The sequence below is a fragment of the Nitrospira sp. genome, from assembly GCA_029194675.1.
Lineage (GTDB): Bacteria > Nitrospirota > Nitrospiria > Nitrospirales > Nitrospiraceae > Nitrospira_D.
This window is the reverse complement of sequence record JARFXP010000004.1, coordinates 288,357-403,699: the sequence shown is the minus strand read 5'-3', so window position 1 is coordinate 403,699 and position 115,343 is coordinate 288,357. Positions and strand designations below refer to the sequence as shown.

Sequence of the window (115,343 nt, the reverse complement as noted above, 5' to 3'; positions counted from 1 at the left end):
CATCCTGTGCTTTGGGAATCCTTGTCGATAGGCCAGCAGTGCTTCCTCCATAACCGTCTTGAGGGGGCGACCAGTTCGTTTTGCGATGGCCTTGCAGTCCTCGTATTCGGGGGAGGCTTTTTCCCATCCGGCGCCGACTTCCGCGACTTTCATGCGAACGACTCCGCCTCGGGTCCTGACAGCGATGAATCGTCGAGGGAGGACTCGTCGGCGTACCTCGTGAAAACGTACTCCAAGCGTGGTTGTTTCCTGGAAGAGAACTTCGAGGACGGCATCCGTCCGGTCTTCGGTGACCATGCAGCTCAGCACGACGCCTGGTCTACTTTTCTTCATGACGACGGGAGCCAACGCGACATCAATAGCACCGACTTGAAAGAGCTGTTCCATGAGGTATTCGTATGTCTGTGGACTGAGGTCGTCAAGATTCGTCTCAATCTGCATCACCCGCTCGGTCTGACGTGTCTCGGATGTGGACTCTTCCTCGATAAACACGCGCAAGGCGTTGGGCCACCCGTCTGGATTGTGGTCGCCGGCCCCATATCCTACTGCCATACTTTTCATGGCCGGCATAGGGCCGAATTCCGAGGCCAATGTGCTGAGCAGCGCAACCCCGGTAGGAGTTGCGAGCTCGCAGCATGGGCCGGCGGCATAGATCGGGATTCCCTTCGCCAGCTCCGCCACAGCCGGTCCTGGAACCGGTAAGAGCCCGTGTGATGTCTGAACGGAACCGGCCCCTACATTGATGGGAGACGATGTGACTCGGGTGATGTTCAAGAGATGGCAACCGAGTACGCCTCCGACGACATCGATCAACGAATCCACAACCCCCACTTCGTGAAAGTGAACCTCCTTCACATCGACTCGGTGGGCATGGCTTTCCGCTTCAGCCAGCCGATCGAAGACCGACCGACTCCGTTCCTTGACCGGCCCAGGCAGCGTGCTGCCGGCAAGGATCTTTCGGATACGTGAGAGGGTCAGCGGCCGTTGAAACCCCTGTTGAACGATCACGTCGACCTTTATCGCCGGGAGCGCGCCACGATGCACCTCACGCTTTCGCAGTCGGTAACCGTTGATTTGTAGGCGTTTGAGGCCGTTAATTAACTCTGTCCACGAGAGCCCGGCGCTGACCAGTGAGCCCAAGACCATGTCTCCACTGACGCCGGAGAAACAATCGAAGTGTAAATGGCGGCCCACCGAGTTCCTCACTTGCCACAGGTAAAATGACCGGACATCTTACCCAAACGTCTTGCCGAACGGCAATCGATGCTTCATTGTCGACGCTTCGTTGACACCCCGGGGATGCTATGTTATCCCCCTAACAATGTGTTGAGCGCATTCACCGTGCATCGTGGCGAGCCAGCCATTTTCACCCATGAAAGTAGATTCTGGTTTTTCATTGAAGTCCTCGAACAACCGACATCCTCCGAAAATCCTGCTCCTGTTGTTCGCCCTTTGCGGTTGTCTGGCTGCATTCTTTCCAGCAGACAGTCTCTCAAAGGTGAAGCCCCCTCGCGTTCCCAGGCCCGAGCCTGGGCTCAAAATCGTCGAACTCACCATTGCGCCGACACCCTATACTCTGGGCGACGGGCCTCTTCAGTTTTCCGTCACGGTGCGGCTTCCGAAAGAAGTCAAAGGAGACCTCATTCTTGAGGTGACATCGCTCATTAGTTCACCTTCGAAGACCTCGCTCCGATTCCTCACGCACCGACAGCCTCTTCTCATCCCACCAGCGGAAACTAGGGAGCTGGAACGATCGACAGTGGCCGTCGAACTTGCGTGGGATGGGCAGGATCACCGCAAACAACTTGCCGAGGTGGGCACCTATTCGTATGAAGTGCGGACAAAGTTGTTGGCAAACGGAGAGAAGGGGTTACGCACCGTGATGGTTGCTTGGCCGAAGCGGGGCATGCTGGAAGTGAAATAGTGTCCCATTGTCTCTTCCGCGCCTAATTCTTCGCCCCCAACATATTGATCCGGTGCGCGAGGCAGGCCGCGCCGAATCCGTTGTCGATGTTCATCACTCCCACACCCGCCGCGCAGGAATTGAGCATGGTCAGCAGCGCAGCAACTCCGCCGAAACTCGCACCATAGCCTCGGCTGGTCGGCACGGCAATGACGGGACAGTGGACCAAACCTCCCACCACACTCGGCAGGACGCCGTCCATCCCGGCAGCGACGATCACGACCTGTGCCTCAAACAGCCGATCTTTCTTTCCGAGCAACCGGTGGATGCCGGCGACACCGACATCATACAGCCGTTCGACGTGGCTTCCCATCACTTCTGCGGTCACACGGGCTTCTTCCGCCACGGGCACGTCCGCAGTTCCAGCGGTGACCACGAGTATATGCCCATGGTGCTTCTGCCTGGACGAGTGAATCGCCACAATGCGTGCATCGTGATAGTACTGTGCGCGCCGATCCAGACGGCGAATGGCACGCGCGACCGATGGATCGGCGCGAGTCGCCAGAAACGGCCCCTCTTTCTTGATGAGTGCCCGCGCGATGGCGACGACCTGCGCCGGGGTTTTCCCTTCACACAAGACCACCTCGGGGAACCCCTGTCGTAACGACCGATGATGATCGAGCGAGGCAAAGCCCAGATCCTCAAAAGGCAGTGACCGCAAGCGCTGAAGCGCCTGTTGCACCGTAACATGTCCTTGATGGACCTGTTGTAACAGCCGTTCGAGTCCTTCCGGATTCATGTCCGTCCTTTCTCTGATTTGGCGTCCCGTTCCATCAAATCACGGACGGCCTGTCTGCAAGATTTGTCGTCATACAGAACGGCGTTGATTTCTTGTATGATCGGCATATCGACCTGATAGCGACGGGCTAACGTGAGTGCTGCACGACTCGTCCGGATCCCTTCTGCGACAGCCTGCATTCCGGCCAATATCGTCTCCAACTTTTCTCCCTTGCCCAGCCGAACGCCTACCGAATGGTTTCGGCTCAGTGTGCCGGTACAGGTCAGCACCAGGTCGCCGACCCCGGAAAGTCCATAGAACGTGCGAGGATCGGCTCCCATTGCCACGCCCAGCCGGATAATTTCAGCCAGGCCTCGGGTAATGAGCGCCGCGCGGGCATTGAGCCCAAGGTCCAGACCATCGATCACACCGGCAGCCAGCGCCATGATATTCTTTAAGGCACCGCCGAGCTGAACGCCGATTGTATCGGTATCAACGTATACACGAAACGCAGGCGTCATCAACGCACTTTGAAACCACCGCACCAACTGCTGATCGGTGCCGGCCAAACACACGGCCGTGGGCAGGCCCGCGCTCAGTTCCGACGCAAAACTCGGCCCGGAGAGAACCATGAAGGAGCGGTGCATGGACGGCGGCAACTCGTCCTCCATGACCTGGGTCATCAATTTGGCCGTGTCTTCTTCTATGCCCTTGGTTGCACAGACGAACGGCAGGGGACCAGAGATGGAGAGTGCCAACTGATGCAACAGGGACCGGGCGAGGTGTGAAGGAACGGCAAACAGAACCCCGTCGCGGTTCGTGACTGCCTCGCAGAGCGAGGAGGTGGCCGTCAAACCTGGAGGAAGAGGGACGTCTTTGAGGAAGACCGGGTTTTCGTGCGAGGAGTTGATGGCGTCGACGACGTTATGCTCATGCGCCCAGAGACGAACCTCCAGACCCTTTTCGGCCAGATGCTTTGCCAAGGCAGTGCCCCAGGCTCCGGCTCCAATAACGCCGATCTTGTTGATCGTGGTCGGCATACGCGATTCAGCCTCATGGCGAAATCATCACCCATCCATTCAGGAGGGCGGATTATAGGAAGGCGTCAAAGGCCTGTCAATGAAGGCGGCTTGAGCCATGTGGGCGGGAGTGGTACTGGGAAAACACGTTTCTTTCCTGTAATCTCTCTATGCGGTGAGCTTTCCTTGGTCCGATTATGCAAAGCTGTCCTGCCTGTAGCCGGTCACAACCGGAGATCAATCGTTTCTGTATCCAATGCGGTCGGCGGCTCGACGGTCGATCTGATAGCCCGCCTGCTTCTCAACCCCACATTACGTCGACACCGCACCAGCTCAATCTCACGGTGCTCTACGGGATGGTCATCGTTCTGATTCTGGCCGTATTGTTTCCTCCATGGGAGACACCACCGACACAGACACCGGAGTTTCTCGGGATGTATTTCATCCTCTCTCCTCCAGCCCCAGAAGCTGTCGTGAGCCGTATGCTCCTGACCATTGAACTCGTCACGATCGCAATTGCCGGCCTGTATGGAGCGTTTTTGTTCAGAAAAAGATGATTCGTCAAGAGTCATTCGTCATTGGGCATTAGTTAAGAGTTATTATTGATCGCGACCGAATGATTGCTGACCAATGACTTCTCTCAGTCCAGCGCCAGCGTAAGGCATTTAGCCGAGCCGCCGGATCTCATGAATTCATCGAGCTGAACCTGGTGGGTTTCATACCCTCTTCTGCGGAGCCAAGCCTGAGTGGTGGGACATCCGACAGGGAGGACGACGTCTTTCCCGACACAGACGGCATTGCAGGCGAACTTCAGAGCTTCATCTTCCGGAACAGTGAGACGCAACTTGTCCGGAACACGTTCTGCAATCGCCGTCTGGCCATAGCTATCAAAGGCGGCGGGGAAATAGAGGAGCTCGCCGCCGCTCAAGGGACAGAAACAGGTGTCCAGATGGTAGAAGCGGCTATCGACGAGCTCGAGCGGAATAATTTCTCGGTGAAAATGTTCGCTAAGGACCGGGAAGACGCGAATATCCGATCGTTGTCGATATCCGCCGAACCAGTATTCCGGAAAGCCCAGGAGATCCCCCGCGCCTTCAAAATGCAGGCCTGCTTCTACCGTCATCACCTCATAGCCATGCCCACGAAACCAATTCTCAAAGTGAGCTTCTTCTCGTTGCCGTTCAGGATACCGGAAGCGACTCACGACGGCGGTCCGTCCAATGGCGATGCCGGCGTTCGCCGTAAATACGAGATCGGGTAACTCAGGAATGGGAGTCATTCGTTCGAGAACGGCACCCAGGTCCTTTTCAAGCACGTGCACCAATTCGTGCCACTGTCGCACCGCCCGTCCATGATCCACGCGATTAGTAAGCCGCATCCAGGGATTGATCTCATACTCAATCCCAAAATAATCAGGAGGACAGACGAGGAGGCGGCTCATGTCGACCTTCCCAACAGCCGGGCGAGTTCCGACAGAAACGATGCCGCATCCATGACGAGGCCAACGGCCTGAAAGCTCCCGCGATCGGCCAGCTTGGTCGGGACCGACGGGTTGACGTCAACACAAACTGTGGGGATGGTAGCGGGCAGCAAATTACCGGTCGCCACGGAGTGGAGCGTCGAGGCGACAAGGAGAGCCAGCCCGACACCGGGGATCAAGGCGCGCATCGCGCTTTGTGCGTGAACAGAATCCGTTATCACTCCGGGCAAGGGACCATCATCGCGAATCGTTCCGGACATGACCACCGGCACACCTTGCCTGACACAAGCAGCCATGATCCCCTGTTTGATCACTCCGGAAGTAACTGCCGTTTCAATGCTGCCGATTGTACGAATCCGGTTAATGGTCCTCAAATGGAGTTCATGACCATGCGGGACAGCTCGTCCGGCAGTAAGCCCATAGCCGAGCGACGTGCCGAACAGATCTGCTTCCATGTCATGCGCCGCCAGCGCATTCCCGCAAAACAGTATATGAATAAATCCCTGTTCAATCAGCCAGGTGAGGGCTTCTCGGCCCCCGGCATGAATGATCGCTGGTCCTCCCGCCAACAAGACTTTGGAATCCGTCTGTCCATGTCGATGCCGTTCTCGCAATTGCCTCATCCGAGTCGCGATATCGGCGATGATATGGCCATGAGGCCGTTCAGCCGAGACCTGAGACTCCATGAATCCAAAGACGTCCCGTTCGAGTGGACGCTGCAGTGGTGTGACACGTACACCCTCCCGACCGACCACGATCTGATCACCACGACAAACTTCGCCCATCGGTACGGCCTGGGCGCTGGACCCCGTCTCGCTGACCACGATGGCGAGGTCCATCTCAATCCGATCCACGTCCAACCATCGACCGTTGAGTCGGATCTGGGTGGGCAGATGCGTCGTGGCGTAAAAGCCATCGGGTAACACCCCATCGGCGGGCGCTTGTTCGATGCGGCAGTTTGCTTCACGTTCAATCGAGGCGCCGTGTGGTTGAATCGTCTTCAGAATATCGTCTAAGAGCGGTCTCGATCCTGTTTGGATTCGGATACGAGCACGAGACGGTTCTTCCCTGGTCTTTCCGATGTGAACATCTTCCAGGTCAAATGTTCCCCCCATCATCAGGATGAGATCCAACACCTTCGCCAGCACGAGAGAGTCGATGATGTGCCCTTGAAGGTATACGCGTTCTTGGTATTGGTTCATCGCGATACTCACTCAATGTGCCCGTATTGTACCATCCACAGCGGCAGGAGAAAGAAAATGAGAGGAACTAAGAGTTGGTGGGAAATACCTTCATCAGTTCTCTAAGCACGCTTGTGGCGTAGGCACCGGGAGGTAAACTGAAGGAGAGCGTGAGGGTATCCCCGTCCAAAGACCATTCTAGTTCAGCGAGGGGGATGCGAAGCGCTCTGCGCTCGCCACGGAATCCGCAAGCCTTCGCGGCGGCGACGAGAGTTTCCTTCGTTGCCTCTGCTTCGGAGATGACGGCCTCCTCGATGCTACCAGGCTCGTCACTTGCCCAGGACACGCGCGAGCCGAAGAGGATGCCTGTCGGGCTGATTTCGAAACGATTCGCGCGCGGCTGTTCCTTGTCGGCATCCTCGACTTGAAAGCAGGCGCCATTCTCTAGCTTCATGGCCCAATCACCGACGAAGATCTTGTCGAGATGGCTGATCCTTCGCGCAAGTATTCGATTGAACAAGAATGATTGGTAGGAGTTGAGATACCAGATGCGTGTGGCGCGATTCATCCTCTCGCGCCGCCGCGCATCATGCAGCAATAGAGCGCCGATGCGATAGTTCTCACCGTCCTTCCCTTGCCTCTGAGGGCCGAAGTAGTTGGGCACACCGCGTGTGCTCAGTTGTTGAAGGACGGCCGGCACGGTTTCAGCCGAGTGACCGGCGACATTGCGGATGATTAAACGGAAGCGATTGCCGGAGTGATGGCCGGTTCGTAGCCGATTACGATGGCGCCCGAGGATCTGTACGTTTAGGACGGTGTCATCAATTCTGAGGCGAGAGAGTTGTTCCGGGTGGATGCCTTGCAAGGATACCATCTGGGTCGTGACGGCTCGCGCGTCCTTCAGTCCTGCCACACCGATGGCCTGTGCTTTGATCCCCAATGAAGATGAGAGTCGACGGACGAGATCCGGCGTGGAAAGACCACGTTTAGTGATGGTCACGTACAGATGTTCGCCTTCACCGCAAGGAAGATAGAGCGGCCGTTCTTCGACTTGGAAATCTTCGGGCAGGGTGCGGATTTGTCCGCCGATTCCAGGCAAGTTGTCGGTGAGGAAAGGGTCGATTGGTAGCGTCACGCGTTTTCCTTTGTCTGCATGCCGGCTGTTCGAGGAAATGTGCTATCAAATCTGGTGAGAAACAAACCCATGGTATACTCCTCTCGTCCATGCGGAATCGATCAGGCAAACGACAGGTTGCAGAATGAGCAGGCGACGGGCGGTGTCATGGCCTGATCGCGCGCGATCGTTTATCGGGCATTGCTTAAGCGAGCCACTCTATCGAACGTTTAGTCTCGTCCCACAATGGGAAGTCGGTCTCTCCGATCATGAGGTTACGAAGCACATCCTGGTACATGGCACCTTTGCCGGTCGTCGCGCCGTCCATCTCACGGATCTACACCTGGATCGATATCATCCGAGGCATGATCGTATTGTCGAAACCGTGAGGGAACTCCACCCTGATTGGGTTTTCATCACCGGGGATCTGCTCAACGTACCGGAAGGTCTGCCTCACCTCTTTCGTTTCCTTGAACGGCTCCGCGCCATCGCACCCCTGTACATGACGTTGGGCAATCACGACCATTATAGCGGAGTGCCTGTGTCACAGTTTTCCGAGCTTGCCGATCGACACAAGATCACGCTGCTGGTGAACCAAAGTGCCGTCGTGTCGACGGGAAAGGGGGAACTGGCAATCGTCGGCGTCGATGATCCATCGCTTCATCGTGCTGATCTGCGATGTGTTCCGCCTCAGGCCGACCATCGCTTTACGTTGCTGCTGGCCCATGCGCCGAATATCCTCGACTATGTCGAGCCGCATCATGCCATTGATTTGATTCTTTGCGGACACAGTCACGGCGGCCAGTGGAGGGTGCCGGGAATACCCACCTTCTGGCTTCCCCCTGGCTGTAATGGCCGCGTGGCCGGTTGGCACGAATCAGGTCAACACAGACTGTACGTCAACCGAGGGCTAGGTTGGTCCTTTCTCCCGTTTCGTTTCAACTGTCGGCCTGAGATCGCCGTGATTGAGTGGGTTTAGGAACAGACCGAGGGGTTGACCCGGCCTCATGACGACCGGCAGCCTGCCGGTCGAGCTGAAACCCGAGAGCTTTCAGCCACTGAACGATTTTACGATACCGGAACCTACCAACCGTGCGTCCAATTGATGAATTCGATTATCCTCTCATCGCCAATGAACACTTCGGGATGGTTCATGGCGCCTTTTTCTGGTCGCTCTGAACGGCTCCAGCCTTATGACGTGTAGAAGTGTGGGCGGAGGTCCTGTTCTGCAATGAAGCGACTGGCTTGACGAAAAACGGCGCGTAAAGTTCCAGGGTCTATTTCAGGATGGAGAGGAACCGTCAACACCTGACGCGCTCCTGCGACCTCACGGACCAGCTTGATATGGCTTCCTCGCTGGGAGGCTTGCTGGAAACCAAAGCCCTGAAGGATGCTCAGGACTTCGCGACCGGCGAGTCTACGAAGCTTGGGCATGGGCTGGATCCAGCTCCATGGTCAGCACCAAGGTGGGTTTCTCTCTCAACCCAAAATCAGCCAGGTGCTCTCCCTCCAGATGCAGGGCGGTGGCTTCTTGAAGATGCTTCACCGTTTCATCCAGCGTCCGCCCTTGCGTGACGACAGCAATCTCCAGACACTCCGCGACATAGCCGACCTCGTCACCGGCGCGAATCACAGCTTTAATGGTTTGTTGCAGGGGGGCCATGGCACCTCGTTGGTCACCGGTTGAGGGTTTCAGGATACCCTCGTTCCAGCCGGGGTGCAAGCGATGCTGAAGCCAATGCCAAACCCAAATAGAAATGTCCGCTTTCTCCCAATGCAGAAATGTTCGGTTTTATGTTCCGGCCACGGCTGATGATTCGCTCCATAGTGCCACTCTATTGCAGAACAATATGGGTTCTTTGGCGACGTCATACGTGAGGTGCGGTAGGAAGTCGAGAAAACTTTGCAGAACGGCTCTTCCACCATTGAGCTGCTCGCCAGCTAGTAGCGCCAGGTTTCCGTCAGAGCCGTCCGCGGCAGCGCATCTTTCTTGCCTTCTGTCTCCAATCCTCTACAATTCGAGTGGGCATCATCTGTTCCCTGGAGCACAACTGTAGATGCCATGCATGATTGCAAGACCTGCCCGCACTACCGTGTTGTCCATGATCCATCCTTTTACGCACGAGGTTCAATCCTTTCCAGGTACGGGCCATTGCGGGAATTATGCCGGTCTACATAACACGGCGAAGCGGCACAAGGGAGCGCTGACAAGTGATTAAACAAAAGCAACCATCACGAGCCAGTAGCGCGATGATTACGTGCAAGCTCACAGGAGAAGTCGGCCGGCCAGTCAAAGCTCATGTAGTGCCGAAGGCGTTCTACGAGTTGCCCCCTCAGGGTGAGGGCCCGTACAAATTGATCAGCAACGCTTCCAATACGTATCCGAAAAAGGTTCCAATCGGAATCTACGACGACACAATCCTCACCAAAGATGGGGAAACGCGATTCGGACCTTGGGATGACTATGCATCTCGGGTGCTATTACAGCGTTTCGATGAGTTCACGCCGATCAGACACAACGGTAAGATCGTGGCCTGGTACCTCTCGGACGTCGACTACGCAGCCCTGAAACTGTTTGCGTTGTCAGTTCTGTGGCGAGCACATGCATCCGCTCAACCCGCATTTCGGAAGGTCAAGTTAGGCACTCACGAGCCAATCATTCGCAATCTATTACTACGCGGAGATCCTGCTTCGGAGGAGGAATATTCCGTATGCATTGCAAGATGGATCGACGAGCAATTTGGTCCAGTATTGATGGACCCATTTCGTGAAAAGTACGAAGGTGTCAACTACTACCGGATCTACTGCGGAAGATACGTGTTGTATGTAAAGGTCGACAAGCTGAAGTCAGGACCCCGTCTCAGGGAGATGCAACTTGCACCAGGGCGCCCCTTGCATGTTATCGCCAAAGACAATCGTCAGCTCTAGACACACTTATAACCGAAGGAGCTTGGCTGCGAGGCAAGAAGGAAAAGTATGAAAACAAAGGATTAAAGAGTGAAGAAACTACGATTGAAATTGCAAATGCTCTATTCGCTCACGGCGGCAAGGTATCAAACATCTACGACAATGAGATACTATTTGCTCCGATTTCAGAAGGGTGGGCGAAATTGACCGAGTTACTCATTCAACATGGTGCTAATTTCCGAAATAAAATGGAGGGTCGAACTCCGATGGAGTGGGCGATTTATTATAACCAGCCCAGAATTGTGGAGGTTTTGAGATCTCACGGTATCCAAAGCGTCGATACTGCAAAGGACTCAGTCATACGATTTATCAGAGCTACGGAGAGAAATGACACTGCTGAATTGATCCGCTTACGACGTGAAGAAAATTTAGACGCTAACGCGAAAGATGATCGGGATCAGACAGCGCTTATAGTGGCATTGCGAAACCCGATTTACGAAGAAGAGCAATACCGTACAATCAATCTTTTGTTGGATCTTGGAGCCGACCCGAATGTTGTAGGGGAGAGTGGGCTCACTGGTCTCGAAGGGATCCCAATTCATCTAGCGGTGGCAATGAATAAGTATACCTTGAACCAACCTTCTGGTGCCAGTAAAGCACTGGCGACTCTCGTTATCCAACAACTCCTGAAGCATGGTGCGAAGGTAGCTCATAGAGATAGCACTGGTAGAACACCGCTTCACATCGCTGCGATGGATAACAACTTGGTTGTAGCTGAGATTCTAGTTGCGCGTGGAGCTACGATCATGCCTCGTGACAACTCAGGAAAAACGCCGCTGGATTATGCTGAATCAGCTGAGATGATCAACTTCCTTAAGCGCCGCGGTGCAACCGAATTAAATCGTTGAGGTTGCCCTAAAGTTTCTGATAGGGGTGCGCGCTGGACAGGGTTTGAGGAGCCGCCAAGGCGATGAAGGTGACGCGGCAACAGCTAGATAACATCATCCGCGAAGCGCGGTCTCGCCGGATATAGCCTTGCCGTTGGAAAAGACGTTCGGCAGCGGCGCGGACCATGCGGCTGGGGATGCAGTCGGCTTTTGATCTCGCACAGGCGCGAAAAGAGCAGGAGAGAATCACGATTCTCCGTCTTACTGATCATCGGATGGGAGTACCGTCACCATCATGGTCTTGAGTCCGTGGCCGAAGCCGTGCCTCAAACCGCTGAACCTCACTGTGACAGCCGCAGCGAAGCGCACGAAGCCACGCCAGCGGCTTAGTGGAGATCGGTCGATCGCTTGTCTTTTATTCCCGCATCCGTTCCAGTGCTTCCCTCGCTCGACTTCTGACGGTTTGATCCCAATCCTGTTCCATGACGATCTTCAGTCGTTCACGTGCGGCGGTTGCCCGTAATCGTCCCAACCCCAAGGCGGCGCAGGAACGCACGTAGGCATGGTCATCGTCCAGCGCCTTGACCAACAGCGATACCACGGACATGTCTTGCAACGCGCCCAGATGACTGGCTGCCATTCCTCTGATGTGATGCTGTTTGTCGTCCAGCGCCCGTTGCAACGTCGTGGCAAACAGCTCTTTCAAGGCAGGGACGGCTGATTCGAGCCCATCGACTCGGTACTCATTGAGTTCAAGCAAGGCAAAAGCAAGCTCAAGCCTTTTATCCCGGGCAGATTCTTGCTCGAACTGGGTCAGGAGCCTGGTTCGTTCCTGCCTTCTCGTACTGCGGCGACGGAGCGCTCTTATAGGAATGAACAGCAAAACGGCAATCGTTAGGCCCATCGCCGCCATCGGTACTGCCTGATCGACGATATAGTCCTGGGTGTCAACCGGCAGCCGTTTCCAAACCCATACAGCGGTCACGATAAGCACGATCAGAACGACAAGCAAGGCGGGGTTGATCTGCCCCAGTTCGTGACGGTTCGACATAGGTGAAGGATCATACGGACGCGATCGATTGGCCGTCAACGAATCGACGCTGCCCCACGTTCTGGGCCTCTCTCCCGTCCCCACATAATTGACAGGCAATCGCGGCACTAGTCATACTCTTTCCCGATCATCGTCGGTGAGGTTGGCAAGGATTATGGAGAATCATCCTCAGAACCGCGCCATACGACGCGTGATGGTCGGTACAGACCGATCCAAAACGGCGGATCATGCCGTCCGGTGGGCCGCCGAGTTCGCCGACCGCTACGGGGCGGAGCTGTTTGTGGTGCAGGTCATCGTGCCGCAACACCCGACCACCACAGAATCAGGCGCAGCAGAGCAGACCAGGGCCGCTGCCGCCAATGATGAGCTTGCGCATCTCGTCAGGCAGCTGGCTGGAGAGCGGGGGCATGCCGTTGTCGCCATAGACTCCGATCCGGCATTGACGATCGTCCGTGCCGCCGAGCGTGAAGCCATCGATGTCCTGGTGGTGGGTAATTCGGGCATGACCGGGCGAAAGGAGTTCTTGCTCGGTAACGTCCCGAACCGCATCAGTCACAATTCTCATTGCACCGTCATTATTGTGAATACCCTCCCGTCCGCGGGTGAGCCGATTCCTGAATCGGGGCGAATATTTCAATCGCAGGGTGAAACTCACACTCCTGAGCCTCACCTGGGGAGACGAGCCATCCACATCGCGACGATCATGGCGAAGCATGGTCTCAAGGAACTCTTTGGTCAGCCCGACCAAGCGGACCGTTCGGTTCGTCGTCAGCAGGCCAAGCGCCTACGAGCCGCCCTGGAGGAGCTGGGCCCGACTTTCTCGAAGCTCGGGCAAGTGCTGTCAACTCGCCCGGATCTCCTTCCTGAGGAATATATCGAAGAGTTGGCGATGTTGCAGAGTCACGTGCCACCCATGCCTGAGAGAGAAGTAGTCCGTGTCGCTGAGCAAGAATTGAAGGTGCCGTGGGAAGATGTGTTCGAGTCGATCGATCCCAAGCCGCTGGCTGCCGGGACAATCGCCCAAGTCCATCGGGCCACGCTTGAAAACGGTGATCGAGTCGTCGTGAAAGTTCAGCGGCCCACCGCCCGGGCGGACATCGAACAGGATCTAGCCCTGCTCGAGATCTTCGCTCAGAAAGTCGGGCAGCGCCAGGCCCTCCGGCAGGTGGTCAATATGGAAGCGGTGTTCAAGCACCTCTCCACATCGCTCCAGCGCGAACTCGACTTCCGTCAAGAAATCGAAAACATCGGACGGATGGAGACCCTGCTTACAGACTATGATCGACTGGCAGTTCCTTCTGTCTACCAAGAGATCTCGACAGCCCGCTTATTGGTGATGGAGGAAATTCAAGGGGCCCCGATTGCCCGGGCGCCGGAAGGTCCGGAGCGTATCGAAGCGGCCCGTCAGCTGTTGGAAGGTTTCTACAAACAGATCGTCGTCGACGGCTTCTTCCATGCCGATCCTCATCCGGGCAATCTCATGTGGTGGAAGGACCGAATCTACATGCTCGATTTCGGAATGGTGGGTGCCTTGGATGCCGGTTTGCGGGAGCATCTATTGTTGATGCTGATGGCATTGTGGAAAGAAGACGTTGTCTTTCTCAGCGATGTCACATTGATGATGACGGGTTCGACCGACCGCAGCGATCTGGACGTTCCTCGTTTTCAAGGTGAAATCGGCGAAGTCATGGCGAAGTACCGCAAGGCGGCTCTCGCAGAGATGCAGATTGGACCGCTCCTCCAGGAAATGAGCGCGACCGCGTTTCGACACGGCGTGCCGCTGCCGGCCTCGCTCACGCTCGCCGCTAAGGCTCTGGCGCAAGTTCAATTGGCGACGGCGGCTCTCGATCCGAAACTTGACCCCTATGATGTTGCGGGCAAGTTCTTGATGCGCGTGATGATCAAGCGCATGGGGGCTTCGCTCGATCCCAAGGCGCTCGCGTATCAGTCTCAGAAACTTAAGGTGCGGGCCGAGCAGGTGATGGAAGCCATCGAACGTCTCATCGGGGCGAGGCCGGGCCAGAAGCTGGTCGTGAATTTTCGGGCTGATTCGCTCGAAGATATGGTTCGTCGGACGGGGCGACGGCTGACATTGGGTCTGACCGCAGCGGCAAGCATTCTCGCCAGCGGGCTCACGGCCACATCGGAGACCGTCGCCGGATGGATACCGATAACGTTCGGCATCGCGGCCTGCCTGTTGGCGGCCGGACTGGTCTTTGATCTGGTGCGGGGGCGTTAAGCGTTAGGCGTGGCGTCTACGCCGCGTTTGATCGAGCGCAGGACGGCTCTTTCGAGCAAGTACGCGATGACCGACATGCCGATGCAGACGAGTCGATACTCGATGTGTCGGACAATGGTCCGATGACCGGTCTTGGTCGAAGAAGGACTCTCGATCATGCCGATCATTATCGGTCAATGCTTCGTCGGCTGCAAGAGGTTCTGAACCCGTGTGTCGCGTGTAAGCATTCATCATGAATGATCCGGTCGCTGCATGGCTGCAAAGTCTCGGCCTTGCTCGCTATCGAGAGCTGTTTGAGCAGAACGCCATTACATGGGATGTCTTGCCTGAGCTGAATGACGGCGATTTGGCGTCGATGGGCATTGTGCTTGGCCATCGAAAGCAACTTCTGCGTGCAATGGCGCAACTGTCGGCAACCGGCGAAGGCGATACTGCAGCCACTCTAACTATTCCCACCGCGAAAGACATCACGCCGTTACCTTCCAGTCGAGATCAAGCAGAACGTCGTCAATTGACGATTATGTTCTGTGACCTTGTGGGCTCGACGGCACTCGCGAGTCAGCTGGACCCTGAAGACCTCCAAACGGCCATCCGACGTTTTCTGGATACTTGTAGCCAAGCGATCAGCCGATTCAACGGCTATATCGCAAAATACATGGGTGATGGGCTTCTGGTGTACTTCGGATATCCTCATGCCTACGAGCATGACGCGGAACGAGCGGTGCATGCCGGACTGGCCGTGCTGGATTTGGTCAAGACCCTTCCCCGCGAATATCCCGCCCAACAGGCGTTTGAAGTTGCTGCGCGAATCGGGATCGCAACAGGCCACGTCATCGTGGGCGAGGTCATGGGAGAGGAAACGGCGAAGGAGCGGTCTGTTTTCGGGGAAACTCCGAATCTGGCCGCTCGCCTGCAGGCGTTGGCCGCACCTAACCAATTGGTTGTTGACTCGACGACGAAGCGCCTGGTCGGAAGCGAGTTCGAGTTTGCGGATCGAGGCGCCTATTCACTCAAGGGGTTCGAAACGCCGGTGCATGTCTGGCAGGTGCTAAGCATCAAACCGTCGGCCAGCCGGTTCGAGTCTTATCGAGCCGGCCGATTGGGCCATTTCATAGGCAGGGAGCACGAAACGGCGCTTCTCCTGGGTCGATGGCACGAAGCTGTCTGCGGTGAAGGGCAGGTGGTCATCCTTTGCGGTGAAGCCGGGATCGGCAAGTCGCGCATGGTCCGCAGTCTGCGTGACCGACTTGCGGAGGAGGGGTACCAGACGATTCAATTTCAATGTTCGCCGTATCACACCAATACGGCGCTGTATCCGGTCATCACATATCTCCGACAGGCGGCTGGACTGACCGGCGAGGACACTCCTCCCACGCAGCTGCGGAAGCTCGATGCGCTGGCCCTCGACAGCGGTATCGACGACCGGACCACGGTGTCATTGCTGGCGGATCTGCTCTCGATCCGGACAGATGACCTGCGCCCGCCACCGAATGTGTCGTCTGAAAAACGGAAGGAAATGACCCTTGAAGCATTCGTGCAGCAACTCCAACGACTGGCAGGGCGTTGCCCGACACTCTTTATCGTGGAAGACGCTCATTGGCTCGATCCGACAACGATGGATCTCCTGACAAGGATTATCGACCGCATCCAGCCGATGCGGGTGTTATTGATCATCGCCTTTCGGCCTGACTTTAAACCGGTGTGGGCGGATTACGGCCACGTGACGTTTCTGACGTTGAGTCGGCTTCCCCGGCGGCATAGCGTGGAGCTTCTTGGATCGCTGACCGGAGGGAAATCGCTTCCGCTCGAAGTGGAGCAAGCGATTCTGGCCAAGACCGATGGTGTTCCGCTTTACATCGAAGAGTTGACGAAAAACTTGCTCGAGTCCGGGTTGCTGACCGAAGAGAAAGACTCATTCATTCTGAAGGCGCCATTAAGGGACCTCTCCATCCCTGACTCCCTGCAGGCCTTGCTCATGGAACGGATAGACCGATTGGGTCCCGCCAAGGAAATTGTCCAAATGGGGGCCTCGATCGGGCGAGAGTTCAGCTACGAGCTGTTACGGGAGACTGTTGATGTCACCGAGGGAGAGTTGAAAACGGCTCTCGATTTGCTGAAAGCATCAGGGCTCATTTTTCAGGAAGGCGATATCCCAGCTGCTAAGTATCTTTTTAAACACGGTCTCATCCAAGACGCAGCCTATAGCACGCTGCCCAAAAAATCACGCCGATTCCTACATGCCCGTATCGCAAAAGCGCTGGAGAGTAGATTCGCAGAGCGGGTCAAATCAGAACCGGAGTTGCTGGCCTATCACTATGAACAGGCCGGAGCGATCAATTCGGCTGTTCAATATTGGCACCTTGCGGCGCAGAGAGATGCGGCGCGATCCGCGGATGCGGAAGCGCTCAGTCATTTTAATCGGACTTTGCATTTGCTTGAGACATTGCCGCAAAGCCAGGAGCGTAATGCTCTGGAATTGGACCTTCTCATCGCGCGCGGCGCTCCCTTGCTGACGTTACGAGGGTATGCCTCTGATGAGATCGAACACAATTATCTCAGAGCAAGAAGTCTCTCGCAGGAGAACCCTGGTTCCGAGCGATATTTTCTCTCGATTTGGGGATTATGGGTATTCCAGCTGGTCAGAGGGCCTCTCGCCAAGGCCTGCACTCTCGCCGACAGTCTCCTCTCGTGGGCAAACCATCAACAAAACCCGGACCCGCTGATTCGAGCTCACGAAAGTGTGGGCTCGACTTACTCTTTTCTTGGCAGGTTTGACGAGGCCAAGGGACATTTACGTCAAGCAAAGTCGCTGTATGATCCGGATCGACATCGTTCGCAAACGTTACCCTATACCCAAGACCCCGGCATCACCGCGAGAATCATGCTGGCGAGAACATTATGGATATTGGGAGAGATTGATGAGGTCGAAGCACTGGTGACAGAGGCGATCGCCATGGCGAGGGAACTGGAACACCCGTACACGTTGGCATTTACGTTGGCGACCGCGTCATGGGTCTGTTCTACGCTCCGTGATACGAATAGGACCCTGAGCTTGACCGAAGAAGCAATCCTGCTTTCCACCAAACACTCGTTTGAGGTGCCGTTAGCATGGGCGATGTCCTTTCAAGGCTGGGCCTTGGCCGAACAGGGAAAGGAGACAGGCCTTGAAAGGTTGGCAGAAGGACTCTCGGTTGCACGGAGAGCCAAAGCCAGTCTCAACAACACCTATACCTTGGCGTTACTCGCAGAGAGTCATTTGCGGAACCAACATATAGCGGAAGGCTTGGCCGCTATTCAGCAGGCACAGGAACTCGCCGTAACACAGGGAGAACGGTGCTGGCAGGCTGAACTGCTGCGGCTCAAAGGCGAGCTATTAGTCGCGCAATCCGACCCACCAATCGTTGCGGCAGAGCAGTGTTTTTCAGAAGCCGTGCAGGTTGCTCGTGATCAGCGGGCACGAATGCTCGAACTCAGAGCCGCGGCGGGCCTGGCGAGGCTCTTGCGTAAACTGAACAAACCGGATATTGCTAGACGCACCTTGGATTCGATCTGCTCCAGGTTTAGCGAACAAGGCAGCAATCCTGACTTGATGGAAGCTCAGAAAATCCTTGCTCAACTGGGCGTCGTTTCTTAACCCATGGCTGACCTATCCGGCTCATGCGCCTGACGATTCTTGGTTCGGGGACCAATGTGCACCCCTCACGTGCTGCGGCTGGTTATCTTGTGCGCACAGATCAACTCATTGTATTGGATTTCGGTCCACGCACCTTGATGAATTTGATCAAAACCGGTGTGGATCGACACAGGATCACGCATATCCTATTCTCCCATTTTCACGCCGACCACTTTTCCGATTTCATCACCTTTTTCTTCGACGCGGTTATTTATGCCAAGTACGGAGGGGGCCATCGTCCGGCGATGACCCTGATCGGCCCGAAAGGCACGATCCGTCTCTTACAGTCGATCATGCGCAGTTTCCCCAGCTTTTCGCCGGCTCCGTTCCGAGTCGCCTTGAAAGAAGTAACCACCAAACCCTTTACGATCGGCGACACCCGTATCGTTCCCAAGCCCGTTGTCCATGTTCCCGATCTCTCGTCCGTTGGCTATCGGATTGAATACCGAGACAGGACGATCGTGTACTCCGGAGATGTTCAATATTGCGATGCCCTTGTTGCCCTTTGCAAAGATGCCGACCTTGCCGTGCTCGATTGCTCGTTCCCGGCCAATCGTCCAGGCGCCGCTCATCTGCATGCCGGACAGTGCGGTCAGGTAGCGAAGGAGGCCGGTGTGGGACAGCTCGTGCTCTCGCACTTCTATCCGGTCGCGGATCGATACGACGTCAAAGCGCAAGCGGGGGAGCAGTATGGAGGGAAGATTTGGAAGGGGAAAGATCTGTTGACGATCCCTGTCTAGCTAAAGCCCTTCTTCGCGAGGAACGCCGCCGAGGATCTCGATGAAGTTGGTCAGGCGGGTCGTTCGTCCGATGTCACCCGATTTGGAGTAAATGGCCAAGAGGTTCTTGATCATGCGAGACAGAATCGCTCGCACCGGACTTTTTTGCAAGTACTTATCTTCGAACCCGTATCCGGCCTCAGTCAGAAAACGGGCACAGTTTTTTTCAGTCAGCAAGGCCCCGCCGTTGAAGCAATCGATGAAGATCTTGTATCGGTCGGACTCATACTTCACCAGGAAATGCCCCGGCATGCCGATACCGAACAGCGGGAGTGCCAAACGCTGTCCGATCAAGAGGTACACCGCTGACAGGCTGATGGGGATGCCGACCCGCCGATCCATGACGCAATTGAGGTAGCTGTTCTCAACCTCATAGTAGTTCTTGGTGTTTCCCTTAAACCCTTGTTCAGCAAAGAGGTACCTATTGAGCGCGTTGACGGCTTCTTCCCCGGACGCTCGATGGCCGATGCGTGCTCGAACTTCGTCTGCCATCGTATCGAGCTGCTCACGATAGCGAGCGACGTCGAGCGTCGGATAGGCGTAGCGAGCGATCATAAAGGCGCCGGTTTCCAGGCACATGGGCTGGTCCGAGCGTGCCGTTAGGGTCGCCAGTTCATCTTCCAGCTTGCTTCCTCGGATTTCATCAAGGACGGACGCGATCCGATCAGCCATTTCCGGCTGTTCGATTTCAGCTTCTTGGAGAAGCGGGACAGCCGATGGGCCGATATCGATGAGTCTCCCGCTGATGGTACGGACGATTCGGTCGTCCTCATCGGAGAGGAGGCGAATAAGCGCGCGAATCTGATTTTCCGGAATCATTCCCTACCACTCTCCGTCGTTCACAGGCTGACGTATAGCGGCGTTACGGTCATGATCCGACGGATGCCGTCGTCGGTCAAGCGATCCATGGTTCATGGTGAGGTTACCCCATTGCACGGCGGAAGGCCTTGGCTCCACCGTACAGACACAGCGCATCGAACACGATCATGACCAAGACCACCATGCCTACGTGCGGCAAGGCTTCGGTCCAGCCGGACAGAATTAAAGGGCGCACCGCATCAATAGCCCAGGTCATCGGGTTGAATTGCGCCAGAAAACTCATCCAGCCCGGCATCGCCGTCAACGGAACCAATGCGGAGCTGAGGAAGATCATGGGCAGCGAAAGAAACCCCAATACGGAGAAGAAATCTCCGTGACTTTTCACGGAGAATGCCATCGCCATGGAAATGGCCGTCAGGCCGACGCCGAACATCATCCCAATCAATAAGATCGTCGCCACGCCGAGAATACCCGTCGCTGGATAAACGCCGAAGAGGTACGATACGCCGAGAATCACAAGGACCTGCATCGACGTGATTGCCATGACGAAGATAAAGCGGCTCAGGATGACGGAAGTTCGATGGATCGGCGTGGACATCAGACGCTCAAGGAACCCGTTTTCCTTATCGAAGAGCAGATCGACGCCCCCGGCCAAACCGTTGTTCAGGACCGTCATGACGACGACACCGGCTGCGAGGAAGCTGATGTAGTTGGGCGCCTGCATGACCTGCGTGTCCGCGGCCCGCTGAAACAGGTTACCGAAGAAGATGAGCCAGAACAGCATCGGCTGCACCAAGGTGAACAGCATGCTAAATTTTTCCCGGCTCAACCGCCGAACCCACCGCATCGTCAACGCATTGATTTCTTGCCAATAGTGCCCCACATGACTCCTTTACGCCGACTCGACTTCGGGAGCCGATTCGGTGATGGCTCTTCCCGTATGCGCGATAAACACATCGTCTAAGCGCGGACGGTTGTATTGAATAAACTCGATGTCGCACCCTAAGCGATTGGCCGATTCGAGAATGGTGGGCAAGGCCTTTTCTGGCGATTCTACCCTGATATCCAAGCCCTTGGTGGTTGCCTTCACGGTCTTGATCGCCGGACGGCCGGTTAGGTCCGATTCCAGCGACGGGATTCGGCTCGTCTCCTTCAGAGTAAGGGCCACGATATCCCCTCCGAGGGCGATCTTGAGCTCAGCCGGGGAGCCCAGCGTTTTGATCTTGCCGCCGTCGATAATGGCGAGCCGATCGCAGAGCCGATCGGCCTCATCCAGATAGTTCGTCGTCATCACGACCGTCATCCCACGGGCTTTGAGCATCCGGACATAGTCCCAAATCCGGAGACGGCTTTGCACGTCGAGGCCGAGGGTGGGCTCATCGAGAAACAAAATTTTGGGGTCCGGCAGCAACCCACAGGCAATGTCGAGCTTGCGCTTCATGCCTCCGGAATAGGTCTTGGCAGGCCGGTCCGCATGGGCTTCCAGCTCGACCAGCTTGAGCAGCTCGCCGATGCGTTTAGCCGCCTCTTCTTTAGTAAGATGATAGAGCGCACCAAGCAGTTGGAGGTGTTCGCGCCCGGTCAGAAACCGGTCGATCGCTCGTTCTTGAGGTACGTATCCGATCACAGTCCGCACCTGATCCGCCTCGCGCACTGAGTCGTAGCCCATGATGGTTGCCCTGCCCGATGTCGGATGGAGCAACGTGATGAGCGTGCGGAGCGTGGTGCTCTTTCCCGCGCCGTTCGGCCCCAAAAGACCAAAAATTTCCCCGGCGTAGACCTGGAACGAGAGGTCATCGACGGCTTTATGGCTGTCATACGATTTGCATAGACGGCTGACGTCGATTGCGATGGTCCGATTCATTACTCCTAGCCCTTCGTGTCGGGATGTTCGTGCAGCATGAATTGAACCAAATCGTTCAATCGACGAGCCCGTTGGTAGAGTCCGTCCGCTTCCAGCAGGAATTGTTTCTCCAAGGGGGTGCAGTCCAGGTAGGTAGAAAGGGTGTTGACCAGGACTTCGTCGCTGACTTCATCACGAAAGAACCCTTGCCACGCCGCGCTATCCTCTCTCGCCTGAAGGTATCGCCCGAGCATGTCGATCAGTGCGCGCCGAACGTCTTTCGTCAACCCCTCGTCGAAGCGCATGGGCGTGACGCGAATCGTCGCTTCGCGATAGGGCTTGTCGAAATGTTCTTCGGAAATCTCACACCGTTCGAGCCCTTGCAGTAAAATGTTGGAGCGACCGTCCGGCAAGGGTTGCACACTCACGATCCGTCCGATACAGAGCGCGGGATAGATTGCCGGATTCCCATAGTAGTCCGGCTCCCATCCTTCTTTAAGGAGAGCCATGGCGATACATTGACCGCCCATCGTCACATCGGCGACCATCCGGCGATAACGGGGTTCAAAAATGTGGAGCGGTAGGTACGTCTTGGGAAAAAAGACGACGTTGGGTAATGGGAAAACCGGAAGACGACCGGGAATCGGAAAAGGTTCGGCATGCTTGGACGCACTCCGCTCAGCCGGCTCCTGCCCACGATCAGTCTGCATGGCTCACGATAACTGAGACTTGTGAAAATTGTCAACGGCGTGCACGGATCGCCGAGCCACGATGAAATGCAAAACATCGCTCTGAGACTGTCGATTTGTTCACTCGTGAGCGAGCATGATATAAACAGCCGAGGACGTTGGGCTCTAGACCGATGCGTTCGTTGATCAATGAAACGAGGGGGATAATGCGCGTCGTCCGACCAGTTGTTCTAATCGTGGCCCTCTTGGCCTCAGACTTCAGCTGGGTATTTGGAGCCAACCCACCTCCGGCTCCGTTTCAGTTGGCAACTGCTGGGTATCGGTACAATTTCCCTCGGGACCATGGATCTCACCCGACCTATCGAACCGAGTGGTGGTACTACACGGGCCATCTGCAGTCGAAAAACGGCCGGTCGTTCGGCTTTGAGTTGACCTTCTTCCGTCGAGCCATCCCACCCGATGAAATCAAAACCCTGCCGTCGAAATGGTCGATCAGCCACCTGTACCTGGCTCATTTTGCCGTGACCGATATCAATGGGAAGCGATTTCATTTCTCCGACAAGCTCAGCCGTGAAGGGCTGGGGAAGGCCGGAGCTGACGAGTCGAGGCTCCACGTCTGGATCGATGATTGGCGAGCCGAAGCATCGACGGAACCATCGGCTTCACATACGTTGGTGGCTCGCGACGAGACGCATACTCTCGCCCTTACACTTAAACCGGCCAAGCCTCTCGTCGCTCACGGTGTGGATGGCATCAGTCGAAAAGGAAAAGAGGTGGGCCAAGCCTCTCACTACTATTCGTTCACGAGACTCACGACGACGGGGAGCCTAACGATCGACGGCGAACAGTTCGAGGTTTCCGGCACCAGTTGGATGGACCATGAATTTGGATCAGCCGATCTGGGGACGGATCAAGTCGGATGGGACTGGTTCAGTATCCAGTTGGAGGACGACACTGAACTCATGCTGTATCGGATGCGTCGGAAGGATGGATCGTCCGATCTTGCGTCGAGCGGGACAGCCGTGGCGCCTGATGGACGCACTCGACATCTGGAGGTGACAGATTTTCAAATTGAGTCTTCTGGAACCTGGACCAGTCCAGCAAGCAAGGCTACGTACCCAAGCCGATGGCGGCTGCAGTTCCCGTCGCTCGATCTTGCGCTGGATGTCACTCCGCTGCTCGCGGATCAGGAATTGCGCACCTCCCGCAGCACCAAGGTTTCTTATTGGGAAGGGGCTGTGGCTGTGACAGGCACCAAACAAGGCCAACCGGTGAAAGGCCAAGGCTATGTCGAGCTGACCGGCTACACCGAGCGCCTCAAAATGTAAGGGATTGCTGTATTAGTCGGCGGTTGTTTAACCTGATCCCCCGCACAAACAACCAGGCGACCGGACCGGCCCCCTTGAGCCAGAGTACGATGGCCACGGCACAGAGCTTCCGCAACCAGGCACCTCATCACCGACAGGTCAATGCTTCCCTTTGTCCTTGTGTTCCTTGCCCTTGTCTTCCACATCGATAATGACACCGGAATCCGCATCGATGTGCACTTCCTTAATCATCTTGTCGCCCGTCACGATTTCGACCTCCCACACCGTCTTGTCATGTTTCTTTTTCAACTCAGCCTCGATGACGTTGCCTGGCACCTTCTCGGATGCCGCCTTGATTGCCTGATCAATCGTGACCTTCGCCTCCTCCGCCATTTCAATCTTGGACTTGTGCTTCTCTCCTTTCTTATCGGCGATCGCAGTCCCACCCAATGCCAAGACAATTCCCGCCGCCAACGCCGCCATGACGATCTGTCTCATAGTATCTCCTTTGTGTGTGAAGTAGGGAGATCGGATGCACGGTTGGAGTATCCGACCTCACGCAGTATGAACACTGCGATCATTGTGCCGCCGTCCGCCGCCTCCTGGGCGGGGCAAAAGCTCGCATCAAGCAGCTGATTCTGTGACCCGAGCCTACGCTGACTGGATACCCTTGTGGCCAAAGTCTACATCGAGGTCCTTCGCTTCGGGGCGAGATGCTACAGATGCCTGTTGGTAGGAGAATGAGAGCAAGGTCACCTGGCACTTCATCGAGTTGGAGATCAGACCGACAGAGGCTCCAAGACTTGCGACAACAGTTTGAGTCGGTTGGTCGATAGGGAGGCACAAAGAGGGCGGGCACCTTAAAGCAGGCCCGTGTTCTTCCAGTGTGCACAAGCGCTCCGACGCAGACTCCGGACCGCGAATGTCGTTGAACCTTGTTGCGTGAACGTGCAGAATAGAGACTATCTCGGTTTCAGAAAGCGCTGCCATTTCCGTTCGAGCCGTTCGAGATCAGGGTCGTTGAGCCCATCCAGCGGACGCTGCCCGAGCAGCCTCCCCATATACCCCGAGCGCAGCATGAGCCTTGAGCCGCTATCTTCGCAAGCCGACCGGCAGTTGACGTACGGCGATTACCTTCGGATTCGCGAACTGTTGCGTCTGCAATCTCCCCTCGCCTCGCCGATGGCCCATGACGAATTGCTTTTTATCATCATTCATCAGACCTACGAGCTCTGGTTCAAATTGTTATTGCACGAACTGGATGCGGTCGTGGTGAATCTGCGGGCCGCGACAGGGCTGCCTGGTTCGCGAGACGAGGTGTATGAGGCGGCCCGCTTGTTAAGACGGTGTACCGAGATCGCCAGACTCCTGGTCGAGCAATTCACCGTCCTGGAAACGATGCTGCCGACGCATTTCCTGGCCTTCCGTGATCGGTTGCGGCCTGCGAGCGGGTTTCAGTCCGAACAGTTTCGCGAACTGGAGTTCCTCTGCGGTCTCAAGGATGAGCGGATGTTGAACCTGCACGAGCCGGCCCCGGAGCTGTTCGCCGCGCTTCAGCGGCGGCTGCAGGAGCCGTCCCTCCGCGATGTACTTTTCGAGGCGCTGGCGGCGATGGAAACTACCCCGCCGATGTCTCCGCACGCTGTGGAGAGCGAACGTTTCCGGTTGCGGGCCCAGATGATCGTCGCGGTGTATCGCAAAGAGGGGGATCATCGCGATTGGATTGACGTCTGTGAACGATTGACGGAATTCGATGAGCTGCTCGTCGCCTGGCGCCTGCGGCACATCCAAATGGTGGAGCGGACCATCGGGATGAGCCGGGGGACCGGCGGCAGCAGCGGCGCATCCTATCTCAGAGCGACCTTGGATAAGAAGTTTTTCCCGGAACTGTGGGAAGCCCGGTCCCTCATGTGTGAAGACCCGCATGGAACGTGACTGCGATGGATGAGCTGCTGTCGTACCGGAAGGATTTCCCCATCCTTGAGCGGACCATCTACATGATCAGTCACTCGTTGGGTGCGATGCCGGCTCGCGTCTACGACCGCCTGCGCGAATTCGCCGATCTCTGGGCCACGCGCGGCATCCGGGCATGGGCTGAGGGCTGGTGGGAAATGCCGGTGTGCACCGGCGACAAGGTCGCCCGCATCATTGGTGCCGATCCAGGGACCGTGGTGATGCATCAGAACGTGTCCGTCTGTCAGTCGCTCATTGCCTCCTGCTTTGATCTGACCCAGAAGCGCAACAAAGTGGTCTACGAAGCCTTGAATTTCCCTTCCGTGATGTATGTCTATGAGGCGCATGTCCGCGCCGCCGGAGCACGCCTAGTTGTGGTCCCCAGCGATGACGGCCTGACCATCGATACAGAGCGTCTGCTGGACGCCATTGATGAGGAGACGCTCCTGGTGCCGATCTCGCACGTGTTGTTCAAGAGTGGGTATATTCAGGATGTCCAGGCCGTCGTTCACAAGGCTCATTCGGTGGGCGCAAAGGTCGTATTGGACGTCTACCAGTCGGCAGGGACCGTGCCTCTTGACGTCAAGTCGCTCGCGGTCGATTTTGTGGTGGGTGGGTCCGTTAAATGGCTCTGCGGCGGTCCCGGCGCCGGATTCCTCTATGTGCATCCGGCGCTGCACCGCGAACTGGAACCAAAACTGACCGGGTGGATGGCGCACCGAGAACCCTTTGCCTTTGAGCCAGGCCCCATCACCTATGCTCCCGACATCCACCGCTTTCTCCATGGATCGCCCGGTATCCCCGCGTTGTATGCGGCGGAAAGCGGCTACGAGACCATTCTTGCGGCCGGCGTCGAGAAGATCCGGGCAAAATCGATCCGGCAGACTTCCCAGTTGGTCGAGCTGGCGGATCAATATGGATGGCAGGTGAGGTCGCCGAGGGACAAGGCCAAGCGGGGCGGCATGGTCGCGGTCGATGTCCCCCATGCGGCCGCCGTAGTGCGTGAGCTGGCTCGCCGAGACATCCTTGTGGACTTTCGGCCCGGCGTCGGCATTCGAATCGCGCCGCACTTCTATACTGCCGATGACGAGATCGATGCCACGATGCAAGCCATCCATTCCATCCTTGAGACCAAGGCCTATGAGCCGTATCTATCGGCAGACGGCGCACAATTCTAGCAGGATGCGGAATCCTCTGTTTTCAAGCGTGGTCGTATCTAAAAAAGACTCCTGGTATCTTTCTGTCTTCGCGCGGATCAGGAATTGCGCACCTCGCGCAGTACCAGGGTCTCTTATTGGGAAGGGGCTGTGGCGGTGACAGAGACCAAACAAGGTAAACCCATGAAAGGCCAAGGTTACGCCGAGCTGACCGGCTATGCCGAGCGGCTGAAGATGTAGAGGAACAATGGGTTAGTCGTCAGTCATCCGATCCACGACGTGATCCCATTCCTTGATGGCTGGCTTCACGTGATGATCGAGATGAGTCAGGGCTGCATACAGCCGCCCTTCATATTCCTCGCGTTTCTCGTCGGTCGCGGAGATAGATTTCAAGAGCGAGGTGAGACCACGAATTTCTTCGATCGCCTCAAGCAGTTCCTCGAAGTGATTGTCCAAGAGGGCACTCGACGGCACAAGCAGCGCTCCAGACTCAGGGAGTTTTGTCCGCCTGCGCTTTTTAATCATGGCGCTTCCCTTTCTTCAGCCGCCGTGTCAATTGCTCAACAGTCTGTTCCCACGCCCTAATCTCGACTGTCCAATGGCGAATGAGGCTCACATTGGGAGTCGCACGCTGACGTTCGAGCGCGATTTTAATCTGATGATCGGTGATCCGCTGCCTTAGGCTCTCTATACGCACGCGCAGCTTTTTATTTCGCCCCATCTCTATCCCGATCCGGCCAAACCGTACTCGCGCAATATCTCTTCTGTCAACTAGCGCGCTCCAACGGAGAAGAGAGGTGCTATCTCAGACGCAGCGCATTGTTGGGTCACAAGATACCCGCGATAAGACCAGCCCCCACCACAATCAACAGAGCCGAAACAATCAACTGTACCGACCGAAGCGTGACCTTCTTGAGCAGTTTTGCTCCGACGTATGCTCCGATAAAGGCCGAGGCACAGGCGGCGATGACGAACGACCACTCAACGGCGTTACTGTGAACCGATACACCTATGCCGTAAATGACCATCCGGGCGAGATCGACCATGACAGCAAGTACGATCCCTGTGGCAACAAACGCTTCTTTCTCAAGACCTGCCTTAATCAGGAACATGCTGCGAAAGGCGCCTTGATGGCCGGACAGTCCGCCGAAAAACCCACTGATGACACCCCCGAACGGGAGCCATTTGCGATCGAACGCCGTCTTCGAGAATGTTGGAGAAAGTTCCAAGACAACGAATGAAACGATGAGCACGCCGATGACTAACTTCAGTACTGACACCTGTCGGTCGTTCCCAAACGCGTAGTATTCGTACATGGGTTTCAGTTCCCCCAGATACGCCAGCAACGCAGCTCCCACAAAGGCTGCCGCAATCGCAGGTAACCCGAACTTCAGCAGCACGGGGCGATCGGCTTTTCGTCCGAGCAGCCCAATCTTGAAAAGGTTGTTCGCCAGATGGACCATGGCCGTCATCACAATCGCCAGGTCCAGTGGAAAGAAGAGGGCGACCACTGGCATCAGCAGCGTGCCGAGCCCGAAGCCGGAAAACAGCGTGAGGCCTGAAGCCAACAACGCGGCGACGCACACGACGAGTAGTTCCACGGGGTATCTCCAGGAGGGCGGAACAAGTATCCTGAAGGATTATAGGATGTTTCAGATGCCTACTGCTTCACGATCCATGGCGGTAGACGCTATTCCTAGTCATTTGCCGAAACAGCGGTTTTATTCGGGGACGAAGACAGACCAGCGCGACATCAGCGAAGTGAAGTTGTTCCTGACGGCTGCCAAGGGGGAAGGGAGGGGAGAACAATGGGAGAATAAGTCAATACGCATGCCAGCCCCCAAGACTTCTTCAGAAAGTGAAGTCGTATACAAGTGGTCTCTCCCTGGCGGTCTTCCTTCAAGAGGACAAGACCTTCGATGCAGTCGTGCGAAATTTGGAAGTAATTGGGGAAGCCGCGAAACATCTCCCTGAGGAGGCTCGCAAGCGTTCCCCCACTGTCGACCGGAAAAAGATCGCAGGGCTGAGGGACATTTTAATTCACGAATACTTTGGAATTGATGGTGAGATCGTCTGGGATATCGTTCAGCGCAAGCTGCTGGTACTTGAAGCGGCTGTGAACAGCATGCTGGACAATATGTCGTGACGCAGCCACGGTACGGCATGGGATTGGGTAAGAAAGGGGTTTGGGCCGGCAATCTCTCCAGGGAAGTATTTCAGCCTTGGTTGAGTCAGACCCGACATTTCAGCTCCGTCGCCACACCCTGAATGAGCACCACTATTGGGCTTGCACTGTTGGTCGGGTGCTTCTCTGAAACGCGATCAAGGCTCACATACTGTCGCACCGCGACACGTCAAGGGCTATCAACTTGGCGCCCCACCGACCTCTTCATATTTTTCTTGACGATCAAACAAAGACTCCCGACCCCGTTTATTTTCCCGCTTGTTTTCAAGCATGGTCATATCGAAAAAAGACTCTCGGTACTTTTCCTGTCTCTTGACGACGTGAGTGACGGTCGACTCCACAAACGCCGTGCTGATCGTGTCACCCTGCCGCGGGCGTTCGCCGGAGTTCGGAATGAAGTCGCGATTGTTGAGGTTGACCATCATGAAGCCATCAATAGTCATGTCTGACACCATGCATGCACATGGCACCAAAGCGGCCAGTTGACGAAACTGGCGAAGTGAGTAGAATAGCGTACCTGGGTTCTCGACAGCCTATTCGTTTCCAAAGGAAAGGCACCGCACCTGCGAGGAGTTGCGTGATGAGATCCGCTGTTGTGTGTCTGCTCGCTCTGGCACTCGTGCTCTCTCCGATCGCTATCGAACAACCACGAGCATCCGACCTCAGGACCGTTCAGTTCGAATGGGAATCGAAGAACTCTGCGGCGCTGAATACTCAGCGGAACTTCCTCAACGAGCAGGGAGGCCAGGTGGGACCGGTGCGGGAGAAAGACCCGAACACAAAGAATCCAGCGGCGGTCTTGTTATATGTCACCGTCGGGGTCGCGGCGCTGTCTGCACTGGCTGACGCGATCGTCAAGACGCTGAAAGATACCCAGCATGGCGGGCTCATCGTGGACATGCAGGGCCCCACGATCAAGATCATCGAAAACCAGTCGCTGGATCGCGGGCAGGTCCTCGTTCGGAAACCCAATGGGGAAGTAGAGTCCTACGTGCAGAAGGCCGGGTCCAGCTCGGAGTTGTCATCGATTATCGCGGGCCTTCTGGCAGCAGCCAAGCAACCCTGACCGGTGTCTCGCATGCGTAGTCGTATCCCTGGTCTTACTGTCCTCTCCATTCTGCTGCTGGTGCTGGTCCAACTCCCGGCGCGTTCCGCTGCTGAACAATCTCCAACCCAAGGCAAGAACTGGGCTGTCGTCATCGGCATTAATGACTACCAGAACGTGAAGCCGCTTCAGTATGCGATTAAGGATGCGATGGCCGTCGGCGATCTGCTGGCGCAGCAGGGGTTCGCGGTCACCCGCCTGGTATCGCCAACAGCCACGACCCGCCAATCGATCGAAAGGGTGCTGGGAACGCAGCTGCCCAAACAATTGGGTGCCGATGATCGTGTGCTGATCTTCTTTTCGGGACATGGTAAAGATGAGCAGTTTGGCGCGGGGCAACGGCACGGCTATCTACTCCCGATCGAAGCAAACCCTCAGGACTTGTCTTCAACCGCGATCAGCATGAGCCGGGTTCAAGAGTGGGCTAATGCCTGGCCTGCCAAACATGTCCTATTTATCGTGGACTCCTGTTACAGCGGAATCATCGGCTTAAACACCAAGGGGATTGACCCCGAGGGCAGTAACCCAATGACAGAAATGTATCTGAAACAGATTACCAAGGAACCGAGTCGGCAGCTCATTGTTGCCGGCCAGGCGAATCAAGAAGCCCTGGAGATTGCGAAATGGGAGCAGAGTTTGCTGACCCACTTTCTTCTTGAAGGATTGAGCAAAGGGACAGCCGACGGGAATGCCGATGGGATTATTCTCACATCAGAGCTCTATCAATTTCTTGCCGAGCGAGTTATTAAGGAAGCGGTGCTGAACGGGAGCCTACAACATCCCCAACACTGGTCGCTCAGCGCAGATAAGGGAGAATTTGTATTCATACTCCCTGGCCAAGGGCGACAAGCGAAGCCCGTACAGCCAGTCAGAATTCCAACCCCCTCGTTTTCTGCGGTCCCCAGCCCGGCGATGGTCCGGATTGCGCCTGGGTCATTCATGAGAAGAGCAGAATCAGTGTTGACGTTGAAGGGTTGGTCCCCCCCAGGTCCTTGGCACAAAGTTCACATCACCCAACCATTCGCGATCGCTCGGTATGAAACGACCTTTGACGAGTACGACCGCTTTGCTCGGGCAACCGGGCGCCCATTGCCAGACGACGAGAATTTGGGGCGTGGGTCGCGCCCGGTCGTGACCGTGTCGTGGAATGACGCGCAGGCCTATGCCCAGTGGTTGTCCCAACAGACCGGCAAGCGCTATCGGCTCCCCACGGAAGCAGAGTGGGAATATGCGGCGCGAAGCGGTGGACAAGACCAGACGTGGGCTGGGACTTCTGAGGAGAGCCAATTGAAGAAGTATGCGGTGTATGAGGCAAACAAGACTGAGCCGGTTGGCAGCAAGCAACCAAATGGACTCGGCCTCTACGACATGAGCGGCAATGTGTGGGAATGGGTGGAGGATTGCCAGCACTGGGATTACGAAGGCGCCCCATCGGATGGCTCGGCCTGGTTAGCGACGAATGGCGGCGACTGCAACCGGCGCGCGATCCGTGGTGGTGCCTGGGACAACATACCGGTGGGCCTGCGCACGTCGTCCCGGAACTGGAGCCTCACCGACTACCGGTTCAACTTCCTTGGTTTCCGTCTCGTCCAGGACCTGCCCTAACACTGTGCACTTTATGCTTTGACTCTTTGCTCAGATGTTTCCGTCAGTGTTTGACAGTGAAACGATCTGAGCAGCGACCCTAGATTGGAGAGCATCACAAAGCCGGGGGTCGCACAGGTTCGACGCGCGACAAACAGCGACCGCTCGGCACTAACCGTCAACGACTCAGACGCCGGAGTGAGAAGCACCGAGTCACAAGCTAAGGGACAGACCTTGCTATTTGCATCGTCTCATCCGTTTGAACGGTCCGTATGCGAAGATTTCCGACGTCGCTCACGCCGCCACTTCAACGAGAACTTTCGGATGGCGCTCGGCAATCTTTAGGAGCTGCTTCGCGGCGCCGGACGGCTTGCGGCGGCCTTGCTCCCATTGCTCCAGCGCGCATTATTCACGAACGCTTCTGCTGCAATCGCGGATTCGCCGCTCGGTCGGTCGACATACTGTTTCAAGTATGACTCCCTTCCTCACGGCTCCGCGCACCTGTCTCGCTTGGCGACTGCGCGATTTCGCGACGAACCGTCGTGAATAATGCGCGCTAGGGTGCGCTTCGACAGGCCGAGCACTGCGGCAAATTCCGCCTGCGAGAGGCAGCTTTTCCGCCGCAGGCGAACGACGTAGGACTTGGCTTCAATGCGCTTCCGCTTTCCGCTGCTGGCCTTGATCTCCCGTACGCTATCCAGGACTTCTTGCCACACATCGCCTTTAGCTTCGAAGTTGGCAAGTGCCTTACCGGTCAGCCTCTTATTCATGTCGAAATGCCTCGCCACCTCTGTCGCGCGTAACAAGCGTTATGCGGCGGGTTAAGCGGTCGGTTGGATGGCTTTGTTCGGCCAATTCTCTTCAACCGTGAACGATTGCCCCAGTGTTCTGAAGTGGCTAAATTCGTGCTGACGGAGTTTCCCTCGAATTTCTTCAAATGATTTCACGACATCTTCGGCATAGAGCCGTTCGCCACAATGGAGGCAGACCTCGGCGGCAACTTTTATGGAAACGGTATTGCCTCCGCCTCTGAGGAGTTTTTCTACCAGTTTGTGTTCTAGCTCACCACCGCACACAGGACACTTTTCAAAAGGCTTCATGTCTTCACCCTTATTTTCCAGTCAATCCATCGATCAGGATCTGGCCGATAGACCGTGATTAATGCTGCCCATTGGTTTTCCGGATTGTACGCCCACACGCGGCACAAGCTAAGGGTCAGACCTTGTGATGTGTATCATCTCATCCTTTTCAACGGTCAGTATACGAAGATTTCCTATGTCGGTCATGCCGCTACCTCAACGAGAACCTCGGCGTGCCGCTCGGAAATCTTCAACAGTTGTTTTGCGGCGCCGGATGGTTTGCGGCAGCCTTGTTCCCATTGTTCCAGGGGATGCTTCGAAACACTCAGCGCTGCAACAAACTCTGCCTGCGACAGTCCGCTGTTCCCTGCGCACGCACGAGCCAGCCGCCACATGATGTTCCGGACGGCCGCTGCTGCGCAGCGGTCCGGTGTCTGTCGCAGCACGACGATTTATGCGGCATGAAGAAGGAACTCGACTTTCACGGAGTCGAACGGAAAAATTATCCGACCATCCTCGACTCGATCGAGCACTCCGGCGCTTAACAGCGCCGTCACATCCGTGTGGACGGCCTTCGCATCTCGTCCGACACGCCGCGCTGCTTCGCGAATCGACAGAGGGCCGGCTCCGCGCATGGCCTTCAGCAATTGCCAGCGTTTTGCCGTCAGCACTTTCCAGAGAAGTTCCGGTGTGGCGAAGGTAATGCGCGCGGCTTTCTCACCCTTCCCTGTTTTCCAGACACGGACAAAGTCAGCCATCGCTTTGTTTGGGGAGCGAACGTCAAGAACGACGGTTTTCACGGTTCCACCTCATCATCATGTAACTCCGGCCGGTTGTTTACATAAGCACTTAACGGCGAATTTCAAGGGCGCGCTGCTTGCGGTCTGTCCCTCTGAAGTGCTTCGTTAGGTGCGGCATCCACCGGGACGAGTTCGGCAAGCAAGGTTTCCGGCGCAATATCCTGCTGGTGAGGCCACGTCAAAGCGCCGAAAACGATGCCCACCTGCCTGAAATAATCCGGGTTGCGCAATTCACGAAATACGCCGTGGTCGAGATACGGTTTGACATCGAAGATGCCTCGCCGACCATCGGTTAGTTCCACGTACAAACGGTAATCTGAGAGCGGCGTTACACTTTCTACATCCCAATACATAGCCCTAGTCCGAAATAATTTTGACAACAGATCGCATAAACGCTGCGGGTGACGTGGCGAACGGGGCGCCCCACCGCGCGCAACGGAAGGGCCCCACTGGGGGATGGGTGGAGTGAGCACGGTGGGGCTGTTCGCCATGACAGGACCCGCGGAATAAACCAATAGACGAATTTTATTTTCGGATTGGGGATAGTTGCACCTTAGAGGGGATCAATTTTGTAAGGATGTTCTCCGCTGACAGCGAGTTCCCAATCGGCCATCAATTCATCCCGGTGCAGTTAGATCCATGCTTGAACCAGGCGCAATTGCTTGCGTGGCAACTCACCGGCAAGGATTTCGGCGTCCCCAATACCGATCGATGCCTCGAACTCTCCATATCTGGCGTGGATGTGAGGCAGATGGTGATGCTTGCTGTCGAGTAAGTACATCCGAATGATGATGCCGTAAAACATCGAGATGATGGGCATGGCATGTCCTTGTGACCCGACGCAAACTATGCCTCATCTGGTTCCGTATAAGTCCTCGGATAAGGCAAAAGTCAGTATAAGTCCACCTCGGATTCCTCGCAATAGGACTGCGTAACCTAGCCTGTGAGATATAACTTTCCCTCGGCGAAGTCTTGTCTGTGGGGATCTTATCTGGTGCCGCATAAGACCTGCGCTGGACGGCAGACCCGTGGACGTGATGGCGTCTCCGCTCCCAGGTCTAGTGATTCATCCACCGGTGTTTGGCAGAGGCTCGGCTGTCGCCTTGACTCTCGTCTGGTCGCTATGATTAGGTCCCGCCACCATGCCGATTCTCCATCACTTTCGGCTGCTCTTCTTCGGTCTTGTGCTTATTGGATTAGGTGCAACCAGCTGCCAAAAAGAAAGCGAGTCTATCGTTTCGATCGCGCTCCATCCGACGAACACGAACATTCTCTATGTCGCCACGAATGATGCCGTCTACAAGTCCCGCGACGGCGGCGGGACCTGGGAGCGATTCCCAAGTTTCAGCGCGCGCCGAGTGACCACGCTCGCGATCGATCCTCTCCTGCCGGCCACGATTTATGCCGGCACGATGGGGGACGCGGTCTACAAGAGTCCGGACGGCGGCCAACATTGGCTCCCACATAATGTCGGATTGAAGGAACATGTCTCGTTCGTGAATCAGTTTGTGTTCCATCCAGCCCTGAGCGAAAAGATCTATATTGCGACGACCGTCGGTGCCTTCCTCACAAAAGACGCCGGTCGTGAATGGGAAGAACGGATGAACGGGATGAAGGAAGTGCACATCGTGACGTCCATTGCCATCAATCCCAAGGATCCCACCATCCTGTACGGTGGCACGACAGGCGGGATGTATCGTACTGACGATGGGGCGATGTCGTGGAAGAAGGTCAACAATGGGCTGATTCCGGAGAGTGAGCTGATGGCATCCATGGCGCTGGGCGTCAATGCTATTGAAATTGATCGGACGAATCCCGATATCGTCTATGCGGGCACGACCAAAGGGCTCTTTCGCACCACGAACAGTGGAGAGCAGTGGGAGCGGATCGGACAATCCCTCACGGATCCCTTTATCAGCAGTATTCTGCTTCACCCTACGGAACCGTCACAGCTCTATGTCGGTGGTCCGAAAGGGGTGTGGAAAAGTTCGGATGGCGGGAAGACCTGGCGGGCCATGAACCAGGGCATTGCAACGCTCAACATTCGCGCCTTGGCTATGAATCCTAAAAATCCGCAGATGCTCTATGCCGGCACGAATGGCAGCGGTCTCTATCGTTCGACCGATGCAGGCACGACCTGGACCAGTGTGCCGCTCAAAGCAGTGCAGCCTTCAGTAGGTTCAGGTTGAGGTCGTTGTTATATCCTTTCTTCATACCGTATCATCGCGCGGAATGCCATGCCGGAAGCTGTACCGACTTCTTCTGATCACCTCCGAGCCCTCAAAAATGAATTCCGCCGTCACCTCGAAACATTTTATGCCGGATTGAAATTGGCTCCTCCGTATGAAAGCGTGGAGAAGGCCATTCGCGTATTAACGACCACGATCCATGCTCTGCCCAAGGAAGAACAGACCCGAATTATGTCCGACGCCGCCTTGCAGTGGCAGCAATTTCGGCTGGCCTTTGATGCATCGGGCCTCGCAAAAAAGCATCGCGGCATCATTGCCGGCCTGGCTCGTAACCGATCGGCCTTGAACTTGCCGGCGGAATACGATCACTTCTTGAGCTTGTTTCTTGCGTAACAGGATGTTGAAAAAGTCCTCCAGCTTCGTTCTCGCATCGCTCAGAGGCTCAACGTACGACCCAAAGTACGCCTCGCCCCTTCGCTCACTGCGGCCTTGCTGGCCGGCCTTTTTGAACATCCTGCTAAGAAAGAACACGGGTCAGGTTAGGATGATGTTGGGAGCGCAATGGCATCACGCAATTCGTCATAGACTTTCATGAGGCGGCTGTCCTCGAGCCGATACGCGAAGGCTACCGTGACGAGTCCGAAGGCCAGCACAAGAGCGGCGAGGGCGATGACGGTTACACCCGTGAGGGTTCCCCCAAGTGAAGCGAATCCTCCATTCATGGCATACTGCACCACGAATGTCAGGGACCCGATCAAGACGAGCGCAAACCAGAGGAGCGTCATGAGGGCCGACGACCAGGGCATACGCTTCACACAGAGTGCGTTGAGCGACTGGTCATGCGGCGTAAGCTGAATCAGCCCTTTCACCGGCCAGGCGGTTCGGAACCGCCCGGAGAACAATCGATACTGTGGGCGGATCGCGATCTGGGAGAGTTGTGGATAAAACCAGGCCACTCCATGCGGAAGCATCAGCACACCCTCGGGAGTGCACCGATCACTGAGGGAGGTGAGCGCGGTTCCAGGCCACTGATCCGGGTTGTTCGCGACAGGGCAACCGTACCGAATGGCGTCCGGGGTCAGCCGAATAAAATACAGCCAATCACCGACGACCAGTCCGATAAACAAAATTCCTGCGAAGAAGCCGGCCAGCATCATAACCAGCTATCACATAGGAACAAGGCATGAATCAAGGAGGGAAGACACGAAACCATCGTTCTGCCCGTTCGGCTTAGGCAGGTATTTCCCTCTCGACCCTCCAAGAATCTGTTGACTCAGGAAGTTGAGATTGGCTAGAGTACGCCGTCTACGTTCTGGGCGGGCCTTAGCACCACGTGATTTTCCCGCCTCAATTTTTTCCCCGCGTCGCCATAGCGGTCTGTTGCCTCTGAGAGTAAGCAAGCCAGATGCCGGATCGTGTGAGTTTGGAGGAGAGCATGGATCCCAACAAGATTGAGCGTGTGTACACCACCTACGCGGGGTTTTACGACAAGGTTTTTGGGAAGGTCTTTCACGAAGGGCGTGAATCGGTTATCCGGAATCTGAATGTGCAGCCTAACGAACGGATTCTTGAGGTGGGAGTGGGGACCGGCCTCGCCCTTCCGATGTACCCGCGGCATTGTCGGATTGTCGGGATCGATCTGTCCGAAGGGATGCTGGCAAAAGCTAAAGAAAAGGCCGAAGCCCACAGCCTTGATCATGTCCAGCTTCATCGCATGGACGCAGGAGCCATGGAGTTCAAGGATGACAGCTTCGATACGGTGGTGGCAGCCTATGTTGTGACGGCGGTTCCCGACTATCGAAAAGTCGTCAATGAGATGATTCGAGTCTGCCGCCCGGGCGGCCGGATCATCATGTTGAACCACTTCAGCAACGGCAACAAGGTCATTGCCGCCGTGGAAAAAGTCATTTCTCCGTTGACCAAACATCTCGGTTGGCGAACGGACTTGTCACTGAATACCGTTTTGGAGGGAACATCTCTGGAGATTGCCCGAAAACAGCGGGTAAACCCGTTACGGTTTTGGGCGTTGGTGGAATGTGTCAACGGAAAAGGCAGACAGACCAACGGAACCGTCGCGGCTCACGCCGTTGCGGGGTATGCGAACGGCAACGGTACAGCCGGTTTTGCGAATGGAAACGGCAACGGGCACTATTCCGCCGAGCACGCGCACTGATCAGCTTCCCCCTTTGTTTTTCTCCCTTCGGTCGTGTCGTGCATGGTGCTCTCGAATCAACCAACCTTCCCATTCACGGCCTGGGATGATCGTGGTGCCGACGAGGCAGTCACCCGCAAAATGTTGGGTGATCTGATCAGCCAGGACTTCGAGGATCCGGCTCATCTGCCGATCTTGAATCCCCAGTACCCGCAGCATCAAACCGAAACCCTGCCCCTCCAGTTGGCCATAGGCCATGATATGAACCACATTGTCTCCATTGACCGTGGAATCGCCTGCCGGGATCAGATCGCCCTCCCACTGCACCGCCGGATGAAGCCCGACGGCCCGCTTCGCTTCACGCCAAGCGCAGGGCAGACCGGCCTGATCCAACTCGTCTAATAGCCACTGAACCGTGGGACCTTCGGCAGTCCGACCCTGGAAGGTCCATCGAGCGAGTTCTGCCGCCTGCTGGACCGTCACGAATGGGGTGGCGATCTCTTCAAGATCGGCCTCATCGCAGACCACATAGAGCTCTCCCTGAGGATCAAACCAGAAGCGCAATTTCCCGGCATTGAGTTCAGTCTGTATGACGCCGAGCGATGAACAATCGGCACCGTCTTGTTCGAAGACCGAAAAATCCGTCACGCCGGTCATGGTGAGTTTGGCTACTCGAACCATCCCGCGAATCTCATACCGGATGGTGACCGAGACGGTGGTACCGGCCGGTACCTCACGTCCGGATCCTTCGTCGAACAGGCGGCGTTTGGATATCTGCACGTCGGTGACATAACCTGAGCGGAAACCGCCCGTATGGCCGATCAGCCATCGCAGATCTTCAACGTTCTTGATGGAGTGTTTCACGATGCGATTGTAGCGCAGGCCTGAATCCACTACCAGCCTTGCGAGAGCATCCACTACGATACCACGGCGGGAAGTCGCGGGGGCAACGTCGACGCGATCCTGAATGAATCGTACCGCACTGCGAGGCATTGCCACGAGCGAGATGTCCTTCTTTTGAACCTGTGATAAGCATGACGCTTCCTTTTCGGTAGATCGCGCCAAGAGCTGAAGCCGAGAAAACGAAGAAGGAATGGAGCTTAGCTAAGAAAGACTCTGGTCTGAATTTACTCTCGTAGTCGGAGACTGGCTGAATCCAATCGTTAAGCCGTCCATTCGGTCTGGAGAGAGGGTGATTCTCGTGCCACCCATTGGAACCAGCGATCGTTTTTCAATAAGCTTCTGAGCGGTCGATTCGAGGTCGGTACATGAAAACTCGATGCCGAGCAATCGGTTTCCCCCACCGGGATGAAATCGAAGCTGCGGTCCCATGCTGAAAGAATGGATCGAACTGGTATTCAAGTCCGGCCGATCCAGGAGTCTTCCCCAATAGGCAGTGGTGGTAGTCAACTCAATATCGACTGCTGCAATCCCGGCGATTCCATACGGTCCGCTCTGTCGCGTTCTCCGCCATTTGGCCTTCAATTCCGTGAACCGTTCCTGATGACGATCGATTTGGTTGTCGCACATGAAAACCACGGAGCTGCCCAAGAGTTTGGAAAACATCATGGAGCCGGCTGCTGTGCCGACCATCCAGGTACTAAGGGCCGCCAGAGCTCGACAGACTTGAGTATTCCCCCCCCAAGGCCGACCGAGCCAAAACGGTGTGTGCGGCTGGCCATCGAGGAGGTTGCGCAAAAAGGTGAGTGTGGACCTGGTTGCAACCGGCTCTTCGTAGTGCAATGTCACAGGGGGCGCGTGCGACACTTTTCGAGACACTAATCCGTTCACCATCTCCCATGTCGGCTGCGACTGGGCAAGGCCGAGCCCATAGAACCAGGTGCCGGGAAGTCCACATCCTGCAAACCGACCAATTTCAATATTCATGTTGCCCACGTGCAAGCCACCCGACAGGAGCAGGCCACAGTCGGTGATCGGCCACACGACCGGCAGGCCGAACTCGTAACGAAATCGTGCGAAGACGCGCTCCACGTCCTGTGTATGGATCAGGATACGATCGATCCCGAGAATCAACGACTGTGTCGTAGTAGGTGTTAACATATTGGGCGTCTACTTTAAGGGAGAGGGAATAGAAAAGGGAAGCCACGACAAGTTGCACAAGGGTTCTGAGGCCTGGTGTAGCCGGCGGATCCATTCGTCACTTTCAGAATGGCCCACCACTATCTCACTGGCATCTCTCGCACATTTATGAAAAGCGGTGTGATAGCTGGGATCACTTTGGGCCCGTGCACGAGGTGAGGCGATTGTCACACGATGGCGCAGTTGCTACTGTACCGTCCAGATCCGCCCATAGTTCGACGGGATCGTGAGCATCGTTTCCTGAAGTGGAACGATATTGTGCAGGTTCAAACTGTCGCCATGGAGCTCCTCCACGTAGTCGCCACCGACCGGAAACCAAAACGGCACCATCTGGTCGCTGTCGCTGGTGTTCACGGTCACGAGTGTGTATTGCGTGCCGAGAGATCGTGCGAAGCACAGGACACCTCGCGACAGGTATCGGTCCCAGTGATTAAAGAAGAAATACGAGCCACGGCGAAGCTGCGGCCGTTGCCGCCGGATCCGGAGGAGCTTCCGGACCAGCGTGACGAGTGAGCGTCCCGCCTCATCGTAGAAATAGTCCCAACGCAACGGTCTCAGCAATCCGACACGTCCGGATCCATAGTCCGGCAAAAAGTAATTCTCTCCGAACTCTTCCCCCTGCCACAGCATGGGAATACCTTTACTCATCAGCGTCGTAATCAGATAGGGCTGAAGTAGATACCAGCGGCGGCGGTCACCCTCCAGGAACAATGGGTTGCCGGCCTCATCCGGATTGACGAGGCCAAAGTTACACAGAAACCGTTCGTGATCGTGGTTTTCAATATACTGCAGCGCCGTCTTGGGAATGATATCGCCATTGCTGTTTTCTTCTTCTGTGTAGCCGAAGAGGCCGAGGGAGAGTCCGTAGTCGGACAACTTTCCGCGATCGCCACGGGCCACGGCTTTTGCGGCATCGTACGTGCGATTTTGCCAAGTACCGTTGGAATAGGTCGAGCGGAGGATCTCCTCCGGCCCTTCGAGCTGCTCGGCGCATTGAATCAACCGCATGGGAGCGCTGGATCCTGATGAAAAACGATCCCAATAGGGCTGATGGAGTGCAATCTTGTTCTTAGTGAGTTGATAGGTGTCGAAGACGAGGTTCGCATAGCCGACACCTAACGGGCCGTCCCAATAATTCGGCACACAATCGTAGCGAATGCCGTCGATGTGATAGACCTCCAGCCAATGGTGATTGACGCTGAAGAAATAATCCCGCGTGAATTGCCGGTTGAAGTCGGTGCTCTTGCCAAAGTTACTGAAATAGTCCTTAGCAAAGGGTCCCATAAAGGGATTCTCATGGTATCGGAGGCGGGTGTAGGCGTCGTAATAGGGAAAATCGACGCCGGTGTGTCCGTACACCATATCGACAATGACGGCGATGCCCTGTTGATGTGCCCTGTCGACGAACTGCTGAAAATCTGAGCGCTTCCCAAATCGTTCATCCACGCCGAAGTACCCGATCGGCAGATACCCCCAATCAACCGAGATCGCCACATTGGACAACGGCATTACCTGGATGGCGTTCACACCCAGATCGGCCAAATAAGCCAGAAGATTGTCGGCATGATCGAGACTTCCACCGAATTCGGCGATGTTGATCTCGTACAGGACCACATCTGCCAGCTCCGGCACACGCCACGTACTTTCCGAGGCACTCCAGTTATAGGGCTGATAACCGAGTGTGAAGGCGGACAACTTGCCCAGGCCGAACTCACGAGCACAGGGATCGATAATCCAATCCAAGAGGCCTACCTTCGGATTGTTGATCTGATATCGATAGAGGTACCGACCGCTCGTACCCCAAGCAGAGCCGGTCGTCGGAGGCGGCGTACCATCGATCGGCACTGTGACGGACCAGAAGTCGCCGTAGGGAGCCCGGACCGTGTGTGTCATAGGAAACTCGCTGGGCGGGACATGTTGCTGAAACTGATCTTCCTCGTGAATGATTTTAACGGTGACCGCGTTTCCGTCGGCTGCCGAGACCCACGGGAGCCAGAGTCCGAACGTGACAGTCCCATTGTGTTCGATTGCTCCGAGATCGCTGAGCGGAAGCAGCATCGATGGCATAAAGCACCTACCTTCTGGCGATAGCCATTGGGAATGATTTCACCGAGAACGAGCGACGATCAACCCGTACGGTTCTTGAGTGAAGCTCCCCGCAGCTTGCTGCGGGAAGCTTCATTGTTGTGGATCTCAGTCCGCAGACCCGCCTTCTCCCCGAAATATGGTCTGATTTGGCGAGTACCCTTTGTATTCGATTGCCGTCCCTGCTCCCGTTCCGACTGCCCTTACAGCGTTTTGATGCGAATATGGCGCCATGCCACCGTACTACCCGAATAAGGCTGAATACCGATGCAGCCAGGTGAACGGCCGCGATCAGAGTCTGCATTGTGAAAGCTGGTGGTCTGAATGCGTTGACCACTTTGCAGGTTCGTTAAAAACACGGTGTAGTCGTCGCCCTGCACCGTGATCTCGTACTCGAACCATACTCCAGGCACCAGCGCTGGGCCGGGGGTATAGGTCTGCACTGCGGGTTCGTTGAAGTTCAGGTGCCAGACGCGATCTCCTGCCTGAATCTTGTAGATCGCGCCGGTGCGATTCTTGAACTTGCCGTCCGGTTCGGGCCGGATGCCGTAGAAATCTTTACTCGAATCACCGCGCGCGTTGTCGTCGATCTGGACTTCGAAGCCAGCAATCACGGGCTTCCAAGCTGGGTTGCCTGGATCGAAAAACAATTCGTTCCCCGTGCGCGACTTGAGCGCATCACTAAGGTCGAGCGTCGGGCGTGGAAAGCGCAAGAAGATGCCGCTGTTGTGATTTGCCTGATCGAAAATTCGAAATTGCGCACGCAGCGTGAAATCGCCAAATAGTTCAGTGGCGTAGAAAAACAGTCTCAATGCCCCCTCGCCGTAGCTCACCATCTCGCCGTTCACGTGCAGCATGCCGCCGCCTGCCGGCCCGGCCAGGCGCCAGTTCTTGAACGTCGCAGCCGTGCCATCGAAGAGCGGACGAAAACCGGCCTCGGACTGCGGACTAGTGACAGGGTCGGGTCCCACGAGCACACTACTGTTGAGTAAGTCTCCGGTGCGGCGGGCGAGGGCCACCCCTGTGAGCATCGGGTTCGGCGAGCCGACGGTCGGAAAGAGCGCGGGACCCGCAATGTAGCAGTTCGTTGTGTCGTGAATGCGGCCGAAGTCGTTGGTCACAGCATCAGCCACAGTATCACCCATGCGCAGGGTACCGGCATCGTGGTGAGTCGTGCCGAGATCATCGCGACGGTTTTTGAATGCGGCAAGTTTGGCGAGGCGCTGTGCGCGTGTCCCTAGGGGAACAGGGATGGTCAGGTTCGCTCCTGCGAGGATGTCGAATGGTTCGTTACCAGCGAAGATGAGCGCAATCTTGTCGGAAACGGCGTCCATCTCATCCCACGTCGTCCGGTCGTTTTGGGTCTGAGCGCTGCCGGGAAAGTCCTGCGGCGCGGCCTTGGCGTTGCCGAGGTGAACGACTGCTTTCGGGCGCTCGAAATCAAGTTCCAACGTCGACAGATCGATGAAGCTGTCTGGATTGCGCGCCGTCATGTCGCCGATGCCGCGGATGGTGATGACCACAGTGTCGTCGGTTGCACGCAGCATGTCTTGCAGGTGTTCGAGGGTCGGGATCTTCTTGAACAGCTCGGCTTCCGAATCGGTGCCAAGTTTCTGCAAGCCGCTGGCGGTGATCTGAAAATGAAAAGTTCGGCCGTTGGATGCCTTGCCTTTCACAAGCAGTGCAGAGGTCTGCAGGCTCGGAATCACGGTCGGCGGAAGATTGGCAGCGATGGCCGCTCGCGGCACACGGATCGTGAGATTCGAACGAAGATGCGCAATGAGATTCGAACCCATGCGCTGGGCAGCGCGTCCGGCGAGCGATTGCCGGAAAGTGGTAATGGCCACGCGTGTGGTTTCCACTGTCCCCAGCGCGATTACCACGGCGCTCTGCCCGTTGTTGCGGGAGGGCGCAAGCGGGATGTCTATCGATGCGCCGTTTTGCCAGACGCGCACGCCCGTAACGAGCACCCAGTTATCCGCTTGGGTTTCTGTGATGAGTTCCTGGACGTGGCAGTTGGGCACAATCATCAGCCGCTTGCGGGCGTCGGCTACCGGACCGATTCCATCGGCTTGAGCGGCAGCGAGTCGCTCAGCACGGATCAGGCCTGGCACGGCGCTGAACTTGTTGGTCGGAAAAAAGCCGGGCAGGGTTGTGGACTGAACGGCAAGCGGCGCCTCGAGTTTGAACAATTCGAGCAGTTGAGCTTGGGGTGTTGTGTCAGTCGAAGGCAGCCCAAGCCAGTTGCGTAACAGTACAGCACTAATTGGTGGTTCCCCAGGATCGGGATAACGTACCGCAGGGTGATCGAGGAGGTCGGCAAAGGTGAACCCGGTCTCGTTGCCCGCCGTTTTGAGTCCAGCATGAAGCTGTTTTCGCAATGCGGTATGGAGAGGTCCGTAGATGAAGTCGTTGGTCTCTTTCACACCGATCTGCCGACTCGCCTTGGCGAAGTAACCTTCATCGGGCGATGGAGGGCGCAACGCATTACGCGTGGACAGCGGCCACGCGGCCATTTCTTCGTCAAGCAATTCGGGCGACCAGCCACCCCAGGTGAGCGAGCGTCCACCGATCGCGAAGATTAGGCCGGGGTAACTGAGTGCTGGATGGTTCACCCACGGAGCGCGCAGATCCGGGGCTCCGCCGAGAAACGGCATGTTCTGCACATGTTCGGGCAGCACGAAGGGCCCAGCCTCCAACACGAGAATGCGACGGCTGTGCGTCGCATCGGTGACGAAAAGATGTTCAGCGATAACGGCACCGAACGTCCCGCCGCCGATGACGATCACGTCGAAGTCGCGCCGCCGTCCTCCTACCGTCTGAGCAGTGCTATCACGTGCTTCCTGCAGCGTGTTACAGAGGAACCGTCCCATGTTGTCCAGCGTGAACGACGTAGGCTCTGAGGGTAGTAAGGGTGCCATGGCGTATCTCCTATGGTCGTAAGGCAACGCTGGTTCGGTGACTCGCAGGCTCGTGTCTTAGACAGCGCAAGAACACTGCCAAAATGGACTGAGCGCCGATTTGTTAGGCATAAGCGAAATCGTGACTAACGGGCCGCAGTATACCAAAGTATACCAACTCGGCATGTATCACTTTAGATCCATGAGGGTATCCGTTCTGATACACCCCTCGCTGAGGAGGAGAGATGTCTCTGCGGCTCTAAGCGACTGGAGGTCTGCGAATGGATTGAGTAAGGGGGCCGATATGGTGAGCGTCTCATCAGTCCTGCGGAGAGATTCTTATCTTGCTGCCTCGGTAAAGAAAGTGTAAGTATCGACCCAGCGAGAGTCCATGTCGTGACTTTCGCTCACCTCTTTCAAGTCGGACGAATATGCCCAAAGCCGTCTGTCTTCAACACGTTCCCTTCGAAGGTCCAGGGGTTTTTGTAAAGGCCCTCGCCAAGCGGGGTGTGGGTCTCCAGTATTCGCTTGTCCCGAAGGACGGCCTACCTAATGACGCTGGGGATTTGTTGATCGTGATGGGCGGACCAATGTCAGTGAACGATTCTGATAGGTGGATTGCCGAGGAAACCGCCTTCATCAGATCTGCATTGCTCGCCGGTACGCCGGTGATCGGAGTGTGTTTGGGGAGTCAGTTCATGGCGAAGGCCCTTGGGGCCACGGTACGATCAGGCAAGGCATTGGAAATTGGCATGACTCCTGTTCGCCTTACTGATGTGGGGAAACAGGACCCTGTGTTTGGGGCTGGACCTGAGTCCTTCACTGTCTTTGAATGGCACGGTGAAATCTTCGATTTGCCGAAGGACTGTGTGCCCTTGGCCGGTTCCGACATTGTGCCGCTGCAGGCATTTCGTTATGGAGATCGTGCGTACGGTCTGCTCTTCCACTTGGAGATGGAGGAAGGCGGAATCGATTCACTCTGTCGCGAATGTGCACCGGACTTGGTGAAAGCTCGTCTTACGGCACAGCAGGTCAAACTAGGAGCTCTGCCACAGCTCCCGCAGCTCCATCAAACGGCTGATCGGTTGATCGGCCATCTTCTTCCTTCTGCACGTGTAATCCCAAAATGATAATGTCCGGTTTCACCAAAGTAGAAATGTCCTCTTCGTTGATAGACTGCCCGTTCTTCAAAGGAGGACGGGATGGTGGGTGTGCTAGGCTCGAAAAAGTGGACGCCTTCAACCTATGATCTGAGGTCTGGAGGTGTGAGATGGAACGAGTTCCGCGACAGCAGTATACGAAGGAGTTCCGTGAGCAAGCGGTGCAGCTGGTCCTGGAACAGAAGTTGACGATTCCAGAGGTAGCAAGACGCCTGGCCATGTCGGGCAAGACGCTCGAGAACTGGGTGTGTCGAGCCCGGCGCGGTCAGCTCGCGACGCTGGGGGAGAGCCGACGGCCCGTGACAGAGCTGGAGGCCGAGGTCTCTCGGCTGAAGCGCGACCTGGCCGAGGCGCGGATGGAGCGCGACATCTTAAAAAAAGCCACCGCGTACTTTGCCAAGGCGCAGCTGCCCGGTACGCGCTCATGAGGACGCTGCGGCCCCAGTATCCCCTGAGTGTGTTGTGTCGGGTGCTGGAGGTGTCCCGAAGTGGGTACTATGCCTGGCGCACGCGCCGTCCCTCGAAGCGCGCTCAGGAGAACGCGCGCCTAGAAGTGGCGATCCAGGCCGCGCATGTGCGCACCCGGCAGACCTATGGGCCGGAACGTCTCCAAGCGGAATTGCGTGAGGATGGGTTCCCCGCTGGGGTCGGACGCATCAAACGGCTACGCAAGAAACTGAGACTACGTTGCAAACAGGTGCGCTGGTTCACGACCACGACGGATTCAAAGCACTCGCTGCCGGTGGCGGAGAATGTCTTGGCCCAAACGTTTGTCGCCACGCGCCCGAACGAGACCTGGGTCACCGACATCACGTATATCCCCACCGCAGAAGGGTGGTTGTATCTGGCGGGGATCAAAGATCTGTATACATGTGAGGTGGTTGGGCATGCGATGGGGGCGCGGATGACGACGGACTTGGTGCAGGGGGCGCTCAGGAACGCTCTCGACACCAAGCGCCCGGCCCCGGGGCTCATTCATCATTCTGATCGCGGCTCTCAATATTGTGCCCAGGACTATCAAGCGCAATTGCGGCAGTTCGGCCTGACCCCGTCTATGAGTCGGAAGGGCAACTGCTATGATAACGCGCCGATGGAGAGTTTCTGGGGAACGCTCAAGAATGAGCTGGTGCACCACCGGCGGTATGAAACACGGGAGCAGGCTCGGCGAGAGATCACGGAGTACATCGAGCTCTTCTATAACCGTCAGCGTCGGCATTCCAGGCTGGGAAATTGCTCGCCCGCGGTGTTTGCCCAGCAGTGGGCTCGTCAACAGCTGGCGGCGTGAGGCGGCAATTCATGGCGTCCACTATTGACAACCCAGGTCAGGGAGAGGACAGGGTGATGATGAGTGCCAAGGAGTTGCGGCGGATCCATGTGATTCGCCAGGTGCGGGACAAGCGGATCACACAACAGGAGGCGGGCACCATGTTGCGGCTGACGGAGCGTCAGATCCGGCGCCTTCTTGGGCGGGTAAAGGAGGAGGGCGACCAGGGACGTGTCCATCGGGGACGGGGGAAGCCGTCGAATCGGCGCATCGCGGAGCCGGTCAAGGCGAAGATGCTGCGGCTGTATGAGACACGCTATGGAGACTTTGGGCCGACGTTGGCGGCGGAGAAGTTGACGGAGCGGCACCGACTCGAGGTCAGCGACGAGACTCTGCGGCGCTGGTTGCGGGAGCGGGGGATTGATCATTTCGCACGCCGGAAGCGACCGCATCGCGCGTGGCGTGCGCGCAAGGCGCATGTCGGGGAACTGGTGCAACTGGATGGGTCCCATCATGATTGGTTGGAGGGGCGCGGCCCGTGGGGTGTCCTGATGGCCTACATCGACGATGCGAGCAGTCGCGTCTTTGCTCGGTTCTATGAGTACGAGGGCACGATCCCGGCGATGGACAGCTTCCAGCGCTACATTCGGCACCAGGGGATTCCGCTGGCCATCTATGCGGACAAGCATACGACCTACCAGTCGCCAGCTGAGCCCACGGTGGCGGAGCAGCTGGCCGGGGAGGCACCCCAGAGTCAGTTCGGACGGGCACTGGATGAGCTGGGGGTTGAGCTGATCGCGGCGCACTCCCCACAGGCCAAGGGGCGGGTGGAGCGGCTGTTTAAGACGTTCCAGGATCGACTGGTCAAGGAGTTGCGCCTCGCACGGATTGGGACCTTCGAGGCGGCGAACCGATTCCTGGAGGGCTATCTGCCGGTCTACAACCGCCGGTTCGCGGTGCGGCCGGCGCACGCAGTCAATCTGCATCGGCCGAAGCCGACGGCCCAGGTGCTGGAGCGAAGCCTGTGTATCAAGACATCCCGGTGTCTGCGGAAGGACTTCACCATTGCTCATGAAGGGCGGCTCTATCAGGTTCACGACAATCTCCGCGCCACTCGTGTGGTGGTCGAAGAACATGTGGATGGGACGATGCGGCTCACGCACCACGGACGGGCGCTCGCCTTTCACGCGATCGCGGCGCGACCTGTGTCGGCGGCAGCGGTCACGGCGGTGTCCCGATCGCAGCGCCCGATCAAACCGCCGGCGGATCATCCATGGCGCAAGCGATGGCGGCAGGAACGAGGACACCACCCGGCGGCGGCCGGAACATAAACCGGACATTTCTACTTTGGGAGAAAGCGGACATTTCTATTTGGGCTTGACACTTCTTCCTTCTGCACGTTGATTGCCGACTCTGTGCTGAAGTACCCTATCGCTTCCAGTGTGAAAGCGGAAAAGTTGGAAAGTCTCTCTCTGCGCTTTCTAACCTTGTCACTTTCCAACATGTGAACTTATCTCGAAAGGAGACAAAGGAATGTCCGGTTTCCCGATCGAAGTTGCCACACGCATTAAGACACTGCCTCCCTATTTGTTTGCTGCGATCGACAAAATGAAGCAAGAGGCCATCGCACGTGGGGTCGATATCATCAATCTCGGCATCGGCGATCCCGATCTGCCGACGCCGATGCCGATCATCGAGAGTTTGGCGAACGCGGCCAAGGACCCGAAGCATCACCAATATCCCTCCTATGAAGGCATGTTGTCTTTCAGGAAGGCCGTGGCTGGTTGGTACAAACGCCGATTCAACGTGACGCTTGATCCAGCGAACGAAGTCCTCACGCTGATCGGTTCGAAGGAGGGGATTGGGCATATTCATCTTGCCTTTGTCGATCCTGGGGATGTCGTCCTAGTTCCGAGCCCCGGCTACCCGGTATATCCCGTCGGCACCGGTTTTTCCGGCGGTACGTCTCATATTATGCCGCTGACGAAAGCCAACGGTTTCTTGCCTGACCTCAGCGCGATCCCGAAAGAGGTGGCCAAGAAGGCCAAGCTGATGTGGCTCAATTCTCCAAACAATCCCACCTCTGTGATCATGACGAAGGACTATTTCAAACGCGTGGTGGAATTTGCGCAGCAGAATCAGGTGATCGTGTGTCACGATGCCGCCTATTCAGAGGTGTATTATGACGGGCGCCGCCCGGCGAGTTTCATGGAAGTCGACGGCGCAAAGGACGTCGGGGTTGAGTTCCATTCGCTTTCCAAGACCTACAACATGACCGGCTGGCGCATCGGCTTCGCAGTCGGCCACAAGGATGTCTTGGCCGGCCTCGGCAAGGTGAAAAGCAACCTGGATTCCGGTTGTTTTGAGGCGGTTCAGGAGGCCGGTATTACGGCTCTGGGCCTGGACGACTCGGTGACAGACAGCTTGAGAAAGACTTACCAGGATCGTCGAGACACCCTTATTCCCGGTCTCAAGAATCTCGGCTTAGAAGTCGATCCTCCTCCAGCCGCGTTCTACGTGTGGGTGACGGTACCGAAGGGCTATACCTCAACCTCCTTCACTGCTCATCTCTTAGAAAAGGCCGGTATCGTGACGACTCCCGGGAATGGATTCGGCGCGCCGGGAGAGGGCTACATCCGTATGACCCTGTGCACGTCCAAGGAGCGGTTGGCGGAAGCGGTTGAGCGGATCAAAATGACGGGATTTTAAACAGTAAGGGGTGAAGGGTAAGGGGTTAGGCAGAAATAGAAGGAGCTTTCCCCTCACTCCTTACCCCTCACGCCTAACTGGCTATGGAGACCACCTTCATTGGATTCGGGTCGAATGTCGGCGATCGAATCGATTTTTGCGATCGGGCAGTAACGTTGCTGAGTCTCATGCCGCATTCCAGGCTGAAAGGCGTCTCGTTATTGTATGAAACAGAACCAGTCCGTGACCGGACCGATCCGGGGGAGGGATGGTTCCTTAATGGAGTAATGCAGCTTGAAACGGACATCACGCCACGCAGTCTCTTATCGACTCTCCAGGAAATCGAACGCTCTCTTGGGCGGGATGATGACGACCGCTCCGGTCCTCGCACGATCGACCTGGACATCCTCTTTTATGGCGAGCATGTGATCAAAGAACCAGGGTTGACCATTCCGCATCCTCGTCTTCACCAGCGACGATTTGTCCTCCTGCCGATGAATGAGCTCGATCCGCTGTGGGTGCATCCGACACTCAAACAGTCTGTCGCGCAGTTGTTGACGGAAGTCCAGGACCAGTCTCAAGTACGTCTCCTCTTCCCCCAGCCTTCAACGAGATACGGTTCACGTCCGGCCTGCAGTTCTCAACCTGGCTCATGAAGATCGTTCGCTCCCCCCTAGCCATGGCAGCTTGGAGCGAGGGACTTGCTCGCGAAGGCGTGAAGATTGGGTTGGTTCCGACAATGGGGGCGCTCCATGAGGGCCATCGGGCGCTGATACGGGCGGCGCGGTTGCGATGCGACGCGCTCGTCGTCAGTATCTTTGTGAACCCCACGCAGTTCGGGCCTCAGGAAGATCTGGCCAAGTACCCACGCCCTATCTCTCAGGATCGAGCGCTATGCCGAAAAGAAGGCGTAGATATCTGTTTTGAGCCGACCGTAGAGGCGATGTATCCGAAAGGATTTCAAACCATGGTGACACTTCCGACGATTGCACACCGGTGGGAAGGAGAGGTGCGTCCTCATCATTTTTCCGGCGTTGCGACCGTCGTGACCAAGCTTTTCGGAATCGTCCGTCCTAAAATTGCGATCTTTGGGCAGAAAGATTTTCAACAATCGGCACTCGTCCGACAGCTGGTGAAGGATCTGAATCTCGGTGTGGAGATTGTTGTCCATCCTACCGTGCGTGAAGCGGACGGACTGGCGATGAGTTCACGCAATATCTACCTGTCACCTGATGACCGAATTCGTGCCGTCACGTTGTACAAGGGCCTGCAAGCAGGAGCCGAGGCGATCCGAAGCGGTATCACCGACGCCGAAGCAGTCCATTCAGCGATGGTTCAGATCGTCAAGAAAGAACCGGCTCTCACGATCGACTATCTGGCAGTCTGCGATCCGTATACCTTGGAACCGCTTTCCGCTGTGCGGTCGCGAGTTGTGCTGCTTGGCGCGGTGCGGATAGGATCTGTTCGGCTCATCGATAATCTTCTGACTACCCCGCCACGGCGGTCCTCCTAATGCGGTGAGGTGCCATCAAGAGAGGAGATTCGAGTGGAGGCTTTGTCCTACCAGCAAGCTGAGGATCACCTGACTGAGGCGGTTCTTGTCATCCGCCACCATTTCGAGGAACCGGATGCCCATCGATTCCGGCCGTGAAGAACAGACCATGGCTGTCCCAATCTTAATCGGTTCTTCGTCTGAAGCCGGTTTGATGACTAGTCCGATACAGGTCCCTTGAGGCAAGGTCTTCGTCGTCTCGAGCGTGCAACCCCCCATGGAGATATCCGTCACACGGTGGTCATTTCGTACGGCACTCTCTGCGAGAACGTTGGCCCGGAACGACACCGGCAACCGTTTGTATTGCCGGCGATCCGCGGCTGAAGTCCGGCCTGGGAGCTGATTCCGATAGGCACGGAAGCGTGTGGTGCAGAGTTGGCACCGGAATGAAAATATCCTGAAGCGATTCAAGAGTCGCTCCATGGTTCCCTCGCCATAGACGACTCGGACGAAGAGTGTTCCGCAACTTGGGCAGTATGGGTCTCTCATGAACTCCGAGGCATACCGACGGCGGCATCATCCACAGGTAGCCGCTCCGCAAACAGTTGCTCCCGCTGTACCTCTATAATCGATTCGATATCAGCCGGCGAGTACGTCGGCGGCTTCACCCATTTCCCATCGGCCCGCTTGTAGCCACCAACTTTGCTCAGATTCGACCGATGCACTTCCTGGAACACCGGTTCCATATCGATCCCGTAGGACACCGCAGTTCCATAGGTCACATACAGGAGGTCCGCCATTTCTTTAGCCACCGCGGCGAGATTTCCTGCGGCCATCGCTTCCTTCAACTCATCGAACTCTTCCTGAATCAGGCGGACACGAAGGTGTTTCGTTTCCTCATTCAAATCCGTCGGCGCAGTCTGTACCAAAATCTCGAACTTGCTATGAAATGCTTCGACCATGGCTTGTTCGTCTGTCATGCCTGCTCCTTCATTCGATCTCAAACGGCAAGGTCTTGCGTGGAACAACTTCCGTCGGCCCCAACACCGGGATGTTGCGATCGGATGATACCCCCAATTCTTTGAAGCGCCGTGCTGCTGGGAGAATGCGTGTCTCAAGAGAACCGACGGCGCGGTTGTAAGCAGACACGCTTTTGCCGAGGGCCTGTCCCACCTCGTTCATATGTTCCGCCAGCACAGCCATGCGTTCGTACAGTTCTTTGCCCAACCGACCTGCTTCCTCCGCATGGGCGGTCATGCGTTCTTGGCGCCAGCCGTAAGCGACCGCTCGGAGCAACGCAATGAGCGTCGCCGGGGTCGCCAACACGATCCCGTTTGCAAACCCCTCTTCAATCAGACGGGGATTCTGATCCAGCGCTGCTCCGAGGAATTGCTCCCCTGGGAGAAACAACACGACAAACTCCGGCGCACGGTCGAACTGAGTCCAGTACGCTTTCAGAGACAGTTCGTCCATGCGACATTTGACCTGAGCAGCATGGCGACGCAACGCTTCCGCTTGTTGGGTCTCGTTTTGGGCTTCATGGGCATCGAGGTAGGCCGAGAGCGCGGTCTTCGCGTCCACGATAATTTGGCGCTCTCCGGGCAACTGGACGACCATATCTGGGCGGAAACGTCCATCGTCGCCGGTCACAGAGGGCTGTTCGACGAAATCGCAATGGTCCACCATACCCGCGAGTTCAGCCACTCGCTTCAACGTCAATTCGCCCCATTGGCCCCGTACGGTCGGAGCCCGCAAGGCTTTGACCAGATTCCCCGTCTCCTGCTGCAGTCGGTGTTGCGATTCCGCTAACGATCGTAGATGCTGATCCAATCCACCATAGGCCGACTGGCGAGATTGTTCGAGCAAACCTACTTGCTCAGCATAGCGTTGCAGCGATTCCTGGAGCGGGCGTACCAAGGCATCGATCGCCTGCTGCCGCTGCACCAAGTCACGGTCCGCTTTGACATGCAGGGTTTCGAACGACACGGAGGCGAGCTTCAAGAACGCTTCGTTATTTTGCTTCAATGCCTCGCCCGAGAGGGCTTGGAACGATCCGATAAATTCTTCACGTGTATGGTCGAGTAGGTTTTTCTGCTCCGTGAGTTGCCGTGCAGTGTCTTCCATGCGGGTTACCGCAGTGATGCGGGCTTGTTGAACCACAGACAATTCTTGACGAAGAGACACGAGGGCATCTCGTTCTCGTTCGAGTTGCTTCCGCAGTTCGTCCACCGTTGCCTCGGCTCGTTGAGCCTGAGTCCGCAAGCGACTTGTGATCCAGAGTCCGACCAGCAGGCCGCCCAGGATTAGTCCTCCCCCGAAGCTCATAACAAGAATAATTGTGTCAGGCATGCTCGACCCATCTCACAAGTATCGAAGCACAAACTCCTATATATAGCGTTAAAGCGCGATAATTTTCTGGAGAGTACGCAATGGATTGAGAAAGGTCAAGGAAGCAGAAGGCCCCGATCGATCAGCTCTATCTGTCTTCCTGTTGTGGAGACGGCTCGATACAAATGGTCCCTGACCCGGCGTCAATCGTGATGCGCTGCCCGTCAGCAAGCCGTGCCGTGGCTCCTTCAACGTTGGCGATGGTCGGCAGTCCGTATTCGCGAGCGATAATGGCTCCATGAGACAATGTGCCGCCCATTTCCGCGATCAAGCCTCCGGCAAGACCGAAAAGAGGAGCCAATCCAGGGTCGATGGTAGGGACCACCAGAATTTCTCCAAATATCACCTTGCCCCAATCCGCCACTGAGCGAATGACTCGAACCGGACCTGTCACGGTTCCGACGCTGATCGGCATGCCCGACAAGGTACCGCTTCCTTCAGCTTGGTTAGAGGTCATCGTCTGCTCGCTCGCAGTTTCCCAGTCGTGGATCGTGTCAGGTACCTCGACTGCTGCGTCGCGCTCTCGCTCGGCTCTCCGGTCTTTGATCACGGCCTTCCAGTCTCGCGTACTTCCGGCCAGCAGGTCAGCTCGGTCGTCGGTCGGCAGAAAAAAGATGTCGTCAACCTGGTGAAGCCGACCCTGCTCGACCAGAAGTTCACCGAGGCGCATCAAGAGGCTGCGGAGGGCCGCCGAGTAATACATCAAGTGGTGTCGATTGGCTTCACGCAGCGAGAAGAAGCGACAGAGCCTTCGGTAGTACCACATAAAGATGATCCACCTATGGTAGCGCAGGCCGATGCGTCGTTTGATTTGAGTAAGCGCAGCGGTTCTGGCGTTGCCCTGACGCAAGAGGATGCTCTTCTGTGAAGGAGAGCCGGAGATGAGTTGAATACGCACGATAGCCAGAATTGATTCAGGGCTATCGGCAAGACGCGGGGACATGAGGTCCGATTCACCGACTGTACGGTGCCCATAGTCTTCCAAGTACCTGTCGAAGGCCCGTAGGAATTTCGTGTCGGCGAGAGCCGCGCGAAACGGTGCAGGTTCCCACGGTTCCGATGTGAGAAATGCGCCGGTCGCCGGTTCGTCTCGGGCGATGTCCGTCAGCTCAGCGAGGCGGAGAATCTGTCGTGCACTGATGACGGTCCCTTGTCCTTGGAGGGCGGCGTTCAGCAAACTCCTCCAGTCTGGTCCGAGCCACCGAGGCAGGAGTTGGCTGAAAATCTGCAGGCATTGGCCGACGCCGCCGACAATGCCGAACGTGACGTCGCGGCCCTCTAACCAGGGGCCGAACTTGTCGATCTCGCGCACGAGTTCTTCCACCGACAGGTGCAGAATGTGCTCACGGCGATAAGTCGTAGCCAGATCCTTCATTTCCCGGAACAATCGTGGACCGGAACGCTCAACCCGCCGCATCTCCATCCACATCATCCAGCCGGCCCGAGCGAGCGCCGTTCCGTTGATCGGCTGTACCTTCGGGATGGTTCGCAAAGGTTCGCCGCCCATCTGTTCGGCGTTCAACGATGGGTTTCCGCCTAGTTGGGCCACCAAGATATGGAACAGGGTCGCGTTCAGATAAGGACGTCCTCTCAGTACCCGGACCGATGTAAGTCCATCGGGAATATGGCATCCCAATCTTCGATAATGAGAGATGATGTGGCGGTCCATGAACCGCTCAAGAAACGAGAGACTCAACAGGCTCGGCAGTTCAGGCATCGTTTCTTTGAAATTCGTTCGCGACCATTCGCAGTCGTCGTTCGTGAGATTGGAGGAAGAGCGGACCGCCGTAATCGGCCTGGCCTGTACGAGCCACAGTTGTCCGGCATCGAAGGCCCATTCGAGATCGATGGGGTGACCGAAGGCCTGTTCCACCTGTTTGGTCGTCTGTGCGAGGGAAAAGAGCTGTGTATCGGTGAGCGATGGTTGGATGTGAGCCGCGTCGCCGAACCGTTCGACCTGCAGCCCATCCTTGGAAACGACCAGTCGTTGGGAGTGATGCGCAAGGATGCGCTTACGGACCAAAATCGGCTGCTTTTCATGAGTGACCTCCACGACATACTGGTCCGGCTTGACCGTGCCATCGACCAGCGATGCTGCGAGGCCAGGTACGGCATTGATCGTCACCTGATTCGACCGTCCGGTCACAGGATGTATTGAATAGGCCACTCCCGCCGATTGAGCGTCGATCATCGGTTGGATCACCACAGCCATCCTTGGAGCGGTCTGGTAGTTCCGACGAGCTGTGTAGCTCACCACCCGTTCTTCCCACAGTGAAGCCCAGAGGTCCTTCACTGCAGCATCAATGTCCGACAGAACCACGCCCAGGTGAGTGCGATAGAACCCTGCGTAACTGGCTTGAGCCGTATCCTCATTGGTGGCTGATGATCGGACGGCCCAGTGTTCGCTCAGTGGTCCACTGAGAGTTTGGAGTGTCCTCCGCCATTGAACGGCAAGTTGGGAAGTCTCTACCTGTCTGATGCGAGTCCGGCAGTCGGCCAATGCAGAGGCTCGTTCGCTTCCAGATAAGGCGCAGACCTTCCGCCACTCGTCATGTTCAATAAATCCTGACTCTTGCAGACACTGTATGTACGCCTCGGTCGTGATGCAGAACCCTTGGGGCACAGAGAAGCCGGCCGTGATGAGCTGAGCGAGCCCGATGGCCTTTCCTCCCGTGAGATCAACATCGATACACTGAGCCAGCGGAAGGATATAGGGACCAGCCATAAGTCGGCATAGTAGCTAGAGCAGGAGGACGAGGTAAAGGTCGTTGACATTCGTCCCTGTAGGACCGGTATGGATGTGACACCCAAGAGCTTTCAAGGCAGGGTAGGTATTATGCCTATTTAAGGATGACCAGAGATCAATGCCGAGTTTCTTCGTTCGCGCGACGGTGCTTCCACTGACAATTGCTCCGGCTGCGTCGGTGGGTCCGTCGGTTCCGTCGGTGCCCAGTGCCACGACCCATGTGTTGGGAAGGCCGGCGATCTCGAATGCCGCTGAAGCGGCGAATTCCTGAGCACGCCCACCCTTTCCATGGCCCGTGACCGTCACCGTGGTCTCACCTCCGGCCACCACGCAATAGGGGCGCTTCAAGTTACTCTGTCCCTCCGTAATCTTCTTGGTGAGGTCCATCAACTGCTTCGCTGCTGCGCGCGCTTCTCCCATGATAGGGTGCGAGACGACTTTGGTGTGAAGGCCTGCCCGTTGTGCGGTCCGCGCGACCGCTTCCAGCATCATCCGGTTGTTGCCGATGATGTGATGCTGCACGGAGCGCAGCCGTCGTGAACCGGGCTTCAAGGTCTCCGGCGCAGCTCCTTTTCGGCCTTGGCACAAGTAGTTGCGTACGGCAGCAGGCACGGCATGCCAGCATCCATACCGTTGCAGCACGTCCACTGCGTCTGCAAATGTCGAAGGATCGCCTGCTGTCGGCCCCGAGCCTATGGAACCGAGATCATCGCCGATGACGTCTGAAAGTAAGAGCGTAACAACCTTCGCCCTAGTGGACAGGGCCAACCCGCCACCTTTGACCAGTGACAAATGTTTCCTCACGACATTGATCTCATTGATTGTTGCCCCGCTGCGGAGCAGCAGGCGCGTCGTGCGTTGCTTGTCGGTTAGCGTTACACCGGGGACTGGAGCCGGGAGCAGGCTCGACGCACCTCCGGACAAGAGAACGATCAGCAGATCTCGAGGTGTCAGATGTTGTGTCAGACGTAGAAGCCGTCGAGTTGCGAGAAGGCCCGCACGATCTGGAATCGGATGACCGGCTTCGACCACGGTGATCCGCTTGGTGGCGAGTGTGTGGCCTGTCTTGACGATGACGAGTCCATCTTCCAACCTTGTCCCTAAGGCTGTCTCTAAAGCCTGTGCCATCCTTGCCGACGCCTTGCCGGCGCCGACCGCGATAATACGGCCGATATGGGAGAGATCATAGGCGCGACGTCCCACAAGCAAGGAATGTCTATTGAGTGAGACGCTGGTAAGTAAGGCCTGATACGGGTCAGAAGCATCCAGACCTGCGGTTATCAGCTTTCGAAGGAGCGACCGCGCAGAAGAAGCGGGGAGGCGAAGCCGCATGACCCTATGGCATCTTTTCTTGCTTGAAACAGCGGCTAGGACAGGTCTGCCTGGGCACACGGATTTGATAGGTGCCATGAGGGAGCACATCTTTCTTAAACTCAGGATTCAGCATCTTGAGCTCGAGAAGGTACGTGCCGAATTCTTCGGCGATCGAGGTCATCGCGCGATGGGACTCCTTAACATTCACCGTGACGGTTTCAGTCTCCAGCGGCATGTAGAGATCCTTTTTGGTCAGCCCGAGATACTTCTCCGGCTGGGAGTAGATTTCCTTCGCGGCGATGATACGAGGGACATACCGCAGGGTCTCGCGTGGGCCATGCATCTTCCAATAGTCGGCTATTTTTTGCTCCTTGAGCAGCTTGCGGATTCGTTCCTCACCGGCGTTGTAGGAGGCCATGGCCAAGAACCAATCGTTGTCCTGAAAATCTTTGAGGTACTTGAGGTACTTCACTGCCGCTTCGGTGGACATTTCGAGATTTCGACGTTCATCTCGGACGGCGTCGCTCTTCAGTCGATACCGGCGCCCGGTGGAGGGGATGAATTGCCATGGACCGGACGCCTTGGCTCTCGAGTAGGCGGCTGAAATGCACTTGCTCTCGACCAGCAACATATACTTGAGATCATCCGGTAAACCGGCATCGGCCAGCTGCTTTTCGGCGGGCGGGAAACAACGGCCGGTCCGTTTGGCGAGGACGATGCTTTCGCCTTGATCTTCTAAAAATTGATAGAACTCGTATTCGACTCGTTCTCTCACTTGCCAATTATCCAGAGGAACCGGCACTCCCGCAAAGGTAATCTTGTCAGGCAACTTGAATGAACTCAGAAAGAACCGCTCTCCCTCGCGTTTGATTTCCGGCAAAATGACCAGACGGTCTTCCGGTTCGGGCTGCGAATCCAGGAGGTCCGGTATGAGTAAGTCTTTCTCCGCCTCTGATTTTTGGCCGTCATTGTCCGTTGTTTCCGACGTGGCCAGGGCTGAGGAGCACAGTGACAGGATAAAAAGACCGATTCCGACCATAGAAAACAAAGACTGCACAGAACGGATGATCATTCTCGAACCCCTCTATTGTGTCCAAATACAAGCCGTCACCAAAGGCGAAATCATGCTAACAGCTGACTCCATCACCGGCAAGCAGAATAGGGTTCCTGCTCGTGTTACACTGTCGCCGCTATGAGTGCCCTGACAGTTCTGAACAAGGCTATCACCGAATGCACGGCCTGTCCCCGGTTGGTCGTCTATCGACAGGCGATTGCACGGCAGAAACGGAAACAATATCGTGATTGGACCTACTGGGGGCGGCCGGTTCCCGGCTTCGGAGATCACCAGGCTCGGCTCTATGTTCTTGGGCTCGCTCCTGCGGCACACGGTGGGAACCGGACGGGCCGCATTTTCACCGGTGATCGGAGCGGGGATTGGCTGTATGACGCGCTGTATCGGTATGGTTTCGCCAACCAGGCTGCTTCGCAACACACAGACGACGGTTTATCGTTGACGGATTGTTACATTGGGGCAACTGTGCGGTGTGCACCGCCGGGGAATAAACCAGCACCGGAGGAGTTTCTACGCTGCGGTCGATTCTTGCAGGAGGAGGTGTGTCTCCTAAAGAATCACCGCGTGGTGATTGCTCTGGGAAAGATCGCCTTCGATCATTACCTCAAGATCTGTCGGACCCAGGGGCGTGCTATGCCGGCGCCGGTCCCCAAATTTGGACATGGTGTCGTCTATCGCTTATCCTGGGGCGTGACACTGCTGGGTTCCTATCACCCCAGCCAACAAAACACGTTTACCGGGAAATTGACTCGCTCGATGTTTCACGCGGTGTTTCGGAGGGCTAGAAAAGAAATTGAGTCATCGCGTAATCGAGTGGGTCGATTGTGATCATGTGAGCTCTCCGGCAACATGCAAGCGAGGATCGTGAGGCGAAGGTACTCTTCGTCCCGAAGACCGTAGGCCCGCTAGGAGACTTTTTTCACTCCTTCATATCCAATCCACTAGATGTGGTGTAGTCTCCCCTGGTACGTACCATTACGTTTGCGTAGTGACCCCTGTCACGTCCCCGCCCGTATCAACCCATTCTCCGGCACCGCTTGGACCGCGGGCTGAAATCGACGCGAACAAAAATCCCCAGTTGCAAAGTGGCACGAGACGGCGTATAGGACATAGCAGGACATTCTAGTACCACCCAAATTTCAAGAAAGCGTAGCAGTCATAGTTCCAGAGTTTTGGTCGGATCGCTTTCTTCTCTTTCGTTGCGGACGTTTTACCGTGTCGAGAGGAGGGGTGTTTCCCAAGCATTGGACTTTCAAAATTTCGAATCTTTTGAACCTACTGTAGAGTTGCCGCCACTTATCATCTTTATTTAGCAGTGAGGTGAGACATGATTACAAAGCTAATCGCCTTCGCCTTTCTCTTCACCGTCACGGTGAGTGGACAGGAAGTGAGTCTGGCTGCCGCCACTCAGTCTATTGCCGAGAACCAGCCGACCGCCATGCGATCAGACAATGGTCAAAGTTCCCCCATGGCCATGCTCGTCGGGTTCCTGAGACCGGCGGATGTTCGGCACGCTCAACAAGACAACGAGGGGGGCTCGTATGTCCATAAAATCGACAGCGACGATACCTCTCCTGCTGCTTCAACCGCCCCGATTACTCCTATTACTTCTATTACTGTAGACGCTCCTCAGAGCCAACTTTCCGAGGCAGACAAAGAGACAATGCGGTTGGAGCAACTCTTAGAGCAGCTCACCACCAAAGAGAAGGAGTTGGCCCTCCTGCGAGAGAAAACGGCAGCGGCAGCGAATCAGTTGAACGTCGAGAAGACCCGCGCGGAAACGTTGGAAGCGCAGCTGAACCAAAAGGAGCAGGAACTCGCGGGGCTCTGCACTCAACGAGACACCCACCAGGAAATGTCGCAGGAGCTGAACCGGACAAAGAGCAGACTGGAGCTGGCCAAACAGCAAGTCAACGACATCGAGCGACAATTTGTCATCAGCAATGACCAGCTCGACGAAGCGATGCAACGCATTGCGGACCTTGACCTGCAACTGGTGGCGAAAGAGCAAGAATACCAGCTGGCCAAGTCCAACCTGGATAGGGAAATCGCCGCTCGAGACGCTCAGCTGACACAGGCGAAGCGCTTGCTCGCGAGCCTGGGTAAGAGCTTACCGAAGCTGGCCAAGCAGGATCCCTCCAACAAGAATGCGGTTCCTCGGCAAGCCGTCACGACGGCACGAGCCACGATCGACCTCACCAAGGTCAACGAGAAGTTGATGACCGCGCTCCAGGATGAGCTCAAACGGGGCAGCGTGGTGTTGGATCAGCGCGGAGACAAGTTAACCCTTGCGTTGTCGTCGGGTGAACTGTTCCCCAAAGGGCGAGCCACCATGACACCGGCGGGAACCTCCTTGGTCAAGCGAATCGGCGTGGCCTTGCGTAAATTTCGTCCTCAAAGCGTTGAAGTTGCCGGACATACCGACAGCACACCGGTCAAGTACGATACTCGGCGACCCTATAAAGATAACACTGAGCTCTCTCGGGCGCGGGCCGAACATGCTGGCAAGGCTCTGATCAAGGGTGGGGTAGGTGCCGACCGAGTCAGGACCGTCGGGTATGCGGACTCCCGCCCCATCGCAACCAACGACACGGAAGAAGGTCGGAGCAAGAATCGACGGGTCGAGATCGTCGTCACCCAGTCGCCTGAGCCGATCGCCTCCGCTGGTGAAAAGGACGATCAAGGCGCAAGCACCAGCCAAAACACCGCCCCATATGGAGGAATGGTTCGAAAAGTCGTGAATCGCTGATTCCGCACTGATGACCATGTCGGCCGATCGCGGGCCGACATGGTCGTGCCGATCTCCCACAAACTTGCCTGAGTACGTGGCCGGAGGACCGCCTCGCATGTGAGGTTCTCTACTCTCTCGTTGCAGTCGACAGACACATCATTTAACGTCTGTGAAGCCTCACATCATGCTGCCACGGTATAGTAGGGTGGCCTCTCTCCCAATAGAACTGTTCCTTGGAGCACCGCGCGCCTTCCTCCACGACTTAACAGGCCTGGCGTCCCGTGAGCGATACGCTCACCTGGTGGATCAGTAAGGGCCAGGCTCATGGGAGACGAAACATCGCGCTGAGGCGCAAGCGGCGTCGGACGATGAAGAGAGGAGAGGACATGACACGCGAAGCAGCGCTGGCATTTGCGGCAGAGTGGACTGCGGCATGGAACGAGCTCGCCGTCGAACATGTGTTGGCTCATTTTGACGAGAACGTCTCGTTCACCAGCCTGACAGCACGAACCGTCGTAGGCACCAGTGCGGTGCTTGGCAAGCAGGTGCTACGCGAGTACTGGAACAAGGCGGTTGCGCAGATTGGCGCACTGCAATTCGTGGTTGATCGGGTCTTGTGGGATCCCACCACGAGGGAGGTGGCGATTGTCTACATTTCCGAGATCGGCGGGCGAAGGAAGTGGGTCTCAGAGCAACTCACCTTTGGCCCGGATGGTCTGGTAGTGAGTGCTGAGGTATTCCACGGGGTGGACCTGTAGTGACGCGCACACTGATGAGCCACGAATCCAGGCGGACGCATGCCGCCGCCGATCGTCAGTGATGATTGTGTCACGCACCTGCTCGAAAGCGGCTCAAGCATCCGCACGATGCAGGAGCTGTTGGGCCATCGCGACCTCAAAACGACGATGATCTATACGCATGTGCTGCATCGAGGGCTGGTGGGTGTCCGCTGGACAGCATGTGAACCCATTCACGGGACGGGTGTTATGCCGATCCGCATAAGAATCCATGAAGCATCGTCATACAGTTGCAACTCGTGCAACCAACGACACAAATGACGTATAGTGTCCGAACGTTCGTCGTGTGTTACGCGGATTGAAACAGCCAGATGCCGCGCTTATGCGGATCGGCCTAAACATTGTTAGGTGCCACGTGCAACACGAGATCAAGACGACGATCGCAATCGCTGCAACTCCTGAGCAAGTGTGGTCCGTGCTGCTCGACTTCGCGCGCTATCCAGAGTGGAATCCGTTCGTCCGGTCGATCGAAGGGCAGCCATCCGAGGGTTCTTCGATCAAGATCACGCTCTCTTCTCAAGGGGGCAAGCCAATGATCTTTAAGCCCATCGTTCTTCGTCACAATCCGGGTCGCGAGTTCCGGTGGAAGGGCAGGCTCTTGCTTCCGGGCATATTCGATGGAGAGCACTACTTTTGCCTCTCTGCGGATCGCGAAGGATCAACGCAACTCATGCATGGTGAGCGCTTCAACGGTCTGCTCGTGCCACTCTTGCGTGGTGCGCTTGACCGGGACACCAAGGCCAGGTTTGAAGCAATGAACACCGCGCTCAAACACAGGATCGAGAGGCGTGACGCCTACCCCTTCGTTGCACCAGCGGCTGCACCGGACAGCCGCTGAACGACCGGTTGCTCCGCGCCTGCCGGTGAGCCGCGGGCCGTTCGGCGCTTCCTGGGCGCGTACGCCATAGTGAAAGCGATCGACGGATATGTTCTCATCACGCCAGACGCCCTTGCTTGGAAGCCATCGAACATCATGCGCATTCCAAATGCGGACTTCCTTGAGCGCAGCGGAACCAAAATTCTTGAGACGAGATTGTAGAGACTTCCCCCTCGAATCGCCAATACGCTCCACAAGCATCCCAAGATGAAGAGCTTATCTTGGGATCGACGGCGTTGAGTGATTACAGATAGCGGTGCGAGAGCACTTTGCCGGTCTTGTCAAATTCGTACAGCAGCGGCACGCCGGTCGGAATGTTCAGCTCAAGGACCTGTTCCCTCGACAATTGGTCCAGCTCCATCACCAGCGCGCGAAGACTGTTGCCATGCGCGGCAATGATGATGGTCTCTCCCTTCAGCAGATGAGGTTTGATCATCTTCGCATAGTACGGCAAGGTGCGTTCGGCCGTATCTTTCAGGCTCTCTCCACCAGGCGGTTTCACATCATAACTTCGGCGCCAGATTTTCACCTGCGCGTCGCCGTACTTCTTGGCGGTTTCGGCCTTGTTCAATCCTTGGAGTTCTCCATACATCCTCTCGTTCAGCGCCTTGTCTTTTTCAATGGGAATATTCGTCTGCCCGAGGACTTCCAGCACGATTCTCAATGTTTCGTTAGCGCGGGTGAGGACGGAGGAGAAGGCCCGGTCAAAGGTAAATCCACGGAGCTTCTCACCGGCCTGCTTGGCTTCTTCGGTACCTTTTGTGGAGAGCGGCACGTCTACCCAGCCGGTAAAACGGTTCTCCAAGTTCCATTGCGATTCCCCATGACGAAGCAAGACTAATCGAGCCATCGCCTATCCTTTGTCGTCAACGTGACCATCCCATCAGGGTCCAAAGCATACTGAATTACTGTGCCAAGTCAAGCCTGTGACAGCATGACCGCTTGCTTGGCCGGTCGGCCGGGCGATTTATCCAGATCGGGCGGGCCTTCTTGAATCATCTTCACGAGTGTCGCCAGGAAGATGATGTAGAAAAACACGCCGACCCAGATGACATAAGGCTGTACCCCGCCCGATTCTTTCAGTGCGGTTTCCTGCGCGGCACGATCCATCCGATCGGCTTTCTTGATTTCACCGACGTGCTCTCGGCAATGCCAATAATACAGATAGTTTGCGGTTGCTCCCGCCATGATGCTCCAAACGATGCCGGCGGAAAAGTCGCCCGTGAGATAGGTCGAAATCATCGGGCCGACCGCATAAACGAACGCGTGCAGGTACATCTTCCGGTACAGAAACCACAGGAAGGAGATGTAGAGAAACGCCGGCCAGTTCCATGAGAGAGCGAACTTCGGCCGGCCGTTCGCCGAAAATTTCTTAAACACCGTCAGATAGTGGTCCGCGTTGGAGCCGATGAATTGGCGCCACAACGTCTCGTCGTCCTGAACCGGCCGAGCGGTGGAAACCTCAGGGGCGGCCTCGGCGACAGGCTTGGCTTCAGCCAGTTTGGTTCCGCACTGATGACAGAATTGAGCCTCATCGGGGTTCTGTTGCTTGCACTGACTGCACATCATCATGGCGACGCAGCTTACCACACTCGGAACGGAAGGATATGGCCTATCGCTAATGGCGGATTGCGGAACTGCGAGCAAGTCTCGCTTGAGGGCAATTCCCTCGATGTTCCGCTTATTGCTCTTCCCACTGCCCCTGTGCTAGCTTTCCTTTATTTCTAAAGGGATACGCGGTTATGCCGAGCCAAAACCTGAGAGACGATGCCGATAAATATCTCATGCAGACCTATAGTCGCCAGCCGATCACGATTGTACGGGGACGTGGTGCAAAGGTCTACGATCTGGAAGGCCGAGAGTACATTGATTTTGTCGGTGGGATTGCCGTCAATGTATTGGGGCATGGTCATCCTGACCTGGTCCAGGCCATCCAACGCCAAGCCGTGCAACTGATCCACACCTCGAACCTCTACTACACCGAACCTCAAGTGAAACTGGCGAAAATGTTGGTAGACCATTCGTTTGCCGACCGTGTGTTCTTCTGCAACAGCGGGGCGGAGGCCAACGAGGCGGCGCTTAAACTGGCGAGGCGGTATGGGCATGAGCGGCATGGGCCCGACCGCTTTGAAGTCATCACGATGAAGAATTCATTCCATGGCCGTACGCTGGCCACGCTCACCGCCACGGGACAGGAGAAGGTTCAGAAGGGCTTCGAACCGCTGATGCCGGGATTTGCTTATGCACCGTTCAATGATTTCGGCGCGATCGAGTCCATGGTTAGTGAGAAGACCGCGGCGATCATGTTGGAACCGATTCAGGCGGAAGGCGGCGTGTATGTGGCCGACCGAGATTATCTGAGAGACCTGCGAGATCTCTGTACACAACAAGACATCTTGCTCATCTTCGATGAAATTCAAACGGGCATGGGGAGAACCGGCACCTTCTTCGCCCATGAACAACTCGGCGTGATACCCGATATCATGACCCTCGCAAAAGGTCTCGCCGGCGGAGTGCCGATCGGAGCCTGTTTGGCAAAAGAATCGGTGGCCGCAGCGTTTACGCCCGGCTCTCATGCGTCGACGTTCGGTGGAAATCCCTTGGCCTGTGCCGCGGCGCTGGCCGTTTGCCGTGTGCTGCTCGAAGGAAAGGTGCTGGACCAAGCGCGGCGCATGGGTGAGTACCTGGCAAAAGGGTTGGCCGACTGCAAAGACCGCCATCGAATCGTGAAGGATGTGCGAGGCCTTGGTCTCTTGCAAGGCATGGAGTTGGAGGCCGACGCCCGAGCAATGGTGGCCGATGCGCTTGCCCGCGGCATGCTGATCAATGCCGCAACCGAGCGAGTGCTGCGCTTTGTGCCGCCGTTGGTGATCACACAGCCCGAGGTGGATAAGCTCGTCGACCTCCTCGACATACTGCTCAACCAGCGCACGACGGCGGGAAAAGAGTCACATCACTGATGGCCGTGTCAGCCCGACAAAATGTCAACGGCGGGCGCTATGCCAAGGACCTACTCGACGTCGCGACGATGCCGCGAGAGCAGGTCCTCGACTTGCTGCGTTTGGCGACGTCTCTGAAGAAGAAGCAGCGCCAGGGCACTCCGCATCGGTTGCTGCACGGGAAGACCTTAGGGCTGCTGTTTCAAAAGCCGTCGACAAGGACCCGCGTGTCGTTTGAGGCGGGGATGAACCAACTCGGCGGCCATGCACTGGTCCTTCCCATGAGCGACATCCAACTCTCGCGTGGTGAGACGGTCTCGGACACGGCACGCGTCCTGTCCCGTTACCTGGACGGGATCGTGATCCGAACCTATGACCATTCAATCGTCGAAGAATGGGCGGCAGAAGCCGCGATGCCGGTGATTAACGGGCTGACCGACCATAGCCATCCTTGTCAGGCCTTGTCCGATTTGATGACGATTCAGGAGATCAAGGGCCGGCTCAAAGGGCTCAGCCTTGCGTACATCGGCGATGGAAACAATGTGGCCAACTCGCTCATCGAAGCGGGAACGAAGGTGGGCCTGCGCGTCGTGATTGGCTGTCCGTCCGGCTATCAACCGGATCAGCGGGTGATCGACCGTGCCCGAATGGAAGGCCAAACCACCGGCACATCCATCGAGGTGTTTGAGAATCCCATGGTCGCCGTGAAAGAGGCGGATGTGGTGTATACCGACGTGTGGATCAGTATGGGACGCGAGCGGGAGCAGGCACGACGATTACGAACGCTCGCTCCCTACCAACTGAACAAACGGCTGCTCCAACGGGCGAAATCCGACGCCATCGTCATGCATTGTTTGCCGGCTCATCGAGGAGAAGAGATTACGGCGGAGGTGCTGGACGGCACACAGTCCGTCGTCATCGATCAGGCGGAAAATCGCCTCCACATGCAAAAGGCGATTCTGACTCAGCTGTTCAGCCGGAAGAATCATACCGGATAGGATCAGCCGTGAAACCACAATCGATCAAGAAAATCGTCCTGGCCTATTCCGGCGGACTGGATACATCCGTCATCCTCAAATGGCTGCAGGAAACCTATCAGGCCGAGATCATTGCGTTTTGCGCCGACCTTGGCCAGGGGGAAGATCTGAAGGCCGTCAAAACCAAGGCCCAAACGCTCGGCGTCAAGAAGGTCTATGTCGAGGATCTTCGGGAAACCTTCGTGAAAGATTATGTGTTCCCGATGTTGCGCGGAAATGCGATGTATGAGGGCTGCTACCTCCTTGGGACATCGATCGCTCGCCCGCTGATCGCTCGTCGACAGGCTGAAATCGCGCTCAAAGAGGGCGCCGAAGCGGTGTCGCACGGCGCCACGGGGAAGGGCAACGATCAGGTGCGTTTCGAGCTGACGTACATGGCGCTCGCACCTCACTTGAAGATCATTGCGCCTTGGCGGGAATGGACCATGCGCTCCCGGCGCGAACTGATCGAGTATGCCGAACGCCACGGCATTCCGGTGACCGCGACCAAAGCCAAGCCCTACAGCACGGACCCGAATCTGTTTCACATCAGTTATGAAGGCGGCATTCTTGAGGACCCGTGGGAATCGCCTCCGGATGAAATATTCCAGATGACCGTCTCACCGGAAAAAGCACCGGATAAGCCGCAGGAAGTCGAGATCGAATACCAAGCGGGCAATCCCGTCGCGGTCGACGGCAAGAAGATGAGTCCTGCTGCCTTACTGGCCCATCTCAACAAATTGGGCGGCGGGCATGGGGTCGGTCGGGTCGATCTGGTGGAAAACCGCTACGTCGGGATGAAGTCGCGAGGGGTGTACGAAACGCCGGGAGGAACGATTCTGCACGTTGCGCATCGCGGACTCGAATCCTTGACGATGGACCGCGAAGTCCTCCACTTCCGCGACAGTTTGATCCCACGATTTGCGGACCTGATCTACAACGGGTATTGGTTCAGCCCTGAGCGCGAAATGATGCAGACGGCGATCGATGAAGCCCAGAAGGACGTCAGCGGTGTCGCACGGGTCAAACTCTACAAGGGAAGTTGTACTCTGGCCGGACGTAAATCCAAACAGTCTCTCTATCGCCTCGACATCGCCACGTTCGAGGAAGATGACGTGTATAACCAGAAGGACGCGGAAGGGTTCATCCGTTTGAACGCATTGCGACTGAAGATTCGCGCGCAGAGAAGGAAAGCCTCGTCCTGATGGCCAGGCGCAGGAACCATCCGAAGTCGGCCGGCGGGGGAGGGAAGGCCTGGGCCGGCCGGTTTCGAGAGCAGACCGATCCATTGGTCGAAGCGTTTACCAAGTCGGTGACGATCGACAGTCGGCTTTATGGCGAGGATATCGACGGGAGCATCGGCCATTGTAAGACACTCGAAAAGGCTCGGATCCTCACGCGAGCAGAAACGCGCGCCATCGTCCGTGGGTTGGAATCAGTCAAACGCGAGTTCGATCGTGGACAATTCGTCTTCTCACCTCAAGACGAAGATATACACATGGCCATCGAGCGGCGATTGACTGAAATGATCGGCCCGTTGGGGGGCAAATTGCACACAGGCCGTAGCAGGAATGATCAAGTGGCTCTGGATATTCGGCTGTATTTGCGTACTCGGCTGGATGAGCTGCATGAGCGATTGGCTGGATTTCAACGCGTGCTGGTCGCAAAGGCCGGTGCAAACCGCTCACTGATCATGCCCGGGTATACCCATCTGCAACGGGCTCAGCCGGTTCTGTTTGCGCATCACTTGCTGGCGTACGTGGAGATGTTCGAACGGGACAAAGGCCGACTACGTGATGCAAGAGGCCGACTCAATGTCATGCCGCTCGGATCCGGTGCCTTGGCCGGTACGAACTATCCGGTGAACCGCCGATACACGGCTGAGCTGCTGGGGTTTCCCGCCGTCACCCAGAACAGCATGGATGCGGTTTCCGACCGCGATTTCATGATCGAAACGGCATCGGCCCTCTCAATTGTGATGATGCATTTGTCACGGCTGAGTGAGGAATTGATCGTATGGGCATCGCAAGAATTTCGGTTCGTCGATCTGCCGGACGCATTTTGTACAGGAAGCAGCATGATGCCGCAGAAGAAGAACCCCGACGTCCCCGAACTGGTCCGAGGAAAAACCGGACGCGTCTACGGCCACCTCGTCAATCTGCTGACTCTGCTCAAGGCTCTGCCGTTGAGTTATAATCGGGATTTGCAAGAAGACAAGGCGGCCCTCTTCGATGCCCTTGATACGGTGACGGCATCTCTCCACGTGATGACGGAATTAATGCGCCGGCTGAAAGTCAGCGGAGAGGCCATGAAACGAGCGCTGCAAGGAGGAGGACTCCTCGCCACGGAACTGGCCGACTACTTGGTCATGAGAGGCGTGCCTTTTCGCGAAGCTCATGGGATCACCGGGCGAATCGTCCGGGCTGCGCTCGATCAAGGGCGTGACGTCACGGATTTGTCACTTGAGGAACTTCGAGTATTTTGTGAACGGATCGACGAGAGCGTGTTTTCTTGGTTGACTCCCGTAGCGGCAATCGATCACAAGGGACAAATCGGGGCGACAGCACGGGAACGAGTTGAGCGGCGAATTAAGGACCTCGAAAGGTCACTGTCATGAAAGCTGTTGTTATTCTTGTATCGGCAGGGCTCCTAATTTCTTGTGGGGTGGCGGGGGCACCGGTCCCCCCCGAATTAGTCGGAGTGACGCCCACGATCGAGAAGCAGAAAAGGCAACATGCCCTCGAGGCAGAGCGGCAAGCGACAGAATCGGCTGAATCGGATCCTACCCTGGGAAACCAGGACATCGATCTGTCTCCACCGCAGCCGGTGGGAATACGGTAAACAAGGTCTTGGGGATGGTGCAATTGGTTGAATACAAGGAACCACGCAATGCATAGCTTCGAGTATCACCACGGTGAATTGTACTGCGAACAGGTACCGGTCAGCCGTGTGGCGAAGGAGCTCGGCACTCCCTGTTATCTCTATAGCCATGCGACACTGGTCCGGCATTTCCACGCCTACGACAGTGCATTCAAAAATATCCCGCATGTCATCGCGTTTGCGATGAAAGCCAACTCCAATCTGGCCATCCTTCGCATGATGGCAAAGGAAGGCAGCGGCGCGGACATCGTGTCGGGCGGCGAGCTGTTCCGAGCGCTCAAAGCCGGCGTGCCGCCTTCCAAAATCGTGTTTGCCGGCGTCGGCAAATCGCCGGAGGAAATCCGCGACGCGCTGAAGGCCGACATCCTCATGTTCAATGTCGAGTCGTCGGCCGAGATCCATGCGATCAACGAGGTGGCGGCCTCGGTCGGCAAAAGAGCGCGGATCGCGTTGCGGATCAACCCGGACGTGGATCCGAAAACACATCCGTACATCTCTACAGGGATGAAGAAAAGCAAGTTCGGCATCGCCTCGGATCGGGCGCTGGAAGAATACAAAATGGCGTCTTCACTAAGCCATACCGACGTCGTGGGCGTCCATGCCCACATCGGCTCGCAGTTGACGGACGTGACACCGTTCGTCGATTCGCTGAAGAAGGTCGTGGCGCTCATCGATACGCTGAAGAGACAGGGAATCGACATCCGCTACCTGAACATCGGAGGTGGACTCGGCATCACGTATTCCGAGGAGAAGCCGCCTTTGCCTCATGAACTGGCTGATGCCGTTTCGCCGCTCGTCAAGGATCTGGGGCTGACGCTGGTGATGGAGCCGGGCCGCGTCATCGTCGGCAACGCCGGCATCTTGGTAACAAAGGCGCTGTATGAGAAGGCCGGAGAAACGAAATACTTCGTCATCGTCGATGCCGCCATGAACGATTTGATTCGGCCGAGCTTGTACGGCGCCTACCACGAAATTCGCCCTGTGAAGGAGGAAGCGATCCGTCGGACAAAACAGACGATGGATGTCGTCGGGCCTGTCTGTGAATCGGGAGATTTTCTGGCCAAGGATCGGTCGTTGCCGAGCGTCAAGCCCGGTGAGTTGTTGGCGGTCATGAGCGCCGGGGCATACGGCTTTGTGATGGCATCGAATTACAACTCTCGGCCTCGTGTACCGGAAGTACTCGTCAAGGGCGGAGAGTTCCACGTCATTCGCGATCGAGAGACGTACGACGACCTCGTACGTGGCGAGAGAATTCCGTCGTTCCTCAACGAAACGGAGTGAGAGGGAGTATGTTCGCCGGATCGCTTGTTGCTATTGTCACACCGTTCCGACAGGGCAGAGTTGACGAGCGTGCTTTGGCCGAGTTGATCGAATGGCAGATCGCCAATGGCACCAACGGCATTGTCCCCTGTGGAACCACCGGTGAATCGGCCACGCTTTCTCATGGCGAGCATAATCGGGTGATTGAATTGACGGTCGAAGTGGTCCGTCGGCGGGTACCGGTTATAGCGGGAACCGGTTCGAACAGCACGGAAGAAGCCATCACGCTCACGAAACACGCGAAGCAGGCTGGGGCCGCCGCCGCCTTGCTCATTACCCCCTACTACAACAAACCGACACAGGAAGGACTCTATCGACATTATAAGGCGGTTGCGGAGGCCGTCGACCTGCCCTTAGTGCTGTACAACATCCCCGGTCGCACTGGAGTTAACATGCTGCCGTCAACGATCGCCCGGCTCTCGGCCATAAACACGATCGTCGGAGTCAAGGAAGGGAGCGGCTCCGTCCAACAGGCCTCAGATATCGTGCAGCTGTGCGGTGACCGTCTCACCGTGCTGGCCGGCGACGACTCCCTCACGTTACCGATGATGGCGGTCGGTGGGAAGGGTGTGATTACCGTAACGGCTAATATCATGCCGTCGGAAATGGCCGGTCTTGTGAAAAGCTTTGCCGAGGGAAGAATCGACGAAGCACGACGGATTCATTTTAAACTCTCCCCTCTCTTTGCGGCATTATTCTATGAAACCAACCCCATTCCCGTCAAAGAAGCGTTAGGACTCATGAGGAAGATTGACCCTGAATTGCGCTTGCCTCTCTGCCCGATGGCCCAGGACACACGCGAGAAATTGATTCGCGTGCTCAAAGATGCGGCGTTGATCTGACTCTAGCAATATCTAGGTCCATGACAAGATGATCAAGGTCATTGTAGCGGGTGCAGCCGGCCGAATGGGCTGTCGACTGGTGTCACTGATCCGAGATTCTACAGCGTTGACCCTGGCTGGTGCCTTAGAGGGGAAAGATCATCCCGCGTTGGGAGTGGATGCGGGCGAAATTGCTGGATCGGGTCGTGCGGGCCTTCTCATCACGGAAGATCTTTCCATTTTGATGGAGCGAGGAGAAGTTGTGATCGATTTTTCCGCTCCCGCGGCGACGCTTGAGCATATGCGGACGGTTGCTCACCATCGGGGGGCCATAGTCATCGGGACTACCGGATTTTCGGCTGTTCAACTCGACGAGCTGAGGTCATTGGCCCAGCAGATTCCCTGCGTCTTCTCTCCGAACATGAGTGTGGGAATCAACCTGATCTGCAAAGTCATCGGCGAGATGGCCAGAACACTTGGGGACGATTACGACATTGAGGTCATTGAAGCTCATCACAGACTAAAGAAGGACGCTCCAAGCGGCACGGCCCTCAAAATTGCCGAGGTTCTTGCCCGTTCGGTGAGCCGAGACTTGAACCAAGTCGGAGTCTATGCTCGCAAGGGATTGATCGGTGAGCGAACCAAAGGAGAGATCGGAATACAAACCGTTCGCGCCGGCGATATCGTCGGCGATCACACGATTCTGTTCGGCGGTATGGGAGAACGAATCGAGGTCACCCACCGAGCCAGCAGCCGCGATACGTTCGCCCGTGGAGCCCTACGAGCCGCGCGATGGGTCGTCCGCCAGCCGGCCGGCTTATACGATATGATGGATGTTTTAAACCTTCGTTGATTCCTCTTTCATCGCTTGACAACATCGATGAGCAGCGGGTTTTGATTTTCTCCTCACCGCACATCCGAGTAAGTACTTGCGCTGCGTTCCATTCACTGGCTCGCGTGCAAAGTGCAGCTGCCCGAAAAGCGACTTCGCAGTCCTGTCGAACTCGAGGCTGGTGACGGGTATGCGGAAAAGTAGAATCGTCTGTAAGTATTCGAGGCCTTCTGGGATTTCTGTCAGCGGCGTTGTAATCCGCATGGCAGCCGCGGGTGGTTGCCGGGTAATGGCGTATCTGGAAAGATGCGTGCCATGGCACCAGATTGGCCTGTAAAGAGCCTATAAGTACCTCGCAGCCATTCCCTCTCATCAGAGGATGATGACTTGAGGTTCGACGGTGGGACTGAGGCTTAATGTCGAGCGGTGATCGGCCGAGGTTCCTGATCTGCTGCTTTCCGACGACCACAATTCAAACAGGCAAAGACCGTGATCGCCAGTCCAGCGTCCAAATCCACCGCTCGTTCTGGTAGCATAGCCCCATGACATTTATCGCAGGTTTTCATAGTAGGGCAGTTTAGCACCAGAGCATAGGGTAAGCCAATCCCCCCTGAAGTACCGGACGGCACTGACAAGAGTCCCAATAGGACCTATGAGCATAGGCCGTTTGCACATCTCTCCTCCAGTAGTTTTTCAAGATCGCCTGCTGGTGGTTATCTTGACAGGCTCCCACGGCTTTCATAGGATTGTGGCGCCTTTGCGATAGACCACTATGTATAGGTTAATCCTAGTCGTTTTACTCCTCACGGTTCTCTACTTCTTGCTCCGACAAATGTTCCGTGGTTTCACAACACCGATTGGGGATGATCGTGGGAAACCGGCTGCGCGAGTCCAAGAGGAAGAACAAGACCAGATGATCGAGGATCCGGTGTGTCACATATTCGTCCCTAAGCGAATTGGAATAATCGAAATAATCGGGGGACGGGAGTACTGTTTCTGTAGCCAGGAGTGTGCGGTGAGATTTCGGAATGAGCACCCCGTCTAGCGGTGTATTCTGGAACTACAAGAAATCGTTGCCTTGGAAGGAAAGGCCAGCAGACTCTTGAACTAAGTTGATCAGCAGCCCGAATAGGAATAGTCGGATAGTTTCTCGTCCTTCTCAAACTTGAGGGTGATCTGACATTGATTGGGAGAGAAATTGAAGAATGGAGACCGTGATTGTCCTCCGGCGATACGATAGTAGGTCCAGGTCTCTCCACCAAAAAAACGAGAAGTTTTGCCATCGGGAGCACCCCAGTTTTTTTCAAACCACCCCTTCTCCTTTCCCTGGAGCTCGGCCGGTTTCAATGAAGCTTCGAGGTAGGGATTCTTCCCTGAGCAGGCTGGAATAATGAAGAAGCAGAGCAGGAACAAGACAAGTCGTTGCATCGTGATTTCTCTTCCAAGATCTATGGTCACTGTCAACCGCAAAATTGTATCCTCGGCTGGAAGGCCTGTCAAACTTGCGGATCGACTCCTTGCACTGACATTGAGTTCTCCATAAAATGACCGATAACAATCGTATCGCATCACGATCTCCGCTAGGAAAGGGACACCCATGAAAATCTATCTCGATACAGCCAACGTCAAGGAAATCCACGAAGCGGCAAGCCTGGGCTTGCTCGACGGCGTGACCACAAATCCCTCGCTGGTGGTCAAGGAAGGCCGAAGTTTCAGAGAAATGTTGCAGGAGGTGTGTAAGATCGTGGACGGGCCGATCAGCGCCGAGGTCGTGGGCGTGGAAGCGGACGCCATGGTGAAGGAGGGGAAAGAGCTCGCCAAGATTCACAAGAACATCGTCGTCAAATGTCCACTGATTCCGGAAGGGCTGAAAGCTACGAAGCGGCTGGCTGCTGAGGGCATCAGAGTGAACGTGACTCTTTGTTTCTCACCCACACAAGCGCTGTTGGCAGCCAAAGCCGGCGCCTGGTGCGTCTCGCCCTTTATCGGACGGCTCGATGATATCAGCTCTAGCGGCATGGAGCTCATTCGCCAAATTCTGACGATCTATAAGAACTATGACTACAAGACCTTGGTGTTAGTGGCGAGCGTCCGCCATCCGCAGCACGTCGTCGAGGCGGCGTTAGCCGGCGGCCATATCTGCACAATGCCTTACAGCGTATTCCAGGCGCTCTTCAAACACCCGTTGACCGATGCTGGACTGAAGAAGTTCTTGGACGACTGGAAGGCGAAAGGACAGCAGTAGCAGTCGATGAGTGAGGGTGAGCTCCGTGTTCTACGGACGTTCACCCCATTCCAAACACCTGTCCGCTCCCAACCAGCGGATCAGCGGAAACTAGACTGGCCAACTTTGACATTCTATTAAGCTACACACGGGCAATTGCTTTATCCAGCTTCAGTTTAGGTCCTGATAAGTCACAAGGTTCATTCTGGGCGATCCCCCTTTTGCCGCCTAGCAGAGGCTGAAACATAGGAGCGGATTATTATGCTGAGCGCGCGACGAATGAGCTGATCGAGGCCGGCGCGATTGGCAGCATCATTGTCACCTTCGCTGGGCCGACTAGATCTCCACCACCACCCCGATCTCGACGACCTGTTCGGCGGGAATATGGAAGAATGAGCTGGCGCGCTGGGAGTTGCGGCTGAGGAAGATGAAGAGCCGTTCCCGCCACAAGGCCATGCCCGGTTTCGGTGTCGCAAGCGAATTCACACGGCTGAGAAAAAACGTAGGCTGATCGAGGTCCAGATCCAACCCTTGTGTCCGGCACGCCGCGAGGAGGCGGGTGATGTTCGGTGTTTCCATGAAGCCGTACTGCACTACGACTCGTCGAACACCTTTTGCGAGAGGTTCGATGCGGACGTGATGGCTGCCGGTGACTGTCGGCACGCGGGCGGTCGTGGTGGTCAGGAAGACCAGTTGTTCATGGAGCACCTTATTGTGCCGCACGTTCTGCACGAAGGACGGCGGCGTGAGGTCGGGAAACTGGGTCAAGTAAACAGCCGTACCCGGGACGCGGGTGAGTGGCTGTGCCAGCACCTCCTTCAGGTAGGCTGTCAGTTGCGGCATTTTGCTCCAGAGGTGCTTCGCGATGAGCCGACGGCCGCCATGTCAGGTCGTCATTAAGAGAAACAGACCGGCGCCGAGGGCCAGTGGTAACCACCCGCCGTGAGGAATCTTCAGCACATTAGCGCCGAAAAACGAGAGATCCATAACCAGGAAGAGACTGGTGATGAGTACTACGGCCGGCCAGCCCCATTTCCATTGGCGTCGAGCAACGATGAAGATCAACAGCGTCGTAATGACCATCGTGCCGGCCACGGCGATTCCGTATGCAGCGGCCAGATTGCTGGAGGTGCCGAAGAGGACGACCAGGCCGACGGTGCCGATCAGCATGAACACATTCATGGCCGGCACGTAGATTTGCCCGATCTGGGAAGCGGATGTGTACCGAATGTCCATCCGCGGCAGATAACCCAACTGAATCGCTTGATGGGTAAGGGAAAACGCACCGCTCAGCATCGCTTGAGAGGCGATGATGGTCGCCATCGTCGCAAGCACGACCAACGGCAGGAGCAACCATCCCGGTGCGAGAAAGTAGAACGGATTCGTGATCGCCTCCGGTTGCCGGACCAGCAAAGCGCCTTGTCCTAGGTATTGTAGGACAAGCGACGGCAACACCACGCTGTACCAACCGAGGCGAATGGGCGCCTTCCCAAAGTGCCCCATGTCGGCATACAAAGCTTCGGCTCCTGTCAAGACGAGAAACACACTCCCTAATACCGCGAAGCCTTGCGTGGAATGTTCCAACAGGAACTGGACCGCATGGTGGGGGCTGACCGCGGCAAATACCTCCGGAGTCTGCATGGCGCTCATGATCCCTAGGGCGGCAAGCGTGAGGAACCAGAGCAGCATGATGGGCCCGAACCATCCGCCGAGCCGTGCTGTGCCACGCGACTGGATCGCAAAGAGCACCAGCAACACGGCGATGGCGATCGGCAGCGTATAGGGTTGATAGGCGGTCGTCTCGACCTCGATTCCTTCTACGGCACTCAAAACCGAGATGGCCGGCGTGATGATGCCGTCGCCGTAGACCAATGAAGCTCCGAGCAAGCCAAGGGCGATCACCGGGCCGATCCGCAAGGGGAACGCGGACTCTTCCCGATGGCGTTGTCCCAAGGCCATCAGGGCCAAAATGCCTCCTTCACCTTGATTGTCCGCTCGCATCACGAACAGTAAGTACTTCACCGTCACCACCAGCAACAGAGCCCAGATGATGAGCGAGAGGAGGCCGGTGATCGTTGGAAGGGTGACGGACAAACCGTGTGAAGCGTGGAAACATTCCCGCAGCGCATAGAGGGGACTGGTTCCGATGTCGCCGTAGACGACGCCAAGCGCAGCCAGCGCCATTCCCGCAGGCGTGGAGCGCTCGGGTAGGTTAGTCATCGGTGCGACGGCACGGCCAGGGGCGTAGGTCTAGAAGGGGCAAAACGTAAGTACCGAGCATACGGCCTTGATCCTAGCCGGTTCGGGAGGTCAGAACAAGGCGCTTTGGCGTCAACTCCATTCCCACTCCAGGCGGCAGATTCGCGCGGATGGCGGCGCGAGCACAACTAACAGGCGCGACTCAAGCTTCCTGGGTGGCGCGAGGACGAAAGCGCTGCCTTCCATGTTTTTGTACGGTTCAAGACGACCCCACCTGTGCCCCACGCTCGCCTCATTAAACAGCCTTGACGGTGTCAGGTGGCCACGCCATACTACAATTTATGCGCAAGCTCCCCGTAATAACGTTCTTGGCTTTTTTCATTTTTCCCTCTGAGTATGCACCAGCTTCCCCACCGATTGCGGTTTCAGTAGAAGATCTGCAATCGCTACAAACACAGGCAGTCCGAGGCAACGCGGAGGCGCAGAACAAACTCGGGAAGCTGTACTTCCTGGGTCAGAGCGTCCCTCAGAACTCCTCAACGGCGCGGGAATGGTTCGAGAAATCTGCAGCCCAGGGCAACGCGGACGCACAGAACAACCTTGGGTTCCTGTATGAGAAGGAACAGGGCAACTATGCAAAGGCCAAAGAGTGGTACGAGAAAGCCGCAGCTCAGGGGCATGTGGCGGCACAGTCCAACCTCGGGTGGCTATATGCCAATGGGCGGGGTCTCCCACAGGATTATGTACGTGCGTATATGTGGTGGAGCATCGCAGCCGCCCACTCTACTGGTAAAGAGGAGGAGTCCGAAGAATCAGCACTAGACAAGCTCGCACGCCGGATGACTCCTACGCAGATTGCAGAAGCTCAGCGCCTCTCGCAACAGTGTCAGGCACAGAAGTTTGTGGGCTGTTGAGGAAGATCCACCGCCTCCATCCATCACTGCACCCCCTCACGAGCATCTGCGTTACCAGCACCAAACAGGCTTGTTGAGTAAGATGGATCTCAGCTGGTCTTGAAAGCTGATTTCTCGGGGATCACGTCGATTTGACGAATTTGACTTCGATGTATTGCATGTGACTGATCTCGCCACCCACGAGTCCGTCTCAGTCCTGGAGGGTATCGATAGAACCTGCGCTATTGAGCCAGTCACCCGTACGCCCCACTCGAACGGAGACGCTTTATGGTTGGCGACAACGAGTGCCCGCTTTCCTCGGGCTCGTAGGTCGAAGACTTCAGAAATGAGAGCAGCACGTCACCAAGGATAAGTCCGGCTTCATGACAATCTACATTTGGTGTGGGCAGTGGTCCCATAAGTGGCGATGTCTATTGAGGATTAGGTGTTCGAATGGTTGGAGAAGGCAGGACGAGAGAGACAGAAATGGTTGTAGGCTAATCCACAGCCGATGGGAATGGCGGCAGCGACATCGGTGATCGATGGCTGAGAACTACTTCAAAGCAGGTCCCCTTCGCTACCCCAATTTAGCCAGCTCTCACCCTATCCCTACAAACGGTGGGATAGCCTTTGGGAGAGATGGGTGCTACGTGCGCATCTTCGGGAGAGCAGGGTGTGGTATGAAACCTTAACTAGCGTGGTTAGGTGTGAGTATTCACTTTGAGTTTTCTACCGCTACTCGTTCCACAAGGAATAGCGGGGATGCTACGCGCCCCCTGATTGTATCGGCGTTAATTCTGTCGCTGTTTCTGGCATGCGATGGATCGGGTCAGCAAAACCCGCCCCCGAAATCCAAAACTCCAATCCCGGGGGGCGCGACCACCTCGAACCTCACGGTCAATGGTTCCCAGACGTTCCAGACTATGGATGGGATGGGCGTCAACATCAATGTCAATAGCTGGAATGGCGGGCAACTCATCCCCGCCCTCGATCTGTTGGTCAGAACGAATGGCTCTTCCTTAATACGGGTCATCCGCGACCCGATGGATTGGGTCACGAGTGAGTCTCTGATTCCGGCACTGCACAGTCTAGATCCAGCCACCTTGCAGCAGGTGTACGAAACACCCAAGATGCAAGATATTTGGCATACGATTGGCTCTCTGAACCTAATCGGAGTTAGAGGGAATCAGATCATTCTTAATTTCATGGGTTGGACGCCGACCTGGTTGGGCGGTAGCGGCGTTTTTGGGGTACCGAGTCATATTACCGTCGGCAAGGAACAACCATTCGCAACCATGGTTGCCTCGCTGATCTATTACGGTCGCAAGGTCAGGAGCCTCGACTTCCTGTTGGTGGCTCCCTTGAATGAGTCCGACCACGACTGTCGGGAGGGACCCTGTGTCGATGCCAGCCAATATGTCACGATACTCAAGGCGCTGATTACGGAACTGGATGCTATGGGACTAAGCGACATTCGTCTTGTCGGGCCGGATACTGCGGGCATCAGTGCCGGCAGGGGATATATCTCCCTGATGATGGCCGATAGCCTCGTGGCCGGACGAATTGATCATTTCGGCGAGCATATTTATGAAAATTCAGCCGCCCCAGGAATACCGTTCCCGTCCAAGAACTATTGGCTGACGGAATCGGCGGCATGGTGTGGAAGTTGCGACACGGGTGGCACGGTAACCGGAGGCGAGTGGAACTTTGCCAAGGTAACCACTGATCACTTTCTCAGCGACTTGGTAAACGGCTACTCCGGCATTCTAGTCTATGACGCCTACGACAGTTTTTATTACCACCACAACAATTTTGGCTTTTGGGGTCTTCTGGCCTTCAATCGGACCACCGGAATCTACACACCTCGTGCTCGATTTTATGCCAATGCGCAGCTAAACCGGTTCATCCGTCCTGGGGCTGTGCGGATCGGCGTGAATAATTCCATACCTGGGGTGACCGTTGTGGCGTTCTTCCATCCACTCAGCGGACAAGTCTCGATCGTCGGACATAACACGGGCGCTTCGTCGGTCACCATAAACGGGCTGTTTCAGAATCTTCCCATCGTAAATTCGCTTGCCCTCTACCAAACTAACGCTTCGTCAAATCTGCAGCACGCGGCTGACATTTCGGTCATCGGCGGCACGTTCAGTGTATCCATTCCTGCAGACACGGTCTTCTCGATGACGAATTGATGGCTACCTGGGGATAAACTTTATACCGTTTGATCAGTGCCCTCACGCTTCACCCTGTGGTGGCTAAAAACAATGGGGTCCGACGCCCTTTTCCAACTGCGCGGCCGACTCCCCGCCGGATGATCCAGCGAGGAATTGCTACCAACACTAATCGTCGTTCCCTGATGACCTCAACTCAGAAACTGCTAGCGTCTGAGCCCACCTATCCACGAGGAACGCAACATGGCTACGAATGCCGGCGGTATCGACATGGCAGAGGGTACTCCTCCTGACCGGACCATCACGGCGGATTGGAAGGGGAGATCACATGGCCATACCACCTGAAATTGATCCTTCTGTCGAATCACGTGTGATGAGCACGTGTTGCCTCCTCCCAAGACCCTTCACCAATGAATTGGTATCCTAACGCCATATCGCGCGGTGGCGTCTGTCTGCTGGGTACTGAGTGGCAAGATCGAACCTGCCCACCTGCGCGATGCACAATTCAAGATCCGATCCTAACTTGACGACCCCTGCCGCGTGCGGTCGGTCAATACCGCACTCTTGTTCTGCCGCCGAAACACTTTCTCGAACGCATCTTTTACGTCCGATGGAACGCTAAAGTTCAGCGTAGCCATCGCGGACTCCCTTTCCAGGCGGCAAGATTCGCGCGGATGGCCGCGCGAGCGCACCTAACAGGCGCGACACAAGCTTCCCGAGTATCGCGAGGACGAAAGCGCTGCACTCCATGCTCTGAACGGTTCAAGGTCCGACACCAAGTTTGTCTTCCTTTTGATCCCTTCACTTGATGCTCGGCATCTGCGCCTTCGATCCCGCATGCGACGACCCAGCACACCTTCACTGAATCCATTCAGATACTAGTGAATCGAAAGAGATACGCCTCGTTGGGTTACTACTTACAGAAACAGCCTGGCAATCCTTCGAAATTCGCACAGCCCCTCGCGGATTCTTCGCGGCATGGTCTTTGCGTATAAACACGCAGTGTTGAGTCGCTTTCATAGAGACATGGTGGAACCCGTTCAACCAATAATAGTTAGCGTGCAAGTGGAGAGCAAACTAAGGAGGGCCTTATGATCACGGTCAAGAGCCAGTTCGTCCAGCAGATGTTGGCGGCGATAACGTTTGCCTTAGTCCTTGGTACTCTATCGATGATCTGGCCGGTTATCCTTAGCATCTTTCTCGGTGTGCTTCTGCTGCTCCAATCGTTTAGCGCAGAACCGGAAATTGCGGTGCTGTCGTGGGCCGAGGTCGGCAATGTACCAATCGTGGTCGCCTCTCTTCGGCGAGCTGGTCTTCCAACGATTTTCTCGTGACGAGTTCGAGTGGCGTCTTCGTCAGTCGAGCGCATTCCGCCAGGAGGGTATGAGCTTTGGGGAGATCATGAGTGCCGACGGGGGGCTCGACTCGTACAAGACGGTCGAGATGGGTGAGGCAAGCGTGCTTGTCGACCACCGGATGGCTCAGCCCGTGATCCCGGTCTTCACGGGTGCTGCGCCGATTCGTCACGAACTGGAAGCAATGACGCAGGTGAAGTCAATAGTCATGCCTGACACGGAATTGTACTGTGCTGGATTCGACGATCGCGGACGAACGATGGAACGGTTGTTGGAAAGAATTGACTTGTACGCGAACAGCTGTGTGGCGTCCTGCTCGGCGGGAGCACCTACAGCAGTGACTTGGCCTCGCTCGACCGCTATTTTCTCCACTTCGTCATGGCCGCCCAAGGTCGCTGCTGAGAGGCGTGGGAAATAGAATGCACAATACAAGATCCGACCCCAGGCTAGACCCCGACCCCAGGCTAGACCCTCGTTGACCTTGGAGGCAGCCGTGGCCGAAAACGAATCAAACCATGAGAATTGGAAAAGTCCACGGCTGATTCTAGCCTTTGCAGTCCTGTTGTTTTGTATTGGCGGGATACTATTCCTGGCCTGCAAAGTCTTGAATGCAGATCCCACCATAGAAACTGCGAAGACGGTTTTCTCAACGCTTTTACCCGTTCTGGCAACATGGGTCGGTACTGTTCTGGCCTACTACTTCTCCAAAGAGAACTTTGAATCCGCAAATCGTAATGTAAGGGAAATGGTGAACAAGATCACCTCCGTGGAAAAACTGCAAGCCATCGCTGCCTCAAAAGTCATGATTCCCGTTAAGGACATGGCTTGCTTCCGCTTCTCTGCACAACAACCCGATGAATCGAAAGTATCTCTTTGCAAAGATTTGCTTGCCCTTCTGGAATCACAAAATCGCAATAGACTTCCCATTCTTGATGCAACTGACAAACCCAAATATGTGATTCACAGAAGTCTCATTGATCGATTCCTTGCAAACAAAATCTTAGGCTTGCCCACGCCCCCAGCCGGAACAACAATTTCCTCAGTTCTCGATCAGATGACCCTGAAGGAGATGATCGATAGCTCTTCCGAAGAAGTAAAAAAGTTTCTTCGGGTGAGCTTCGGCACAGTGAAAGAAACCGACACACTTGCTGACGCCAAGCAGGAAATGGACCGTGAGCAAGGGCGCCTAGATATTCTGGTTACAAGAGATGGAACGGCTAATTCAGCCGTGGTTGGTTGGATTACAAATCTAATCATCAACGATAATGCGACGGTATAGGTCTTTAGGTCTATTGTTTGCTGCTGTTATCAACGGCTGTGCAGTCCACTACTACGACCCTGATACTCAAACAGAGCATATCTGGGGGATTGGACACATGAAGATGAAGGCAGAGGCAGCAAGAGAAGACAATAAAGCTATTGTAAAAGGGGTCGTAATTTACGGTATTGGCCTAGGATTTGGGAGGCAGGAATATTACGCAGTTTTTGGTTGGGATCGACGAACGCTGCTCTCAATCGTAGACAAAGATACCAGCGTGCGCTTGGAGTGGCCAAGCAGTGATTTCTTCGATGTCAGAGTTGGGTCTCGACCACCATATATCGATGGTAAGACTGACCATAAGGCCAATCAATGATCTGAGAGGGGGGTTGCTAAGATGCGCTCTCTAATGAGCTACTTGACCGCCATCATGTTTCTGTTGACCACCACTGGGTGTGGAATCGGCTATAACAGTCTTCTGTTTGCCACCAAGACCACTATGGGTGTGGATATTGATACGACACCACCTACGGCAGAGATTGCGATCACGAGGCATGAGGGGGTCATTGAGCCAACTTTCGAGCAGGGCAAGACATTGCCTGTGCTGGCGAGCTTCAATACAAATCTAAACGGACTCCAAAGGCTATTTTTCGGCACCTCTTCAGCGTTCGCTGTTGGAGATGCGGCTTACCTAATGGCTGATTGCTATGTGTCGAATGGAGATTGTTCTAAGGACTCAAAGGCAACTCTTCAACTGAGTAAAGCGCCAACGAAACGAAGCTCCTGGTTTGGCTGGGGGGAGGAAAACGTTGAGTACTACAAGCCAGGATACGCGGTTCCAGTGTTCTTTGGAACTCATAGCACACTAGGACTCAAAGTAGAATGGAACGGAACGACTGGACAATACCCTTCTGCCCTGAAGCTGGGTTATCACCGGAAAGAACTGGCTTGGGCCCCGATAAGTATGACCCCTGCCCCTGTAGGGGCCGAATGTCCGATAGATAGAGTCCCATCAACGACATCATCCAGCGCAGTCTGTCTCGCAGTGCCATCTCTATTGGCCACCATGGACAGCTCGGGTGACGTCGGGACCTTTGACCAGACCAAACTGGAATATTTGCAGTACTTTGCAACTGGGGCGGCTGCGACTGAACTAGTCAGACATGAACCTGTCCGCAAAGTAATGCTGAAACAAATCCTTGGTGAAGTAAAAGAAACACCACTCCAGGAAATTGGCGAGATGAACCGACAGCTTGCCGAAAATCTTGCCGCACGTGTCGCGAAGCTTGATCCGGCCAAAGATTCTAAAGCTGAAACTAAGCTACAGGCAATTTATTCAGCAGCAATTGCGAAGGGGTACATTGATCCACTACCGGGCGCTGGCGGATCACCGATAACAGCTGTTACTTTTGCCGCGCACCATACACTCATTAAAGGACTTTTCGACCGGGCTGCAACGAGAAGTTTTCTGTCTGAGCAAGAAACAAAACGCCTAAAAGAATTGTTAACAATCATTTAGTCTGATTCGACGGAGGATGCGACAATGCCTACATCCAACTATGACATTCGTGACAACATCGATGATTTGAAAGCCGTCATTACAGGAATTCTCGATGATTTGAAGGGGCATCAGTTGATTAACTGGAGCCGAAAAAACGAATCCGGCAAAGACTTAATAGAAGTGGAGTACAAAGATGTTGTCAGAGGGGGCTCCGGAAATTCTGACAGCGTGATAAGTGGTAGCCTGGCTTCACCAACTATTTCAGACCTCCAGCAGTCGGTTGAAAAGGTCGTTGAAATTCAGCCAGGTGCAGTGGCACGAGCGGATCTGAAGCTGCCCGTATAGCACTGGGGGAATAACGTTACGATTTGATCGCTCACTCTACCGAAGGATTAATAGCCGCAATTTAAGGTTGTCCTTCGGCTAGTCAATCGTCTGTCGCCTGGGGGTGAGACAAAATGGAGGTGCGATGGCCAGGATGTCTAAGCGTTGGAGGAAGGTACATGCAAAAGACCTTTCGGGGTTCATGGCTCTCGTTGAGGAAAAGTGGATCGAATGGTCAGACGTATCTGGTGATGACATCGAGCCATGGTTCCGTGGTCATGCCGACGCATCCTGGGGACTCGTGCCAGGGCTCTATCGGTCGCCCTTCAATCGCGTCGATGAGGACCAGTATCGGCATGAGTTCCGTCTTCGAGCGCACCCCTTTCTTAACGAAGCCACCTATTATCCTCGCTCGGATTGGGATTTTTACTTCCTGATGCAACATCACGGGTTGCCGACACGCCTCCTGGATTGGAGCGAAAGCGCGCTCATTAGTCTCTACTTCGCAGTTCAGCGAAGTCCTCTTGATTCTCAATCTGGGGCTGTCTGGATGCTGGACCCATGGCAGCTTAACAAGCACGTCGCTCAAATTGGTGACCGTCTAACCGCCTATGATAATCACCGAATAAAGCAATACCTTTGGCCTATCTGGAAGAAGCGCGATGCCCACCTTCCGGAGGGACCGGCCGCCTTCGAGCCTTCCCACAATTCCAAGCGCATTGCTGCTCAACGAGGGAAGTTCACAATTCATGGAAAGAGCCACCGCGGACTTGATACTTACCGCCCACTCTCTACCGGTCTCGTTAAGATTGTCATTTCCCCCAGCGCGAAGCAGAAGATTCGGCGGCAGCTTGCCACTGCAGGGATGACTGAGGGAACGATTTTCCCTGATTTGTCGGGCTTAAGCAGAGAGATCAAGGAAGGTTGGTCATACGAGGTGGAGTAGGTTGTAGCGCTTAGCCTAATTTGGGAGTTTCCAAGTATAAACTCTACAAAGGGGTTGCCCATCTCGAAGGCTCCGGTCTAGAGGCAAGGCCTCTCCTCGCACGCGCTTCTTTGCCAATAGACAGTCGCATGCATACCACTCCTCGCAGAAGGTGGGGTCGAGTCTTGTTCTGTGCATTTAGCGAGCGAAGTCATAGATCCATGCCTTGCGAACTTCCAAGAATGACACGATAGCGAGGATCCTGGCGAGGGCTATCGCCCATTCCCATCGAGGCTGCGGATCAGCACGGCGCGGCCATGGCGATCAACCCAAGATTGAATGCGGTCGCCCACATGGGCCGGTCGGTCGATCCTCGTATTCTCGTCATGCGGAACACGGATTTGCTGCCCTTGGGCGTTCCGGATAACGTACGCGCCACCCTCCAGGGCCTGCACTTGTCCGATCACCGATGTGGAGGATGGCTCCCCGGCGCACAGAGCAACACGCTGTTGTTCGCCTAATGTTCCGGCCACGATACCCATCCCGAGATATTCCTGTGAGGAATGCCCCTGCACGATGGACTGGGCGCAACCCGTCGCCACGACCAGTATGGATGGAAGCCACAGCGCACGTCGGAAAGCCATGAGTACAGGCATCCTAGAAACCTCCGTGTCCGAAAGGATAAAAGCTGGTGTCAGAGAAGTGTGACACGCACCATGTCATCACTATTTCACGGAGAGGTGGACTGCTCAAGACAATGAGAGAAATCCAACCGCGGAGAGATGCAGCAGGTAAGCCACAGGACCAGCGATCAGAGAGAGGAACTTATGACTCAGACGTGAGGCGGGATCCATTTCTCATACGGTGCTCGCGATCCGCGTCACAGCAAGTTTACGCCGCTTTGGCGGGACGCCAGCGAAGACCGACGCTCAAGATTTCTTGTAACAATTCTTTGTAATGATAGTCGGCCTTCTTCGCCGAATCGGCAACGTCTTCGTCCTCCGCGATCTGGGGGTTGGGATTGGCCTCCAGGACGTAGAGTTGTCCATCGCCGGCCATGCGCATGTCGATGCGCGCATAGCCGCTGAGTCCGAGGGCCCGATAGACGCGTTTTGACAAAAGGCCCGAATTGGGGGTCAGAGAACAATTTCGTTGATCTCTGACAGGAAATGGATACTCATGCGACGAGTGACGCAGCAGGGCATGAGCAGCGCGAGAATGTGAGAATATGGGGTCAGCGGACCCCTCCCTCTTCTGTGAGCCCCTGATCATAGACAGGCTGAAGTGCAGAATTAAGAGTTGCCTCTACTGTCAGGTACCTAAATTCATGAACATCTGGATACCATGATATTCAATCATTGCATGACAGATTTTCATGGTGTACCATCACGTCGTGATCGATCGGAAAACCGATATCAGCCTGGTGCGCACGGCCATCCGGCGGAGCCGAGTGGTGGCGCTGCTGGGACCGCGTCAATGCGGCAAGACGACATTGGCCAGGCGGTTCGTCCCCGAAGACTCCGTCAACTACTTCGATCTTGAAGATCCGCAGAGCGTGGCTCGCTTAAGCCAGCCAGATCTCGCGCTGCGCAGACTCAAAGGACTTGTCGTCATCGATGAAATCCAACGCCGACCGGAGCTGCTTCCACTGTTGCGCGTGCTGGCGGATCGCAAGCCGCTTTCCGCTCGGTTCCTGGTCTTGGGCAGCGCGGCGCCCGATCTCCTCAGCCAATCCTCGGAGACGTTGGCTGGACGCCTAGAGACTGTGCACTTGGAAGGTTTTCGCTTAGGCGACCTGGGCCCGAGCGCTCAGAATCGGCACTGGTTACGCGGCGGGTTTCCACTCGCGTACACAGCCAAGAGTGAAACCAATTCCATGGTCTGGCGGCGTCAATTTCTGCAGACATTTCTGGAACGCGATCTCCCCCAATTGGGCATTCAGATTCCGTCTGTCGCCCTGGGGCGCTTTTGGAACATGCTGGCGCACTACCACGCCCAAACGTGGAACGGCGCCGAACTGGCTCGCGCGCTCGCGGTCAGTGAGTCGACCGTCCGCCGCTATCTCGATCTCTTGACCGGTGTCTTCATGCTACGGCAACTGCCGCCGTGGTTTGAGAATCTGAGCAAGCGACAGGTCAAGGCGCCCAAAGTATATGTCCGCGACAGCGGACTCTTGCACGCGCTATTGCGCATCGCCGACCGGCGAAACCTAGAGCTTCATCCCAAAGTCGGCGCCTCGTGGGAAGGCTTCGCCGTTGAAGAGGTGCTCAAGGCCTTACGTCCGGATGAAGCGTATTACTGGGCCACGCACCAGGGCGCAGAGATCGATCTGGTGTTGTTCAAGCACGGCCGTCGCGTCGGCGTCGAATGCAAGCGCATGGATGCGCCCATCATGACGCCCTCGATGCGGATTGCTTTGAGTGATTTGAGGCTCGATCGACTGGTGGTGGTCTATCCCGGCAGTCGTCGCTATGCGTTGGCCGACCGCGTGGACGTTATTCCGCTGGTCGAACTGATTGGGAGTGAAGAGGATGCCGTATGGGAATAGGGGTCAGAGAGCAAGTTCGTTGATCTCTGAGAAGGAATGGGAACTCATTCGGTGAGCGACGCGACAGGTGCGCATGGTGTGCTGTTTAATTGCACTCTGACCCCAATTGCAGACCCCTATGTGCACTACACTAGTGTCAAGTTAGACGTCAACTCCATTCCCACTCCAGGCGGCAGGATTCGCGCGGATGGCGACGCGAGCGCAACTAACAGGCGCGCCACAAGCTTCCCGGGGTGACGCGAGGACGAAAGCGCTGCCCTCCATGTTTTTGCACGGTTCAAGATCCAATCCCACCTGTGCCCCCACATGCTTTCGTAAGCCTCAGTTCTACCTGAATCGAAATAGATACAAGGTGTATCGGTTTGGATTCAATCGGCGCTCTCACATCCGGATATGATTTCACGATTGAATCCTTTAATATTCCTTCGTACAGGTTTAATTTTCAAACTCCCAGAGCCATCAGCGCTCATTTCTAGTCGAAGAGATCTTCTGCTCATCTGTGCACTTTCCACCTGGGCACATAGAGTGCAAATGGCAATGGCCAACAGTCCGAAGACCTCACGTACGAGCTTCCGACTATTGGAGGCAGACCTCAATAATAGGTCTTGCGTATTAGATCGTAGGTCTTGTAAATAGGCTGAGCAAGTCATAAGACAAAAGTAGGCTCCTATACGTAGTAGCCTTATTGCGCAGAATCATATCAGGTACGAAGGCGCGGGACCCTATGTGGGGCATAGGACTCCAACTGGCTGTTCTTTGCTTAAGCGTAATAACCAAATGAAGAGATCAGTTATTTCCTGAGTCGTCATCTACAAGAGTTTCAGAAGACAGACGCTCCAATGAAAAAGGGAGGAAATAAAAATATGATACGGCATGTTGCCTTACTAAGTATTTTGGTATCGCTAACAGGCTGCGGAATTTTCTCCCCTTCTGACCTCCCCCTCTCTGCAGGTGAAAAGGAGTCAGGGTATACCTATGTTCCTGTCGATCCCTTCCCAGTCATTGCAAAGCCTGGCGAGGGTTGCGAAAACAATCAGAAGCCACCCCGCGATAGATTGCTCGACTCCCTCCCTGACAACGCCGTGAGGATGCTTGTAGAACGATTCGAGGCTGACGGAGGAGTTACATACGGACCTTCAAAGGTAGGAGGGAGGGGGCAGTCGTACAGAGTCACCGTCGATTACATTAACGCTGATACGATCAATAAGCAGGTGTGGATAAGAAGAAGTTTTCAAGATCCCAAAGGTGAGCGCCAATACGTTCGGTTGTTGTCTAAACCGGGATTTTCTTATGTAGACGGTACAGAAGAATTTGAGATTCGGGGGGAGGCCCCTGAAGAGGGAAGCAAATTAGATTACCACGAGTTCAATATCCCAATTTATGTAGGGGTAGGATTACGGGTGGCCGCAAACATCACCGTTATAGGTTGGAACGCCAATATTTCAGGCATTAGTGTCATTGGGGCAGAGGCAGAAGCCAATAGGGTCAAAGGATCTCTGATAGTCCAGACGCTTGGCATCAATGGAAAGTCTGTCGCGGCTGCCTTACCCATCCAGAGCGAACTGAATCAGACGACAGCTCAGAATGCCATCGTCGCAGTCAGCTCCATTAAGGCTCAGCTTCACACATACAATGAGACGGTGGTATCTCCACGGGTCGTAGGTCTGTACTTGCCGTTTCCTGGTGGCAAACCGCTAGTGAACGCGATCATTTCGGAGCTTTCACAGAAGCCTCTTAAATGGAAACAACAATGCCTTGTGCAGGCAACGGGTTCAACGCCGAATGGTTCCAGTTCAGTTTCAGAGTCAGATACTCGATGATAGATAGGGATCCATCATTGGTGCCACGATGCAGCGTTGAAACCAGTACATTAAGGTCAGCCGAGTTATGGAGAGACGTGTTATGAAATCAAAGATTGTTTCTACATTTCTTGCGGCAGTCATCTTTTGGGTAGCTTGGGCAACACAGACCCAGGCATTCACCATAGCGTCCATCGGTGATTCCTTTGCATCCGGCGAAGGAAATCCAGACGAGCCGCAACGCTTCGACTCGCTGGGGTTTGTCAAAAAAGGGCCTGTCTGGGCCGACCGACAATGCCATAGATCGCATATCGCAGCACCCGAAAAAGCAGCAATCGCAATTGCAAATTTTCTGGAGCAGCCGCTTGAGTTTATCGGTCTGGCTTGCACAGGAGCTCGCCTTGATCATGGAATCCTTGAGCCGTACGATCCTGATGCTGACGATACACACAATCCTCTGCCGCCTCAAATTGATGCGTTACGAAGCACGATGGGAGATCGGCCAATAGATATTCTTTTGATCTCGGCGGGTGGAAATGATGTAGGCTTCGCTGACGTTATCAAAAGATGCATAAAGATGGACTCGCTTGCACTCGCTCGAAGAAACGACGAACTGTGTAGTCGCGATCCTGGTGTTCTTGCCGCCATTAAGAATGAATTGGCAGCATTACCTCAGAAATACGATAGGCTGGCGGATCAGCTCAAGACCATGCAGATACGGCAGGTGATAATCACCGAGTATCTTGATCCTACAAAAGGGTCAAATGGATCATATTGTGGGGAGAACGGAAATTCTCGAATCCTTTTTTGCATCCTTTAACAGCGAAATGGGCAGAACGTGAAGTGGTTATCCCGCTCAATGCGGCGATAGGCGCAGCAGCAGAACGACATGGATGGGTCCGAGTTCCGGTGCAGGCCTGGTCACGAGCTCACGGATACTGCGCTGGAAATGCACGTTGGTTTCGGACAGAAGAGGACGCTCGGAACATTCAGGGTCCATATGAAGTAGGTTTTTCCTTTCGTGACAGCCTCCCACCAGGGTTTCAGTTTTCACTCGGCTCTCTCCATCCCAACCCTGCCGGCCATGAGGGGATTGCTCAACAGATAGTTTCGACGGCACTACCGACCATCGGAGTAGCTATTGGAGGTGTGCCAATAAAGGAAAAGTCGAGAGACGAAATCTATGTCATCTATGGCGGGGCGAAGTTCTACATTCCGGATCCGCCGACTCTACACCGGTTGTTCGGCAGTAATCCCACGATCGTGACCGTGCCCGACGGCGCCTTGACGCAAGTGCCGTTGGTGCCACGCGATGGCACGTTGATCAAGGAACTGGACGACCGCATTCATGTCGTCTATGGCGGCGCGAAGTTCTATATTCCTGATCCACCGACGTTTCAGCGCTTATTTGGAGACCGCCCTGTTGTCACTGTGCCGCATGGCGCATTGGCTCAGGTGCCCCTGGTGCCGCGAGACGGCACGTTGATCAAAGAGTTGGACGACGGCCGGATTCACGTAACCTATGGGGACGCAAAGTTTTACATCCCCGATCCGCCCACCCTTAAGAAGCTGTTTGGAGAGAATCCTTCAATTGTGACTGTGCCCGACGGGGCGTTGACCCAAGTACCGCTGATACCGCGTGACGGCACGTTAATCAAAGAGTTGGACGATCGCATTCATATCGTCTATGGCGGGGCGAAGTTCTATATTCCCGATCCGCCGACGTTTCAGCGTTTGTGTGGAGACCGCCCTGTTATGACTGTGCCACATGGTGCATTGACCCAGGTACCGTTGATACCGCGAGACGGTACCTTGATTAAAGAGTTGGACGATCGCATTCATATCGTCTATGGGGGTGCGAAATTCTATATTCCTGATCCGCCGACGTATCGGCTCTTGTTTGGAGACAGACTTGCTGTGACTGTGCCGCATGGTGCGTTGACCCAGGTGCCGCTGGTGCCACGCGACGGCACGTTGATCAAAGAACTGACCGATCAAAAAATCTATTTGATCCGGAATGGTACTAAATATTGGATTTCCACTCCTGAACAATTTCGCGAACTGGGTTTTGCCGAAGAGGCTGTGCGCACAGTACCGAATGGAGCTCTTGGAGCCATGCCGGACAGGAGCAATCCCTGAAATTTTGGATTTAAGGACTGAGGAATATCAAGGTGTAAATATCGAAGCCAAAAGGCTTCCAATGGATGCGGAACCTATTAATGATTTCAAGGCAGGTTCTATTTTAAGCTGTCGTCGTTTTTCTGGAAGGGCCATGATCGGTAACTGTGATGGATCTTACTACCATGATTGGATTACTAGCAGGGACACTGACGACCATTGTCTTCGTACCGTAATTAACCAAGGCATTAAAAACGAAGTCAGCAAAGGATGTCTCCATTGCAATGTTTATCATTTTCTGCAGTGGAGTTTTGCTCTGGCTTATATATGGGCTGCTAATTAACTCTCTCCCCATCATGAGCGTGTGCCATCCTTAGTTGAAAATGGACGAAGCGACTGCCTTTGTGGTGCTGTGCGGTGATCGTGGACTAGACAACCACCACTTCACACCAACGAAAGGAGCCGCTTCATGAGGAACGTCATCCGAATCACCAAAGAAGGCAAGGTGCGACCGCTCCGCCGGCGGGCGGAGTCCACCATCCCGACGGTGGACGACCAAGCGAGCCTGGTCGCCCTGATCCAGGCGGTCATCCCGCTGGGGCTGCAAGCGGTCGCAGATGTTTTGAACAAGGAGGTCACCGAGCTGGCGGGCGCACGGTATAGCCGGACTGGCGGCCAGCCGGGATACGTGCGCTGGTGCCGGCAGCGTGGCTCGGTCTATCTGCTCGATCAGAAATTGCCGGTGACCTAGACGCGCGTTCGGGACCGGCTCCGGAACGTGGAGGTGTCGTTGCCCACCTATCAGGCCCTGGGCGAACCACGGGCGGCGGACGCGGGGTTGTTCCGCAAGGTGCTGCATGGGCTGAGTTGCCGCCAGTATGAAGCGTGTGCCGAAGCAGTGCCCGAAGCCTTCGGCCTGAGTGCCTCCAGTGTCTCGCGGCGGTTCATCCGCGCTAGTGCGGGGGCTTTGCAGGAGTTGAGTGAGCGTCGGCTGGCGAGGGAGAACTTCGTCGTCCTCTTCCTCGACGGGAAGACCTTCGCCGCCGACATGATCGTGATCGCTTTGGGGATCACGCGCCAAGGGGAAAAGAAGATCCTGGGCTTCGTCCAGACGGCCACGGAGAATGAAGCGGTCTGCGCAGCGTTCTTGCGGGGCTTGGTCGCACGGGGGCTGCGCACGGACCAGAGCCTGCTCTGCGTGATCGATGGGGCGAAAGGCTTGCGCAAAGCGATTCAGACGGTGTTCGGCCGACAGGCGGTGGTGCACCGCTGTCAGTGGCATAAACGGGAGAATGTGGTGCGGTATCTGCCCAAGGGACACCAGGCCTCGTGGCGGCCGCGGTTGCAGCAAGCGTATGAGCGGCCGCCCTACGCCGAAGCCCGGGCCGCGTGGCTCCGTCTCCGGCAGGAGCTGCAGCCCATCAATCTCTCCGCTGTGACCAGCCTGGACGAAGGACTGGAGGAAACCCTGACGCTGCATCGGCTCGGTGTCTTCGGGAGCTTGGGCCTCAGTCTCAAGACGACCAACTGCCTGGAGTCGCTCAATGCACAACTCGGACACCTGACGGACAAGGTCGATCGCTGGCGCACGTCGGAGCAGAAACACCGCTGGGTGGCCAGTGCCGTGCTGGCGATCGAACCCGGCTTGCGGCGCATCAAAGGCTATCGACATCTCACCCACCTCCAAGAGGCACTGCGGCGGGACATCCAGCGCGAGGTCGTGACCGAAACCCGCATCGCCTGACCCGAGGAGCCCAAGGACTACTATGGACCGCGTGACGATCGTTGATCCTGGAGCCAATGCGGAGGTCGTTTTTCAGACCCAAGGTCAGAAGAAGCCTCTGTCACCGGACATGACGTGCAGCCCACAGGGGAGACCGCTTCGCAATTTCAACTATTGATCTTTGCATAAATAATGGAACCCTTCACCGTGCCCATGGGAGATCAGAGGCGTCGATGCAGGACCAGAGCAGACGTGGCGAATGGCGCAGGCGGCGCACAGTGGATCGGAGCATTCCATTCAGCTGTCCCAAGTCCATGGGCGCACTGTTGGCCAAGGCGCGGTCGGCCTGGGCCCAGACATATTCCGCTGGATTGAGCTCCGGGGCGTAAGCTGGGAACTCTTCCACGCGGAGCCTGGGATGGGCAGTGATCCATTGGTTGACAGCTTTGCGGCGATGAATGGTTCCCCGATCCCACAGCAGAACAACGGGACCCCGCAGATGCCGAAGCAGGTGATGCAAGAAGGCTCGGACATCCAACCCCGTGAGGTTGCGGCGGCGCAGCCTGAGATAGAGCACCACTCGCCGGCGCTTGGGCGACACGGCCAGCGCACTGATCGCGGAGATCCGATCCTGTTTGTACAGATAGCGCACGACCGGCGGGCGGCCTTTCGGCGCCCAGGTCCGGGCCACGTTCGGGATGAGGAGGAAGCCCGATTCATCAAGAAAGACGAGGCGGGCCCCACGTCGCGTGGCGTTTTTTTATATGGGGCCAGCGGGACCGTTTCCATCGTGCGATCGCGGCCTCGTTCCGCTGCAGCGCTCGGCGTTCGGGCTTCTGACAACTCCATCCCAAACTGGTCAGCAGTTTCCAGACATGGCAGGGATGGTAGCGCACCCCGAACTGCTGGTGGATCAGCTGTGCCACCCGTTTCAAGGTCCATAAATCGGTGCGATAGCCCCTGGCCAGGGGCCCCTTCAGGAGCAGCGCCGCCAGCCGCTTCTTCTGCGCCACGGAGAGACTGGGGGAACGACCTGGGGTCGGTCGTGGCCGCAAGCCAGGGAGGCCCTGTTTGCGGTAGGCCGCGGCCCACCGGAATACGGAACTCACGGAAGCCCCCACGGCCCGGGCGATCGCCGACAGAGCAGTGCCCGCCTTGAGCAATCGGATGGCCTGTCGGCGTCGCCGTTCCAATTGCTGGGCGGTTCCTGGAGGTCTCATGTCTCTGAGTATAGTCCAAGAGCATCGCTCGTTCCATTATTTATGCAAAGATCAATAAGAATGGGATTGACTCCCCATCATTATTGCCAATGCTATAACGCTAATGCTTTCAAGCGTGATCCTGTTTCTTAAAGTGAAATATGGTTAGACGGTAAGCACAACTGTTTGCAACCTGATTTCCTATGGGGGAAGAGACATGGGTGAACTAAGTTTCACGACAGCATCTCAAACATCGACTTTCGCTCGTCGCGTTATTAGTCTTCACGGTATTCGTACAACTGGGGCCTGGCAGAAAGAGCTGAATGATACGTTAGAAGAACATCATCTACTGCACAGTCCTTTTGATTATGGTTACCTTAAACTAGCAATGTTCCTTAACCCTAGGAGGCGGGATAGAGAAATCGACAAGTTTAGAGATTGGGTGACCAACTATATTAGTACTGAGCATCAACCACCTTCTGTCATCGCACACAGCTTTGGAACATATATAGTCGCAAAGGCTCTTCTCAAATATGAGGAATTGAAGCTGGACAGGCTCATACTATGTGGATCAATTCTGGAAAAGAATTATCCTTGGGCGAAAATAGTCGAACGTGGTCAGGTGCGTGGAGTCCTTAATGAATCCGGGTCAAAAGATGTTTGGGTTAAGTTGGTGGCCTGGATTGTGAAAGATGCTGGACCCTCCGGAGTAGAGGGCTTCAGTGACAAGGTTGATGGAATCGTAGCAGACATCCACCGCGATGGGTTTAAGCACTCCGACTACTTTTATAGCCTTCATGTTCAAAATGTATGGATACCATTTCTTAAAGGTACTGCTCTAACTGAGCTTGAAAAAGCTGGCAACAGTAAGAGACCAAAGAACCTTAAATTCCAAATAACACAAATAGCGTTGGTAATTCTCATTTTATCTGTTGCGATACTAGGTTACTACTTTGCTCATTACACTCCGGGAACTATTAGGACAAAGCCAACACCAGCCAAAAAGTTTGTAGAATTTACAGGTAAGGAGCCCTGCCCATTTGGGGGCACGCACAAAATGAGGGAACACAAAATGGAGGAATGTGAAGTTATGGATATTGATCCCTCAACCCGGCCTCCGAAGTTCCATCGTACGGAAGGGCAATTGTTTTATAGCAAGGAGAATGGCAAGTGTCCTTACCACACGAAAGCTTTTGCGGGAATCAGAGAGGACGGTAGCAGATGCATTATTGAGGCACCAAATAATATAGCACTTTATCATACCTTAAACACTGTCTATTATTTGCCTTTTTCCGAACCTGGCAAGATGGAGGAGCCCAAAAGCGGATGGGACTTATATGGTGATGACTACAGAGACTTTCCAGTTAAAGGCCAAGGAAGTGAAGATGTATGCCTTAACGAATGTGCGCTTGATAAAAATTGTAAGGCCTTTAGCTTTTCCTCAACGGCTAACCGCTGCTGGTTAAAGTATAGGATTCCTGAGGTTGAAGTAGAAGCATCTGGTATTGTGTCAGGAAAAAAGCAAGAGTAGGCAGTAGAGTTTTAAGCGGGACCGTGCTGTGGAGGTCCAAGAGCGTTGTGCTGCTCCGCTTAGGTCGTGTCGCGTTTTCTTTAACCACGCCGCATAGAGTATTAGGGAGAAAACATACACCCATCTCGAAGGCTCTGATTGAGAGGCAACAGGCATCGTTTCCCCTGTCATGCAGTTAGCGAGGTGGTGTGTGCAGTGTCGGCTCCGAGGCTGAGCCGGACAAGTGTCTCATCGTGTGGACTAACGTCAAGAGACCAGAAATTCTCCTTTGAAACTGTCTCCTTGACTGGGGAGCTTACAAAATGGGCCGATCGTTTCTGAGCTGTGCACAGCTTGATCCTTAAACGTCACGAAACGTCACGCCGCTTTTGCAGGGCGCCAACGAAGGCCGACGTTCAAGATTTCTTGGAGTAACTCTGTGTAATGGTAGTCGGCCTTCTTCGCAGAATCGGCGAAGTCCTCGTCTTCCGCGATCTGGGGGTTGGGATTGGCCTCCAGGACGTAGAGTTGTCCGTCGCCAGCCATTCGCATGTCGATTCGCGCATAGCCGCTGAGTCCGAGTGCCCGATACACCCGCTTAGCCAGGCTCTGAATCTCTTCGCGCTTGCCCTCCGGCAAGCTATCGGCTTCGCGTGAGGTGATGCCGTACTTCTGCTGATACTTCCGGCTCCATTTCACCCGCTCGGTTGCGATGCGTTTGGCATCCTCCGGCAGCTTGTCCATGATGAGTTCCCACACCGGCAATACTTGAAGGTGCCCGTTCCCGATGATTCCCACATAGAACTCGCGGCCCTCGACATACCGTTCGATCAGCGCGCCACTGCCCACGCTATCGTGGATGAATGCTACCCGTTCGCTCAGTTTGTCGTCGTCCTCCACGATCGAGGCTTGGGAGATGCCCAACGAGGCTTCTTCGTTGACCGATTTGACGATCAACGGAAAAGATAGCTGTTTGGGCCGCTTTACCGCGCGTCCTTGAGGGGCCTCGATGAATTCAGGGTAGGGAATGCGGTGGAAAGACAACACTTTCTTGGTCAAGGCTTTGTCGCGCGCCAACATCAGTCCGCGCGGATTACAGCCGGTGTAGGGCAGGCGCAAGAGTTCGAGGTACGACACCACATGCTGGTCATAGACGGCCACGCCATCAAACTCTTCCAAGAGGTTAAAGGCGATGTCCGGCTTCCAATTCTCTATGGCAGAGTGGATTATGCCGAGATCGCTCTTGACCCCGAGGGGATACACCTCGTGCCCCAGTTTCTTCAATGTCGAGATGACGTCGTATTCCGTTCGCCACTCCACGGTTTTCAAGTCGCAGCCGTTGACCTCGTCGGGAGGCACAAGGTCTTCATGCATCAGGACCAGTACCCGCAGTCGCTTCATAGCGCCACTCGATGCCGTCCACTTCGCAAAAAGTTCATGGTGTGAACGGTCAGCAGGATGGTGAAATCGAGCTTGGCTTGTTCTTCCGCTACTGGAACCCGAAGGTTCAGTTCGCGGCACCGCTGAATCATATCCTCCAGCACTTGGTCGATCGTGTATTGGTATTCGCCGGTCCAACCGGCGACCTTCCGTCGCACTTCTCGACGAAAACGGTTCAGGAAGGTTGCGGCGCTCAGCTTGCTCGCATGGCTCGGCATGGTGGAAAAGAGTCGCTTTAAGTCCGGGTCGTATTGTGACTGTCTTTCGATTCCATAATGTCTCCGCTTGCGCTCATAGTGTTCGCGAAGGGTTGTTTTCAAACTAGGGAGCGGATCGATCTCTTCGCGAGTGGTTACGGAGGGTGAGGCTCCTCTGAGTTCCTTCATGAGCCCGTCGACATACTTGAGCTTCTTGAGCACCGGCCACCCCCGGTACCGTTCCTCCCATAAAGAGTCCGGCGTCAGCCACACGGCAAAGGTCTCGGCGAAGTCTTCGTCCGGATGGCTTTGCGCGTACCACAAGTCCAAGTGGCGCACGAAACTCCGGCTATAGGGGCGGGGGGAGTAGTACAGCGGGTACCGTTGAGAAGACTTGCCGAAAATGTGCCGACGGGTTTTTCGCCGGCGGATTTTGTAGGCATTTTCGATCGCGTGGCCAGCTTCGTGACGAAGAATGCGCAAACACCATTCCGTGGTGCCGCCTTCCACTTCCAGCATTTGGGCTTGTTCCAGTTTTGCCAGGCGAGGATGGGCCAGGTAGAAGGGGACGGCGATGCCGGGAACCCCATCGGGAGTAAACCACTCGTTGGAGAGCCAGAAGTGCGGACGAAACAACAATCCACGGCCTTCCAGTTCCCGAGTTAACTCGGCGATGGGCTGCTCGAGGAATCCCCCCTTGAGCCCGAGGTGCAGGTCGCACATCGGGAGGTCCAACAGCGTATCATCCGGCCAGGAGGCCCAGTTGGGCGCTTCCTGGCCGATGGCAGGAGCCTTCAGTACATCGGAAACCGTACGGTCCATGACAGGCAAACCTCTGAAATGCGTATATTGTGCCGTTCATGGAAAATATAGCATGCAGTGTCTATTCCGTCTGACGAAGACTCTTCCCTGAGATGATAGTGAGGTAGGCGAGCAGAAGATTGCGCAAATGGTTCCGATGTGAACTGACGCTACGCCTTCAGTGAGTGTCGACTTCTCTGAAACTGTGGGAGTCGTGCCATCAGCGACGGTATTGATTCCCAGATGTGGTCGATGACCGACTCCACATAAGCCCGCGCTTCGTCGATATCACGCTCCCAATCAGGGAGAGCCTCATGCAGGTCGAGGATCGGCGTGTCCTTACCGAACGACACCTCATTGAAGAGCGGAACTTTCAACCCGAACTGTTTCTGGATGAATTCGCGGTGGTCCCGCCCCATGGCAATCACGAGATCAGCTCGGTCGATCAGCTCTCTGGTCAACATTCGAGGGATATGTGGAGATGGATCAGTGCCCTTTTCGATCAACCGATTCGAGATGATTGGGTGGATGGGTTGAGGCTTGGCTTTGATCCCAGCCGATTCCACTCGATAGGAGGATTGTGAGCAGATCTGTGCCCGTAACGAATACTCGGCCGCCATACTACGGAAAACGTTGCCGGTACATACAAAGAGAATTGATTGCACCATAGACGATTCGTACACCTTTTCCTGAGCGTGGTCCTGTCGACAGGATCACAATGGAGCCGGTACAATCTTGCCATGATCGTCCCGCCTCCTCCAACATCAACGCCGAAATTAGACGACGCCACGGAGAAGATACAGACGCGCCTTTGCCGGCTGGTGGGCCAGGCCATCGCCGACTACCGGCTCATTGAAGACGGTGATAAGGTGATGGTGTGCCTGTCGGGCGGTAAGGACAGTTATGGTTTACTGGATATCCTGCTTGTATTGCAACGCCGAGCACCCATTTGTTTTGATCTGATTGCGGTCAACCTCGATCAACGGCAACCGGGCTTTCCGGAACATGTGCTCCCTCAATATCTGACTAACCGCGGCATTCCGTTTCACATTGAATCCCGCGATACCTACTCGATCGTGAAGCGACTCATCCCGGAGGGGCAGACGACCTGTTCGTTGTGCTCGCGGTTACGACGAGGACACCTCTATCGCATTGCGACTGAGCTTGGCGCCACCAAGATTGCGCTGGGCCATCACCGCGATGATATCACCGAGACCTTGTTCTTGAATCTCTTCTATACGGGCAAGCTGAAGGCGATGCCTCCCAAGCTTCGTTCCAAGGACGGACGACACATTGTCATCCGACCGTTGGCATTGGTCAAAGAAGCCGACCTCGCGCGATATGCGGAGCTGCGAGGATTTCCGATCATTCCTTGCGACCTCTGCGGCTCTCAAGAAGATTTGAAACGAAAACAAATGAAGACGTTGCTTCAGCAGTGGGAACGGGAGTCACCTGGTTGTACGGACAGCGTTGCCGCGGCATTGACCAATGTCGCGCCGTCTCTCTTGATGGATCCTCGTCTCTTTGATTTCAAGTCGTTGGCGGCGACAGCGAAAAATCAGGCCGAGGGTGATGTCTGGTTAGATGAAGAACCGTCGAACCGAAGTGATGATCGTCCTTCTTGATTGAGCGGCTCTGAAGGAGGATAATTCGACTGAGTGAGGTCCGCCCATGCTTGTATCACGAGCTAGAACCGGGGTTTTTGCCGGCAGTATCGTCGTATTGATGGTCGGATTGCTGATTCTCCATCTCCCCACGGAAGTTGCGAAATCTTTCCTGTCGCTGTTTCCCCAACAAATATCGACGCCGTTCGAGATGGAAAACCTCATATCTGTGGCAAGGGAAGATGTCACCGCCCTCTCACCTCAGGCTTACGACGAATCTTCGTGGAAGCCTTTAGTTATTCGCGTCGTGAGCATGGCCTTAATCGGGCTGCCCATCTGGTACCTTCTACAACGTCGTGAACGTGAAGAGGAGATCCAGCGGCTCGATGAAGGTTGGGCGGCGCGCTTACATGCACGCAGCGAAGAGCTTCTAGTTGTCAATAACGCGCTCGTCAGCGAAGTGTCAAAACGAATCGATACTGAACAATCGCTCGAAGCCAACCGTCGGGACCTCCGCCTGCTTGCCTCGCAGCTCCTTCGCCTTCAGGAGGAGGAGAGACGGCGGATTTCGCGCGATCTGCATGACGACATCAATCAACGCCTGGCGCTCTTGTCGATCGACATCGAAATGTTGGAACAACAGCTTTCCGACGCCCCTGCCCGTACGGTCAGCATGGTGCACACGATTCATAACCGTATCGTCGAACTTTCCGAAAATGTTCGCCGCTTGGCCTATCAGTTCCACCCATCCATCCTTGACGACCTGGGCTTAGCTATTGCGCTCCGACGCCTCGTCGATGACTTTCAAGCCCGCACCGGTATCGGTGCCCGGTTTAGATGTCACGATATACCTGAACACGTGGCGCAAGACATCGTGACCTGCTTGTACCGCGTGGCACAAGAAGGCTTAGCAAACATTTCCCGCCATGCCAGGGCAAAAAATATTCGCGTCGAACTTCGGCGATTGCGAGACGGTCTCCAACTTATGATCAGCGATGATGGAGTGGGATTTGACGTGAATCAGTACGACGGTCGGCGAGGAAGCCTCGGTTTGTTGAGCATGAAGGAACGGGTTTTCCTGGTCGCCGGAACCCTGGATCTACAATCGACACCGGGCGAGGGGACACGTGTCTGCGCCTGGGTGCCGTTCAAACAGGAGCGTGCATGAGCAAGCCTCGCGTGCTCTTGGCGGATGACCATGCACTGGTGCTGGAAGGTTTCAAAAAGTTGCTGGAAGAGCATTGTCAGGTGGTGGGGTGCGTGGAGGACGGTCGGTCTTTGCTGGATGTGGCGAAACGATTACGTCCGGACATCGTGGTCCTGGATATTTCAATGCCCCAACTGAACGGCCTTGATGCGGCGCGCCGTTTGCGAAAGATCGTCCCGCAGGCTCGATTGATTTTTGTAACAGTGCATGCCGATCCGGACTATGTCAATCAGGCCTTCAAGGCCGGCGCATCGGCCTACCTGCTGAAACGGTCGGCCGGATCCGAACTGTCATTGGCCATCGAGGCGGTGAAGAACGGCAATTATTACGTCACTTCTTTGATTGCAAAGGATCTTGTTCAATCCGCGATCTCTGAAACAGAGCCGAACATCGGTCGCCAGAATCACTTGCCGGTGCGCCAGCGAGAGATCCTCCAATTGGTGGCCGAAGGGCTGACTCTCAAAGAAATCGCGTCAACGCTGGGGCTCTCTCCGAAGACGGTCGAGTATCATAAGTCGAAGCTGATGGAGCAGCTGGGCCTCCATACGACGGCTGAACTCACAAAGTACGCGCTGGCCCACGGCCTCACCCCCTCATCATCTGAATAGCTTCGAAGCCTTTTCATTCTCTTCGGATCCCTCCTATGGAATTTCCTTTTGCACTTTAGGAAAGTGCCTTATGGCACACGAAATCGACTTTTGTTAAGTAGTAGGCGAATCAGCCGCGCTTTTAATGAAAGAGGCATAGTTTAAGTTTATGTCGGCTTATGGAGAAGACCTGGGACAGTGATCGGTATGCGCCTCTTAAGGCGCGGGCTCGCACATTCGTCTTAACAACAAGGAGGTTTCACAATGGCGGCATCAAGCGAGAAAGGGTATGACATTTCGCAGTGGTACGATTCGAAGCCGTGGAAGATCGGGTGGGCGGCGATGCTGATGATGGGCATCTTTTGGGTCCTGTATCAACGGGCGTTTGGGTACTCGCACGGGTTGGATTCGATGACGCCGGAGATTCGACTCCGTGTGGATGGGGCTGTGGCGATTTAACATCGTGGCCAACGCCCTGTTCTTTGCGGTGTCGGTGGGGTGGATCTGGACCACCCGGGACCGGAATCTGGCCAATCTCGACCCCAAACTGGAGTTGAAGCGGTACTTCTATTGGATGGGCTGGCTGGCCTGCTACATCTGGGGCGTGTACTACGCGGGCAGCTACACGTTGGAGCAGGATGCGGCGTGGCACCAAGTGATCATCCGGGACACGAGCTTCACGGCGAGCCACATTGTGGCGTTCTACGGGACGTTCCCGTTGTACATCACGTGCGGCGTATCCAGTTATCTGTATGCGCAGACGCGGCTGCCGCTCTATAACCAGGCGACCTCCTTTGCGCTGGTGGCGGCGGTGGTGGGGCCGATGTTCATTCTGCCGAACGTGGGACTCAATGAGTGGGGCCATGCGTTCTGGTTCGTGGATGAGCTGTTCTCAGCACCCTTACACTGGGGCTTCGTGACGTTGGGCTGGTGCGGCTTGTTCGGGGCGGCCGGGGCGTGGCGGCGCAGATCGTGAGCCGGATGTCGAATCTGGCGGACGTGATCTGGAACAACGCGCCGAAGAGCATCCTGGATCCGTTCCCCAGCCAGGTGAACCCCAACGCCAAGGCAGGGTACTAAGCAGGAATCGCGAGCAGTCCACATAACGAGCAGTCGGCGTTGAGGGAGGGGTCCGGTGCTCCGAGGCACGGAGCGCCGGCCTGGCCTCAGCCGGCTGAACTGACGGAGGATGTCACTTATGTTTAGAACCGACGAGATTATTAAGGCCTCGAAGTTGCCGCCGGAAGGCGTCGCGATGTCCCGGCACATCGACTACATTTATTTCATTCCGATCTTGTTCGTCACCATCGTGGGCACGTTCCACATGCACTTCGACCTGCTGGCGGGCGACTGGGACTTCTGGTTGGACTGGAAGGATCGGCAGTGGTGGCCGATCGTGACGCCGATCACGGCCATTACCTTTTGCGCCGCCCTGCAGTACTACAATTGGGTGAACTACCGCCAGCCGTTTGGGGCCACGATCACCATCCTGGCGTTGCTCGCGGGGAAGTGGGTCACCATCGTGGCTGCCTGGTGGTGGTGGTCGAACTACCCCTACAACTTCGTCATGCCGTCCACGCTGCTGCCGAGTGCCATCGTCCTGGACATCGTGCTGTTGTTGACCAGAAACTGGACATTGACGGCGGTGATCGGGGCCTGGATGTTTGCGGCATTGTTCTATCCGACCAACTGGGCCATCTTTGCCTATAGCCATACGCCGCTCGTCGTCGATGGCACCTTGCTCTCCTGGGCGGACTACATGGGCTTCGCGTATGTCCGGACCGGGACGCCGGAGTATATTCGGATGATCGAGGTGGGCTCGCTGCGGACCTTCGGCGGGCACAGCACGATGATCTCCTCCTTCTTCGCCGCGTTCGCCTCGTCGTTGATGTACATTCTCTGGTGGCAGTTCGGGAAGTTCTTCTGTACCTCGTACTTCTACCTCACGGATGACAGACAGCGGACCACGAAGGTGTACGACGTATTTGCATACACCACGTTGGCTCACGGCGATAAGGCAAAAATCGGGGGGAAAGCATGAACGTCACACAGATCTTCAAACTCCGGGAAAGAGCTTCCCATAGATAAGTTATCTGATGCGACGGATCATCGCGAGAGGCTGCCATTGAAAAGCAAGATTCACACAGTATTGTTTTGGACGGTGTCAGGCTTGGCCATGATATTGCTCCTCAACCTATGGAATATGCCCACACGTGCGTCAGAGGAAGAGGTCATTTTCAGCGATTTCATGGCCCAACTCGAAAAGGGCGGTATCGAGAAGGTCATCATCAAGGGACATCATATCACCGCTGTGCTGAAGGATAATTCCAGGCTTCGAACCTACTCGGCGGACTACCCTGATCTCATCCAGGTGCTGCGGAAAAAAGATGTTCAGATCGAAGTCAAACCATCCGGCGAAGGCCCCTGGTATGTCCAATTTCTCATGATCTGGGGGCCGTTCCTTCTCTTGCTCGGCTTGTGGTTCTTTCTCATGCGCCGAATGCAGGTTGGGAACGAGGCCTTGTCCCTCGTGAAGAGCAGAGCCCACATGCCGACGGATGAGCGGAAAAGGGTGACCTTTTCCGATGTGGCAGGCATTGATGAAGCGAAAGAGGAGGTCCAGGAAACGGTTGACTTTCTGAAGGACCCGCGAAGATTCCAGAAACTCGGCGGGCGCATTCCCAAGGGTGTCTTGGTCGTGGGCCCGCCTGGAACCGGAAAGACATTATTGGCGAAAGCGATTGCCGGAGAGGCGGGAGTCCCCTTCTTCAGCATCAGCGGTTCGGATTTTGTGGAAATGTTCGTGGGGGTCGGGGCTTCTCGCGTTCGTAATTTGTTCGAACAAGCGAAAAAACACGCTCCCTGCATCATTTTCATCGATGAGATCGACGCCGTCGGACGGTCAAGGGGGGCAGGCCTTGGCGGTGGACATGATGAGCGCGAGCAAACGCTCAACCAGTTGCTGGTCGAAATGGACGGATTTGATACGACGGAGGGCGTCATCCTGGTTGCAGCGACCAATCGGCCGGATGTGCTCGACCCGGCTCTGCTTAGGCCCGGCCGGTTCGATCGGCAAGTAATGGTGAATCATCCTGACCTGCGAGGTCGTTCGGAGATTCTTAAGGTGCATACGAAGAAAGTACCGGTTGCAGCCGACGTAGAACTGGAGAAGATTGCTCGAGGGACTCCCGGTTTCTCAGGCGCCGACTTGGAAAACTTGGTCAATGAGGCTGCGCTCTGGGCTGCTCGTCGGAACAAGACCGAGGTCGGAACCGTAGACTTCGAAATGGCAAAGGACAAGATCTTGATGGGCGCCGAGCGCAAGAGCATGACTCTCACGGACGAGGAAAAGCGGGTCACTGCCTATCATGAGGCAGGCCATGCCTTGATGGCCAAACTGCTGTCGGGCACCGATCCTGTTCACAAAGTGTCGATTATTCCGAGAGGCCGTGCATTAGGTGTGACCATGCAGTTGCCGACCAACGATCGCCACAATTATTCCCAAGAATTTTTGTACAACAGGTTGGCGATTCTCATGGGCGGAAGAGTGGCCGAAGAACTGGCATTCAAGCACGTTACGACCGGTGCAGGCAACGATTTGGAGCGTGCGACGGCTCTTGCGCGAAAAATGGTCTGCGAATGGGGCATGAGTGAAAAGCTTGGGCCGCTGGTGTTCGGGCAGAACGAGGAGTCGATGTTTCTGGGACGCTCCTTTGGGACCAGGCGTGATTTGAGTGATGAAATGGCACTGGAGATCGATCTGGAAATCAAACGTCTCGTCACTGAAAGCTACGAGCGGAGCAAAAGACTCCTGACCGAACAGATGGTGATGTTGAAGGCGCTGGCGGAAGCACTCTTGGAAAAAGAGGTGCTGGATGCTCTGGAAATCGAGCAGATTATTTTACGGTCTTCTCCGATGGTTTCTGCCTGACAGGTGAGGGACATGCCGACTCTTGCAATGTGAGCCGGTGTCATGGGAATGCCTGACAGTGAATGAGTTAAATTAGATACACGCTCAGATATGCGGGATCATGAAGAATTCTTCATGAATTTCTAATGTGCCCTTCATATATCGAGGAGTATGCTCTTCGTGGAAGGTGAGGGTTATGACGACGTTGTTTGTTGCAGTGATCGTATTGAGTTTCAGTACGCTGAGAGCCAAACGAAAGGCTCTTTCCCATCCAGTCATCGGTGTTCTCGTCCTGTTTCTTACCATCCTCCTACCGAGCTTAGCAGGCGCTCATGGCAATGTGACGATTGAGGAGGATAGCTGTGTCCGACGGGTCGGAGGAAACCTCGTCCATTTCAACGCTTATCAGCCGCAACATGAGGCGAGAGCCCAGTACTGCACAGACATTCCTGGTGAGGGAGACACCTTCCTTGTGGTTGATCTCGTCGATTTTGGTCTGCGCAACATGCCCGTGGGAGTACGGGTCGTGAGAGGCCTAAGCGAGACCGCAGAAGATGAGACGGTGGCCTACTGGCCTCCGGCGACCCATCCGGATGGAGTGGTGAGAGGCGAAGCTCAGCTGGCCAAGGGTATCTATAAGGTCATTATCACGCCGGAAGGATTCAGCCCTTCGTCCTATCTGTTGCGGGTACAGCAGATCGACTACGCGATGATCGCCCGAAAAGCGATCGGGCCGCTGACCGTCATCCTTCTCCTCGCATTGATTGGCTATGAGCTGTCGAAATCAAAGCGATGGAGGAACTGGCGGATCTCCAGCCATTCGTGAAGATCCAGTCGATACGGAGGTTCATATAACACAAGGGAGGTCACACTATGGCAAGCGATAAAGGGTATGACATTTCGCAGTGGTACGATTCGAAGCCGTGGAAGATCGGGTGGGCGGCGATGTTGATGATGGGCATCTTTTGGGTTCTGTATCAACGGGCGTTTGGGTACTCGCACGGGTTGGATTCGATGACGCCGGAATTCGATTCCGTGTGGATGGGGCTGTGGCGATTTAACATTGTGGCGAACGCCCTGTTCTTTGCGGTGTCGGTGGGGTGGATCTGGACCACCCGAGACCGCAACCTGGCCAATCTCGACCCCAAACTGGAGTTGAAGCGGTATTTCTATTGGATGGGCTGGCTGGCCTGTTACATCTGGGGCGTGTACTACGCAGGCAGCTACACGTTGGAGCAGGATGCGGCGTGGCACCAAGTGATCATCCGGGACACGAGCTTCACGGCGAGCCACATTGTGGCGTTCTACGGGACGTTCCCGTTGTACATCACGTGCGGCGTATCCAGTTATCTGTATGCGCAGACGCGGCTGCCGCTCTATAACCAGGCGACCTCCTTTGCGCTGGTGGCGGCGGTGGTGGGGCCGATGTTCATTCTGCCGAACGTGGGACTCAATGAGTGGGGCCATGCGTTCTGGTTCGTGGATGAGCTGTTCTCGGCGCCGTTACACTGGGGCTTCGTGACGTTGGGCTGGTGCGGCTTGTTCGGGGCGGCCGGGGGCGTGGCGGCGCAGATCGTGAGCCGGATGTCGAATCTGGCGGACGTGATCTGGAACAACGCGCCGAAGAGCATCCTGGATCCGTTCCCCAGCCAGGTGAACCCCAACGCCAAGGCAGGGTACTAAAAGACCATAAATCTGTAGCCCTCTCCCAGGGGACGCAGTTAGAGGGCTGGTTCGGATATCCGAGCCAGCCCTCTACTTTTTTGATGTAATGGGTTTCGAATGGACGAGTCCGTTGGTTCACTTGCAGGGGTTGATGTTTAATTGAAGTGGTCGAGCAGTAGTGTCCCAATGTTAAAAAAATGCCAATTTGCATATCGCAAGTGATTGATTCGGCTAGGTACGCATTTCGGCGCTCGATTGAAGTCGGCAACAGGTTGTGAATCTGTGAACATCAAGCCAATTAACATGTTTCGTCCATTGATGATACAAACGTTGGGACACTACTGGTGGTCGAGAAGAGGTAAGAAGATGAGATTTGGTCGCGGGGAGAGGATTTGGACCTCTGACCGTTGGGTTATGAGACTGTCAGAAAAAGTTTCTGAATACCTGATCTTTCGTCCGGGTGTTCGTTTTTACAAGTTAATCGATGACCGTGCAGCTTTCTATCTGGTGCAATGACTTCTATGAATTCTATCCTTTGCGACGCTCTTTGGCGCGATTTGAGCGCATACGCTGTACGTAAAGCATAAAAGTATGATAGGCTGGGTCTGGTGATTCGTGGTTTTCGCGACAAGACGACGGAACAGTTCTTCGCCGGAAAGACTGTGAAGGAGTTTTCCAGTTTTAGAAAGGTGGCCGAGAGGAAACTCACGATGCTCGACAACGCGGCTGATCTGAAAGATCTCCTCTCACCGGCAGGAAATCGACTTGAAAAATTAAAAGGGGATCGGATCGGACAACACAGTATTCGAATTAACGATGAGTGGAGGATTTGTTTTGTGTGGATGGCTGATGGTCCCCACGACGTGGAGATCACCGACTACCACTGAGGGAGAGCACATCATGACAAAAAACGGCATGCGACCAATTCATCCAGGTGAAATGTTGCTGGAAGAGTTCATGAAGCCATCAGATCCGCCGATTAATGCCAACACACTAGCCAAGGCCCTCGACGTGCCGGCGAATCGAATTACGGCAATTATTAAAGGGCAGCGTGGCATCACCGGAGATACCGCAGTGCGTCTGGCCACGTTCTTCAACACCACGGCGGAATTCTGGATGAATCTGCAGAAGACCTATGAGCTGCAGCTTGCCGAACAAGCTTTGTCGGTGAAAGTCAGGAAGCATATCGAGCAACGGAGAGAAGCACTCGTGACTGCTTGATAACGCTCCCAGAGAGTTGCTGCAATGATCACCGTCTCAACTGCTCTCTTCGCTCTAAGCTCCTGTGTGAGTGGGTGATACCTTCGAATACAGTGTCCCCCTGATTAGGAATTCCGTCGGCAACTTACCTGACCTATCCTCATTCGTGTCATAGCCTGTTGGCATTGTGTCGGCACCGACGTCTCTTAGTGCGGGTTGTTCGGGGCCGCTGGGGCATGGCGGCGCAGATCGTGAGCCGGATGTCGAATCTGGCGGACGTGATCTGGAACAACGCGCCAAAGAGCATCCTGGATCCGTTCCCCAGCCAGGTGGGCACGGGAGCCAAGACCGGGTACTAAGGTACTAAACGGTCCTGTTAGAGGGGTGAGCATTCGGCCCGGAACTCCAATCAAGGGGTTCCGGGCCGTTTTTTGTGCGCACACCTCATTGGTGTGAACTGAAGCGCCTGCGCCGTAACCCAATTGCGTCGGGGGATTGGGAAAATCCGTGGAAAGAGTTGGTTGCGGGGAGGCGATTCGGTCACGATTTTACCCCTCGCTGACGATCCCATTGACGGCATGAATTCCCGCGCGAGGAGTGGCGAAGGTAGCTTGATTTGCGATATGAGACAAGCTCTTGATCGACCGATTGTCCTCTCGTTTTAAGTCAGGAACATATCCGCCGCCCCGGAGATCCCCCCACGGCCTTCCTTCCCGAACGGTTTCCCTCTGCACTGGAGTCCACTCGCTTCCCATGGGACCGCCCCCGTGCATACAGATTTCTTCCACTCAACGCACGATTGGGACACGAATATGACGAACCCATATCTGAGTTGCAGAGAGCAATCGAGGCGCACACCGCAATAGAGTAGATCGAAGCATTTCCATGGAATTCTTGACAACTTCATTCAAATTCCTAAACTGATGGTGAGGACTGGTTAATTCACGACAATTTAGGGAGACACATGAGACGCTTCTGGTCTATGGTGGGATGGTCTTCTCTGGCTATCGGGGTGCTTTGTCTAACACTGTTGGGTCGCACTGTCCAGGTGGATACGCACATTCTGACCTTCGGCTTCGGCCATCCCGAATGCGATCGCAGTATCCCGCGATGCGAATAGATTTACTGTCTGAAGATTATCAAGCATCTCGTAGTACGGAAACCTCCTTCATCCCCCTTGTTGCTGGGGGTCAATTCGGTCACGATTTAACCCCTCGGTGACCATCGCGTTGACTGCGTAAATCTCCGCGCTAGATCGGGGATGTGCGGGATGGATGTAAACCCATCTCAAGCGTTTATTGAAGTCGTGCGATTTCTGACACAGCCTTTGCCCGCACATCATCGCAAAGAGCCAGAACATCCTCAACATATCGCTTTGCATCTTCGGGAGCTAGGACACTCCTCACTCGGGCTTTGTGAGCGTACGCGCCTCGTCCTTCTGAGAGCTTCCTTAGAGAGTTCAGTTGATTCGCGTCCTGCGTAATTTCAATAGCAACCGGTATTAACAGACTCCTAAGATAGAGGATAGATACGCCATGATTCTTATGTATTTCCTTAGAAAAGGATGTCTTTGCTTCTTCGACAAGGTTCCTTAAATAATCGAAAGGTTTTATCTCAATAGAAGTCTCATCATCGTCGATTTTCAGCTTAGCGCCATACCGACAAAGGAGAGCGAGGGTTACATCACTTATTTTTCGCTGGGAACGATACTGTTCTGCGGCGTAATCTGTCAGACTCAGAGCAACTTCTTCAATAAAGTCTTCAAACGCCGCATGCGCGAGTATGCAGTACGCCTTGACATCATGGGCATAGGTGTCAGGAGAAGTCTCTGGATTGGCAGGTATGTACTGATTGACAAACTTTGCAGCTAATTCACCAACATACCTCGTCAGCTCCCCGTGAAGCGCATTCACGTCAACCATAGCAACTCCGATAGAGCGAGTAATTAGGCTACGATGGGGAGTTCGTTAATGTTGGTACCAAATGATGCGTTCACAAGTTCTTGGAAACGACGAAAACGCAGTTCGTAGCGATCTTTTGTTTTAGTAGTAGCTTCGACTGAAGCCCTGAACTCTGGGTTATCAAACAGCTTTTGTAGACCCGCAACAAACTTCCGCTTTCCACCAGCGATCTTGGCATCAGGAATTAGCCGAAAATAGAATGCCTCTACCTCAAAAAGAGCCCGATTGAATCGCCCTTCCCAATCACCATCTACAAACTTCCTTCCCACAGCTTTCTCGCCAAGGACTTTAACGAGATTAGTAATTGCGCAATTCATGTCGCTGTAAATTTTTGCCACAATTGGCTCTAATCTTGTCCAATCGGTAGTCACTCTCTTCATCGCCTCATCAAGAAACTTTTTTAGGTTGCCTTCGTATTCAGGGCCAAACAAAACAATTGCTATGAAGCGCAGCACTATTTCGACATCCCTTAACCGGGTGTCAGGGCCATTCAGCCTCATGATACGATGCAAAGGTTCAGTCGTATTCGTTATCTGAATCAGGTAGTCGGCGAAAGGTCCTTTGTGCAGGACCTGCCTTAGTTCTTGCGTGCTAAGAGGTACCGAACCGGTGTTTAGGCGGTAGAATATGTCGTAGAGGGTGTCGTCTGATTTGAAATTAGAAATGATCGTGCAACGAACATCGGCGTTCATAAATTCTCTGTATTCATCCGCTAAAGCGTTTTCAGATTTAAGCTGCTCGTAGGTCTTTGTATTCAACTCCTTGCGAAGCTGTAGCTTCTTTAGTTCGGCTTTTCCCCAATATTCAACTGTTGGGTCCACATACCCTGCGATTGTTAGAAGCCGCTGTTTCCCATCAATGACAATAAATGCCTTCCGCTTATTGGGATCTTCGGCTAATACTATTTCGGGCACAGGAAGCCCCGCGATAAGTGATTCAATTAACATGCTTCGTTTATCGTCATTCCATGCGTTACGGCGTTGAAATTTTGGGTTTAAATCAATGTTCTTCTGCTCAATCTGGTGAATGATTGTTGCAATGGTCCAGTCGCGCGAATAAACAACAACTTCAGATTCCCCGCCAGGTGAAATATCCTGATGGATTTCGTCATCCCACTGTAGGTCTTCGTCATAAGGCTCAGTCACTAGCGTTCTGGCGGCCTGAGATTCGGGCTTCACTGTTTTCCTCGTCATCGCGGATTCTCCTATTGCGCACAATTAGCCGGATAAGAAATGGGGAGTGCATTTCAGGAACAATCTCTTGTTGTCGAAGACAAGAGCATTATCCCCCCATCGGTGACCATGGTTGTGATGATGTGAATTGCCCCACGAGGATTGGTAGCGAGCGGTCAATCAGCTATCTGAGGCATAAACGGTGCTCAGGCCATTCTATGGTCTTCCGGCTCTTGTTTCAAATTCTTAACAAGAGGTGCAAACACCTTATGCATGATTTCGAGTCGTTGTCGTAGCCATTCAAACTGTTGCAGCCATAAATTTTCATCCAGAAAGTCGGCATTCTGTCTCGTGTACAAGCGGCAGCTTGCTTGGCCTTCAGGGTTGTACCATGTGAGCGAAAAGCCTAGCGATGTTTCGATGGAATCCTTCTGCTTTGCTAGCAACGCAAATTCCTGCTTCGCATTCGGCCCGTCCAGGTACAGCTCAGCGCGAATCTCTGCCCCTTTCGCATTTGTTTCAGAATTCCAAATCGAGAGAATCGAAGCGAGATGTACGCCTGATCGGCCAATCGCATGGTTGGTCCAATGTTGAGGCAATGGCTTCTGACAACGCACGAAGCTCTTTTTAGACTCCATGTAGTTCCTAAACTCCGTCCAGAAACGAAGTTGAAGCTGTTTGTGCTCTGAAACCTCGCCCCCTCCAACGGCGGCTTGTTTGACCGTGCGCGACCAATCGTTTGGCTGACTGATAATGTTAAATTTTGGAGCAATTGGAGAAGTGCCGATCCGCCACAACTCAATTTCGAGCCCGAAGAGATTTATTTTTTCGTCGGTGCGTTCATTCAGCCAATCTAAGGCTGCGCGGTGTTCCTCGGTAAAGCGTTCCGAAATCCACACAATGGTAACGGCATTCAGCCCTGCGGCATAGGTGAGTAACTGTCCGAGATGTGAATGATCGGTGCGCTCAAGCTGGTTTTCGATCAAGACCCAATTATCGGTGGCGGTATCCTTGCACAGAATATCGGCACGAAACGGCCCAACTTCGGTTTCCTGTGAATCCAGTTCCAATTCAATCCCGATCGTTTCACCAAGTAGTTTCAGATTTTCTTCTTGAGCCAACCACGGTGTGAAGTCACTGGTCTCGGATGTCCAAGCCTCACGCAGGTCTACGCTTTGAAGCCGCCCCAGGTTGATAGTGGTCATGTGTGTAGGCTCCGATATGTGTACTAAGCTATTGAAAACAGTAGCGCAACCTGGGTATGGATTCAAATAACATCCGCATTCGACACCCAGTATCCATATCAACACCAACCCCTTTTCTCATTCTCCATGGACAGGGTAAAGTTTCCGTCTGGAGCCGCTAGGCTGATGACCGACCGCCGGGCACTCTCTCCCGGTCCGCGGCTCCTAATCTTCTAGAGAGGCGTTTGAGAGGACGCACCCCATAGCCTTCCGATCCGAGCCAGCCCCCTTCGTTTTTATGTAATGGGTTTCGAACGGACAAGTCCGCTGGTTCCGTTGCAGTGGTATTGAATCAGGCTGAAGAGAAAGACGAGAAGAGTAAGATTTGGTTGCGGGGAGAGGATTTGAACCTCTGACCTTTGGGTTATGAGCCCAACGAGCTACCAGGCTGCTCCACCCCGCGGTGGAATGCTAACAAAGGGCTGAACGGCAAGTCAAGTTGAGGTGTTGCACGATTGCATTCTCTCCACTGCGATGTTAAAGCGATGGCATGCGTATTGTCTTTATGGGTACACCGGAATTCGCCGTGCCGTCGCTCGAAGCACTCCTCCGATCTGATGACCAGGTAGTTGGAGTGATTTCACAGCCCGATCGGCCGAAAGGGCGAGGGCATCAGCTCGTCGCTCCGCCCGTGAGACTGGTGGCAGAGCGTGCCGGAATTCCTGTTTTGCAGCCGCTGAAGATCCGCACACCGGAATTTTTGCAAGCCCTTTCTACCTGGCGGCCGGATCTGATTGCCGTCGCAGCCTACGGACGTATTCTGCATACACCGATTCTTCGCCTTCCGCCGATGGGTTGTGTGAATGTACATGGCTCGCTGCTGCCGAAATATCGTGGCGCAGCTCCTGTGCAATGGGCCGTCATCAATGGTGAGACCGAAACCGGTATTACCACGATGTTAATGGATGAAGGAATGGATACGGGGCCGATGCTGCTTCAGGAGAAGTTGGAAATCTCGCCTGACGACACGGCAGGAACATTGGCGCCTCGTCTGGCGGAGTTGGGTGGGCGACTGCTTGTCGACACGATCGCACAACTGAAAGCCGGAACGTTGATACCGATGAAGCAAGATGATGGGCATGCGACCTTGGCGCCGCTCTTGAATAAAGAGGACGGCCTGATCGATTGGACGATGACAGCAACGGCGCTCGCCAATCGAGTGCGAGGGCTTTCTCCATGGCCTGGAGCCTATACATTTTTCGGCGAAGAACGGTGGAATGTGTGGAAGGCTGTTCCAAGCACCAGCACGACCACCGACAAGCCTGGAACGATCGTTACTGTCGATAAACAGTCAATTCTAGTAGCGACGGGCG

Annotated in this window: 117 protein-coding genes, 1 tRNA gene and 2 pseudogenes (2 of these 120 cut by a window edge); 68 read left to right on the top strand and 52 right to left on the bottom strand. The window is 55.4% G+C overall.

The window, feature by feature from the left end; all coding sequences use genetic code 11:
- Positions 1-1,194 carry the 5' portion of a nickel pincer cofactor biosynthesis protein LarC gene (gene larC / locus P0120_20470; GenBank protein MDF0676685.1) on the bottom strand. Its footprint begins 24 nt before the window's first position, so the window shows 1,194 of its 1,218 coding nt (coding positions 1-1,194); it begins with the start codon at positions 1,192-1,194; its stop codon lies off the left edge, out of view.
- 304 nt (positions 1,195-1,498) lie between these two features.
- Between larC and P0120_20465 the strand changes: the two genes are divergently transcribed.
- Positions 1,499-1,924, top strand: coding sequence for a hypothetical protein (locus tag P0120_20465; GenBank protein ID MDF0676684.1), 426 nt, complete (start codon positions 1,499-1,501; stop codon positions 1,922-1,924).
- Between the two features lie 22 nt (positions 1,925-1,946).
- Here P0120_20465 and larB read toward each other — a convergent pair whose 3' ends face one another.
- Positions 1,947-2,702, bottom strand: a complete 756-nt coding sequence (gene larB / locus P0120_20460; protein MDF0676683.1) for a nickel pincer cofactor biosynthesis protein LarB — start codon at positions 2,700-2,702, stop codon at positions 1,947-1,949.
- Complete coding sequence (locus tag P0120_20455) at positions 2,699-3,721, bottom strand: NAD(P)-dependent glycerol-3-phosphate dehydrogenase (GenBank protein ID MDF0676682.1); 1,023 nt, start codon at positions 3,719-3,721, stop codon at positions 2,699-2,701. Before P0120_20455 ends, larB begins: the two co-directional genes overlap by 4 nt.
- Before the next feature lie 176 nt (positions 3,722-3,897).
- Here P0120_20455 and P0120_20450 point away from each other — a divergent pair, with 176 nt between their 5' ends.
- Positions 3,898-4,257 carry a hypothetical protein gene (locus P0120_20450; GenBank protein ID MDF0676681.1) on the top strand — a complete coding sequence of 120 codons (360 nt, stop codon included), beginning with the start codon at positions 3,898-3,900 and terminating at the stop codon, positions 4,255-4,257.
- Between the two features lie 83 nt (positions 4,258-4,340).
- On the opposite strand, the gene P0120_20445 is transcribed toward P0120_20450, so the two are convergent.
- From P0120_20445 to P0120_20435, 3 genes are all read right to left on the bottom strand, one after another.
- A complete protein-coding gene (locus tag P0120_20445; protein MDF0676680.1) occupies positions 4,341-5,141 on the bottom strand; it encodes an arginine deiminase-related protein in 801 nt (266 codons plus the stop codon).
- Positions 5,138-6,382 (bottom strand): TIGR00300 family protein, encoded by a 1,245-nt coding sequence (locus P0120_20440; GenBank protein ID MDF0676679.1) that lies wholly within the window; start codon positions 6,380-6,382, stop codon positions 5,138-5,140. The genes P0120_20445 and P0120_20440 overlap by 4 nt, the downstream gene beginning before the upstream one ends.
- Before the next feature lie 67 nt (positions 6,383-6,449).
- Positions 6,450-7,496 (bottom strand): tRNA pseudouridine(13) synthase TruD, encoded by a 1,047-nt coding sequence (locus P0120_20435; protein ID MDF0676678.1) that lies wholly within the window; start codon positions 7,494-7,496, stop codon positions 6,450-6,452.
- A 124-nt stretch (positions 7,497-7,620) separates the two neighbouring features.
- Between P0120_20435 and P0120_20430 the strand changes: the two genes are divergently transcribed.
- Positions 7,621-8,454 carry a metallophosphoesterase gene (locus P0120_20430; protein MDF0676677.1) on the top strand — a complete coding sequence of 278 codons (834 nt, stop codon included), beginning with the start codon at positions 7,621-7,623 and terminating at the stop codon, positions 8,452-8,454.
- A 212-nt stretch (positions 8,455-8,666) separates the two neighbouring features.
- Here the strand turns inward: P0120_20430 and P0120_20425 are convergent, their stop codons facing one another.
- Together P0120_20425 and P0120_20420 are read right to left on the bottom strand one after the other, a co-directional pair.
- Positions 8,667-8,909 (bottom strand): type II toxin-antitoxin system HicA family toxin, encoded by a 243-nt coding sequence (locus P0120_20425; protein ID MDF0676676.1) that lies wholly within the window; start codon positions 8,907-8,909, stop codon positions 8,667-8,669.
- The gene (locus P0120_20420; protein MDF0676675.1) at positions 8,893-9,138 is read right to left on the bottom strand and encodes a type II toxin-antitoxin system HicB family antitoxin; all 246 of its coding nucleotides are present in this window, start codon (positions 9,136-9,138) and stop codon (positions 8,893-8,895) included. The genes P0120_20425 and P0120_20420 overlap by 17 nt, the downstream gene beginning before the upstream one ends.
- Positions 9,139-9,686: 548 nt before the next feature.
- Between P0120_20420 and P0120_20415 the strand changes: the two genes are divergently transcribed.
- Positions 9,687-10,403 carry a hypothetical protein gene (locus P0120_20415; GenBank protein ID MDF0676674.1) on the top strand — a complete coding sequence of 239 codons (717 nt, stop codon included), beginning with the start codon at positions 9,687-9,689 and terminating at the stop codon, positions 10,401-10,403.
- Between the two features lie 245 nt (positions 10,404-10,648).
- Complete coding sequence (locus tag P0120_20410; protein ID MDF0676673.1) at positions 10,649-11,290, top strand: ankyrin repeat domain-containing protein; 642 nt, start codon at positions 10,649-10,651, stop codon at positions 11,288-11,290.
- A gap of 394 nt (positions 11,291-11,684) precedes the next feature.
- Here the strand turns inward: P0120_20410 and P0120_20405 are convergent, their stop codons facing one another.
- Positions 11,685-12,320, bottom strand: a complete 636-nt coding sequence (locus P0120_20405; protein ID MDF0676672.1) for a HEAT repeat domain-containing protein — start codon at positions 12,318-12,320, stop codon at positions 11,685-11,687.
- A 154-nt stretch (positions 12,321-12,474) separates the two neighbouring features.
- On the opposite strand from P0120_20405, the gene P0120_20400 reads away from it, so the two are divergent.
- On the top strand, positions 12,475-14,559 hold the full coding sequence (locus P0120_20400) for an AarF/UbiB family protein (protein MDF0676671.1): 2,085 nt from the start codon (positions 12,475-12,477) through the stop codon (positions 14,557-14,559).
- On the opposite strand, the gene P0120_20395 is transcribed toward P0120_20400, so the two are convergent.
- Entirely contained in the window at positions 14,556-14,717 is a 162-nt protein-coding gene (locus P0120_20395; protein MDF0676670.1) for a hypothetical protein, read from the bottom strand. The two genes, P0120_20400 and P0120_20395, sit on opposite strands and share 4 nt — an antisense overlap.
- A gap of 74 nt (positions 14,718-14,791) precedes the next feature.
- On the opposite strand from P0120_20395, the gene P0120_20390 reads away from it, so the two are divergent.
- Positions 14,792-18,193, top strand: coding sequence for an adenylate/guanylate cyclase domain-containing protein (locus tag P0120_20390; protein ID MDF0676669.1), 3,402 nt, complete (start codon positions 14,792-14,794; stop codon positions 18,191-18,193).
- Positions 18,194-18,216: 23 nt separating this feature from the next.
- On the top strand, positions 18,217-18,972 hold the full coding sequence (locus P0120_20385; GenBank protein MDF0676668.1) for an MBL fold metallo-hydrolase: 756 nt from the start codon (positions 18,217-18,219) through the stop codon (positions 18,970-18,972).
- On the opposite strand, the gene P0120_20380 is transcribed toward P0120_20385, so the two are convergent.
- The 4 genes from P0120_20380 to P0120_20365 all read right to left on the bottom strand — a co-directional run bounded on the left by P0120_20380 (position 18,973) and on the right by P0120_20365 (position 22,383).
- Complete coding sequence (locus P0120_20380) at positions 18,973-19,830, bottom strand: transglutaminase-like domain-containing protein (GenBank protein MDF0676667.1); 858 nt, start codon at positions 19,828-19,830, stop codon at positions 18,973-18,975. It abuts the gene before it with no gap.
- Positions 19,831-19,933: 103 nt separating this feature from the next.
- Positions 19,934-20,713 carry an ABC transporter permease gene (locus P0120_20375; protein ID MDF0676666.1) on the bottom strand — a complete coding sequence of 260 codons (780 nt, stop codon included), beginning with the start codon at positions 20,711-20,713 and terminating at the stop codon, positions 19,934-19,936.
- A gap of 9 nt (positions 20,714-20,722) precedes the next feature.
- The gene (locus tag P0120_20370; protein MDF0676665.1) at positions 20,723-21,694 is read right to left on the bottom strand and encodes an ATP-binding cassette domain-containing protein; all 972 of its coding nucleotides are present in this window, start codon (positions 21,692-21,694) and stop codon (positions 20,723-20,725) included.
- Between the two features lie 5 nt (positions 21,695-21,699).
- Positions 21,700-22,383: an LON peptidase substrate-binding domain-containing protein gene (locus tag P0120_20365; GenBank protein ID MDF0676664.1), complete on the bottom strand. Its 684-nt coding sequence runs from the start codon at positions 22,381-22,383 to the stop codon at positions 21,700-21,702.
- A gap of 185 nt (positions 22,384-22,568) precedes the next feature.
- On the opposite strand from P0120_20365, the gene P0120_20360 reads away from it, so the two are divergent.
- Positions 22,569-23,690 carry a lipocalin-like domain-containing protein gene (locus P0120_20360; protein MDF0676663.1) on the top strand — a complete coding sequence of 374 codons (1,122 nt, stop codon included), beginning with the start codon at positions 22,569-22,571 and terminating at the stop codon, positions 23,688-23,690.
- Positions 23,691-23,828: 138 nt separating this feature from the next.
- Here the strand turns inward: P0120_20360 and P0120_20355 are convergent, their stop codons facing one another.
- Positions 23,829-24,167: a PepSY domain-containing protein gene (locus P0120_20355; protein ID MDF0676662.1), complete on the bottom strand. Its 339-nt coding sequence runs from the start codon at positions 24,165-24,167 to the stop codon at positions 23,829-23,831.
- A gap of 579 nt (positions 24,168-24,746) precedes the next feature.
- Here P0120_20355 and P0120_20350 point away from each other — a divergent pair.
- Genes P0120_20350 through P0120_20340 form a run of 3 tightly spaced genes read left to right on the top strand, consistent with a single transcriptional unit; the run spans position 24,747 to position 27,019 of the window.
- Positions 24,747-25,604, top strand: a complete 858-nt coding sequence (locus P0120_20350) for a tryptophan 2,3-dioxygenase family protein (GenBank protein ID MDF0676661.1) — start codon at positions 24,747-24,749, stop codon at positions 25,602-25,604.
- 5 nt (positions 25,605-25,609) lie between these two features.
- Positions 25,610-26,800: an aminotransferase class V-fold PLP-dependent enzyme gene (locus tag P0120_20345; GenBank protein ID MDF0676660.1), complete on the top strand. Its 1,191-nt coding sequence runs from the start codon at positions 25,610-25,612 to the stop codon at positions 26,798-26,800.
- 51 nt (positions 26,801-26,851) lie between these two features.
- Positions 26,852-27,019, top strand: a complete 168-nt coding sequence (locus P0120_20340; protein ID MDF0676659.1) for a lipocalin family protein — start codon at positions 26,852-26,854, stop codon at positions 27,017-27,019.
- A gap of 12 nt (positions 27,020-27,031) precedes the next feature.
- Here the strand turns inward: P0120_20340 and P0120_20335 are convergent, their stop codons facing one another.
- The 3 genes from P0120_20335 to P0120_20325 form a co-directional block, all read right to left on the bottom strand.
- Positions 27,032-27,304: a hypothetical protein gene (locus P0120_20335; GenBank protein ID MDF0676658.1), complete on the bottom strand. Its 273-nt coding sequence runs from the start codon at positions 27,302-27,304 to the stop codon at positions 27,032-27,034.
- Entirely contained in the window at positions 27,297-27,500 is a 204-nt protein-coding gene (locus P0120_20330; protein ID MDF0676657.1) for a hypothetical protein, read from the bottom strand. The genes P0120_20335 and P0120_20330 overlap by 8 nt, the downstream gene beginning before the upstream one ends.
- Before the next feature lie 106 nt (positions 27,501-27,606).
- The gene (locus P0120_20325) at positions 27,607-28,380 is read right to left on the bottom strand and encodes a sulfite exporter TauE/SafE family protein (protein ID MDF0676656.1); all 774 of its coding nucleotides are present in this window, start codon (positions 28,378-28,380) and stop codon (positions 27,607-27,609) included.
- A 257-nt stretch (positions 28,381-28,637) separates the two neighbouring features.
- Between P0120_20325 and P0120_20320 the strand changes: the two genes are divergently transcribed.
- Entirely contained in the window at positions 28,638-28,925 is a 288-nt protein-coding gene (locus P0120_20320) for a DUF86 domain-containing protein (protein ID MDF0676655.1), read from the top strand.
- Between the two features lie 218 nt (positions 28,926-29,143).
- Here the strand turns inward: P0120_20320 and P0120_20315 are convergent, their stop codons facing one another.
- Positions 29,144-29,407 (bottom strand): hypothetical protein, encoded by a 264-nt coding sequence (locus P0120_20315; protein ID MDF0676654.1) that lies wholly within the window; start codon positions 29,405-29,407, stop codon positions 29,144-29,146.
- A gap of 137 nt (positions 29,408-29,544) precedes the next feature.
- On the opposite strand from P0120_20315, the gene P0120_20310 reads away from it, so the two are divergent.
- Positions 29,545-30,030 carry a hypothetical protein gene (locus P0120_20310; GenBank protein ID MDF0676653.1) on the top strand — a complete coding sequence of 162 codons (486 nt, stop codon included), beginning with the start codon at positions 29,545-29,547 and terminating at the stop codon, positions 30,028-30,030.
- Between the two features lie 12 nt (positions 30,031-30,042).
- Positions 30,043-31,674: an SUMF1/EgtB/PvdO family nonheme iron enzyme gene (locus P0120_20305; protein MDF0676652.1), complete on the top strand. Its 1,632-nt coding sequence runs from the start codon at positions 30,043-30,045 to the stop codon at positions 31,672-31,674.
- Between the two features lie 320 nt (positions 31,675-31,994).
- Here the strand turns inward: P0120_20305 and P0120_20300 are convergent, their stop codons facing one another.
- The 7 genes from P0120_20300 to P0120_20270 all read right to left on the bottom strand — a co-directional run bounded on the left by P0120_20300 (position 31,995) and on the right by P0120_20270 (position 34,352).
- On the bottom strand, positions 31,995-32,123 hold the full coding sequence (locus P0120_20300) for a hypothetical protein (protein MDF0676651.1): 129 nt from the start codon (positions 32,121-32,123) through the stop codon (positions 31,995-31,997).
- Positions 32,124-32,138: 15 nt separating this feature from the next.
- Entirely contained in the window at positions 32,139-32,423 is a 285-nt protein-coding gene (locus P0120_20295) for a hypothetical protein (GenBank protein MDF0676650.1), read from the bottom strand.
- Positions 32,424-32,474: 51 nt separating this feature from the next.
- Positions 32,475-32,753, bottom strand: coding sequence for a YgiT-type zinc finger protein (locus tag P0120_20290; GenBank protein MDF0676649.1), 279 nt, complete (start codon positions 32,751-32,753; stop codon positions 32,475-32,477).
- A gap of 182 nt (positions 32,754-32,935) precedes the next feature.
- Positions 32,936-33,178 (bottom strand): hypothetical protein, encoded by a 243-nt coding sequence (locus P0120_20285; protein ID MDF0676648.1) that lies wholly within the window; start codon positions 33,176-33,178, stop codon positions 32,936-32,938.
- A 6-nt stretch (positions 33,179-33,184) separates the two neighbouring features.
- The gene (locus tag P0120_20280) at positions 33,185-33,532 is read right to left on the bottom strand and encodes a hypothetical protein (GenBank protein ID MDF0676647.1); all 348 of its coding nucleotides are present in this window, start codon (positions 33,530-33,532) and stop codon (positions 33,185-33,187) included.
- A 62-nt stretch (positions 33,533-33,594) separates the two neighbouring features.
- Positions 33,595-33,885 (bottom strand): DUF2442 domain-containing protein, encoded by a 291-nt coding sequence (locus tag P0120_20275; GenBank protein ID MDF0676646.1) that lies wholly within the window; start codon positions 33,883-33,885, stop codon positions 33,595-33,597.
- Positions 33,886-34,163: 278 nt separating this feature from the next.
- The gene (locus tag P0120_20270) at positions 34,164-34,352 is read right to left on the bottom strand and encodes a DUF4160 domain-containing protein (GenBank protein ID MDF0676645.1); all 189 of its coding nucleotides are present in this window, start codon (positions 34,350-34,352) and stop codon (positions 34,164-34,166) included.
- A 322-nt stretch (positions 34,353-34,674) separates the two neighbouring features.
- Here P0120_20270 and P0120_20265 point away from each other — a divergent pair, with 322 nt between their 5' ends.
- The gene (locus P0120_20265) at positions 34,675-35,721 is read left to right on the top strand and encodes a hypothetical protein (GenBank protein ID MDF0676644.1); all 1,047 of its coding nucleotides are present in this window, start codon (positions 34,675-34,677) and stop codon (positions 35,719-35,721) included.
- Positions 35,722-35,769: 48 nt separating this feature from the next.
- Positions 35,770-36,114, top strand: a complete 345-nt coding sequence (locus tag P0120_20260; GenBank protein ID MDF0676643.1) for a hypothetical protein — start codon at positions 35,770-35,772, stop codon at positions 36,112-36,114.
- A gap of 146 nt (positions 36,115-36,260) precedes the next feature.
- Here P0120_20260 and P0120_20255 read toward each other — a convergent pair whose 3' ends face one another.
- Complete coding sequence (locus P0120_20255; GenBank protein MDF0676642.1) at positions 36,261-36,878, bottom strand: hypothetical protein; 618 nt, start codon at positions 36,876-36,878, stop codon at positions 36,261-36,263.
- A gap of 278 nt (positions 36,879-37,156) precedes the next feature.
- On the opposite strand from P0120_20255, the gene P0120_20250 reads away from it, so the two are divergent.
- Positions 37,157-37,894, top strand: coding sequence for a methyltransferase domain-containing protein (locus P0120_20250; GenBank protein ID MDF0676641.1), 738 nt, complete (start codon positions 37,157-37,159; stop codon positions 37,892-37,894).
- Here the strand turns inward: P0120_20250 and P0120_20245 are convergent, their stop codons facing one another.
- The 4 genes from P0120_20245 to P0120_20230 all read right to left on the bottom strand — a co-directional run bounded on the left by P0120_20245 (position 37,895) and on the right by P0120_20230 (position 44,979).
- Complete coding sequence (locus P0120_20245) at positions 37,895-38,872, bottom strand: hypothetical protein (GenBank protein MDF0676640.1); 978 nt, start codon at positions 38,870-38,872, stop codon at positions 37,895-37,897.
- Between the two features lie 105 nt (positions 38,873-38,977).
- A complete protein-coding gene (locus P0120_20240) occupies positions 38,978-39,934 on the bottom strand; it encodes a hypothetical protein (protein ID MDF0676639.1) in 957 nt (318 codons plus the stop codon).
- A 225-nt stretch (positions 39,935-40,159) separates the two neighbouring features.
- Entirely contained in the window at positions 40,160-42,040 is a 1,881-nt protein-coding gene (locus P0120_20235; protein MDF0676638.1) for an alpha-amylase family glycosyl hydrolase, read from the bottom strand.
- 221 nt (positions 42,041-42,261) lie between these two features.
- The gene (locus P0120_20230; protein MDF0676637.1) at positions 42,262-44,979 is read right to left on the bottom strand and encodes a DUF1080 domain-containing protein; all 2,718 of its coding nucleotides are present in this window, start codon (positions 44,977-44,979) and stop codon (positions 42,262-42,264) included.
- Positions 44,980-45,389: 410 nt separating this feature from the next.
- On the opposite strand from P0120_20230, the gene P0120_20225 reads away from it, so the two are divergent.
- The 6 genes from P0120_20225 to panC all read left to right on the top strand — a co-directional run bounded on the left by P0120_20225 (position 45,390) and on the right by panC (position 51,583).
- Positions 45,390-46,088, top strand: coding sequence for a type 1 glutamine amidotransferase (locus P0120_20225; protein ID MDF0676636.1), 699 nt, complete (start codon positions 45,390-45,392; stop codon positions 46,086-46,088).
- Between the two features lie 140 nt (positions 46,089-46,228).
- A protein-coding gene (locus P0120_20220; GenBank protein ID MDF0676635.1) for an IS3 family transposase occupies positions 46,229-47,403 on the top strand; the annotation gives its coding sequence in 2 pieces (ribosomal slippage) (positions 46,229-46,505 and positions 46,505-47,403; 1,176 coding nt in all).
- 11 nt (positions 47,404-47,414) lie between these two features.
- Complete coding sequence (locus P0120_20215; protein MDF0676634.1) at positions 47,415-48,713, top strand: ISNCY family transposase; 1,299 nt, start codon at positions 47,415-47,417, stop codon at positions 48,711-48,713.
- Between the two features lie 202 nt (positions 48,714-48,915).
- Entirely contained in the window at positions 48,916-50,091 is a 1,176-nt protein-coding gene (locus tag P0120_20210) for an LL-diaminopimelate aminotransferase (protein ID MDF0676633.1), read from the top strand.
- A gap of 83 nt (positions 50,092-50,174) precedes the next feature.
- Positions 50,175-50,726, top strand: a complete 552-nt coding sequence (folK, locus tag P0120_20205; GenBank protein ID MDF0676632.1) for a 2-amino-4-hydroxy-6-hydroxymethyldihydropteridine diphosphokinase — start codon at positions 50,175-50,177, stop codon at positions 50,724-50,726.
- Complete coding sequence (gene panC, locus P0120_20200; protein MDF0676631.1) at positions 50,723-51,583, top strand: pantoate--beta-alanine ligase; 861 nt, start codon at positions 50,723-50,725, stop codon at positions 51,581-51,583. The genes folK and panC overlap by 4 nt, the downstream gene beginning before the upstream one ends.
- 15 nt (positions 51,584-51,598) lie before the next feature.
- Here panC and P0120_20195 read toward each other — a convergent pair whose 3' ends face one another.
- The 6 genes from P0120_20195 to P0120_20170 all read right to left on the bottom strand — a co-directional run bounded on the left by P0120_20195 (position 51,599) and on the right by P0120_20170 (position 59,082).
- Positions 51,599-52,111, bottom strand: a complete 513-nt coding sequence (locus P0120_20195; protein MDF0676630.1) for a PilZ domain-containing protein — start codon at positions 52,109-52,111, stop codon at positions 51,599-51,601.
- Positions 52,108-52,542, bottom strand: a complete 435-nt coding sequence (locus tag P0120_20190) for a MazG nucleotide pyrophosphohydrolase domain-containing protein (protein MDF0676629.1) — start codon at positions 52,540-52,542, stop codon at positions 52,108-52,110. The genes P0120_20195 and P0120_20190 overlap by 4 nt, the downstream gene beginning before the upstream one ends.
- Before the next feature lie 10 nt (positions 52,543-52,552).
- Positions 52,553-53,911: a DNA recombination protein RmuC gene (locus P0120_20185; protein ID MDF0676628.1), complete on the bottom strand. Its 1,359-nt coding sequence runs from the start codon at positions 53,909-53,911 to the stop codon at positions 52,553-52,555.
- Between the two features lie 127 nt (positions 53,912-54,038).
- Entirely contained in the window at positions 54,039-56,675 is a 2,637-nt protein-coding gene (locus P0120_20180) for a PEP/pyruvate-binding domain-containing protein (GenBank protein MDF0676627.1), read from the bottom strand.
- 15 nt (positions 56,676-56,690) lie between these two features.
- Positions 56,691-58,028 carry a glycerate kinase gene (locus P0120_20175; GenBank protein ID MDF0676626.1) on the bottom strand — a complete coding sequence of 446 codons (1,338 nt, stop codon included), beginning with the start codon at positions 58,026-58,028 and terminating at the stop codon, positions 56,691-56,693.
- A gap of 4 nt (positions 58,029-58,032) precedes the next feature.
- On the bottom strand, positions 58,033-59,082 hold the full coding sequence (locus P0120_20170) for a lytic transglycosylase domain-containing protein (protein MDF0676625.1): 1,050 nt from the start codon (positions 59,080-59,082) through the stop codon (positions 58,033-58,035).
- Positions 59,083-59,202: 120 nt separating this feature from the next.
- Between P0120_20170 and P0120_20165 the strand changes: the two genes are divergently transcribed.
- From P0120_20165 to P0120_20145, 5 genes and pseudogenes are all read left to right on the top strand, one after another.
- On the top strand, positions 59,203-59,910 hold the full coding sequence (locus P0120_20165) for a uracil-DNA glycosylase (GenBank protein MDF0676624.1): 708 nt from the start codon (positions 59,203-59,205) through the stop codon (positions 59,908-59,910).
- A 499-nt stretch (positions 59,911-60,409) separates the two neighbouring features.
- Positions 60,410-61,831 (top strand): OmpA family protein, encoded by a 1,422-nt coding sequence (locus P0120_20160; protein MDF0676623.1) that lies wholly within the window; start codon positions 60,410-60,412, stop codon positions 61,829-61,831.
- Between the two features lie 368 nt (positions 61,832-62,199).
- Positions 62,200-62,571 carry a hypothetical protein gene (locus tag P0120_20155; protein MDF0676622.1) on the top strand — a complete coding sequence of 124 codons (372 nt, stop codon included), beginning with the start codon at positions 62,200-62,202 and terminating at the stop codon, positions 62,569-62,571.
- Positions 62,572-62,643: 72 nt separating this feature from the next.
- Positions 62,644-62,871: pseudogene (locus P0120_20150) on the top strand (tyrosine-type recombinase/integrase).
- Between the two features lie 94 nt (positions 62,872-62,965).
- Entirely contained in the window at positions 62,966-63,448 is a 483-nt protein-coding gene (locus tag P0120_20145) for an SRPBCC domain-containing protein (GenBank protein MDF0676621.1), read from the top strand.
- 283 nt (positions 63,449-63,731) lie between these two features.
- On the opposite strand, the gene P0120_20140 is transcribed toward P0120_20145, so the two are convergent.
- Both P0120_20140 and P0120_20135 read right to left on the bottom strand, forming a co-directional pair.
- The gene (locus P0120_20140; GenBank protein MDF0676620.1) at positions 63,732-64,337 is read right to left on the bottom strand and encodes a 2,3-bisphosphoglycerate-dependent phosphoglycerate mutase; all 606 of its coding nucleotides are present in this window, start codon (positions 64,335-64,337) and stop codon (positions 63,732-63,734) included.
- 68 nt (positions 64,338-64,405) lie between these two features.
- Positions 64,406-65,059: a zinc ribbon domain-containing protein gene (locus P0120_20135; GenBank protein ID MDF0676619.1), complete on the bottom strand. Its 654-nt coding sequence runs from the start codon at positions 65,057-65,059 to the stop codon at positions 64,406-64,408.
- A 170-nt stretch (positions 65,060-65,229) separates the two neighbouring features.
- On the opposite strand from P0120_20135, the gene P0120_20130 reads away from it, so the two are divergent.
- Genes P0120_20130 through dapB form a run of 8 tightly spaced genes read left to right on the top strand, consistent with a single transcriptional unit; the run spans position 65,230 to position 73,316 of the window.
- Positions 65,230-66,447 carry an acetylornithine transaminase gene (locus P0120_20130; GenBank protein MDF0676618.1) on the top strand — a complete coding sequence of 406 codons (1,218 nt, stop codon included), beginning with the start codon at positions 65,230-65,232 and terminating at the stop codon, positions 66,445-66,447.
- Entirely contained in the window at positions 66,447-67,424 is a 978-nt protein-coding gene (gene argF / locus P0120_20125) for an ornithine carbamoyltransferase (GenBank protein MDF0676617.1), read from the top strand. Before P0120_20130 ends, argF begins: the two co-directional genes overlap by 1 nt.
- 8 nt (positions 67,425-67,432) lie before the next feature.
- The gene (locus P0120_20120) at positions 67,433-68,647 is read left to right on the top strand and encodes an argininosuccinate synthase (GenBank protein MDF0676616.1); all 1,215 of its coding nucleotides are present in this window, start codon (positions 67,433-67,435) and stop codon (positions 68,645-68,647) included.
- Positions 68,647-70,059, top strand: a complete 1,413-nt coding sequence (argH, locus tag P0120_20115) for an argininosuccinate lyase (protein ID MDF0676615.1) — start codon at positions 68,647-68,649, stop codon at positions 70,057-70,059. Before P0120_20120 ends, argH begins: the two co-directional genes overlap by 1 nt.
- Positions 70,056-70,283, top strand: a complete 228-nt coding sequence (locus tag P0120_20110; GenBank protein ID MDF0676614.1) for a hypothetical protein — start codon at positions 70,056-70,058, stop codon at positions 70,281-70,283. The genes argH and P0120_20110 overlap by 4 nt, the downstream gene beginning before the upstream one ends.
- A gap of 48 nt (positions 70,284-70,331) precedes the next feature.
- Positions 70,332-71,603, top strand: a complete 1,272-nt coding sequence (gene lysA / locus P0120_20105) for a diaminopimelate decarboxylase (GenBank protein MDF0676613.1) — start codon at positions 70,332-70,334, stop codon at positions 71,601-71,603.
- A gap of 8 nt (positions 71,604-71,611) precedes the next feature.
- Positions 71,612-72,484 carry a 4-hydroxy-tetrahydrodipicolinate synthase gene (dapA, locus tag P0120_20100; GenBank protein MDF0676612.1) on the top strand — a complete coding sequence of 291 codons (873 nt, stop codon included), beginning with the start codon at positions 71,612-71,614 and terminating at the stop codon, positions 72,482-72,484.
- 28 nt (positions 72,485-72,512) lie between these two features.
- Positions 72,513-73,316, top strand: a complete 804-nt coding sequence (dapB, locus tag P0120_20095) for a 4-hydroxy-tetrahydrodipicolinate reductase (GenBank protein ID MDF0676611.1) — start codon at positions 72,513-72,515, stop codon at positions 73,314-73,316.
- Between the two features lie 1,095 nt (positions 73,317-74,411).
- Here the strand turns inward: dapB and P0120_20090 are convergent.
- On the bottom strand, positions 74,412-74,723 hold the full coding sequence (locus P0120_20090; protein ID MDF0676610.1) for a hypothetical protein: 312 nt from the start codon (positions 74,721-74,723) through the stop codon (positions 74,412-74,414).
- Positions 74,724-74,892: 169 nt separating this feature from the next.
- On the opposite strand from P0120_20090, the gene fsa reads away from it, so the two are divergent.
- On the top strand, positions 74,893-75,540 hold the full coding sequence (gene fsa, locus P0120_20085) for a fructose-6-phosphate aldolase (GenBank protein MDF0676609.1): 648 nt from the start codon (positions 74,893-74,895) through the stop codon (positions 75,538-75,540).
- A gap of 315 nt (positions 75,541-75,855) precedes the next feature.
- Here the strand turns inward: fsa and P0120_20080 are convergent.
- Positions 75,856-77,703 (bottom strand): annotated as a pseudogene (locus tag P0120_20080) (potassium transporter Kup).
- 356 nt (positions 77,704-78,059) lie between these two features.
- Between P0120_20080 and P0120_20075 the strand changes: the two are divergent.
- The 9 genes from P0120_20075 (at position 78,060) to P0120_20035 (ending at position 86,166) form a co-directional block, all read left to right on the top strand.
- A complete protein-coding gene (locus tag P0120_20075) occupies positions 78,060-78,632 on the top strand; it encodes a tetratricopeptide repeat protein (GenBank protein ID MDF0676608.1) in 573 nt (190 codons plus the stop codon).
- Positions 78,633-79,543: 911 nt separating this feature from the next.
- The gene (locus P0120_20070; GenBank protein MDF0676607.1) at positions 79,544-80,803 is read left to right on the top strand and encodes a hypothetical protein; all 1,260 of its coding nucleotides are present in this window, start codon (positions 79,544-79,546) and stop codon (positions 80,801-80,803) included.
- A 1,070-nt stretch (positions 80,804-81,873) separates the two neighbouring features.
- Positions 81,874-82,116: a hypothetical protein gene (locus tag P0120_20065; GenBank protein ID MDF0676606.1), complete on the top strand. Its 243-nt coding sequence runs from the start codon at positions 81,874-81,876 to the stop codon at positions 82,114-82,116.
- Positions 82,117-82,165: 49 nt separating this feature from the next.
- Positions 82,166-82,555 (top strand): hypothetical protein, encoded by a 390-nt coding sequence (locus P0120_20060; protein ID MDF0676605.1) that lies wholly within the window; start codon positions 82,166-82,168, stop codon positions 82,553-82,555.
- Between the two features lie 75 nt (positions 82,556-82,630).
- A complete protein-coding gene (locus tag P0120_20055; GenBank protein MDF0676604.1) occupies positions 82,631-83,416 on the top strand; it encodes a hypothetical protein in 786 nt (261 codons plus the stop codon).
- A 97-nt stretch (positions 83,417-83,513) separates the two neighbouring features.
- Positions 83,514-83,771 (top strand): hypothetical protein, encoded by a 258-nt coding sequence (locus tag P0120_20050; protein MDF0676603.1) that lies wholly within the window; start codon positions 83,514-83,516, stop codon positions 83,769-83,771.
- A gap of 54 nt (positions 83,772-83,825) precedes the next feature.
- A complete protein-coding gene (locus tag P0120_20045; GenBank protein MDF0676602.1) occupies positions 83,826-84,914 on the top strand; it encodes a hypothetical protein in 1,089 nt (362 codons plus the stop codon).
- Between the two features lie 24 nt (positions 84,915-84,938).
- Entirely contained in the window at positions 84,939-85,241 is a 303-nt protein-coding gene (locus P0120_20040; GenBank protein MDF0676601.1) for a hypothetical protein, read from the top strand.
- Positions 85,242-85,374: 133 nt separating this feature from the next.
- Positions 85,375-86,166: an FRG domain-containing protein gene (locus tag P0120_20035; GenBank protein ID MDF0676600.1), complete on the top strand. Its 792-nt coding sequence runs from the start codon at positions 85,375-85,377 to the stop codon at positions 86,164-86,166.
- 251 nt (positions 86,167-86,417) lie between these two features.
- On the opposite strand, the gene P0120_20030 is transcribed toward P0120_20035, so the two are convergent.
- Complete coding sequence (locus P0120_20030; GenBank protein ID MDF0676599.1) at positions 86,418-86,789, bottom strand: hypothetical protein; 372 nt, start codon at positions 86,787-86,789, stop codon at positions 86,418-86,420.
- 247 nt (positions 86,790-87,036) lie between these two features.
- Positions 87,037-87,264, bottom strand: coding sequence for a hypothetical protein (locus P0120_20025; GenBank protein MDF0676598.1), 228 nt, complete (start codon positions 87,262-87,264; stop codon positions 87,037-87,039).
- 256 nt (positions 87,265-87,520) lie between these two features.
- Between P0120_20025 and P0120_20020 the strand changes: the two genes are divergently transcribed.
- From P0120_20020 to P0120_19995, 6 genes are all read left to right on the top strand, one after another.
- Positions 87,521-88,693, top strand: coding sequence for an ATP-binding protein (locus tag P0120_20020; GenBank protein MDF0676597.1), 1,173 nt, complete (start codon positions 87,521-87,523; stop codon positions 88,691-88,693).
- Between the two features lie 839 nt (positions 88,694-89,532).
- Positions 89,533-90,513, top strand: a complete 981-nt coding sequence (locus P0120_20015; GenBank protein MDF0676596.1) for a hypothetical protein — start codon at positions 89,533-89,535, stop codon at positions 90,511-90,513.
- An 82-nt stretch (positions 90,514-90,595) separates the two neighbouring features.
- Positions 90,596-91,312 (top strand): hypothetical protein, encoded by a 717-nt coding sequence (locus P0120_20010; GenBank protein MDF0676595.1) that lies wholly within the window; start codon positions 90,596-90,598, stop codon positions 91,310-91,312.
- A gap of 23 nt (positions 91,313-91,335) precedes the next feature.
- Complete coding sequence (locus P0120_20005) at positions 91,336-92,631, top strand: hypothetical protein (GenBank protein ID MDF0676594.1); 1,296 nt, start codon at positions 91,336-91,338, stop codon at positions 92,629-92,631.
- Positions 92,632-93,079: 448 nt separating this feature from the next.
- A complete protein-coding gene (locus tag P0120_20000) occupies positions 93,080-93,361 on the top strand; it encodes a hypothetical protein (protein MDF0676593.1) in 282 nt (93 codons plus the stop codon).
- Between the two features lie 39 nt (positions 93,362-93,400).
- Complete coding sequence (locus tag P0120_19995) at positions 93,401-94,354, top strand: transposase (GenBank protein MDF0676592.1); 954 nt, start codon at positions 93,401-93,403, stop codon at positions 94,352-94,354.
- Positions 94,355-94,535: 181 nt separating this feature from the next.
- Here P0120_19995 and P0120_19990 read toward each other — a convergent pair whose 3' ends face one another.
- Together P0120_19990 and P0120_19985 are read right to left on the bottom strand one after the other, a co-directional pair.
- Positions 94,536-95,024: a transposase gene (locus P0120_19990; protein ID MDF0676591.1), complete on the bottom strand. Its 489-nt coding sequence runs from the start codon at positions 95,022-95,024 to the stop codon at positions 94,536-94,538.
- A gap of 28 nt (positions 95,025-95,052) precedes the next feature.
- Positions 95,053-95,553 (bottom strand): IS630 family transposase, encoded by a 501-nt coding sequence (locus P0120_19985; GenBank protein MDF0676590.1) that lies wholly within the window; start codon positions 95,551-95,553, stop codon positions 95,053-95,055.
- Positions 95,554-95,749: 196 nt separating this feature from the next.
- Between P0120_19985 and P0120_19980 the strand changes: the two genes are divergently transcribed.
- Positions 95,750-97,063, top strand: coding sequence for a PAN domain-containing protein (locus P0120_19980; GenBank protein ID MDF0676589.1), 1,314 nt, complete (start codon positions 95,750-95,752; stop codon positions 97,061-97,063).
- Positions 97,064-97,420: 357 nt separating this feature from the next.
- On the opposite strand, the gene P0120_19975 is transcribed toward P0120_19980, so the two are convergent.
- From P0120_19975 to P0120_19965, 3 genes are all read right to left on the bottom strand, one after another.
- Positions 97,421-98,443, bottom strand: coding sequence for an ATP-grasp domain-containing protein (locus tag P0120_19975; GenBank protein ID MDF0676588.1), 1,023 nt, complete (start codon positions 98,441-98,443; stop codon positions 97,421-97,423).
- Positions 98,440-99,501: a putative zinc-binding metallopeptidase gene (locus P0120_19970; protein ID MDF0676587.1), complete on the bottom strand. Its 1,062-nt coding sequence runs from the start codon at positions 99,499-99,501 to the stop codon at positions 98,440-98,442. The genes P0120_19975 and P0120_19970 overlap by 4 nt, the downstream gene beginning before the upstream one ends.
- Before the next feature lie 149 nt (positions 99,502-99,650).
- A complete protein-coding gene (locus P0120_19965) occupies positions 99,651-100,148 on the bottom strand; it encodes a hypothetical protein (protein ID MDF0676586.1) in 498 nt (165 codons plus the stop codon).
- On the opposite strand from P0120_19965, the gene ttcA reads away from it, so the two are divergent.
- The 13 genes from ttcA (at position 100,140) to P0120_19900 (ending at position 110,012) form a co-directional block, all read left to right on the top strand.
- Positions 100,140-101,105: a tRNA 2-thiocytidine(32) synthetase TtcA gene (gene ttcA / locus P0120_19960; GenBank protein MDF0676585.1), complete on the top strand. Its 966-nt coding sequence runs from the start codon at positions 100,140-100,142 to the stop codon at positions 101,103-101,105. The genes P0120_19965 and ttcA overlap by 9 nt on opposite strands.
- A 46-nt stretch (positions 101,106-101,151) precedes the next feature.
- On the top strand, positions 101,152-102,252 hold the full coding sequence (locus tag P0120_19955; GenBank protein MDF0676584.1) for a sensor histidine kinase: 1,101 nt from the start codon (positions 101,152-101,154) through the stop codon (positions 102,250-102,252).
- Entirely contained in the window at positions 102,249-102,899 is a 651-nt protein-coding gene (locus P0120_19950; GenBank protein MDF0676583.1) for a response regulator transcription factor, read from the top strand. The genes P0120_19955 and P0120_19950 overlap by 4 nt, the downstream gene beginning before the upstream one ends.
- Before the next feature lie 243 nt (positions 102,900-103,142).
- Entirely contained in the window at positions 103,143-103,337 is a 195-nt protein-coding gene (locus tag P0120_19945; protein ID MDF0676582.1) for a methane monooxygenase/ammonia monooxygenase subunit C, read from the top strand.
- A complete protein-coding gene (locus P0120_19940) occupies positions 103,318-103,854 on the top strand; it encodes a methane monooxygenase/ammonia monooxygenase subunit C (protein ID MDF0676581.1) in 537 nt (178 codons plus the stop codon). The genes P0120_19945 and P0120_19940 overlap by 20 nt, the downstream gene beginning before the upstream one ends.
- Positions 103,836-103,958 carry a hypothetical protein gene (locus P0120_19935; protein MDF0676580.1) on the top strand — a complete coding sequence of 41 codons (123 nt, stop codon included), beginning with the start codon at positions 103,836-103,838 and terminating at the stop codon, positions 103,956-103,958. Before P0120_19940 ends, P0120_19935 begins: the two co-directional genes overlap by 19 nt.
- A 118-nt stretch (positions 103,959-104,076) precedes the next feature.
- The gene (amoA, locus tag P0120_19930; GenBank protein MDF0676579.1) at positions 104,077-104,919 is read left to right on the top strand and encodes a methane monooxygenase/ammonia monooxygenase subunit A; all 843 of its coding nucleotides are present in this window, start codon (positions 104,077-104,079) and stop codon (positions 104,917-104,919) included.
- Positions 104,920-105,003: 84 nt separating this feature from the next.
- A complete protein-coding gene (ftsH, locus tag P0120_19925) occupies positions 105,004-106,809 on the top strand; it encodes an ATP-dependent zinc metalloprotease FtsH (protein ID MDF0676578.1) in 1,806 nt (601 codons plus the stop codon).
- A 175-nt stretch (positions 106,810-106,984) separates the two neighbouring features.
- Positions 106,985-107,614 (top strand): hypothetical protein, encoded by a 630-nt coding sequence (locus P0120_19920; protein MDF0676577.1) that lies wholly within the window; start codon positions 106,985-106,987, stop codon positions 107,612-107,614.
- 47 nt (positions 107,615-107,661) lie between these two features.
- On the top strand, positions 107,662-108,471 hold the full coding sequence (locus P0120_19915; protein MDF0676576.1) for a methane monooxygenase/ammonia monooxygenase subunit C: 810 nt from the start codon (positions 107,662-107,664) through the stop codon (positions 108,469-108,471).
- A 590-nt stretch (positions 108,472-109,061) separates the two neighbouring features.
- On the top strand, positions 109,062-109,340 hold the full coding sequence (locus tag P0120_19910) for a type II toxin-antitoxin system RelE/ParE family toxin (protein ID MDF0676575.1): 279 nt from the start codon (positions 109,062-109,064) through the stop codon (positions 109,338-109,340).
- Positions 109,341-109,353: 13 nt separating this feature from the next.
- Positions 109,354-109,674, top strand: coding sequence for a HigA family addiction module antitoxin (locus P0120_19905; GenBank protein MDF0676574.1), 321 nt, complete (start codon positions 109,354-109,356; stop codon positions 109,672-109,674).
- Between the two features lie 188 nt (positions 109,675-109,862).
- A complete protein-coding gene (locus P0120_19900) occupies positions 109,863-110,012 on the top strand; it encodes a hypothetical protein (protein ID MDF0676573.1) in 150 nt (49 codons plus the stop codon).
- Between the two features lie 936 nt (positions 110,013-110,948).
- Here P0120_19900 and P0120_19895 read toward each other — a convergent pair.
- The 4 genes from P0120_19895 to P0120_19880 all read right to left on the bottom strand — a co-directional run bounded on the left by P0120_19895 (position 110,949) and on the right by P0120_19880 (position 114,433).
- Complete coding sequence (locus P0120_19895) at positions 110,949-111,575, bottom strand: HEPN domain-containing protein (protein MDF0676572.1); 627 nt, start codon at positions 111,573-111,575, stop codon at positions 110,949-110,951.
- A 23-nt stretch (positions 111,576-111,598) separates the two neighbouring features.
- Entirely contained in the window at positions 111,599-112,807 is a 1,209-nt protein-coding gene (locus P0120_19890; protein MDF0676571.1) for a DUF262 domain-containing protein, read from the bottom strand.
- A gap of 185 nt (positions 112,808-112,992) precedes the next feature.
- Positions 112,993-113,991 (bottom strand): DUF4268 domain-containing protein, encoded by a 999-nt coding sequence (locus tag P0120_19885; GenBank protein MDF0676570.1) that lies wholly within the window; start codon positions 113,989-113,991, stop codon positions 112,993-112,995.
- Between the two features lie 365 nt (positions 113,992-114,356).
- A tRNA-Met gene (locus tag P0120_19880) sits at positions 114,357-114,433 on the bottom strand.
- Between the two features lie 87 nt (positions 114,434-114,520).
- On the opposite strand from P0120_19880, the gene fmt reads away from it, so the two are divergent.
- A protein-coding gene (gene fmt, locus P0120_19875) for a methionyl-tRNA formyltransferase (GenBank protein MDF0676569.1) crosses the window boundary here: on the top strand, positions 114,521-115,343 show its 5' portion. 119 nt of this gene lie beyond the right edge of the window; the window shows 823 of its 942 coding nt (coding positions 1-823); its start codon is at positions 114,521-114,523; its stop codon lies beyond the right edge, outside the window.

Coding starts and splice junctions, on each gene's coding strand:
- P0120_20420 (MDF0676675.1), bottom strand. CDS start 9,138: ATGGCCCCCCTGCAACAAACCATTAAAGCTGTGATTCGCGCCGGTGAC.
- P0120_20185 (MDF0676628.1), bottom strand. CDS start 53,911: ATGCCTGACACAATTATTCTTGTTATGAGCTTCGGGGGAGGACTAATC.
- P0120_20140 (MDF0676620.1), bottom strand. CDS start 64,337: ATGGCTCGATTAGTCTTGCTTCGTCATGGGGAATCGCAATGGAACTTG.
- P0120_20380 (MDF0676667.1), bottom strand. CDS start 19,830: ATGATTCCGGAAAATCAGATTCGCGCGCTTATTCGCCTCCTCTCCGAT.
- P0120_20000 (MDF0676593.1), top strand. CDS start 93,080: ATGAGGAACGTCATCCGAATCACCAAAGAAGGCAAGGTGCGACCGCTC.
- P0120_20010 (MDF0676595.1), top strand. CDS start 90,596: ATGAAATCAAAGATTGTTTCTACATTTCTTGCGGCAGTCATCTTTTGG.
- P0120_20290 (MDF0676649.1), bottom strand. CDS start 32,753: ATGAAGCCTTTTGAAAAGTGTCCTGTGTGCGGTGGTGAGCTAGAACAC.
- P0120_20210 (MDF0676633.1), top strand. CDS start 48,916: ATGTCCGGTTTCCCGATCGAAGTTGCCACACGCATTAAGACACTGCCT.
- P0120_20135 (MDF0676619.1), bottom strand. CDS start 65,059: ATGATGATGTGCAGTCAGTGCAAGCAACAGAACCCCGATGAGGCTCAA.
- P0120_20045 (MDF0676602.1), top strand. CDS start 83,826: ATGTTTCTGTTGACCACCACTGGGTGTGGAATCGGCTATAACAGTCTT.
- P0120_20360 (MDF0676663.1), top strand. CDS start 22,569: ATGCGCGTCGTCCGACCAGTTGTTCTAATCGTGGCCCTCTTGGCCTCA.
- P0120_20265 (MDF0676644.1), top strand. CDS start 34,675: ATGCCGATTCTCCATCACTTTCGGCTGCTCTTCTTCGGTCTTGTGCTT.
- P0120_20225 (MDF0676636.1), top strand. CDS start 45,390: ATGCCCAAAGCCGTCTGTCTTCAACACGTTCCCTTCGAAGGTCCAGGG.
- P0120_20350 (MDF0676661.1), top strand. CDS start 24,747: ATGAGCCTTGAGCCGCTATCTTCGCAAGCCGACCGGCAGTTGACGTAC.
- P0120_20345 (MDF0676660.1), top strand. CDS start 25,610: ATGGATGAGCTGCTGTCGTACCGGAAGGATTTCCCCATCCTTGAGCGG.
- P0120_20385 (MDF0676668.1), top strand. CDS start 18,217: ATGCGCCTGACGATTCTTGGTTCGGGGACCAATGTGCACCCCTCACGT.
- P0120_20175 (MDF0676626.1), bottom strand. CDS start 58,028: ATGCGGCTTCGCCTCCCCGCTTCTTCTGCGCGGTCGCTCCTTCGAAAG.
- P0120_19885 (MDF0676570.1), bottom strand. CDS start 113,991: ATGACCACTATCAACCTGGGGCGGCTTCAAAGCGTAGACCTGCGTGAG.
- dapB (MDF0676611.1), top strand. CDS start 72,513: ATGATCAAGGTCATTGTAGCGGGTGCAGCCGGCCGAATGGGCTGTCGA.
- dapA (MDF0676612.1), top strand. CDS start 71,612: ATGTTCGCCGGATCGCTTGTTGCTATTGTCACACCGTTCCGACAGGGC.
- lysA (MDF0676613.1), top strand. CDS start 70,332: ATGCATAGCTTCGAGTATCACCACGGTGAATTGTACTGCGAACAGGTA.
- P0120_19940 (MDF0676581.1), top strand. CDS start 103,318: ATGGGGCTGTGGCGATTTAACATCGTGGCCAACGCCCTGTTCTTTGCG.
- P0120_20330 (MDF0676657.1), bottom strand. CDS start 27,500: ATGGGGCGAAATAAAAAGCTGCGCGTGCGTATAGAGAGCCTAAGGCAG.
- P0120_20040 (MDF0676601.1), top strand. CDS start 84,939: ATGCCTACATCCAACTATGACATTCGTGACAACATCGATGATTTGAAA.
- P0120_20425 (MDF0676676.1), bottom strand. CDS start 8,909: ATGCCCAAGCTTCGTAGACTCGCCGGTCGCGAAGTCCTGAGCATCCTT.
- P0120_20270 (MDF0676645.1), bottom strand. CDS start 34,352: ATGCCCATCATCTCGATGTTTTACGGCATCATCATTCGGATGTACTTA.
- P0120_20400 (MDF0676671.1), top strand. CDS start 12,475: ATGGAGAATCATCCTCAGAACCGCGCCATACGACGCGTGATGGTCGGT.
- P0120_19895 (MDF0676572.1), bottom strand. CDS start 111,575: ATGGTTGACGTGAATGCGCTTCACGGGGAGCTGACGAGGTATGTTGGT.
- P0120_19890 (MDF0676571.1), bottom strand. CDS start 112,807: ATGACGAGGAAAACAGTGAAGCCCGAATCTCAGGCCGCCAGAACGCTA.
- P0120_20295 (MDF0676650.1), bottom strand. CDS start 32,423: ATGAATAAGAGGCTGACCGGTAAGGCACTTGCCAACTTCGAAGCTAAA.
- argF (MDF0676617.1), top strand. CDS start 66,447: ATGGCCGTGTCAGCCCGACAAAATGTCAACGGCGGGCGCTATGCCAAG.
- P0120_20160 (MDF0676623.1), top strand. CDS start 60,410: ATGATTACAAAGCTAATCGCCTTCGCCTTTCTCTTCACCGTCACGGTG.
- P0120_20035 (MDF0676600.1), top strand. CDS start 85,375: ATGTCTAAGCGTTGGAGGAAGGTACATGCAAAAGACCTTTCGGGGTTC.
- larB (MDF0676683.1), bottom strand. CDS start 2,702: ATGAATCCGGAAGGACTCGAACGGCTGTTACAACAGGTCCATCAAGGA.
- P0120_20250 (MDF0676641.1), top strand. CDS start 37,157: ATGGATCCCAACAAGATTGAGCGTGTGTACACCACCTACGCGGGGTTT.
- P0120_20255 (MDF0676642.1), bottom strand. CDS start 36,878: ATGATGCTGGCCGGCTTCTTCGCAGGAATTTTGTTTATCGGACTGGTC.
- P0120_20015 (MDF0676596.1), top strand. CDS start 89,533: ATGAAAAAGGGAGGAAATAAAAATATGATACGGCATGTTGCCTTACTA.
- P0120_20410 (MDF0676673.1), top strand. CDS start 10,649: ATGGAGTGGGCGATTTATTATAACCAGCCCAGAATTGTGGAGGTTTTG.
- P0120_20335 (MDF0676658.1), bottom strand. CDS start 27,304: ATGATTAAAAAGCGCAGGCGGACAAAACTCCCTGAGTCTGGAGCGCTG.
- P0120_20230 (MDF0676637.1), bottom strand. CDS start 44,979: ATGGCACCCTTACTACCCTCAGAGCCTACGTCGTTCACGCTGGACAAC.
- P0120_20170 (MDF0676625.1), bottom strand. CDS start 59,082: ATGATCATCCGTTCTGTGCAGTCTTTGTTTTCTATGGTCGGAATCGGT.
- amoA (MDF0676579.1), top strand. CDS start 104,077: ATGTTTAGAACCGACGAGATTATTAAGGCCTCGAAGTTGCCGCCGGAA.
- P0120_20215 (MDF0676634.1), top strand. CDS start 47,415: ATGGCGTCCACTATTGACAACCCAGGTCAGGGAGAGGACAGGGTGATG.
- P0120_20445 (MDF0676680.1), bottom strand. CDS start 5,141: ATGAGCCGCCTCCTCGTCTGTCCTCCTGATTATTTTGGGATTGAGTAT.
- P0120_20440 (MDF0676679.1), bottom strand. CDS start 6,382: ATGAACCAATACCAAGAACGCGTATACCTTCAAGGGCACATCATCGAC.
- folK (MDF0676632.1), top strand. CDS start 50,175: ATGGAGACCACCTTCATTGGATTCGGGTCGAATGTCGGCGATCGAATC.
- P0120_19965 (MDF0676586.1), bottom strand. CDS start 100,148: ATGGTGCAATCAATTCTCTTTGTATGTACCGGCAACGTTTTCCGTAGT.
- P0120_19985 (MDF0676590.1), bottom strand. CDS start 95,553: ATGAGACCTCCAGGAACCGCCCAGCAATTGGAACGGCGACGCCGACAG.
- P0120_20315 (MDF0676654.1), bottom strand. CDS start 29,407: ATGACTATTGATGGCTTCATGATGGTCAACCTCAACAATCGCGACTTC.
- P0120_20070 (MDF0676607.1), top strand. CDS start 79,544: ATGGGCGTCAACATCAATGTCAATAGCTGGAATGGCGGGCAACTCATC.
- P0120_20260 (MDF0676643.1), top strand. CDS start 35,770: ATGCCGGAAGCTGTACCGACTTCTTCTGATCACCTCCGAGCCCTCAAA.
- P0120_20365 (MDF0676664.1), bottom strand. CDS start 22,383: ATGCAGACTGATCGTGGGCAGGAGCCGGCTGAGCGGAGTGCGTCCAAG.
- P0120_20075 (MDF0676608.1), top strand. CDS start 78,060: ATGCGCAAGCTCCCCGTAATAACGTTCTTGGCTTTTTTCATTTTTCCC.
- argH (MDF0676615.1), top strand. CDS start 68,647: ATGGCCAGGCGCAGGAACCATCCGAAGTCGGCCGGCGGGGGAGGGAAG.
- P0120_20060 (MDF0676605.1), top strand. CDS start 82,166: ATGAGCTTTGGGGAGATCATGAGTGCCGACGGGGGGCTCGACTCGTAC.
- P0120_20430 (MDF0676677.1), top strand. CDS start 7,621: ATGAGCAGGCGACGGGCGGTGTCATGGCCTGATCGCGCGCGATCGTTT.
- P0120_20020 (MDF0676597.1), top strand. CDS start 87,521: ATGGTGTACCATCACGTCGTGATCGATCGGAAAACCGATATCAGCCTG.
- P0120_20450 (MDF0676681.1), top strand. CDS start 3,898: ATGCAAAGCTGTCCTGCCTGTAGCCGGTCACAACCGGAGATCAATCGT.
- P0120_19950 (MDF0676583.1), top strand. CDS start 102,249: ATGAGCAAGCCTCGCGTGCTCTTGGCGGATGACCATGCACTGGTGCTG.
- P0120_19915 (MDF0676576.1), top strand. CDS start 107,662: ATGGCAAGCGATAAAGGGTATGACATTTCGCAGTGGTACGATTCGAAG.
- P0120_20090 (MDF0676610.1), bottom strand. CDS start 74,723: ATGCAACGACTTGTCTTGTTCCTGCTCTGCTTCTTCATTATTCCAGCC.
- P0120_20235 (MDF0676638.1), bottom strand. CDS start 42,040: ATGCCATCGATGCTGCTTCCGCTCAGCGATCTCGGAGCAATCGAACAC.
- panC (MDF0676631.1), top strand. CDS start 50,723: ATGAAGATCGTTCGCTCCCCCCTAGCCATGGCAGCTTGGAGCGAGGGA.
- P0120_19980 (MDF0676589.1), top strand. CDS start 95,750: ATGGGTGAACTAAGTTTCACGACAGCATCTCAAACATCGACTTTCGCT.
- P0120_19970 (MDF0676587.1), bottom strand. CDS start 99,501: ATGGACCGTACGGTTTCCGATGTACTGAAGGCTCCTGCCATCGGCCAG.
- fsa (MDF0676609.1), top strand. CDS start 74,893: ATGAAAATCTATCTCGATACAGCCAACGTCAAGGAAATCCACGAAGCG.
- P0120_20395 (MDF0676670.1), bottom strand. CDS start 14,717: ATGATCGAGAGTCCTTCTTCGACCAAGACCGGTCATCGGACCATTGTC.
- P0120_20310 (MDF0676653.1), top strand. CDS start 29,545: ATGAGATCCGCTGTTGTGTGTCTGCTCGCTCTGGCACTCGTGCTCTCT.
- P0120_20195 (MDF0676630.1), bottom strand. CDS start 52,111: ATGAGAGACCCATACTGCCCAAGTTGCGGAACACTCTTCGTCCGAGTC.
- P0120_20065 (MDF0676606.1), top strand. CDS start 81,874: ATGATCACGGTCAAGAGCCAGTTCGTCCAGCAGATGTTGGCGGCGATA.
- P0120_20275 (MDF0676646.1), bottom strand. CDS start 33,885: ATGTATTGGGATGTAGAAAGTGTAACGCCGCTCTCAGATTACCGTTTG.
- P0120_20130 (MDF0676618.1), top strand. CDS start 65,230: ATGCCGAGCCAAAACCTGAGAGACGATGCCGATAAATATCTCATGCAG.
- P0120_19975 (MDF0676588.1), bottom strand. CDS start 98,443: ATGAAGCGACTGCGGGTACTGGTCCTGATGCATGAAGACCTTGTGCCT.
- P0120_20405 (MDF0676672.1), bottom strand. CDS start 12,320: ATGTCGAACCGTCACGAACTGGGGCAGATCAACCCCGCCTTGCTTGTC.
- P0120_20030 (MDF0676599.1), bottom strand. CDS start 86,789: ATGGCTTTCCGACGTGCGCTGTGGCTTCCATCCATACTGGTCGTGGCG.
- P0120_20165 (MDF0676624.1), top strand. CDS start 59,203: ATGAGTGCCCTGACAGTTCTGAACAAGGCTATCACCGAATGCACGGCC.
- P0120_20370 (MDF0676665.1), bottom strand. CDS start 21,694: ATGAATCGGACCATCGCAATCGACGTCAGCCGTCTATGCAAATCGTAT.
- P0120_19905 (MDF0676574.1), top strand. CDS start 109,354: ATGACAAAAAACGGCATGCGACCAATTCATCCAGGTGAAATGTTGCTG.
- P0120_20190 (MDF0676629.1), bottom strand. CDS start 52,542: ATGACAGACGAACAAGCCATGGTCGAAGCATTTCATAGCAAGTTCGAG.
- P0120_20110 (MDF0676614.1), top strand. CDS start 70,056: ATGAAAGCTGTTGTTATTCTTGTATCGGCAGGGCTCCTAATTTCTTGT.
- P0120_20305 (MDF0676652.1), top strand. CDS start 30,043: ATGCGTAGTCGTATCCCTGGTCTTACTGTCCTCTCCATTCTGCTGCTG.
- P0120_19920 (MDF0676577.1), top strand. CDS start 106,985: ATGACGACGTTGTTTGTTGCAGTGATCGTATTGAGTTTCAGTACGCTG.
- P0120_20240 (MDF0676639.1), bottom strand. CDS start 39,934: ATGTTAACACCTACTACGACACAGTCGTTGATTCTCGGGATCGATCGT.
- P0120_19945 (MDF0676582.1), top strand. CDS start 103,143: ATGGCGGCATCAAGCGAGAAAGGGTATGACATTTCGCAGTGGTACGAT.
- P0120_20455 (MDF0676682.1), bottom strand. CDS start 3,721: ATGCCGACCACGATCAACAAGATCGGCGTTATTGGAGCCGGAGCCTGG.
- P0120_20390 (MDF0676669.1), top strand. CDS start 14,792: ATGAATGATCCGGTCGCTGCATGGCTGCAAAGTCTCGGCCTTGCTCGC.
- P0120_20355 (MDF0676662.1), bottom strand. CDS start 24,167: ATGAGACAGATCGTCATGGCGGCGTTGGCGGCGGGAATTGTCTTGGCA.
- P0120_20050 (MDF0676603.1), top strand. CDS start 83,514: ATGAAGATGAAGGCAGAGGCAGCAAGAGAAGACAATAAAGCTATTGTA.
- P0120_20180 (MDF0676627.1), bottom strand. CDS start 56,675: ATGGCTGGTCCCTATATCCTTCCGCTGGCTCAGTGTATCGATGTTGAT.
- P0120_20155 (MDF0676622.1), top strand. CDS start 62,200: ATGACACGCGAAGCAGCGCTGGCATTTGCGGCAGAGTGGACTGCGGCA.
- P0120_19955 (MDF0676584.1), top strand. CDS start 101,152: ATGCTTGTATCACGAGCTAGAACCGGGGTTTTTGCCGGCAGTATCGTC.